The organism is Geofilum sp. OHC36d9 (genome assembly GCF_052400685.1).
In the GTDB taxonomy this organism is placed as follows: domain Bacteria; phylum Bacteroidota; class Bacteroidia; order Bacteroidales; family Marinilabiliaceae; genus CAZHHH01.
In genome coordinates this window covers 173014-287994 of sequence record NZ_JBQTGJ010000004.1, presented here as the reverse complement: position 1 = coordinate 287994, position 114981 = coordinate 173014, and the positions used below count along the sequence as shown (strand labels likewise).

Genomic DNA, 114981 nt, shown 5'->3' with positions numbered 1-114981 from the left:
TGATAAGTATTAAAGAAATGGAATTAACTGGAAAGTTAAATCAAAGAGGGTGATAATCCCGTACATGTAAATTAATACTAATTAGCGAGTATCCTGAGTAGCGCGGGACACGAGAAATCCTGTGTGAATCAGCCGGGACCATCCGGTAAGGCTAAATACTCCTGAGAGACCGATAGAGAACCAGTACCGTGAGGGAAAGGTGAAAAGTACCCCGAATAGGGGAGTGAAAAAGTACCTGAAACCGTGCGCCTACAAGCGGTCGGAGCATTTTAAAATGTGACGGCGTGCCTTTTGCATAATGAGCCTACGAGTTATACCTTACCAGCAAGGTTAAGTTATTCAAGTAACGGAGCCGAAGCGAAAGCGAGTCTTAACAGGGCGGTTAAGTTGGTAGGGATAGACGCGAAACCTAGTGATCTACCCATGAGCAGGTTGAAGGTGCGGTAACACGCAGTGGAGGACCGAACCAGTAAACGTTGAAAAGTTTTTGGATGACTTGTGGGTAGGGGTGAAAGGCCAATCAAACTGGGAAATAGCTCGTACTCCCCGAAATGCATTTAGGTGCAGCCTTAATAAAGTTTTACAGAGGTAGAGCTACTGATAGGACGCGAGGGCTTCACCGCCTATCAAATCCTGACAAACTCCGAATGCTGTAAAATGATTATTAGGAGTGAGGGCATGGGTGCTAAGGTCCATGTCCGAAAGGGAAAGAACCCAGACCATCAGCTAAGGTCCCCAAATGTATGCTAAGTTGAAGATAACGCGGTATGGTTGCAGAGACAGCTAGGATGTTGGCTTGGAAGCAGCCATTCATTTAAAGAGTGCGTAACAGCTCACTAGTCGAGCGACCGTGCATGGATAATAATCGGGCATAAGCATACTACCGAAGCTATGGATTTTGTACTAAAGTACAGAGTGGTAGGGGAGCATTCCAATGACGTAGAATCAATATCGTGAGGTATTGTGGAGTAATTGGAAAAGCAAATGTAGGCATAAGTAACGATAATGGGGGTAAAAAACCCCCACGCCGAAAGACTAAGGTTTCCCCGGCAATGCTAATCATCCGGGGGTAAGTCGGGACTAAGGTTCAGCCGAAGGGCGATACCGATGTAAAGCAGGTTAATATTCCTGCACCCGCTATACAAAGAAAGTGACGGAGAGGTGAGATATCTGGGTACTGACGGAATAGTACGCTGAGCCTAGGCTTCGGCCGAAGCGAAGATAAGCAGCCACTTCCAAGAAAAGCGAGTATAGCGGCTCGTACTGTAAACGGACACACGTAGTTGGGTTGAGTATACTAAGGCGCTCGAGTGATTCATGGCTAAGGAACTCGGCAAATTAACCCTGTAACTTCGGGATAAAGGGACCCCATGCAGCGATGTGTGGGGCGCAGAGAAATGGCCCAGGCGACTGTTTAACAAAAACACATGGCTATGCCAAATCGAAAGATGACGTATATGGCCTGACACCTGCCCGGTGCTGGAAGGTTAAGAGGAGATGTTATCGTAAGAGACGCATTGAATTGAAGCCCCAGTAAACGGCGGCCGTAACTATAACGGTCCTAAGGTAGCGAAATTCCTTGTCGGGTAAGTTCCGACCTGCACGAATGGTGTAACGATCTGGGCACTGTCTCAGCCATGAGCTCGGTGAAATTGTAGTATCGGTGAAGATGCCGATTACCCGCAACGGGACGGAAAGACCCCGTGAACCTTTACTGCAGCTTAGCATTGATTTTGGGTAAGTGATGTGTAGGATAGGTCGGAGACTATGAGCCGGTATCGCCAGGTATCGGGGAGTCATCGTTGAAATACGACCCTTTGCTTATTCGGAATCTAATCCGCCAGCGGCGGAGACATTGCTTGGTGGGTAGTTTGACTGGGGTGGTCGCCTCCAAAAGAGTAACGGAGGCTCCCAAAGGTACCCTCATGACGATTGGTAACCGTCAGCAGAGTGTAATGGTATAAGGGTGCTTGACTGTGAGACCGACAAGTCGAACAGGTAGGAAACTAGGGCATAGTGATCCGGTGGTTCCGTATGGAAGGGCCATCGCTCAAAGGATAAAAGGTACTCCGGGGATAACAGGCTGATCGCCGCCAAGAGCTCATATCGACGCGGCGGTTTGGCACCTCGATGTCGGCTCGTCACATCCTGGGGCTGGAGAAGGTCCCAAGGGTTGGGCTGTTCGCCCATTAAAGTGGCACGCGAGCTGGGTTCAGAACGTCGTGAGACAGTTCGGTCCCTATCTGTTGTGGGCGTAGGAAATTTGAGAGGACCTGTCATTAGTACGAGAGGACCGTGATGGACATACCGCTGGTGTATCAGTTGTCCCGCCCGGGGCATAGCTGAGTAGCTACGTGTGGAAGGGATAAGTGCTGAAAGCATCTAAGCACGAAGCCCGCCTCAAGATGAGATTTCCATAAAGGGACGTTGGAGACTACGACGTTGATAGGCTGCAGGTGTAAAGATGGCAACATCAAAGCCGAGCAGTACTAATTACCCGAAGCTTTCTGAGCACGGAACAATTTGTGGTATTTTCTTTTTCAGATTCAGTTGTGTTAACCTTATAAGGATTAAAATCCTGAAGAAATTAAGGTGGTTATAGCATAGGGGTTCCACCTCTTCCCATTCCGAACAGAGAAGTTAAGCCCTATAGCGCCGATGGTACTGCGTAACAGTGGGAGAGTAGGTCGCTGCCTTTCTTAAAAAAAGAAGCCGATTCAGTTATGAGTCGGCTTTTTTGCGTTTTACTATAGCGGGGGGTGAATAATTTTTTTGTGCTTTGTATCTTTTTTATTGATAATTTCGTTAGTTCTATTTTGGATGGTCTGATTATTATTAGGTGCTAAGGCTGTTATGTTTAAGAAACGAATCATTTTACTATTTACTGTTTCTTTTTTTCTGGTTTTTATAATTTTAAGTTGTAAAAATTGGGGAGCTGGGAGTTCTGTGGCCTGTTCAGAGATTCTTGATAACCCGGTGGTTCATGTTTCGCGCAGGGCTCTACAGGATAATATTGAGGCATGTAGTGCTATTCATCCAAACTTATCGGGATTGGCCGGGACTGCTTTTATTGATTCAGTTTTTAGAGCAGAAGGCTTCACTTTCCCTGATACGATGGTGTCTTCAACGGATGCCATTTTTTTGCAAAGACGTTTTTTTGATCTTATTACCAGAGAGGATCCTCATTTTAGATTGGTGCCTCATTTGTATCGGGATGGGAAACGAGTGACTGGCAAAATGATTAAAGTCTGGCCATTTAGTTTAATTCGTTTTGGTGATACATTGTTGGTGGATGCGTCGTTTTCATCAATTCTGAAGCCGGGGGATTGTGTTTTAGAAATCAATCAGGTGCCTGCCCGTCAATACCTTCACTATGCCTATTCCGATAGATATTTACATGCACCTTTGATACAAAGTCAGGCTCATTTTAATTTTTCGGACAATTATCATCTGCTTGTTGAACGACAAGGAGTTAGGAAGTATTTGATAGTGGATGGTATTTCCATGGTCGATTATTACAGGGCAGTTAACAGCCAGGATGCTTCCAGAATTTTTCCCGCTTATTTAACTGGTTATTTTAGAATTGATGAGTTTGATGACAATCGAAAAATTGCTGAAGATTTAAATGGGTTTCTTTCGAAATTAAAGCGGACTGGCTATAAAAATTTAATTTTGGATTTGAGACGAAATCCCGGTGGTAGCGGAGATTATCTGGAAGATATACTGTCTTTGATTTCAAGAAAATCAGTTTTGCATTATCAGAAAAATGTTAAAGTGAAGCTATCTTCTGAAAATATTGATAAGTATTTTTTGCCCTCTGAGCGCGTTGGAGATTTAGTGAATTTGCCCGAACGTTTGGTGATGCATGAATTAGAGTTAGTGCCTTCATCTTTTTCCAAAGAACTTAATATTTATGTTTTGGTAAGCAGAAATACGGGCTCTATGGCTGCATGTCTGGCTAATTTGATACAATACAATAAAATTGGAACTGTTGTGGGCGAGCCATTGGTGCATAATGCCTTGAAATACGGAGAGGTGGTAGAAGCGCGGTCGGGGATTGCCGCTTTTTTTATATCTACGGTACAATATGAAGATTATACCAGGGCTATTGACGGTGTTTTATTTCCGGATGTGATGTTGCCGTATCGTGTTAACGAATATTTACAGGGGGGCGATCCGGTTCTGACGAAACTTCTGAAATATATAACTTTCCGTCAGGAAACTAAGAGGAGGCTTTTGTTCATGGGCGAATTATAGCCCAATTTCAAGACCGATTTTGATGGCTATGTTATCGTGAAAAGTTGGAAGTTGGTAAGGACCATACCTGTAGTGAACAGCTATTCCATATTTGATGAAATTTTGTTTCAGTAAATTCTCTATATAGATGCCGGTTTCGTATAAGCCTTTTGAAAATGTTCTTGTCGGAGTGTCAGCATGGCCCCATCCGGCTGAAGTCGACAGATTTATTTCAGGCTTAAATTGGCATAATTGATTTTGATTGGTAGGTATCGTAGCTCTTAAAAAAAGGAGCGCGAAAGAACTGGCTCCAAATTCAGCAGGCCGGATGGTTGCAAACGAGTATTTGGTCTCAAGACCTAATTTGCTGTATGAGCCGAACGCACTGTATAGCTGTGTTGGGTTTACAGTACCGGAAAGATGTCCGGCAGTAATGCGAGCAGCCATCTTTATGGTGTTTGTGATTTTGGTTTGATGCTCGGCCTGAAATTCTGTTTTTTGATAATATTTATTATCTATGCTGCCTGCCGATATATTTCCCCAAAATGCTGGATAGATGCCACCTCGTGGTAGTAGCCCGAACCCCGTGCTTGCCAGCTGTAGCGATGGTTGATATTTTATCTGTAATGTACTCTCATATTGACAAAAGGCTTCGTTAAGGGATTGGTCTAAAGTGTATGGATATGGCATTACCGGGGTAACTGTTTCGTAGTTGATCGTAAAGCGCGTCTTCAGGTTTAATAAAATGCGTGTTGTAAAACTTGTTTCATACGTTTTAGTTTTATCCATTATTTCGACAGAGAAGCGTCGGTATCGTTCATTCGATAGTTGATCAAAGCCATCCAGAAAACGAAACTGGCCGGTTTCTTTGAGTTCGTTGGAATACGCTATTTTTAGCGATTGCTCTTTGATGCGACTGAAAAAGAGTTTTATGTGACCGCCATAATTATTATGCGTCGATCGTAAACTTCTCATATAGAATCCGCCGGAAGATATTTTATTCGATATCTTTTCGTTAGTTTCCAGACCCAATCCTATTTTTAGACCTTCATAATTATTGTAGTCCAAAACATGATTTAAATCGATATTAAAGATCCCGAAAGGGAGTTGCTCTTGAATCAGATTTTTTTGGAGTGATATTAATTTGTCAAATTTTAATTTTTGCCCAATGCTGTCCATTTTTATATACGTAACGGAATCTTTGTGGGTGAGCGCTGTTTTACGAAAGGAGGCAATAGCAGGGGCTGTTGGTTGGTGTGATTCATCAATCAGTGAAAGACGGCTGAAATCATCTATATTAAATTTTAGGTTTAAATTGATGGCTGTTACGATGCTTTTCCCTTCGCCAATAAGTGGAAATGGAAGCGGTTTTCCATTTATTTTTTGTGTGAGCGTTAAGTGGGTTTCAAGCTGTTCGGGAAACCAGTATTTATTGTTATAGCGCACATAATTCTGACGGATTGATAAAATGTATGGGGTCTGGTGTTGCAATGTGGTGGCTGATATTGTTTTGATGCCATAAGAAGGTGTGTGGATGTGCATGGAGCCTTGCAGTCCTTTGATTCGACTTTTTTGTTTAGGCTCAAATGTGATATAAAAAATGGTGTCGCCCGATGCTTCTATCAGAGTGTCTTTAAGCTGGAAAATATATTCCTTTAAACCGGTTTTTGAAATGGGATTTGTAACGATAGCAGAGAGCAGTTCCAGCTTTTCATTATAAAATGTGAATGGTTGAATTTGGGATGGGAGGATGGCTAATGTCGGATCTTTAAAACCACTCACGCGTCCCGAAATGATCCGTTCGTTGGATAGGTTCGGGGGTTGGTTCTTTTTTTCTGAAACCGATTCGAGCAATAAAAGATAATTGTTTTTATTGAAGTCATACAGCCGTTTGAGTTCTTCATTGTTTCCATCGATGGTATCGGGGAGTGCCATGCCAAAGGTCATTTTGTGGTAAATGAGGCACGAATAAGATGTGGCTAAATCTGGGTTATTACGCTGTCGGTTGTTATAAACACGTTGCATAATTTGTAACGCGGGATTCATTTGGGGAATAACTTTGACTTCCGGGATCTCAAAATGCAGCGGTTGCATCAGTACGATTTCTGATAGCGAATCGGCATCTATTTGTCGCATTTTGTAACCCATACAGCTAATTTCGAGACGCGTGAAATGCGCATCTGAGGTTAGTCGAAATGAACCATCAATTTGGCTTACAGTTCCTGTTTTATCCGGTTGTAATACAATATTGGCAAACGGTACCGGTTCGCCCGTTATAACATCTTTAACATAGTAGCTTTTGCCTGTTTGCGCAAATATATATATTGGTATGACGAGCAGAATGTAAACGATTAGTCGTTTGACGTTTTGCATAGCTCTGTGTTTTCTGAGGATAGACGAGTTTTACTATCAACTCAACTAGTCGTCTATTTCATGATTCCTGCTTTAAGAAACTTTACTTCATCGTTGGAGAGATAGCGCCATTTGCCACGTGGTAAATTTTTCTTGGTTAACCCGGAAAGATAAACCCGGTCTAATTTTTCAACTCTGTAACCAAGGTGCTCAAAAATGCGTCGTACAATTCGATTTTTTCCCGAATGTATTTCTACTCCAACCTGACATTTGTCTTCGGCATCTGCATAGTTTACTTCGTCTACTTCTATCAGTCCATCTTCCAGTTCAATACCTTTTCGGATGTCTGTAAGATGGTTTTTAGTAAGCGGATTGTTCAAATAAACATGGTAAATTTTTCGCACCTCTGAAGATGGGTGTGTTAGTTTCTTCGACAAATCGCCATCGTTGGTAAGAAGTAGTAAGCCTGTCGTGTTTCGGTCCAAACGTCCAACCGGATAAATACGTTCATCACAGGCGTCAGCCACAAGATCTAAAACGGTACGCCGTTTTTCCGGATCGGATGCCGTTGTTACAACATCTTTGGGTTTATTAAGCAGTATGTATACCTTGGCTTCCGGATTTAAACGTTTTCCGTTAAAATGAATGTCATCTTTCAATTTCACTTTCGTTCCCAATTCGGTTACCACTTTTCCGTTAACAGTAACCCGACCTTCAGCAATTAATTTGTCGGCATCGCGACGACTGCAAACACCACTATTAGAAATGTACCGGTTTAAACGAATTGTATCAGGTATTTCGTCTTCGTCTTGCTTATAGGTAGGCTTTTGGGGAGTCTGAGGTTGATTTTTTTTGGCCGAGGTGTGCTCAGAGTGTTTTCGGTGGTCGCTCTGCCGGTCAAATTTTGGGTTTGCGTTTTTTCGGTTATATTTTGAATTTCTGGTGTTTTGCCTTCTTTCCATTGTTGCTTAATCTTTTATTTTGTGTTGTTTTTCAGGTGTAAAGTTGCGAAAATTTAATGGGTTAGCAGTTCTTTTTAAATTATCTTTGCAAATAGATCCTGGGCGAAATTATAAAAAAGATTGTTTTCATTTTGACAGGATGTTGTTAATGAATCTATGTTTTTTTATTTCTAACGATTAGACTATTTTTGTTTTTATGTATTGTCTTGATTATAAACACGTTGCAAGTTTGCATTCAAATTTGTAATAATAAAATTTTAACGAATAATGACTTTAATAAAATCCATCTCAGGAATACGGGGAACCATTGGCGGGCAACCCGGAGAGGGGCTTAGCCCAATTGATGTGGTTCGGTTTACCTCGGCTTATGGCATGTGGCTTAAAGCTTCGCTGAACAAACCAAAGACAACAGTGGTCGTTGGCAGAGATGCTCGCATATCTGGCGAGATGGTTAAAAATTTGGTTATTGGAGCATTGCAAGGGGTTGGTATTGATGTGATTCATTTGGGGTTGGCTACTACACCTACAACTGAACTGGGGGTTATTAATTATAAGGCGGATGGTGGTATTATTATTACGGCCAGTCACAACCCAAAGCAATGGAATGCCCTTAAACTGCTTAATAACAGAGGCGAATTTTTGAATGCAGAAGAAGGTGCACGTGTACTCGAAATTGCTGATCGTCAATTGTTTGAATATTGTGATGTGGATGCCATTGGAAAGGTTTCTGATCGACCTGATTTTTTACGTAATCATATTGATGCTGTGTTGGCTATGGAGTTGGTTGATGTTGAGGCAATCCGTAAAGCGGGATTTAAAGTTGCTGTTGATGCGGTTAACTCTGTGGGTGGGTTGGCCATTCCAGCACTATTGAAAGCTTTAGGAGTGAAGCAGGTGGTCGAACTTTATTGTGAACCAACCGGATTGTTTCCGCATAATCCGGAGCCATTGCCTGAGCATTTGACGGAGATAGCGGGCGTGGTGAAAAAGGAAAAAGCTGATGTCGGATTTGTTGTCGATCCCGATGTTGATCGATTGGCTATTATAAATGAAGATGGTTCTATGTTTGGTGAGGAGTATACTCTGGTAGCCGTGGCCGATTACATTTTGTCGCATCAGCCGGGTAATTCTGTGTCTAATTTAAGTTCAACCAGAGCCTTGCGTGATGTGACTGAGGCGCATGGCGGAAATTATTATGCTGCTGCTGTGGGTGAAGTTAACGTTGTTGCCAAAATGCAGTTGGTTAAGGCGGTCATTGGTGGCGAAGGTAATGGTGGGGTTATTTATCCGGCTTGTCATAGTGGGCGTGACGCATTGGTCGGAATTGCATTATTTTTATCGCATTTGGCAAAATCGGGTGTGAAATGCTCGGATTTAAGGAAAAAGTATCCGACTTATTTCATGTCTAAGAATAAGATAGAACTGACGCCCGGCGTTGATGTAGATCTGATACTTAAGCAGATTGAGGCAAAATATAATACTGAGAAAGTAACTACGATTGATGGTGTGAAAATTGATTTTGCTGATAGTTGGGTGCATCTTCGAAAATCTAATACCGAGCCTATCATTCGTATTTATTCGGAGGCAAAATCTGAATTGCAGGCTAAACAATTGGCAAATGACATTATTGAGGTGATACATAAAATGGTTTAACCTTTTTAATATATTGTTTGTAAGAAAACTCTTGTGGAAGATAAGGAATTTTTATTTTTGAGGCTTTGGAAGTATTGAAAACACAAGTTTTTTGGTGTTAATGACTATTTTGAAAGCGCGCGTGACGAAAAAATAATATTTTCTTGCTAATACTATTTTTTTAGGGAGTTGGCTTTGACCGGTTAACTCCTTTTTTTAAAATAGCGCATTTGGGTTTTAAACTATCCTTTGTTGAACTTGTCTTAGATGAAAAATCAGTTTGTAAAAATGCAGAATAAAAAAAGAAATCGTTGGGTCCTGATTGCTGGGGTAGCTATTGTAGCAATAGTTTTGGCTTTTTGGTTTTTTAAGGGGCCGTCAATTGTTGGAGATGTTTTAGTCGAAGCAAAGGTTCAAAGAGGCAATTTTGTAGCCGAGGTTCATTCTACCGGACAACTTCAGGCTGAAAATTCGACATCTATCGATGTCCCTACAGAGTTATCAAGTCGTCGTATTAATATTTTTGAGATTAAAATAACTGACTTGGTGGAGGAAGGGACTGTTGTTAAGGCAGGCGATTTTGTTGCTTCGTTGGATCATAGTGCTGTTGAGGAGATTATGAACACGGCTGAGGATGAGTTGGAGAAATCGTTGCAAGCATTGCAGGATGCTCGTATCGACACAAATATTAATATGAGTAATTTGAGGGATGGCTTGCTGGATGCCCGTATGGCTGTTGAAGAACAAAAATTGGTGCTAGAACAGTCCGTTTATGAGTCTCCGGCGGTGAAACGTCAGGCTGGTTTGGATTTGGAGAGGGCTGAGAAAAATCTGGAACAGTCGCTGCGTAATTATGAGCTGAAAGAGCAGCAGGCACGAAATAGTGTGGCCCGGGCAATGGAAGAGGTTAAGAAAGACCGTGAAAGAGTTCAGGATATCGAGCGGCTGTTTAAAGCCTTGGACGTGCGAGCGCCCAAGCCAGGGATGGTAATTTATAGTTATGATCGATTTGGGAGTAAGATTCAGGTTGGAAGCTCCGTGAGCCGCTGGATGCCCCGTATTGCCGAATTACCAGATTTGTCTTCCATGATTTCCAAAACTTATATCAATGAAATTGATATTTCAAAAGTGGCGGTAGGGCAGAAGGTTCAGGTTGGTGTCGATGCTTTTCCTGATAAACATTTTGATGGGGAGGTTATTTCTGTGGCTAATATTGGACAGACTTTACCCAATGGCGACACTAAAGTGTTTGAAGTGGTGATAAAGATTTTTGGCACAGATCCCGATTTACGGCCTGCCATGACAACGAGCAATGTTATTACAGTTCAAAATCTTGAAGATGTTTTGTTTGTTCCTCTCGAATCCGTGTTTAAAACTGATTCCATGCGATATGTTTTCACCTATAAAAAGAATGAACTGGTGAAACAGATTATTGATCCCGGGTTAGAAAACGACAATTTTGTGGTCGTTAATGAGGGGTTGCAAGAGAATCAGACAGTGCTTCTCAATGCGCCTTTCGAAACGGAACATCTCACACTCGAAGGTATTGATATTTATAATAAAATAAAAGAAAAAGCTTTGAAGGCGCAAGAGGAAGCGACCAGGAAAAAAGCGGAACCAAAAGCAGAGAAACGTCCCGTTAAGCCCCGCGGTGAATTTCCCGGTGGAAACGCTCGTCGACGCTAATCTTAAAAGGGCTTTCACGGAACCTTTTTTTAGGATGTAATTTTTTAACGCTGGATCTATGAAGTTGATTTATTTATTTACAAGATATTTTCATAACGTTATCATTGCCGTAGAAGCGATTTTGGCTAATAAGCTGAAATCGATGCTCACAGCATTGGGTATTATGTTTGGTGTAGCTGCTGTTATTAGTATGTTGGCTATTGGCAAAGGAGCCCAGCAGGAGGTGCTGGAGCAGATTAAACTGGTGGGAGTTAACAATATTATTGTAACACCAACCGAAATGTCAATTTCATCGTCCGAGAATGCACAGTCGTCTGTTGGTAATGTTAAACGTTTTTCACCGGGCCTGACTTTACTTGATGCCGAATCTATTAAAGAAAGCATTCCTACTGTCTCGAAAGTTAGTCCGGTTATTTCATTGAATTATCATGCCGTTTTGAAGGGTAGAAGCTATCCGGTCTCTTTGGAAGGCGTTTCTGCGACCTATTTTGAATTGTTAAATGTGACGCTAACAGATGGCACTGTTTTTAATGCTGAACAGAGTGCCGGAGGTTTTCCTGTTTGCGTGATAGGTGATAATATCCGTAATCGTTTTTTTTCGACGCAGGATCCCATTGGAAAATATATAAAATGTGGAGACACATGGCTTAAAGTAATCGGGCTTATTGAAAAGCGTGATTTTACCGCTTCGGCTTCCGATGAGATGGGGATCAGTAGTACCGACAATAAAATTTTTGTACCGGTAAAAACAATGTTGTTACGTTTTAAAGATCGGGCCCGGCTCGACCCTGAAAAAATGGAAAGTGTGGTGAGAGGGGGAGCTTCCGCTTCTTCTGAGTCAACTGAAACAACTAGTACGACATCTGTTAACCAGTTGGATAAGATTATTGTTCAGGTTGTAGAAACAGAGATGCTTAGTGCTACGGCAGATATTGTTAAACGTATGTTATTGCGTCGTCATTCCGATATTTTTGACTTTGAGGTGACAGTGCCTGAGTTACTGCTTAAACAACAGCAAAAAACCAATGATATTTTTAATATTGTGCTGGGAGCTATTGCCAGTATCTCGTTGATCGTTGGAGGGATAGGAATTATGAATATAATGTTGGCCTCCGTTTGGGAGCGCATACGTGAAATTGGTACACGGCAGGCCATTGGCGCATCTAAAAAGGATATTGTTGTTCAGTTTTTAGCCGAGTCTACGCTTATTAGTGTTACAGGTGGAATGATTGGAATTATTCTGGGGATTATACTGGCACAGTTAATTAATGTTATGGCCGATATCCAAACTGTTGTTAGTTTGTTTTCGGTCCTTGTTGCATTTGGGGTGTCGGCTTCTGTCGGAATTGTTTTTGGATATATACCGGCCAAGCGTGCGGCCGATCAGGATCCCGTGGAATCATTGCGTCATTAATTTAGAAGTAAATAATATATTATTAGGATGAAGAAACAGTTGCTTTTATTGTTGTTTGTCTTTGTTTATGGCTTTTTACAGGCACAGGAGAAGAAGGTTGTTGAAGTAGACATGACGCTCGACGAAGTCATTAATCTGGCCCAACGGCAGTCTCTTTATAGTTTTAGGCAAAAAAATATGTACCTGGCAAGTTATTGGGAATTTCGAAGTTATAAGGCGGATAGGCTGCCAGGACTGACTTTGAGTTCTACGCCTGTCAATTTTGACCGGTCTGTTAGCAGCCAGTTTATTTCTGAAGAGGAAGGTTATAAATTTGTATCTACTTCTGACTTTACCTCTGATGTTGCTTTATCTTTGGAGCAAATAGTGCCTTTTACCGGTGGCGTTTTTGATGTTACAACATCGGCTTCCCGTATTCAGAATCTCGATAACGATGGCGTGGAATATGCAACGGTTCCGGTGAGTGTTGGTTTTACGCAGTCTTTGAATGGTTATAACCCCTACCGCTGGGAGGCCCGAATTGAACCGCTTAAATTCGAGCAAGCCAAACTGGAGTATCTGCAATCGCTCGAGTCGTTGTCAATTCAGGTTACTAATTATTTTTTCAATGTGGCTACGGCCGAGATCAATAAACGAATTGCGGAAGTTAATTATAGTAATGCCGATACACTCTACAGAATTGGCAAGGGGCGTTTTGAAATAGGAACCGTAACTCAGGATGAATTACTTGATTTGGAGCTTAGTTTATTAAACGCCCGTTTGGCCGTGAGTCGTTCAGAAATAAGCATTAAACAAGCTCGTGCATCATTGAATTCTTTTCTCGGCGTAGATGACGATTTTCAGATAAATTGCGTAATTCCTTCTGAAGTGCCTGAATTGAAGGTGAATGTTGACAAGGCTCTGGCTCTGGCGATGGAAAATAATCCTGATATTATGCAATATAAACAGGAGATGTTAGAGGCCGAGCGGGATGTGGCGAAAACACGTTCTGAAAGTGGATTAAGTGCTAGTATTCGCGCAAATCTTGGGGTCAATAAAAATGCCGATGATCTGGATATGGCTTATAAAAGTCCGTTTCTTGAACAGCAACAAATTCGCGTGGGTTTAAGTGCACCTGTTATGGATTGGGGACAACGCAAAGGGCAGATTGAAATGGCCCGTTCAAATAGGGAGGTGACGGAAGCCACTGTGAAACAGGCTCTCCTCGATTTTGAACAGGATGCGGTTATAAGTGTTTTGGATTTTAACCTTCAGGAAGAGCAAGTTGAAATTGCGGCTAAAGCAGATACCATCGCACAATTGGGGTATGAGGTTACCAAACAGCGTTTTTTAATTGATAAAGTTGATGTGATTCGTCTTAATTCGGCCCGTAATTCTCTGGATGCCGCCCGTAGAAGTTATATTGACGCATTGCGTAAGTATTGGGTGAGTTATTTTGGTATTAGACAGCTTACTTTATTCGATTTTGAAAATGACCGTTCTTTACTTGAAGAATTGGATAGCTTATTGCAACAATAAAGATTTGGCATGATGAAGAAAAAATGGCAGTTGATAATTCCTTTGGTTTTGGTTGTGATAACACTGTTGGGATATTGGTTTGCGAATCAAAATGACGACAGTGAACCTGAAAGTGCAAAGGTGGTAAAAGGCGATTTTGAAATTCTTGTATCGGCCACCGGAGAGCTAGAGGCCTTGGAGGCAACGCGAATAATGATTCCTGAAGTGCTTACAAACCGAAGCGTACGTATCCGTGGGCTGCAAATTACCGATATTGTAAAAGAAGGGACTGTCGTTAAGAAGGGTGATTATGTGGCAACGCTCGATCCGGCTGAAGTGGAAGAGAAGATGAGAAGTTCTATGGATAATCTGGAATTGCTTAAGAATAATCTTGAGAATGCTCAGATTGATAGTTCTCTCGTATTATCAGATGCTCGTGACAATATTCGTGTCTCCTATGATAAAGTGCAGGATAAGGAGATTGAGGTGGAGCAATCGGTTTACGAATCCAAAGCAGTGCAACGGCAGGCTGAAATCAATCTGGAAGCTGCCCGGCGTCAGTGGGAGCAGAAAAAACGCAATTATGTACAGCTTGAACGTAAGCATAGATTACATATCCAACGAGCCCGTGAGTTGCTGGAAGAAGAACAGCAGGAGCTTGAAACGTTGCAGCAGCTTAAACGTGATTTATATGTTACAGCGCCCTCCGATGGATTGGTCGTATATGCCAAGGGAAACAATAGTCAGAAAGTCCGGATCGGATCCTATGTTAGCCGATGGGAACCGCTTATTGCCACACTTCCTGATTTATCAACCTTGCAGTCAGTTGTGCAAATTCAGGAAATTGAAGTTCCAAAAGTGAAACCGGGGCTCCCAGTGAGGATTACAATTGATGCTTTTCCTGAAAAGAAGTTTACGGGCGTGGTGACCCGAGTCGCTAATGTAGGGCAGGAGGTTGAGGGGGAATTTTTTAATGGCTTTAAAGTAGAAATAAAAGTTGAACCCGATGGGCAACAGTTGTTGCCTGGCATGACTTCAACCAATCACATTGTTGTGGAGTCGATCCCTGAAGCTTTGATGGTCCCGCGTCTGGCTGTTTTTTCTGACGATGAATTTCCTTTTTTTGTATACAAGCGGGAGGGACTTTCTGTGGTGAAGCAGGAGATTAAAGTCGATGGCGAAAACGATACATATTACCGATTAGTTGGCGGTCTTGACGAAGGTGACCGTGTTATGTTTCATATTCCAGACAATTTGGATGCAATTAAATCGGTTCCGCTTTAAAGGCTTTCTTTTTTTATTGCGCAAATAGGTTAAAAAAGCTTTCATAAACAGTGTTATGAAAGCTTTTTTTTGTTATTGCGCTGTTGTGTAGTTTGTTATGGTGTTTTTAATGGTGGTAAAAAAAATGAAGAAATTTTTCTGTAATTCAGCTGCCTTCTTTATATTTGCTGAAGAATTATAAAACCTTTATATTTATTTAGAGTGTTTATAAATTGAAATTTACAATTTAAAATTAGCTAGATATGAAAGTTACAGTTGTAGGAGCAGGAAACGTAGGTGCTACTTGTGCTGATGTGTTGGCCTATCGTGAAGTAGCCAACGAAGTGGTTTTGATTGATATCAAAGAAGGTATTGCTGAGGGCAAAGCTTTGGATATTTGGCAGAAGGCCCCAATCAACCAGTATGACACCCGTACCGTTGGTGTTACCAATGATTATACAAAAACGGCCAACTCGGATGTTGTTGTTATTACTTCAGGTTTACCCCGGAAGCCGGGTATGACCCGCGATGATTTAATTGAAACCAATGCTGGAATCGTAAAATCTGTTACCGAGCAAGTTGTTAAATTTTCACCTGAGGCGATCATTGTTATTGTTTCCAATCCGTTGGATGTTATGACCTATCAGGCTCATATAACCAGTAAATTGCCCCGTACTAAAGTGATAGGTATGGCTGGTATCCTTGATACTGCGCGTTACCGTGCCTTTCTTGCCGAAGCGCTGAATGTGTCACCTAAAGATATTCAAGCTGTTTTAATGGGTGGTCATGGCGATACCATGGTTCCACTGCCACGTTATACTACAGTCGGAGGTATCCCGGTTACCGAATTAATTGATGCAGAAACTTTGAATGCTATCATTGAACGTACAAAAGCAGGTGGTGGTGAGTTGGTTAAATTGATGGGTACATCTGCATGGTATGCGCCGGGTTCAGCAGCTGCCCAAATGGTTGAAGCTATCATCCGCGACCAGAGACGCGTATTCCCTGTTTGTGTTAAATTGGAAGGTGAATACGGTATTGACAACTGTTACCTTGGCGTTCCTGTTGTTTTGGGTAAAAATGGTGTTGAAAAAGTAATTGAGTTGGATTTGACGGCCGAAGAAAAAGAACTTCTAAATACCAGCCGCGATCATGTTAAAGAAGTAATGGCTGTACTTGACCGTATCAGTAAATAATTAGTGATACGGTCAAAAACTCCGGTGTCCGATCCGATAAGGAAGCTTTATTTTTGAGGCTTACGTAGTTAGAAAGAGCGCCGAAGTTAAATTTTATAGACAGACTCTGATTCGTTGAGTTGAAAAAAAAGAGCGCCGGGTAAGGCGCTCTTTTTTTTAGCTATTGTCAATCGATTCTTCAACAGTGGGCTCAGCCGGTTTATCTTGGGGTTCTGAAGCCATTGGTTTGACCGGATTTTCAACTTTTTCACGAAGCACCAGTTGCTTATAATATGAAATGATAAGCGTGGTAAATGGTAATGCCAGCAACATGCCTAATAAGCCCATTATACTTCCCCAAATCGACAATGATAACAATATTATTGCCGGGTTCATATTGTAAGCCTTGCCCATGATACGAGGTATTAAAATGGTTTCCTGGATAACCTGAACTATGGCAATAACAATGAAAACTCCCAAAAACACCTGGAAAAAATCCTGCCCATTTTCAATGGCTTTAAGTAGTGATAGAAATACAGCGGGAATGAAGCCCACAACCTGTAGGTAAGGAACGATGTTCAACACGCCTATAAATAATCCAAGCGTTATTGCCATGGGTAGATTGATTATTGAAAATCCAATGGCCATTAAAACCCCAACTATCATAGCTATAGTTGTTTGTGCTCTAAAATAAACTTTCATCGAAAGTTTTAAATCTTCCGAAATATCGTTGATTAAACCTCTGTGTTTGTATGGAATCAGGTTTTGCCAGCTGTTTTCCAGTTTTTTAAAATCAAGTGAGATGAAAAACAGATAGAGAAGTACCAGTAAAACGCCTATTATGCCTGAAATAATACTTACGGAGCTGGTGAAAAGCGATTGAATTGAGTTGGAGATAATAGATGTAATCTGTTTTACATTTTCGGCATTTAATAAGGCCTGGAAATTTTGATTCGCAAATATATCCTTTACAAAAATCTGAATGTCACCTGGGATAATGCTCTGGTAATCGTGAGTGTTTAGGTAGGTTCTCAATAATTGCGACATATTTGTGATTTCGTTCAGTACTTTGGGTATTAGCCATAGCAATGCGCCTGTAATAGCCGATAGAAAGAAGATAAGTGTTATAAACACCGAGATGCCACGGTGCTTTACCCGGCATTTTTCCTGGATAAATAACACCATAGGATTCATTAAATATGCCAGCAGTAACGCTATAAAAAAAGGAACCAATACATTGCTGATTGCACGCACAGCCATTATAATTCCTATTATTACTGCTATAGATACCAGCATTCTTACAAACCGGTCAAAGGTGTACGGTTTTGAAGAGGCAAATGGTAACTCATAGTATTCGTCCGGATTTGATTTCATTGCTGTGTTATTTGGTTTTTTAGGTCCTTTAATTTTTTGGGTTACAGTTTTTATAACGGCGTAACCCAGTCCAAAACAAAGATAAATAATTAATTTGATTTGAAAATGAAACAATTGTATTAGCAATACGTTATATCTTTTGTTAATTAATGTAAAAAATGATTATATTTGTACAATAATTGATAGTCGTTATTTGTTATTTTAATATGGCCAAAAAATCAGACATTTATTGTCTTTAATATGAGTGCGTTTTTTGTCTTCAAATATTTGAAATTGACTGACTTTGTGGGCTTATTTCTCTTGGTCGTCAAGCATTGTGTTGAAAATGTGAATGACGTATTCTTTGAAGTTTTTTGTTTCGGTTATTTATTTACAAATAATGAAATTTAGTATGATATGATTAGGTTCCTCAGAATATGGGTTATGTTGATGGTAGTGATTGCTGCCGGGTGGGGGTGTGAACGTGATTACTCTTTCAGGGGCGGAGATGAAGGTATCAGTTTCTCTACCGACACTGTTATGTTTGATACTATTTTTACTTCTATAGGTTCTGCTACGCGTTATTTTCGGGTTTATAATCCATATGGCGCAGATATGGTTATTGACTGTATAAAATTAGTGGGTGGTGAAGATTCTAAGTTTAGAATTAATGTGGATGGAATAGCTGATGTTGAGCTTAATGATGTGGAATTGCGATCAGGTGACAGTTTGTTTGTTTTTGTTGAAGTTACAATAGATCCGGGTGAAGGCGTTAATACGCCTTTTGTAGTGACTGATTCGGTTGAATTTATAACCAAAGAAAAGGTGCAGAACGTAAAATTGGTGGCTTACGGTCAGGATGTCGTTGTTATGCGGCAGCAGAAGTTGGCGACCACTCAATTAACGGCTGAAAAACCATACCTGATTTATGATTGGATTGAAGTGGATTCGATGCAGACCCTGACGATAGATGCCGGTGCTCGGTTGTATTTTTATCAGGATGCTTTTCTGAATGTTCGTTCGGGGGCAAGTCTGGTGGTTAATGGCACCCGCGAAGAACCGGTGCTTTTTGCCGGGTCGAGGTTGGAAGAATGGTATACGGATATTCCCGGACAGTGGGGGTATATTTATTTGATGCCTGGCAGTAAAAACAGCTTGATTAATTATGCTACAATTCGCAATGCGACCATTGGTTTAGTCGTCGATTCGGTGGGTCTTGATAATAGTGATCCATTGATTATTTCTAATACGCGCATCGAACACTCGGCCAAACAAGGTCTTTTGGCTCAGACTTCAGCTATTCGTGCTTCTAACAGTTTGTTTGGCGATTGCGGGAGTGCCTCGGTCGCGTTAACTTTAGGAGGTGAATACGACTTTTATCATTGCACCATCGCTAATTATTTTAACTGGAAGTTTCGCGGCACCCCTGCTCTTGTCCTTTCTAATTATATGGAAGAAAGTGCCGGAATTGAAATTTACGATTTGACGGCAAATTTCTATAATTGTATTGTTTATGGACAGGCCGGCGATGAATTTGGCCGTTATTTTGAAGGGGGTGATACGGCTGTTGTCGATTATAAATTCGATCATGTTTTATTGCGATCTTCATTAACAGATGATGAGTTAGCCGATAAGACACATTTTAATGCGGTTATTGTTAATGAGTCGCCTTTTTTTGTTTCAACTTCTGATTTTAACTACCAGCTTGATACCTTATCTGTGGCAGTGGATGCCGGATCAAGTGCATATGCAGGTGATTACTCTGTGGATTATGCCGGGAATAATAGGTTGGATGATGTCGCTCCGGATCTTGGATTTATGGAGCGAATTGAACGTCAGTAAATGAGATTTATTCTGTCTTTTGGTTTTTTTTCTTTTTTTTGTTTGGCTGTTGTGGCTCAGTCAAAAATTGAAGCCGGGAATAGTGCTGGCATCATGTTTTACAATACCGAAAATTTATTTGATACACGTAATGATTCGTTGAAGGATGATGACGAATATACGCCAGAGGGCCATCGTCACTGGACGTATACTCGTTTGAGGCGCAAATGGGTGGGGCTGAGCCGTGTAATTGTTAACGCGAATGGCTGGAATGCTCCCGTAATAATAGGTCTATGCGAAGTTGAAAACAGATGGGTTGTTAATTCAATGTTGTATGAAACCGGATTGAAAAATTTGTCTTATGATTTGGTTCATTATGAGTCCCCTGACAATAGAGGTATTGATGTGGCGCTGATGTATCAAACAACACGGGTTAAAATCCTTTATTCGCAGCCCATTCCTGTTAAAATAGAAGGTGACAGACCTACCCGAGATATTCTATTTGTGAAAGCGTTGCTTGATAATGCGGATACGCTTTTTGTTTTGGTGAATCATTGGCCTTCCCGGTGGGGAGGAGCCGTTGCCACGCATCCCAAACGTCGTTTGGCGGCCAAAACAGTACGGCATATTACCGATTCTCTTTTTTGTGAAAACAAGCTGTCAAAAGTGATAATAATGGGCGATTTTAATGAGCCGCCGCAAAGTGATATTTTTAGAGTAGATTTGAATGTTGGTGCGCCCTCTGATGATAATTGGCTGGTTAGTCCGGCGCTTGATTTGCCCACTGGTGTGGGAACTTTGAAATACCAGCATGAATGGTCGGTGTTTGACCAGATTATTGTTTCCCGATCTTTGCTGACTGATACGCTGGGCGTTGCCATGCAATCACCACAGCTTCGCATCATTCGTTTGCCTTTTTTACTGGTGCGGGATGAAAATTATGGCGGGGAGAAACCTTTTCGTACTTATGTTGGCTATAAGTATCAGGGTGGATACAGCGATCATTTGCCCGTATGGATTGATTTGGTTAATCATAACCAGGCCTGCTCCGGGCTGCATGATTAATCTTGATTGTTATTGTATTTGCTGTTTTAACCATTCAAATAAACAAACCGCAGCAGCATGTGATACATTAAGGGATTTGACATTCCCCGTTACCGGGATATGAATCGATAGCTGTACTTTTTGGATTAGTAGCGGGCTGATTCCATTTATTTCATTGCCAACTATTAATGCCATTTTTTGAGGTAATGTAGTGTTGAAAAGATTGGTTGATTGAGGCGCTGTTTCCAATGCGGTCAAAATATAGTCTTTCGGAATGTGAGAAAATAGTTCGTCTGATGTGCAGAATTGCCAATTTACAACAGGACCTGCGACTTCGCCCATTCGTTTAATTTTTGAGAGCCGCGGTCGTTCAGAATCATTGACCACCAAAACGTCTTCGCAACCAATATTTCCTGCAAGTCTTATTATTTGACCAATATTTTCAGGTGTTTTTAAGTTGTCGGTAATAATGATTGGCCTGAATGGATGCTTTATGGCGTATGGCTTTTGTTGAAAGAAGTTGTTTGAATTGAGATTTTGCATGATGTTATTGGTCTGCTTTCCTGAGTCCTAGTTTTTCCCCTGTTTTAAGCATGTAGTTATAGGCTTCATCATAGTCGTTGTGAATGATTCCATCGAGGATGGCATCTTTAATGGCACTTTTAATGGTCCCGACTTCCTGACAAGGTGGCAGATTGAAGGTGCGCATGATAAGTTCGCCTGATACCGGTGGCTGGAAATTACGTACTTTATCTTTTGCTTCTATTTCACGCAGTTTTCTTCGTACAATTTTGAAATTGCGCAGATGGCGTTCAACTTTTTCTCTGTTTTTAGAGGTGATATCTGCTTCACATAGTGTCATAAGTTGGTCTATATTGTCGCCTGCTTCAAATAATAAACGACGTACGGCTGAATCCGAAACTTCGTCTTCAATTAAGGCGATGGGACGCATGTGCAGAAATACCATTTGTTGCACAAATTTCATTTTTTCATTTAGTGGCAGTCGCATTCTTTTGAAGATGCGGGGTATCATTTTTTTGCCGATGTGATTATGGGCATGAAATGTCCACCCTTGTACAGGGTCAAAGCGTTTGGTTACAGGTTTGGCAATGTCGTGAAGCAATGCCGCCCAACGCAGCCATAGGTCACTACTGTTAGGTGTAATTTGATCCAGGACTTCCAGCGTATGGAAAAAATTATCCTTGTGCGACTGACCTTTTATGGTTTCCACCCCTTTCAAGGCGGTGAGTTCGGGAAAAAAAAGTGCCAACAGTCCCGTTTTGTCCAGCAATTTAAATCCTATTGACGGTCTCGGGGTCATCATTATTTTGTTGATCTCGTCGCCAATGCGCTCCGGTGATAAAATTGCAATGCGTTCCTTATTGGTTGAAATAGCCTTAAATGTTGTGTCTTCGATGCGAAAATTGAGCTGGGTAGCGAATCGTATGGCTCTGAACATGCGCAGGGGGTCGTCAGAAAAGGTGATGTCAGGATCCAGAGGGGTTCGTATGATGCCGTTTTCAATGTCGGTTAACCCGCCAAAGGGGTCAATTAGTTTTCCATAAGTGGCATTGTTGAGGCTGATTGCAAGCGCATTGATGGTGAAGTCGCGACGGTTTTGATCATCTTCGAGTGAACCGTTTTCAACCATTGGCTTGCGACTGTCATGATTATATGATTCTTTGCGGGCACCAACAAATTCAACCTCTGTTTCGCGATAGCGAAACATGGCTGTGCCAAAGGATTTAAACACGGATACCTTTAGTCCGCCCAGTTTTTTTGCCGTTTTTTCAGCCAATTCAATGCCATTGCCAATTACGACTATGTCAATGTCATGATTTTCACGCTTCAGAAAAATGTCCCTGACAAATCCGCCGATAACGTATGTCTCTAAACCCGCTTGGTCGGCAATGTCTGATATGGCTTTAAAAATAGGGTGTTTCAGGTGCTGTTGCATCGAATCTTTGTTGTTTGTATTAGGTTGCAGATTTTACGAACTGCCAAAATTACAATTTTTTAGTTAAAGCCACGTGTCTTGTTTTTTAGTGTCAACGCAACATTTTTTAATTGTCGTCTGTAATGCTTTATTTGTTAGTCTTTTGAACAATTTGTGAAGGTGGGGGCTTTTATTTATAATCTTATTGGTTTGTGGCTTTTTTTTTTGGCACAATGGTTGTATTAACTTATTTACAAATTTAGATGTTTGTATTATTGAAGATAAGTATTAATTTTGTATTTAGATAATTTTTAAAATTTACGATTATGGTTGAGTTTTTAAATGTTGACACTTTTAAAGAGAAAGTATTCGATTATTCCAACAATAAAGAGTGGAGCTTTAATGGGGATAAGCCCTGTTTAATTGACTTCTATGCTGATTGGTGTGGCCCCTGTAAAATGGTAGCGCCGGTTTTGGACGAGCTGTCGAATGAGTATGATGGCAAATTGAATGTTTATAAAGTTAACACGGAAAAAGAACAGGAGTTGGCTGCTGTTTTTGGTATTCAGAGTATTCCGTCAATATTGTTTGTGCCTAAAGAGGGACAACCGCAAATGGCTATGGGGGCGCTTCCAAAAGAAACTTTTGAGAAGGCCTTTAAAGATGTACTTGGAGTAGAGAAGTAATACCGTGTTTTATGATGTTTATATAGTTGGTGATAGTCCGGTAACGATTGTGGACAGATTAGAATGCTTTGATTTTGAGGCTTTCGTAGCCTAAGAACGTGAGTGTACTGGTGTAAGTGAATGTTTAGAGAGCAAGCATTACGCAGATATTGGGCTTGATAAATTGACTATAGCTAATTAAACCCCCGGTTATCCTATTCTGAGATGAGTTTTAGTAGGATACCGGGGTTTTGTTTTTTGTGTTGCAGATGTAATTTAGTACAACTTTTTTTGGGCGGATGCGTTTAGAGAAAGCGAGTTTGTTTGACATCGATGTTAATTAGGGTCTGTTCATAAACTAAGGGTTTGAAATATAAAGTTCAAATTCAAGGCTTGCGATGTCATAAAAATCAAGGCGTTTACTTTTCGTAAATGACTGTTTTTATGACAAGCGTAACGCAGAAGTTGACTTTACAGACAAACACTAATTAGTGCTTGCCAGAAAAAAAGATATGTTTTTGAGGTTTGCGCAAATCGAATAACTAAAGCTTCCTGGTGTAAATGATATTTTTGAGTAGTGTTTCAACTTCCTTCGGGAATTTAAAGTTTAGAATATATGAAAAATACGTTTTTAGCTTTTCTGATAGTTTTTTTTGTTGTTGGGGCGGGAGTCTCTGATGCCTCTAATAATGGTAATGAAGCGATTCTTTTCACTTCAGGAGCAGATGAGGGTGAAGCAGCTGTTATTCCGCTTGATGAAGCCGGATTTATAGAGCATGTTTTTGACTATAAAAATAATTCAGAGTGGAAATATAAAGGAGATAAACCTGCTATTATCGATTTTTATGCTGAATGGTGTGGCCCTTGTAAGCGTTTGTCGCCCGTTTTAGCTGAATTGCAGCGTGAATACGGCGGTAAAATACAGGTGTATAAGATAGATGCAGAGAAAAATCGTGAATTGGCTGCTGCTTTTGGCGTTTCGGCTTATCCCACAATGCTGTTTATTCCTATGAACTCAGATCCTGCCGGTGCTCGTGGATTACTACCCAAAGAAGAACTTGTTCGACTCATTACAGATTTTTTGAAGGTTGAAAAATAATTCTAATTTATATTGTAAGCGCGAAAAGGATTGGATCGTAATGATTTATATTAAAAGTCGACCTGTTGTCAGGCCGACTTTTTTGTAAATAACATTCGATATAAAAGAGAGATGTTTGTCTTTTATTGTTTTTTATTAAATTTGCACCCGAAAGATAGGGGTGCCTTTTTTTTGGCTGAGATTACACCCTTTGAACCTGATGCAGGTAATGCTGACGCAGGAAATCATCTGTTTCTCAGATTTCTCCTTTTCTTTCTCTACTGTCTACAATGGGGTGCCTTTTTTTAGGCTGAGATTATACCCTCTGAACCTGACCGGGTAATGCTGGTAAGGGAAAGTGTGCATCTCCTTACTTATCCTCATTGCAGTTTTGTTTATTTTTTAAATTTTAACTGCTTTAAAATGAAGAGATCTTTTATTTTGTTGATGATGTTGGTCATGACATCGGTCGTGGCTATGTCACAGTATCGCTTTTTGGGTGTTGTGACAGATGAACAGTCTAACCCTTTGCCCGGCGCGGCTATTTGGCTGGATGAATCGCTTGCAACGGTTACAAACAATCAGGGTCGGTTTGAATTCTCAGAAATTAATAAAGGGGTACATGCCTTAAAAATTTCTTTTTTGGGATATGAAATGTTGGCTCAAGACATTGAAATCAATGCGGATGTTAATCTTGAGTTTAAAATGACTCAAAAATGGCATTTGACCCCGGAGGTGATTGTTAGTGCTTACAGGGCAGGTGATAAAGCGCCGGTGGCCTATTCTAATAAATCGGGGAATGCCTTACGTTCTTTAGGTACAACTGAGGATTTACCTTATTTGCTGCAATTGATGCCTTCGTTGGTTGCTACGTCCGAATCGGGTATCGCAGTTGGTTCTACGGCTTTTAGAGTCCGGGGCTCTGATCCTACGCGTATCAATGTCACCGTTAATGGTATTCCTTTAAATGATTCTGAAAGTCAGGGTGTCTATTGGGTTAATATGCCTGATTTCTCAGGTTCGGTGCAAGAGGTCCAGGTGCAACGCGGCGTGGGTACTTCGGCCAACGGTTCTGCCGCTTTTGGAGCTACTGTTAATTTTAGAAGTGGGGCCGATACAACGGAGCCTTTTGCCGAAGCTGTTTCAGCAGCTGGGAGTTACAATACTTTTAAGAATTCGGTTAAAATGAGTACTGGTCTTATTAATGACAGGTTTTCCTTTGAGGGTCGCTATTCCAATGTTCAGTCTGACGGTTACATAAAAAATGCGTTTGCTAATCATAAGTCATTGTATCTGAGTGGAACAATGCATTTTGCCTCCAGCTTTTTGAAGATGAATGTGATTCATGGCGATCAGCGTACCGGAATTAGTTGGTGGGGCGTACCTCAGGAGCTGTTGAAGATTGACCGGCGTTACAATCCCGCAGGAGTTTATACCGATATTAATGGTAATGAACAGTATTATAAAGATCAGTCGGATAATTATATACAAACACATTATCAGGCATTTTTCAGTCATGCTTTTTCTTTGAATTCGGATATGACACTGGCGCTCCACTATACCCGGGGAGATGGCTTTTATGAGCAATACAAAGAGGGAGAGTCTTTTGCTGATTATGCTTTGCCCAATGTGGAGGTTGGTGATCAGACGGTAGAAACGACAGATTTGGTGCGTCAAAAATGGATGGCAAATGATTTTTACGGTTTTGTATTTTCGGGTAACCAGCAAGCAGGCGATTTCCTTAAATTGTCGGTGGGAGGCGGTTGGAACCGGTATGATGGCGATCACTATGGGAAAATTATCTGGGCTCGTTATGCGTCTAACATGGAGAAAGATTATGAATGGTATTTTAACAATGGGTTGAAAACTGATTATAACATCTTTACCAAACTGGACTTTGACTTCGGTGCAGTTAGCTTTTTATTGGATATGCAATATCGTGGGGTTGATTACGAAATGTCGGGATTCGACGATGATTTAAATTCTTTGGATCAGAATCATTCATTCAATTTTTTTAATCCCAAGGCCGGTTTTTTTGTAACTGTTAATGAGGCGGTGGATGCTTATGCTTCGTTTGGTGTTGCCAATCGTGAGCCTACGCGTACCAATTTCAAGGATGCCAATGGCGACCCGGATGCTATGCCTCAGGCCGAACGATTGTTTGACTGGGAAGCTGGAACAGGTTTTAAGTCCGGAATGGCTTCCTTTAATGTGAATCTGTTTTATATGTTGTATCGTGATCAGCTGGTGCCTACTGGTGAAAAAAGCAACGTGGGGTATGATATCATGACAAATGTTGAAAAAAGTTATCGCGCCGGGGCTGAATTACAATGGGGGATAAGACCGGTTCATTTTCTTCGTTGGGATGGAAATATAACACTTAGCCGTAATAAAATTGAGAACTATGTTGAGACGGCCGACGAATATGATGCCGACGGTAATGCATTGGTTCGCATTACTCCGCTTGGGACAACCGATATTGCTTATTCGCCATCATTGGTTGTTGGAAGTTCTCTTGCCGTGAAATGTTTCAAAGGTGCCAATGTTACATTGAATTCTAAATATGTCGGAGAACAGTTCTTTGATAATACTTCCAGTAACGATCGTCAATTGGATGCATATCTGGTGCATGACCTTAAGCTGAGCTATGGCTTTACGCCTGCATGGATGAAACAGGTGGAAATTTCCCTGATGGTTAATAACCTTTCTAATTTGAAGTATGAGAGTAATGCTTATGGAGGTAACTGGTACGAGGAGGGGGTTGAACAGACCTGGGCTTATTATTATCCCATGGCACCGCGATATTACATGGGCCAGTTGGTGCTGAAATTTTAGGTTTAATAGGCGTTTGTGATTGAAAGAAAAGTCCTGTTTCTATGTTATGGCTGTTCTCTGAATAGGGTCTCCCAATGTGAGCTCACATTTTTGGGATTTCGCAGGTTTTAAATTCAACCATTCCTTATTATTATTATTAGTCCTTATTTTTTTTGGAGGACACTGAAGTAAAAAAGCGATGCTGTATTAAGCATCGCTTTTTGTTTATCTGGTTACATTGGCAAATTCCTTCCACAATTTTTCATCGCGCGGAACAGGTGCCACAATTTCAAGGGCCTCTTTGGTTACCGGATGATTAAACCGGATTTTACGGGCGTGTAATGTTATTCCTCCATTGGGATTTGAGCGGGAGAAGCCGTATTTCAAATCGCCGCGTATGGGGCAGCCGATTTTAGCAAGCTGGCATCGGATCTGATGATGACGGCCGGTCTGTAAATCAACTTCCAACAGATGGAACGAGGCAGAGCTCGAAATCATTTTATAACTTAAAATAGCTTCCTTGGCACCGGAACGCATTTTTGGAAAAGCATATGATTTGTTTTTTTTACTGTCTTTTAGAATAAAATGACGAAGGGTTGCTTCATCTTCTTCAGGCAGTTCTTTTACTACGGCCCAATAGGTCTTTTTTACTTCTTTGTCCTGAAACATCTTATTCATCCGCCCTAAAGCTTTACTGGTGCGGGCAAACAAAACCACGCCGCTGACGGGGCGATCCAATCGATGAACCACACCAAGATATACTTCTCCCGGTTTGTTGTATTTCTTTTTAATGTAGGCTTTCACCTTATCACTTAATGGCTCATCTCCGGTATCGTCGCCCTGTACCAAATCCGATCCGGTTTTGTTGACTGCGATGAGGTGGTTGTCTTCGTATAAAATTTCTAGATTCATCGTTTTTAATAATTTTGTTTTGGGAAGCCTTGTATGGTGGTTCATCGGTTGATGAACTTGTTTTGGTTAATACTGTTCCCGTTCGTTTGGAAAATCATGCGACTTCACGTCCTCAATATAATTGCCTACCGCCCCGGTTATTTCGGCGTAGAGGTTGTGGTATCGACGTAAAAATCGTGGCGAAAAATCCTGATTAATACCCAGCATGTCGTGAATGACCAAAACCTGACCGTCTACGCCACCGCCCGCACCAATGCCTATAATAGGAATGGTGAGTTCTTTGGCTACTTTTTCGGCCAAAACAGCTGGTACTTTTTCCAGGACAATACCAAATACCCCGGCCTCTTGGAGCAGATGAGCTTCTTCCACAAGTTTTTTAGCTTCATCTTCCTGTTTGGCGCGCACAGCGTATGTGCCAAATTTGTGGATTGATTGTGGTGTCAGACCCAGATGTCCCATGATGGGTATGCCGGCCGAAAGAATACGTTTCACTGATTCCAGTATCTCTTGTCCGCCTTCCAGTTTCAACGCATCGGCACCTGTTTCCTTCATCATTCGGATGGCCGATGCGACGGCTTCTTTACTATTGCCCTGATAGGTTCCAAAAGGCATATCAACAACTACCATAGCACGTTTTACGGCTCGTACCACTGAGGCAGCGTGATAAATCATCTGGTCCAGGGTAATGGGGAGGGTTGTTTCCCATCCCGCCATCACGTTGGCTGCGGAGTCGCCCACTAAAATGACGTCTAACCCTGTTTTGTCAACAATTTTTGCTATGGAATAATCATACGCAGTGAGCATTGCTATTTTCTCACCTTTCATCTTCATTTCACTCAACACATGAGTGGTTATTTTTTTGGGTCCTTCTTTTGCTACAGACATGATTCTTTGATTTTGAACGGCAAAGATAAGGATAAAATGAATGATATTGAACAGTGAAAAAGAGCCTGACGTCTGATTGCTCTTAATTGTTTAAGATCAAAGAAATATTGGTCTTATTTTTTTGATCTTTTATTTTTGGAATGGGATGGTAGTTGCTTATGCTTCAATCAGTTTAAGGTCTCTTATTTTGTCTGATAATACTGAATGTTTTGTCCTGAATTTTTTAAGCTGTAATAAGGTTTCTTGTTGTGTTTTATCACTCCATTTCTGGTCTGAATTAAAGAGTGACTCGTAGTAGCTTATCCCATTTGCCATGTTGTTGATGAAATCATCCCAGTTTTTTATCTGACGATTATTGGGCATAACGCATGCATCCATTTCTTCATCCAGATAGTTCAGATACATGCCTAATTCTTTCATGAAAAGATTGGGCCGATTGGGATGTGTGATTAAATTACAGCGTCCGTAAATATGACCAATCATCTCCGGGAGTGATGACTCTTTTGAGAAATAAGCCAGATTGGGCCCCGGACAAACTGATACGCCTGATCCTTCCAGTTGTGTGTTAAGCCCATGTGCGTTTAGAGCGGCAACTCCCAAACCATTACAAATACATGATTTTGAAGTTATTTGTTCAAATTCTTTTTCAGATTCTGCTTTTGGTAGGTTTTTGGCTTTTAGTTCTTCAATTTTCTGCTTCTGATATTGTCGTGAAGCAGTGCAGATGGGCCGGTCAGTATATTCTTTGTTAAGCAGGATGAATTTTTTGGTGCAGGCTGCTCCGGGAACGCCATTTTTGATCTTGTTTTGTTGTTCTAAATCGCGTGAAGTGCCTTTTATGTTGTTAAAGCGCACGCCTACGGGTGATACATTGCTTAGGAAATAGTCATCTTCATTACCGTTGGCCAAAAGTTGAACAGTGGCTTTATCAATCGAAATGGCCTCAGGTACCAAAAGAAATGGAGAGCCCCAGCCCACGCTGTCAAGTTGGTATTGTTTTAAAAGAAATTCATGCTCTTCAGCGGTTCCAACACCCCCTTGCGCTGTTAGCTGCATTGCGGGTGCTTGTGATGGAGTCGTTCTGTTTTTGGATTGCAGAGCTTTTGTGTATATCTCAAATAGTTCTTGTTTCAGGTTGTTTTTGTTTTGATTGAATTCATGAAGGATAGGCCCCATCAGAAAGCCTTGCGTGGCGAAGGCGTGCCCGCCGCAATTTAATCCCGACTCAATTCTGAATTCTGAAATCCAAAGTCCTTTTTTTGCAAAAATTTTACCCTGTACAATGGCGGATCGGTAATCTGAAACTTTTAGTGTTATTTGTTTTCGGAAGGTGCCGTTTTTATCCGGATAAAAATCTTCAAATTGCTCCATGTAACTGTATAGTCTTGCGTTCATTCCGGCCGACAGTATAATGGAGGCGTTTAAGTTACTGGTGGCAAAACCACGAAGGGCCGCGTGTGCATCATTGTGTTCGGTCGATAATTTTTCCCCGCCTTTGTAATTTTCTTTATCCAGTTTGGTCATTATATTAACATCAATACTACCGGGATGTAAATATTGTTGAAGAATTTCTCCGATGCGACTGTTGGAAGCTGTCTCTATAACCTGATCAAGAAGTAATTTTAATTCGGACGTCTCTGGCAGAAGGGTTCTGAATTTGTTCAGCTCTTCTCGTTTTGTGGTGAGTGTTGATTTGAAATCTTCGAATTTATTGTTTACAATATCATTAATGAGGTTCAGGTAGCTTTTAATTCTCTCGGCTCTAAAGTCATTTATTTTGTTCGTGATTGCATTGAATGGGAAATTGTATTTAGTACTGTATAGTTCCCGTAGTCGTTCGGTAAGCATGTCGTCAACCAGTGAAATGGCAGAAGCGATGCCCAGATGTGCTACCTTTACAGGTGTGTCAATGGTGTAGCCGATTCCCATTACTGGAATGTGAAATGTGTGTAATTGCATATATTTTCAGGTATTAAAAGATGATTTAACCGGGGGGATTTGTACTTGCTATTGGTGGTTTTTTATTTTGTACTGTTTCAAAGATAGATTAACAATTGTGCTTTGGGGTTTTAAAAAGGTTTTATTCTTGTGTTTGGGATAAAATAATGGCATTTGGGGTAGTTGACGACAAGATTGGCTGAATTTTGGTTGGGTTTGTTTAATTGTTTAGTTGAAATGACATGGCTGTGGAGACAAACTAAATCCTTATTTTTGTGCTTTATTCAGAACGTAAAATATATAGATAGGTGATATATCCGGAAACTTTTGAGCAGAAACTGCATTTTGATAAAATTCGTATTTTTTTGGCTGAGCATTGTCTTAGTGGTATGGGTAAGGAGTGGATTGACCGTATGTCGTTTTCGGGTAAGGTTGAGCAGGTGACGGTGTGGCTGGGCCAAACCAATGAAATGATGAAGATTGAGGCGGACGGCTTAGAGATGCCTGTGAGTTTTTTTATTGATGTGCGGGGGCCCTTAAAGCGAATCAGAGTGGACGGACTATTCATGGAAGAATCTGATTTGTTTGACTTAAGGCGTTCGCTGGGCACTATCCGGGATATTGTTCGTTTTATAAAATCGAAAGACGAGGTTGACTTTCCTTATCTTAATGCTTTGGCCAGGGACATCATGATTTACCCGGCTGTAATTGATAAAATTGATAGTATCTTAAGCAAGCAGGGCAAAATTAAAGATAATGCTTCGCCGGAATTGGCGCGGTTACGCAGGGAAGTGTTGAGCTTGCAGCAAAGTGTTTCCAGGCGCATGGCTTCAATTCTCAGACAGGCACAACAAGACGGATTGGCCGAAGCCGACGTTTCTGTCAGTATTCGGGATGGACGCGCCGTTATTCCGGTTCCATCGTCCAACAAAAGAAAAATTTCCGGTATTGTTCACGACGAGTCGGCAACTGGTAAAACGTCTTTTATTGAACCGGCTGCCATTGTTGAGTTGAATAATGAAATTCGTGAGATGATATATGCCGAAAGGCGTGAGGTCGCTCGCATTTTAACTGAAGTGTCATCATATATCCGTCCCTATCTCGATGAATTACTTTATGCCTATAGTTTTTTGGGTATTATAGATTTTATAAGGGCAAAAGCCAGGTTTGCTGCGCGCATTAATGCGATTATTCCGGACATGGGTACCGACCCGTCGTTTCATTGGATTAAAGCCGTACATCCCTTGCTCTTTTTGCATCATAAAAGTCAGGGTAAAGAGGTGGTGCCTTTGTCGTTGCAGTTTACGCCCGACGATCGCATCGTTTTGATTTCAGGACCAAATGCCGGGGGTAAGTCGGTTTGTCTGCAAACGGTAGGGCTGATTCAGTATATGTGGCAATGCGGCTTGCCGGTACCGGTGACCGAAGGATCTCACATGGGGTTTTTTGAGTCTCTGTTTTTGGATCTGGGTGACGAACAGTCCATTGAGAACGATTTGAGTACTTATAGTTCGCATCTTCTGAATATGAAAAATTTTGTGCGTCACGCCAATGATCGTTCGTTGTTGCTGATTGATGAATTTGGAACAGGAACAGAGCCAATGCTGGGTGGTGCCATCGCTGAGGCGGTGCTTGAGCAGTTGAATAAACAAGGGGCCTACGGGGTTATTACAACGCACTACACAAATCTTAAACATTATGCGTCTCAGACTGATGGCATTGTGAATGGGGCTATGCAGTTTGATACACATTTGCTACAACCTTTGTTTAAGCTGGAAGTTGGGGCTCCCGGCAGCTCTTTTGCTTTTGAAATAGCCCGAAAAACAGGACTTCCCGAATCTATTCTGATGGCGGCTAAAGATCGTTTGGGGGAAGACCATATTCATTTTGACAAACATTTGCGCGAGATTATTCGTGATAAACGTTATTGGGAGCAAAAACGCAGAACCATCCGCGAACAGGAGCGTAAACTGGATGTCGTGTCTGAGAAGTATGAAAAGGAGTTGGAGCAGATATCGCGTGAGCGAAAAGAAATACTTCAGAAAGCAAAGGATGAGGCGGCTCGTTTGTTGTCGGGTGCCAATAAGGAGATTGAAAATACCATTCGGGTGATTCGTGAAACTCAAGCCGAAAAAGAGAAAACAAAGGTGGCTCGTAAGGCCCTCGATCATTTTAAGGAGGAACTGTCCTCGGCCGACGTGCTGAATGTTGATGAGCAGCAACGGCTGGCTCATAAAATGGAGAAGATTCAAAATCGAAAAAAGAAAAAGAAATCAAGGGATGACAAAGCGCTTGCGCCAAAGGTTTCTATTGCTGAGAAAGAAAAGAAGGAGATCCCTGCCACGATTGCTGAAGGCGATATGGTCAAGTTACAAGGTCAGCCGGTACCCGGCGAAGTCATAGAAATACGAGGCAAAGAGGCTTTGGTAGCTTTTGGTTATTTGATGACACAAGTAAAGATTACCCGTTTGGAGAGGGTTAGCCATAAGGCCTTTAAAAAGGAGATGCGACAAGACAGTTCTGCGACTAAAGGGCTGGCTGAGCGCATTCGCGAGAAGAAACTTAATTTTAAAGCAGATATAGATGTTCGTGGCATGCGGGCTGAAGAGGCTATTAATTTGGTTGTAGGTCATTTGGATGAGGCTGTTTTATGCGGTGCTTCAAAAGTTAAGATTTTGCATGGCAAAGGAACTGGTATTCTGCGTCAGTTAATAAGGGAACAACTTAACACCATACCGTTTGTTCGTCATTTCGCCGACGAAGATTTGCAGTTTGGCGGCGCAGGCATAACAGTTGTCGATTTGGAATAAAAATGGCACTTTTTTAAAACTATCTGGCTAATAGTTCGTTTTAGCTATTGTGCTATACTATTTTAAAGATGAGTTAAGGACTACATTCATATCTCGTTTTTGTGCGTAACGGGATAATAATTTGATGTTTATGAAATTTAAGACATGTTTTACAACCCTTCTGAAATTGGTTTTCATCGGGTTTTTGTTTTCTGCAACAACCAGTATCAGAGCCGTTGGGGGCTATCCCTTTCCGCAAAAAATAATTCAGCCTGATGGTTCTTCGCTTACCATTCAGATGCATGGTGATGAATGGTTCAACTGGGTTGCAACCACTGATGGCTATCGTATTGTGCGTAATCAGAACGGCCTTTTTGAATATGCAACATTTTTGAAATCAGGGAAAGCGGTTCCTTCAGGCGTCAAGGCCTCTGATCCCGATCTTCGTAATAATGCCGAAAGAGATTTTCTTACAGATATGAGTCGGGGAGCCGGCGTCAGTCGAGACGTTATTGCAGCCAAACGTGCCGCAAAAAACAGCTTGCTGTTAAAAAGTTCGGGCGATCATCTTTTTGAGCCATCGGGGACTCAGAAAATGTTGGTGATATTGGCTAATTTTAGTGATACGCAACCTTATCATGAGCAGTCGGTTTTTGATGCTATGATGAATGAAGCAGGTTATAATGGTACCGGTAGTTTTGCCGATTATTATGACGAAGTTAGCGGCGGGCTTTTAACTATGGTTTCGCAGGTTACGGCATGGGTTACGGTGCCAAACAATCATGATTATTACGGATCTGAAGACAAGTGGTCTGAATTTGCTTATGAGGCGGTTAAAGCAGCTGCCAATTTGAATATTGATTTTTCTCAGTTCGATAACGATGGTGATGGAGTTGTGGAGGGCATTGCAATTATTCATCAGGGTCCGGGGCAGGAGGTAACCGGTGACGAAACGGATATATGGAGCCATTCATACAGCTTTTCATCGGCCGGGTATTCGCGTCTTGCACGTTCGTTTGACGGCGTTATGCTCGATCAGTATACCATTCAGCCTGAAACGCGTAATTCATCGGGCGATCAAAATACAATTGGGGTTATCTGCCATGAGTTTGGGCACAATCTGGGGCTACCTGATTATTATGATACCATTGACGATGACGTGACCTATGCCGGTACCGGGCGTTGGGATCTCATGAATCAGGGAAATTATAACGGGACACCCGCCGGCTCACGACCAGCGCATCACAATGCATTCTCAAAGATAGAATTGGGATGGATGACGGAAGAGGTTATTTCAACCGCCGGTCATTTATCTCTGGCGTCGTCTATCTCTTCAGGCGTGGCTTATCGTGTTAACAGTCCTGAGCTTAATGACTATTTTTTGATGGAGAACAGGCAAAAAACAGGTTTTGACGCGGCTTTGCCCGGACATGGGATGGTTGTTTATCATGTTGACACAGATGTGATTACTGCGAAGCGTAATTCAAATGAGATAAACACCGATGAGCATCAGGGTTTGTATGTAGTGGCGGCTGCTGGTTATGTTAACGCATCGTCGGCTCCTTTCCCGGGAGCAAATGACGTGACTCAACTAACCGATGATAGTGATCCGGCCATGATTACATGGACTGGGTTGCCATATAACCGCAGTATTACCGGTATTCAGGAAAATGGCGGCGTGGTTTCTTTCGATTTTTTAGCGTTGCAAAATGGCAGTCCATTAGCGTTGGGTGCCACTAATATTAGCAGTTCTGAAAATGAAATTTATTGGACGCCATCGGGCGAAGATACTCCGGTTTTGCTGGCCTGGAGTGACGATGGTGTTTTTGGAGTGCCCGAAGATGGGGTGGTGTATACCGTGGGCGATGAGATATCCGGGGGTGGAACAATATTGTATTATGGTAGTGCAGATACATTGTTTTCTCACTCGGGGCTGTCGGCATCATCTTTATATTATTACAGTGTTTGGAGTAATCTGGGAACCTCCTGGTCAGGGGCATTAACTACGCAGAAATTAACACCGGCCGAGACGGTGTCTGTTTTTCCCTGGGTTCAGGATTTTGAATCTGATCTTTTGGACTGGCAGCAGGAATCCTTATTGGGTGATTATTTGTGGGAACGCCGTGATACCGGTTTGGGTAATACGCCCGCTGCAGCAGCCAAAGGATCCTGGTTTTCTTCTTTTTTTGTAGAATCATATACAACCGGTTCAACGCGGTTAATATCACCACCACTTCAGCTTGAGGCAGGAAAAGTTTATGATCTTGATTTTTATCATATCCAGGCACCCTGGGATGAGGATCAGGATTATTTGGAAGTCTATGTTAAAAAAGAAGGATCGGAAACATGGGAGTCGCTGGCTAATGAAGATGAGGCTGAAAAGGAATGGATTCATAAACGTTATCGTCTTCCATATTCTCAAGCACTGCAGGTTGCTTTTGTGGGGATTGGCAATTATGGTTATGGCGTGGGCCTCGATGATGTTGTAATTTCTGAAGGTGCCGCGTGCGAGACGTCTCTTTTGGGGGCTGCTTCGGTGCACTCGCCGGGTAATACCGAAACAACCATTCAGTTGGCCTGGTCTTTACCAACCGATGAGTCGGTTTTGATTGTTGCACGTAAAGGCAATAAAACGCTTGAATTACCAAAGGTAGGCGTTGGCTATGATGCTAATGCAGAGTTTGGAACTGGTGCGGCTTTAGGCGACGACGAATATGTTGTTTATGCAGGAAATGGAACGGAAGTCATTGTGACTGGTCTGGAGAATAGCTCCGACTATTATTTTTCTTTTTTCGCTTACGCAGATGGTTATTGCTATCAAATGGCGCCTGACAGGTATATTTTCCCGACAGAGTCTGTTTTTTATAGTATGACGATGGAAGTAACCAACGGAACGGCGCCCATCGACAATGCAACGGCTTTTATTGACGGGACGCCATACGTAGTTGATGCTTCTGGTACAATTAGCTGGATGGCTGAACACAATGAAAATTATAAAGCTATTAAAATTGAGGCCGATGGCTATAAGACGCGATGGACTCGTTTTAAAGCTATAAAGGATAGTACTATTTCGGTTACAATGCAGTCGATTGATAATTTGGTGCCCGTGCGAAATATTTCTCATCAGAAACAGGACAATGTGGTTACCCTGAATTGGGATCCTGTTATTGATGAAGGGTTTGAAGGGTATGATGCCTTTGCGCTGGAAATGCAGGGCTGGACTCAGATTGATAAAGATGAAAGTCCGACTTACGGGCTGTCTGACCTGTCCTTTCCCAACGAAAAATATACCGGTTCATTTATTGTCTTGAATCCTTTTTATGACGGACTTTTGCAGTCCGAATATGATATGATGCCGTTCAATGGGAAGTATTGTCTGGCGGCTTTTTCTTCATTCAATGCGTATAACAATGATTGGTTGATTTCGCCTGCTGTAACCGTTGAGTCTGGCGATGAGGTCTCTTTTATGGCTCGTTCGCTGACCGATTCCTATGGCCTTGAAACGTTTAAAGTGTTCGTGTCTGTTCAGGAATCTTCGGACGATGAGTTTGTCCTTATTTCCGATGGATCGGAAGTGGTGCCGTTGGACTGGACCCGTTATGCCTATTCGCTGGATGCTTACGCCGGTAAAAAAGTGAAAATCGCCATTAATTATAATTCGGAAGATCATTTGGCGCTTTTGTTGGATGATCTGAGGATGGGACCTGTAGCTCAAAATGTTGAAGGGGCTCCTGGCTTGAGATCATCTAAAGTGTTGAAGTCAAATGTGGATAAGATTAAAAGATCGCGTGTCGTTAAGGTTCAAAAACAGTCTTCTTTGCTTAGTGAAGATTTAACGGTCTACTCAGGCCTGGGTTATTCAGTCATGATAAATGACACGGATGCCGGATCTTCCATCGGGTTTTCTAATTCGACGATTTCGATGTCATCGGCTACTTGTGGCTCAAATGTCTTTAAGGTACGTACCGATTATCTGGACTTTAATACATCTTCTTTATGGTCGGAAGACTATGACGTGACGGGTTGCTATACCGTTACTTTTGTGGTAACAAATGAGGACAAGGAGTTGCTGGAGGGTGCCACTGTTGTGTTTGACGGACAGACTGTTACAACCAATGTGCAGGGGCTGGCCGTTTTTGATGGTGTTGATTTGGTGTCGGGTGTTGCTTATTCTGTCTCGTTGGATGGTTTTGCGACTCAGGCGGGCTCTGTTTCGATTGATGCCGATAAGGAAATGGCAGTCGAACTAAAAATTGTTGTGACAGATACAACCCAGCTAGCCATAGATGATGAGGTTTTGGTTTTCCCAAATCCCTTGATTAATGACCAGATGCTGCAAATACAAGGTGTGATAGCAGGTGATTTTCGTATAAATGTATATAATGCGCAAGGACAGTTGTTGCTAAATGAAAAGCGGCAGGGGGGCGCAATTGTTACGATCGATTTACCCGCGACCGCAGATGGTATTTTTGTGGTGGAATTGATTCGTGATGATGATGTTCGTCGTTTCAAAGTCGTTAAAAGGTAATTTTGTTTTTAAGAAGACTTTTGCTGTTTGGCGAAAGTCTTCTTTTATTAGTGTTTGCAAGTGAAATACTGAGGCTGATAAGTCCGTTTCACGCAGTTCTAAAAATGTAAGTTTACAGGCGTAAATGGTCAATTGTGACAGAGAGCTTTAAAGACTGGCTTTGAGGAATATTATTTATAGAAAAAGATTATATCGTTTTAAAAATAAATCTAAAATTAAATATCAATAGAAGTTATTTACTTAATTCAGCTGATTCTGGAATTTATGAGAGCTGTAAACAAAACTTAAAGAATATCGACCTGAAGGTCTGTTTTACGAATGTCGAGGAAATGCCTGCCAATAAAAAAACATCATTAGAGAAATATATTTTATTTGAGAACACAAGTTTTGGCAGAGTTTTTTACTTGGTTATATTTAAAACCATTGGTGTCCGGTGAAAATTTAGAAAAATGATTAGAACTCAGCTCCAATGTGAGAGCCAGAAATTTTAGGAGATATTGGGGTTGCTTTCCGCCTCAAGAAATTTCCGTTAAGAAAATCAATTTTATTGGCGTAAAGAAATCCGGGCTGTCTGAGCGAAGCGAGTTTCCGGATTGTAGACAATGGAATTGATTTTTAGGAAATTACTTGCAGCGGCGGCATTTTAATTACATTGAATTTTGCTACGTTCGGCATTGTTGCAAATGAATTTGCACACTGCCCTCACTAAACGCAAAATTTTTGTTTACTTTTTTTTTGCTGTAGTGGAGCGAAGCGGATCACGAATACCTTTGAAATAAAAACTTCAATGAGTAAAAAAAGTAAAAGCCCGTGCGGCTTGAGCACTTAAATGGAGAATATGTTTTTTACCGGACAAAAGTGATTAAAGATATCCTTATCCCAATTATTTGGGATTTATTCGTGTTAATTGGTAACTTTGTGGAAAATCCATTTAAATGTTTTTTGTAGGTCTGTCTGGCTCGTTTATCCCTTATGTTTTATTGGCCGGCTTCATGGTTATTTCTTTTTTGAAATTTAATCTGGAGAGGGCCAACGATGCTTTGTGTGTTAACGAAACGAGATCAGAGGCAGTGGCTTTTGTTAATGGAGAAAGTTATTCCGACGATGATCTTCTTTTTGAAATAGATGGTTGCCAGCGTTGTAGCGTTGGTCAAAGCCTGGCTGTTTTTTTGTCTGTCTTAAGGCGGTCTGATCCTTATGTGAAACCAGCCGTTCAAAAAAACAGATTTTTATATGATTTCCTTCCTAAAATTGATTATTTTGGGCTTTCACCTCCGTCGCATTGTTAATAGTATCAGTGTGTTTAGTTTAGTTACGGAGATTTAATTATTTACAGTCGTTATGATTGGAATTGTAGGTGTCAGCCATAAATCAGCACCTGTCGAAATCAGGGAGAAACTTGCTTTCGAACGGGACGATGCGTTAGTCTTAGCGCGTAAAATTCTTCAAAGTCAATATTTTAAAGAGGTGCTGGTTCTTTCAACATGCAACCGTACCGAAGTCTATTTTGTCGCAGACGGCATTTGTACCAATGGTGCTTTTAAGGTAATCACTCAATCGTTACTGCCGGGTGATGAGAATAGTAAAAACTATCTTTTTCAATATTATCATCGGGAAGCGGTTCGGCATTTGTTTCAGGTTGTAGCAGGCCTCGATTCGATGGTTTTGGGCGAATACCAGATTGTGTCGCAGGTGAAGAGCGCTTTTGCTTCTGCCATGGACGAAAAACTTATTGATAAGAAGTTTAAACGGCTGTTTGATAAGGCTCTGGAGTGTGGTAAAAATGTTCGTACGCGTACGGCTATGAGTCACGGTGCTTTTTCGGTTAGTTATGCTGCTGTTGAAAAATGTTATGAGGAATTTCCCGATTTGTCCGATCGGAATATTTTGTTGATTGGGGCCGGGGATACCGGCGAATTGGTTATTAAAAATTTATCGAAAAAGGGTTGCCGTAACATCAGTATTGTTAACCGCACCCTCGGGAAGGCGCAGGAATTGGCGCGTCGTTATAATGGCCGTGCGTTGCCCTTTGAAGACATGATGAAAGGAATTCATGATGCTGAGATTATTGTGACTTCGGTGGCGACCAAAGCGCCGGTCTTTGACGCAAAATTGATAACCCCTCATTTAAACGGGCATGAGCGTATTATGATGATTGATTTGGGCGTTCCTCGAAATATTCATCAGGACGTGGCTGAAATTAGCCGGGTTAAGCTTTTAAATGTAGACGATCTGGAGGAGGTTGTGGCCATGAATGCTGAACATAAACATGAATATTTATCGGTAGCCGAAGCAATTGTTGAGCAAAAAGTTTCGGAATTTATTGATTGGCTTAATGTTCAGAATTTGAAGCCGGTAATTGCAAATATCAATAAAATTGTGACCCGCTTTTTTGATGAAGAGATGGCGTTGATCAGCGACTCATTGACGGAAGATGAGCGTGCAAAATATGAGAAAGTGAACAGGCATCAGGCAAAAATGATGCGTAACCGGTTGGTGAAAAATTTGAAAAATGTGACCGACAATGGACGTGTGACCGAATTTGTCGGTATTGTCAATAAAATGTTTGAACCATCCAATGAAAAATAATACCATCCGTATAGGTACCAGAGGCAGTCAGTTGGCATTGTGGCAGGCACATCAAACCCGCGACGCTCTTTTAAATGTTTACCCTCATCTTAACTGCGAAATTGTCGTCATCAAAACAAAAGGTGACATTATTCTCGATGTTTCCTTGTCGAAGATCGGTGACAAGGGTTTGTTTACCAAAGAGATTGAAAGTTCTTTGATCAATGGTGACATTGACGTCGCGGTGCATAGTTTGAAGGATCTTCCCACCGAATTACCTTCTGGTTTAATTATTGGCGGCGTATTGCCGCGTGGTGAAGTGCGCGATGTCTTTGTTTCTAAAGATGGTCGCAAGCTGTCTGAAATGACCGCGAACGATCGTGTTGGGACGTCCAGTTTGCGTCGTCAGGCACAAGTGTTGAGCTGTTATCCTCATATTCAAATTGTTGATATACGGGGGAACGTTAATACCCGTATCAAAAAAATGAACGATGGTCATTGTGAAGGAATGATAATGGCCGGTGCCGGTTTGGTGCGTCTGGGAATGGAGGAACTCATCACTGAGTATATTGACCCGCAAGTGGTGATGCCGGCCGTTAGTCAGGGGGTGGTAGCAATTGAAATTCGTGAAGGTGATGTCGCTATCCAATCGTTCGTTGATGGTATCTCAGACGATGATACATGGCAGCGTGCGGTGGCCGAAAGGGCTTTTTTGCGTACGCTGGAGGGCGGCTGTCAGGTGCCTGTGGCCTGTTATATTCAGCCAATAAACCATAAAATGTGCATCAATGGCATGGTGGCTTCATTGGATGGCACGACCTTGATCCGGAACACCATTGAATGTGATCCTGAGGAGATGGCCGAAAATGCCATTGAATTGGCTTTTAAAATTCTTAATGAAGGAGGCGATTCTATTTTATCCAATATCCGGATACCTGAATGAAATGAAAACAGACAACTTATTGTTAAAGGGGAAAACGGTCATAACAACGCATCCCGCTAAGGAGCGCGATGAATTGGTGGATGTTCTTAAGCAATATGGTATACGGGTGTTACAGATGCCGCTGATTGAAACGGTGCCTTGTTCGTTTTCATTGCCTAAACCTTTGTCATTTTACGATTGGGTCGTCTTTACCAGTAAAAATGCCTTACAACCTTTTTTTGCGAAGCAGAGCCATTGCGCTGCGCAAATTGCGGTTATTGGTAACTCGACCAGTCACGCTTTGACGGCTCTTGGCTGGAAGGCTGATTTTGTTGGTAGTGGTAAATCCGGTGGTCATTTTAGTCGGGAATTACGACAAGTGTTGCATCCCAACGACAAGGTTCTGTTGGTGTTGGGGAAGCTGGCCCCTGCTGTTTTAACAAATAATCTGACAAAATTCTGTCAGGTAGAACGTATTAATGTTTATGATACAAAAATGCCGTCTGTTATTGATGAGTCGGTGCTGGAATTAATTAAATCGGATGCTTACGATTTAATCACTGTTACCAGTCCGTCGGCGGTTCACCATTTAATTCAATTGCTGGGTGAAGCACCTAAAGAAATGCGTTTGGTCAGTATTGGTGAAATAACTTCTGCAGCTATTCGTCGGTACGGAATTGAACCCGTTGCGACTGCTTCAACGCAGACTTACAGAGAGGTAGCCTGCTCGGTGTTAAATTGTTTTTGATTTTCTTTGATGATTTTAAGACGTAAGTTTATTTAAAAATATTTGAGATATGAGTTTTCCAATTACACGTTTACGAAGATTGCGTAAAAATGCGGTCATTCGCGATATGGTTCGCGAAACAGAAGTTAATCGCGACGATCTGATAATGCCTTATTTTGTTGTCCCGGGCACGAACGTTAAAAATCCGATTAAGTCAATGCCCGGTAACTATCAGTTGTCGGTTGATTTATTGGTGGCCGAAATTAAAGATTTGGTTGCAACCACAGGGGTTAATAAAATTTTGTTGTTTGGTATTCCCGATCAAAAAGATGAAACGGGTGCTGTTGCCTGCGAACACAATGCCATTGTGCCGGTTGCTATCCGCGCCATCAAAAAAGAGTTGCCACAGGTGTTGATCGTGGCCGATGTTTGTAATTGTGAATACACTACCCATGGTCATTGCGGTACGGTGGTCGATGGTGATGTTGACAATGATTTGACGTTAAAGACATTGGCGGCACAGTCGGTAACACTGGCCCAGGCCGGGGCCGACGTTATTGCGCCCAGCGATATGATGGATGGCCGTGTGGGGGTTATACGCAAGGCATTGGATGATAATGGACTTTATAATACGCCCATAATGGCTTATTCCGCTAAGTATGCATCAGCTTTTTATGGCCCGTTTCGGGATGCGGCTGAAAGTGCCCCGCAGTTTGGCGATCGAAGCTCCTACCAAATGGATCCCGCCAATAGCGATGAGGCGATTCGTGAGGTGGAACAGGATATTATAGAAGGGGCTGATATGGTTATGGTGAAGCCGGCTTTGAGTTATCTTGATGTTATACGTCGGGTAAAAGATACGTTCAATATGCCTTTGGTGGCCTATAATGTGAGTGGTGAATTTTCAATGGTGAAAGCGGCTGGTGCCAATGGTTGGGTTGACGAAGCACGGCTCATTAAAGAAATTCTGACTTCCATCAAAAGGGCAGGAGCGGATATTATTATCACCTATCATGCGCGTGAGTTTGTGACCAATGAATTGAAAGCCGGACGAAGGGTTTAACGTTTTTGGTTTACATATCGCGAAGTTGTTACTGAGTTTTTATATCTGAAAAGTTGAATAATGAATTGCAATAAAAGTATTGAAGCATTCAAGGAAGCCTGTGCGTTGATTCCTGGTGGCGTTAATTCGCCTGTACGGGCATTTAAAAGTGTGGGTACGGATCCGCTGTTTATTCAAAAGGCTAAAGGTGCTCACGTTTGGGATATTGACGGTAATAAATATCTCGATTTTGTTGCTTCCTGGGGGCCTTTGATTTTGGGACATGCCCGTGACGAAATTGTTGAGGCCGTGCAGCATGCCGCCGCATTAGGCACCAGCTATGGTGCGCCTACGCTTCTGGAGACGCGGGTTGCCGGGTTGATTACTGAAATGATGCCGTCGGTGGATAAAGTAAGAATGGTAAATTCCGGAACTGAGGCTACGATGAGTGCGCTTCGGCTGGCACGTGGATTTACGCGTCGTGATAAGGTGGTGAAATTTGCCGGTTGTTTTCATGGACATGCCGACAGCTTTTTAATAAAAGCCGGTTCCGGATTGCTGACTCTGGGTATTCCCGATAGCCCCGGCGTGCCAAAGTCCACTGCTAAGGATACTTTAATTGCTTATTACAATGATTTGGCTTCGGTTGAAGCTCTGTTTGAGTCGCAAGGCGAAGAGATTGCAGCCGTTATTGTTGAGGCTGTTCCCGGTAATATGGGGGTTATTGTACCTGCCCCGGGCTTTTTGGAAGGACTTCGTGCGTTGACTGAGAAATATGGCGCTTTGCTGATTTTTGATGAGGTTATTACCGGCTTTCGTTTGTCAACGGGCGGTGCGCAAAAAAGGTTTGGTGTGACACCCGACCTGACAACGATGGGTAAAATTATTGGTGGCGGACTTCCTGTTGGAGCTTACGGCGGGCGCAGGGATATTATGGATAAGCTGGCCCCTGAGGGTCCAATATATCAGGCCGGGACATTGAGCGGTAATCCGCTGGCTATGTCAGCCGGTTATGTGATGCTTAAAATGCTTAACGGGCATCCTGACATATACGAAGAGTTGGAGCGCAAAGCCGCTAAGATGGAGGCCGGATTGCGGGATAATCTTCAAAGGAATGGTATTCCGGGTGTGATTAACCGTGTTGGTTCTATGATGACGCTCTTTTTTACTGAAGCTGCCAAAGTTTCTGATTTTAATGAAGCCATGACGGCAAATACAAGCCGGTATGCTGCTTATTTTAAACAATCGTTGAATAACGGTGTTTATCTGTCACCTTCGCAATTTGAATGTACTTTTGTTTCCGATGCACATACCGATGCCGATATTGATCGGGTGATAGCGGTTAGTGACGCTGCAATGAAGCATTTGTAAGGTTTTATTTAAAAGATGGATTATGCAGTCTATTTTGTTGGATACCATTAATGGAATTAAAGGAGAACGTCCTCCGGTCTGGTTCATGCGTCAGGCGGGGCGCGTGCTCCCTAATTATAATAAATTAAAGGAGAAATATTCGTTTCGGGAGATGATGGCCGATCCGGTCATAGCTGCTGATGTTACGCTTATGCCTGTCACTGATTTGGGGGTGGATGCGGCGATCTTATTTTCCGACATATTGGTAATTCCCAGTGCTATGGGTATGGCGCTGAAATGGACGGATGGGGGGCCTGTGTTTCCGACTCCGCTGAGTCAGTATGATAAGCCAGTTGATCATTTGGCTGCTCAACCTGATGATTTGAATTATATTTACGATGTGATAGATGAAATACTTCGTAAACGCGACGAAAATATACCGCTTATTGGATTTAGTGGAGCACCGCTGACAACGTTGGCCTATATGCTTCAGGGTATTAGTTCTAATCAAAATTTTCCGGCGGCGGTGAAGTTTATGTTTCAGAATAAGGCTGAAACACTTCGTTTGATTGATGCCGTAGCTGAGATGACGATTATATACGCTAAAAATCAAATAGCACACGGTATTGATGTGTTTCAGCTGTTCGAAACCCATGCTGGTCTTATTCCTTCCGCGATGTATCGTGAAATGTTTCTTCCGGCCGTGCAACGAATTAGTGAGGCTGTGCGGAGTACAGGCACTCCTTTCATCTATTTTCCCAAAGGTTTTAGCACGGGATTGAAATATGTTACCCCTGATCTATGCGATTTTGTGAGTATCGACTGGCAAATGCCACTCAATCATGCACGTGAATTGGTGCACCCGGAAGTGGGGTTGCAAGGTAATATCGATCCCCGTTTACTTTATGCCAGTCCGGCCGTGATTGAAAATGAGCTTGAGAAATTGAAACCTTTTTTCCGCGACAACGATAAATGGATTTTAAATCTTGGTCATGGTTTTTTGCCGGATACACCTTACGATAATGCTAAGTTTGTGGTTGATTGGGTGAAGAATACCACATGGAAATAGTTGTTAACTAAGTGGTCAGGTCGCAGAGTGGGCTCTGTTTAGTTTTTTGAGCCTTTTATAGCAACAAAAAAGCGAAGTCTGTTTTCAGACTTCGCTTTTTTGTTGAGCCAATGATGGGAATTGAACCCATGACCTCTTCCTTACCAAGGAAGCGCTCTACCCCTGAGCTACATCGGCAAAAAAAAGAGCGGAAAACGAGACTCGAACTCGCGACCCCGACCTTGGCAAGGTCGTGCTCTACCAACTGAGCTATTTCCGCATTTTTTTACCTAAAGAGACTTCTTTTTCGTCTCTGCCTTGTCTTTTTTGATATTAAAACAACTGCTTAGCGATTAAAACTGATTCAATCCCGGTTGTTGTCTTGTCAAAGGCGGTGCAAAAATAGAAAAAAAATCATTCGTCCAAAATTTTGTATCATTAAAAAATAAAGGGTTTTTAACCTGTTTCCTTTTGTGGGCTTGGTTTCAAGAAGTTGCAGTGCTCTGATTATTTTAAAAAATCGGCGGCTTCATTCATGATTTCATTAAAGGAGTGATCGACTTTTTCTTTACTGAGTTTTGAATTTAAAGGAAACGGCGTTTCATGTGTATAGGGAAACGGAAAGTCTATTTCACGACTGCTTTTTGGTATGGTTTGTTTGATTGCTTTTGGTGGTATCACGGTGTCTTGTGTAAGTCCAATCGCTTTTATTCTGTCTTTCATGGCCGAAAAGCCTTGTTCTCTTTTCTGGGTGTTGTTTTTTGATGAGATCATGGTTAAAAAACTCTCCCAGGCGTCGGGAAGTAGACTGGCGAACTGTAATGGCAATGAGATGTCGTTTTGGATGTTGGGCGTGCCATTGAAGTAATTGATTAATTTTTTAAAGGCGGCACTGTCCATGATGGCTTTTGAGACGCCGTTCATTTTGTCAAAGGTGGCTCCCGCGCAAAACAGGAATGCTTTTTGGCCGGAAAACAGACTGGCGGGATTGGCTAAAAGCAAAATTTGCGCAAGGAGCCCTCCTATTGAATAGGCAAATATATTTATTGACGTATTTTTATGGAATAACCAGTGATTGCCTGTTTTGATCAGGGAAGCGAGTTTTACGATGTCGAAGTAGGTTTGTATACCCGAAATCGCAAACATTTCGGTGGTATACTCCATTCTTAAACTTAAGGCAACGTTTGCGAAACTGCTTTTTTCAATGGCTTGATGATTCTCTTTACGATGTTGCACCAGCGAAATCATTTCCCGCGGGTTGCTCCAGCTACGAGGCGATCGGTTGATGTGATAAGCAATAGGGAATAATATTACGGCTTTTCCCGTTTGACGAACCAATTGATAGCCCCAGGTCAGGTATTTATCCCATGATCTTTCATTGAGTCCGTGAAGTAATAAAATGGCTTCACTTTGCTTATCTTCGTTTGGCGTCATGACCAAATACTTGAAATTCTGATTTGTTTTAGCCCCCGGTTCTGCCAAAATTTTTTTTTCGCTGGGTGTTGCGGGTTCTTTTATCTGTCGGGGAGCAGACGTAAAATCAGATTGAAAATCCAGTGAATAGCACGTAACGCCATTGGGGAAATACATGAAAGTATGACTCGGTTCAAAGAGATTTGTTAAGACGTTATGTAATTCGTGTAGCAGCATTTTTGTTTAATTTTCTTATTACAAAGAAATATATTTTTTTTATGCTTGTAAGGATTATGCAGTGGCTGTAGGTGCTGTGGGGTGGATGGCTGTAGCCTTGGGGTGAATGACGACAAGGTGGGGTGAGTTGTTTTTCTTATTTTTAAGGCTACATTTGTATTAGTGGATTGATGATGCAATTCAAAGTTGAGTGCCTGGAGCTTGTATATGCACGCTTTCTTTTATTTGTAAAATGAAACCATTGGTAATATGATCAGACAACAGAAAAATATTCCGGATTTCTTTATCACCAAAAGAAATACTATTCATCAGGTTGCTTTTACCGCTTTGTTTGCGTTTATGTTTATCAATATTTACCGTCCGTTTGGTGCCGATCATTGGTACGACGTCAGTTGGTGGATGTTCACGTTGGCTTCTGGTCTTTTGGTTTTATCCGGCATGATAGTGGTTATTCTTAGCCGGGTAATTATGTTTGCCATTAAACGTTATAAACGTATTACGGTGTTAGGCTACGCTGCAATGGTTTTAGCCGAGATTTTATTTATGGCGGGTTTTTATGCCATTTTGGAAAGGGTTACGCTGGGCGGCGTGCGTCCTTTTGCGTTGCTTTATATTGTGGCCGTTCAAAATGCATCTCTTATTTTGTTGATTCCTTATTTGTTGTCTCTTTTATATTTTTCCTGGAAGGAAAAGAAGATGAGTTTGGAAGCTTTGTTAATGCAGATACGAAGCAGGCCGCAATTCATCTCTTTTAAAGATGAAAATAACGTTTTAAGGTTTACGATAAAAGCTTCAGATTTATTATATCTGTCGGCCAGTGATAATTATGTGGAAATCCATTATAGAGCCGGCTCCCGTACGAAGACTCATTTGTTACGAAATACGCTTAAAAAAATTGAGGAGCAGCAGCAGTATTTGCCGTTGCTAAGGTGTCATCGGTCATTCATGGTGAATCTTGATCAGGTTAAGATGTTTAAACGCGAAAAGGGGCAACAGGCATTGTGGCTTGATGATGAGGGTGAGATTGCAATACCTGTTTCAAGGTCTTATTCAAAAGTTGTAATGTCTCGATTTGAGTAACTTAGGTTCTCGTTTTTGTTAAAAAAGTATTATTGACTCGTATTTTTGGACGCATTTTTCGAATTTGTAAAGAATTTTAAGGTGGTTGATTATTAGTGGTTTATTTCTATCTGATGACGTTTGTTGTTGGTTTTTAGCGTTAATTAAATTATTAGGTAAGTTAATTATAATTAAGCCTTTAGATAATAGTTTTAGGTTTATTATATTTGGTATAGCCTTATTTAATTAGCTTGTATCATGAAGAAATCAATTTATGTAATAGTAGTTGTGTTTGCTTTTTCGGTAGTGAGTACAGCTAATGCGCAATTGGAGAAGTATCAGGTTACTTTTCTGTATAATTTTACCCGATTAATTCAATGGCCTGATCTTTATAAGGAACCGGCTTTTATTATCGGCGTAATAGGTAAAAACAGTCAGCTTGCCAAGGTGCTGAAAGCAAATATGGGCAGCCGAACAGCCGGAGGGCGTCCTATTAACATTGTTGAATTCAATTCTGCAGATGAGGTGAAGTATTGTCATATGCTGTTTATTCCTAACGGCAGCTTGAAGAAGTTTGATGTGATAAAATCAAAACTTACGGGTAAGTCAGTTCTTTATGTTACTGAATCAGAAAATGGGGCACCTGCGGGTTCGATAATAAATCTTTTTGTTAAGGATGGGAAAATGGTTTTTACCTTGAATGAAGATTTGGCCAAGGCTAATAAGTTGCTGGTAAGTAGTCAGCTGAAGAATTTTGCGCAGAATTAATTTATTTTAGGGTTAGTATAGGTTTTTATTTTACCATAAAAGAGCCGTTTGATGTTGAATCATGCGGCTCTTTTATTTTTAGAATGTTAATATTTTGTAGTCGTTTTTTATATAATCCGTTAAAATTGGTCCTAACGGAACGACTTCTATACCTAATGCTTCAATGTCTTTCGTCACGCCGTAGCTTTCTGAACAGGCACTGCATGCTTTTATATTTATGCCGGCTTTTAGCATTTCTTTTACGGTGTTTTGAAGATGGGCTTCATGAGCCAGTGTTTTTGTAGCCGGGCCCCAGACTAAAACAGTAATTTCTTCAAACCATTTTTGTGTTTTTGCGCCCTGTGCGTACATTAAAACTACGCGTTCGGCAACCTCCTTGTCGGCGCTTGACCAGACAATAGCCAATTTGTTCGCATCTGTTTTCATATCTAGTAATTTATATAAGTTTATACGTAAACATTTAAAATCGGTTATTGTTCTATAACTGGTTTCAAGACTTTTAAATTGGTTATCTTTGTAAAAAAGGAGTGGTTATGTTAGTTCGAATTTATCCCGAAAATCCCCAGCCCCGTGAAATAGATCGCATTGTTGAGGTTTTGCGTGCGGGTGGACTGGTTATATACCCAACTGATACCATTTATGGTTTGGGATGTGATATTAATAACAGCAAAGCCGTTGAGCGTGTGGCTCAAATCAAAGGACTTAATTTACGCAAGGATCACTTGTCAATTATCTGTCATGATATGAGTCATTTGTCTGATTATTCTAAGGCAATTGATAAGCAGGTGTTTAAGTTGTTGAAAAAGAATTTGCCTGGCCCTTTTACCTTTATCTTACCTGCCAATAATAATATTCCACGATTGTTCAAGAATAACAAAAAAACAATCGGATTTCGTATTCCCGATAACCTCATTATTAGGGAAATTGTACGAGGTTTGGGCAATCCTGTACTTAGCACTTCCATTCATGATGAAGATGAAATTCTTGAATATACCACAGATCCGGAGTTGATTCATGAAAAATATGAAAATCTTGTGGATATTGTAGTCGATGGAGGATTTGGGGGTAATGAACCATCAACGGTTGTTGACTGCACTTCATCGCCTTTTAACCTGATCCGACAGGGTAAAGGTCACTTGATTGAATGATTTTTTTAGAGAAACATTTTTTCGATTTTTTTTACGCCTGAGGGGAGGGCAAATACCACTACTTTATCGTCGGGTATTATCTGGGTGTTTCCACTGGGGATAATCACGCCCTTGTTGCGTATGATACCGCCAATATTAACATCTTTGGGGATGTCTAGGTTCTTCAGGATGTCGCGGGTGATTTTAGAGTCTTTTTTGGCAATCAGCTCCAAAACATCAGCGTCAGTGGCCGTCAGACATTTAACATACGAAACGTTTGCTTTAAGTGTATGTCGGTATATGTAGCTGGCCGCGATGAGTTTTTTATTTATAATTGTTCCAATGCCGATGTTTTCTGCCAGGTCGATGTAGTCCATGTTTTCAACTTCGGCCACTGTTTTTATGACACCCATTTTTTTTGCCAGTTGGCAGGCCAGAATGTTTACTTCTGAGTTCCCGGTGACGGCAATAAAGGCATCGGTTTTCCCAAGTCCTTCATCTTTTAAAAGTTCCAGATTGCGTCCGTCGCCATTAATGACCAGCGTGTTTTCAAGCATATCGGCCAACCGGTTGCTTTTTTCTTTGTTAATTTCAATAATCTTAATGTGGTATTGAGATTCCAGGTCTTTTGCCACTTTTTTCCCAATACGGCTACCGCCCAATATCATGACGTTTTTAACTTCCTGGCTTATCTTACCGGCGTCTGCCAGTAAATGTGGTGCGCTGCTTTTAGTGGTAACAACATAGGCCAGGTCGTTGTGAAGGAACATGTCTTTCCCTCTTGGGATGATGGTTTTTCCATCGCGTACAATGGCCACAGTAAAGTATTCATTGGTGCTGTGCAATGATGCTGCCTGCGATAGCGTCATCCCAACAATAGGAGCGTTGCTGCGCAACTTAATTGCATAGAGGAGTAGCTGTCCGTCGCTGAATTCAAACATTTGACGTATGCCTACTTGTTTTAAAGACGCTATGATTTCCAATGCGCCCAGGAATTCGGGGAAAATCAGTTCGTCAATGCCAAGTTGACGAAAATATTCTTTGTTCTCTTCGTGCAGGTATTCAAAGTTGTTTATTCTTGCAAAAGTTTTTTTGGCCCCAAGTTTTTTTGCCAGCATTGCCGAAAGAATGCTTTCTTCTTCGTAGGGGGGGACGGCAATAAAGAGATCGCATGTTTTAACCTGTGCGTTTTTGAGGTCTTCAATGGATGTTCCGGAACCAACTACGGTCATAACATCAAAGTGTTGCGCTGCAGGACGAAGTTTGCTTTCTTCTTCATCCATCAGAATTACATCATGATCTTCGTTGCTTAGTAGTTTAGCCAGGTGATTGCCCACTTCTCCTGCTCCGGAAATTAATATTCTCATCGATATATAGTTAGTTTGTTAAAACTCAAAGCCTGAGTTTTTTGTGCTTTTCCCTTCTATTTCGCGAGCAAATTAATAGAATAAAACTTAAATAGAGAAATTATTCCCTTAATTCGAGTTGTTTTTTTTAGTTATTTAGATTTATAATTAATGCGTCTTCTGTTGTAACATGATAAAAACGTCTGTTCAGATTTTTGCAGCAGTTTTTCCATTCCCGGCTTTGCCAGGGTAAGCTCTCTGATGTCGCAATTACGAGTGGGCAATCGAGCGATTTGAGAAGTCTTGTCAGATCAAAATTATTGTTCCCTAATATTAGTCCATGGTAGTGCTTTTTGGGTAGTATTGGGTACTGGTCATGATTAAAACCGTGTATGATGGCATATCTCTGTTGTAGTATATCAATCTGTTGTACAGATGGCGTTGAGTCCGGCAGATGCTCATGTTTTGAGGGATGAATCAGCAGATATTTAATTAATCCGTTTCGGGCATAGTTTTTTGTTGTCTCTGATAATGATTCTGTTTCCAGACATAATGAACTGCCATGGGTAAATAATTCAATAAGGGTGTTTTTGCGGGTGTTATAAACCACAATTCCGGGGTGACTGATTTTGTATAAGAATTGGATATTGAGACCGACACCTATGGCGATTATATAGAGGCATAACCGAATCCAATTTTGGGCACTGGGCAAACAATAAATGTGATAAATTGCGATTAAGGCCAGATATAAAAAGAGCATCAATGGAATGGAGACCCAGATGGCCTGAAGGTATGAGTGCGGTATTTGTTCAATCCAGGTCGTAATCATTACAATATAGTGAATCAGGTCGTTTAATGCAGCGCCGGTAATGTCGGGTAAAACCGGAATAGGATGTAATAATAGTGTACAGAGGGCAAGAATCATGATGGGAGCGACCAGGGGCAATACCAGCAAATTGGCTAAAAGGAAGTAGATGGGGAAGGCGCCGAATTGGTATAGTGAGAGCGGAAAGGTAGATATTTGTGCAGATACTGATACACTGATAAGGGACCAGCTCCATTGCCATACGGGGAATCTGAAGATTATAAGATTATAAACCGGTCGATAAAATGCTACAATTCCCGCTACCGCCAGATGGCTTAACCAAAATCCGGCGTGATATATAAATAGAGGATTTATCAGCAACAGAATGAAGGCTGAAAAAGATAACAGCTGAAATTGGTTGATATCCTTGCGAAAGGCTTTGCCTGCCTGTAGGCAGCTAAACATGAACACAGCGCGCGATACCGAAGGTGAGAATCCTGTGATAAAAGCGTATCCCACTAACAGCAGGATGGTTAGGATCCATTTGAGATGTCTTTTTGGAGGGAGTATCAATGATAAAGCGAGATCAATCATCAGAGAAAGAATGCCGACATGTAGGCCTGATACGGCCAAAATGTGAATTACGCCGCTTTTGATAAACCGATCTGTGATATCGCGGTCAACGCCTGAACGATCACCCAGCAAAAAGGCATTGACAATAGTCATTGCAGTTGTGTCAAGATGATGTAATTGAAGGCTTGACATCGACAGTTTACGGAGGTGATAAGGCAGCTGGCTTATTTTTATGCCATCCTGTTGTTTTACTACTTTAAACATGTTGGAATCGGATAGGAACATTTGTGCCGAAAATCCTTGCCGCATCAGATATTGACCATAGTCAAAGGCATGTGGGTTACCGGAGTGCGGAAGTGGGTGAAGTGTTCCTTTAATCATGATTTGGTCACCCTGTTGCCAACGGCTGCAGAGTGAATCTTTAACCAGCAGCAACCATTTTGTTTTGTGTGACACCTGCGTTGAGTCGGCTGCATATTGTGGATGATACGTAACCTGATTCCACCCAGAAGGTTTATAAACAATATTTTTGACTACTCCTACAGCTTTAATTTGTGTTTCATTGGTGATAGTTGAAGGTAAGCTGAGGTGTATCATTATAGCACCGGCTGCGACTAAGAATAAAGTGGTTAGTGCACCCGAAAGCCAACGCAATGAGTGTTTCCTGTACCAAAAATAGTGCTGAATAAAAAAAAGAGAAACAGCAATCAGGGCGAAGTTCAAGAGGCCTGACAGTGGCAGGATTTTGGTCATATAATCTGCCGTAAACATACCACACAATAGCGGGATGAGCAGTCGAAGAAACGGATAAAGGTTGAGTTTAGGCATAACAAAAGGGTTGGATTTACCACTAAAATTAAAATTTTTAGCGGTGAAAATCAACCCTTTATGATGATTGTGTTGAGGCCGTTTAGTGCCTGTCCTTAAAGTCAGGCGTTTGAGCTTTAAAGTTCAAATTTAAGGCTTGCAGCTCGTAAAATGTGAGTTTAATGGAGTAAATAATTATTTTGAGAACAAGCGCAACGCAGAATTTGAACCTTATAGACAGACACTATTTAGGTAATTTTATTTTATAATCAATGTTGACTTTGCCAACCGTAATGGCATTCAACTTGCTTTTTATCAATCTTTTTCGAAGAGGTGATAAATGGTCAATAAATAATTTGCCTTCAATATGATCGTATTCGTGTTGAATAATTCGGGCTGCGAAACCTTCATATACTTCGTCGTGAGGGTTAAAGTCTGCGTCGACATATTGAATGCGAATTCGATCAGGGCGGCTAACTTCTTCGCGAATGCCGGGAAGACTGAGACATCCTTCGTAGTCACGTTCCATGTTATCGTTGCGTTCAATAATTTGGGCGTTAATAAAGGTTTGTTTGAAATTTTCCAGTTCAGGAAATTCTTTGGCCATATCTTTACCATCGATGACAAACAGTCGAATTGCCAACCCAATTTGTGGGGCTGCCAGCCCAACACCGTCCGATGAATACATGGTTTCCCACATATTTTCAATTATTTTTTGAATATTGTCGTAATCGGGATCAATGTCTTCTGATAGTTTTCTGAGGACTGCGTTGCCATATACAACTATTGGATAAATCATTATTGAAAATTTTTGTTTTGTAATATTTAACTTGTCAGGTTGGGTAATTTCTTTTATGAACGTCCCATGCTTCGGTTTTCCAGATAGGATTGCAGTATAATTGTGGCGCTGATTTTGTCGACCAGTTCTTTATTTCTTCGCGCCATTTTTTTTAGCCCTGCATCAATCATTGTTTGAAAAGCGATTTGGCTGGTAAAACGTTCATCTATCCAAACAACAGGTATATGTGGAAATTTGTTTTTCAGACTTTGAGCAAACGGACGGATGTATTTCATGGATTCCGATTCCTGCCCATCGGTTTGTCGCGCAAAACCGACAACGAAACATTCTACTTGTTCGGTGGTCAGATAATTTTTTATAAACGGTAGAACTTCTGCTATTTTAAGGGTTGAAAGTCCATTGGGGATTATTTGTGAATTGTCGGTAACTGCAATCCCTACTTTTTTTTTCCCTACGTCGAAAGCTAATATACGTGCCAATATTGTTTTTTTTAGAAGACAAAATTACATAAAAAATTGAATATCTTATTTTTTACGATTGTTCATTTAAACCAAAAGCCATTTCCCCGTCGGGAAATGGCTTTGTGATTAGTCTGTTTGTAATAATTAACGAATGGCAGCCTGAGCAGCGGCCAGACGGGCAATGGGGACTCTGAACGGTGAACAGCTGACGTAGTTCATGCCAACGTTATGGCAAAATTCGACGGACGATGGTTCGCCGCCATGTTCACCACAAATACCCACTTTTAAATCAGGTTTGGCCGAACGTCCTTTTTCGGTACCCATTTTTACCAATAAACCAACACCATCCTGATCCAAAACCTGAAATGGATCGTTTTTAAGAATGCCTTTGTTGATGTAAATAGGTAGAAATGAGCCGGCATCATCGCGGGAGTAACCAAATGTCATCTGAGTCAGATCATTGGTACCAAAAGAGAAAAAGTCGGCTTCACGCGCAATCAGATCGGCCGTTAATGCTGCACGAGGGATCTCAATCATGGTTCCAACCTGGTAGTGGATGGAATCGTTGCGTTCTTCAAATACTTTTTTGGCTGTTTTATGGATGATTTCGGCCTGTATCTCGAATTCTTTGATGGTGCCTACCAAGGGAACCATAATTTCAGGACGAGCATCAATGCCTTTGCTTTTTAGGTTTAAGGCTGCTTCGATGATGGCACGTGCCTGCATTTCTGTAATTTCGGGATAAGTGTTGCCCAAACGACAGCCACGATGTCCTAACATAGGGTTGAATTCTTCCAGTTCGGCGACTTTGGCTTTAACCATGTCCAGTGAAATGCCCATTTCGTCGGCCAGCTCTTTTTGCGTTGCCAATTGGTGAGGCACAAATTCGTGCAGTGGCGGGTCAAGCAGGCGAATGGTAACGCCGTATCCGGCCATGGCTTCTAATATGCCTTCAAAGTCTTCGCGTTGATACGGCAGCAGTTTGGCCAGGGCTTTTTTACGACCCGTCGTGGTGCTGGCCAGAATCATTTCGCGCATGGCTTTGATGCGGGAGCCTTCGAAGAACATATGTTCTGTGCGACACAAACCAATACCTTTGGCCCCGTACTCGCGGGCTGTTTTAGCATCTTTGGGAGTGTCTGCATTTGTTCGAACGTTCATGCGCGTGAATTTGTCCGACATTTCCATGATAAGGCCAAAGTCTCCGCTCATATCAGGTTTGCGCGTCATCACTTTGTCTTCATAAACTTCTCCTGTGCTTCCATTCAACGAAATCCAATCGCCTTCGTTTAATGTTATATCGCCAATGGTTACAGTACGTGTTTTGTAGTTGACGCGTAAAGATCCTGCCCCTGAAACGCAGCATTTTCCCATTCCACGAGCCACGACTGCTGCATGAGAGGTCATGCCGCCGCGAGCTGTTAAAATGCCGCGTGCTACGTTCATGCCTTCCAGATCTTCGGGTGACGTTTCAATGCGAACCAGAATGGAGTTCTCGTAATTGCCCGCTTCGTCGGCAAAGAATACGATTTGGCCCGTGGCAGCGCCGGGTGAGGCTGGTAGTCCTTTGGCAAGTACATTGGCCGAACGGATGGCTACGCTGTCAAAAACAGGGTGTAATAGTTCGTCCAGTTTGTTTGGTTCCAGACGAAGTAAGGCAGTTTTTTCATCAATTGTTTTTTCGCGAAGCAGGTCCATGGCTATTTTAACCATGGCTGCACCGGTTCGTTTTCCGTTGCGGGTTTGCAACAGCCATAGTTTCCCTTCCTGTATGGTGAATTCCATGTCCTGCATGTCTTTGTAGTGGTCTTCAAGTTTTTGCTGAACACTATTCAGTTCTTTGAATAATACCGGCATGGTTTCTTCCAGCGAAGGATATTTTGTGGCGCGTTCATTTTCGGGTATGTTTTGGAGATTAGCCCAGCGACGACTTCCTTCAAGGGTTATTTCCTGTGGGGTACGTACCCCTGCCACAACGTCTTCACCTTGTGCATTAATCAGATATTCGCCGTTGAAAAGATTTTCGCCGGTAGCGGCATCACGGGTAAATGCGACGCCAGTGGCTGAGGTGTTACCCATATTTCCAAAAACCATGGCTTGAACGTTAACTGCAGTGCCCCATTCATCAGGGATGTTGTTTAAACGACGGTAATAGATGGCCCGGGTATTTTGCCAACTGTCGAATACTGCAATAATGGCGCCCCAAAGTTGATCCCAGGCGCTAGTAGGAAAGTCTTTGCCTGTCTGTTCTTTTACGGCCTTTTTGAAACGTTTAACCAAATCTTTCAGATCTTCTACCGTTAGCTCGGTGTCCAGATTGATTCCTTTGACTTCTTTAACGGCTTCCATTATTTTTTCAAAGGGGTCGATTTCGTCTTTGGATTCTGTTTTCATGCCCAAAACAACATCGCCGTACATTTGAACAAAACGACGGTATGAGTCCCACGCAAACCATTCATTACCTGATTTTTTGGCTATGCCGGCGACTGCTTCATCGTTTAGCCCAAGGTTGAGGATGGTATCCATCATACCAGGCATTGATGCGCGCGCGCCTGATCGAACAGATACCAGAAGGGGATTTTGAGCATCGCCAAATTTTGTTGATGTGAGTCTTTCTATATTATGAATGGCTGCTTCAACCTCAGGTTTTAATAGCTCAACCACAGGTTTTTTACCTAGCTCATTGTATTCGGTACAAACTTCGGTTGTAATAGTGAATCCTGGAGGTACAGGAACGCCTATGAGGTTCATTTCCGCCAGATTGGCTCCTTTTCCTCCCAGCAGATTTTTCATATCTGCTTTTCCTTCGGCGTTGCCATTCCCGAAGGAGTAAACACGTTTTTTGTTCATAGTTTTTTGTTTTGTTCTTGATGCTATTACTTAAAAATTCTCTGTTGTTACAAAGATGTTCATTTTTTAATTTTTTTTAATTCTTTTGGTAGGGTATTTCGAAGATGATTTTTTTGTTATAATTTACAGTTTTCTGTTTTAAGTGTCTGTTTTTGGCGTTTTCATGCTTGTCTTTTTATTTCGTATGAGCCGTTATTCGCAATAGTTTGTCTGTGTTTCTTTAAATGTTGTTAATTTTTCTTTATTGTTTGTCCGAAAATTTTTACGGCAGATAAGAAAGCTTTGTTTTTGAAGCTTGTGAAGTTCGGGGAATTTGGGTGTATTCAGAGTAAATGGCTATTTTAAAAGTAAGTGTAACTAAGAAAATCGCATTTCTCTGGTGACACTATAACAATAAATACCCCGTTAGTGAACGGGGTATTTATTGTTGTAATTGTCCGATTTCATTAGGAAGTCGACATATTGAGCTCTTTGGTAGGCGTATGGCATTTTTAAACTGGCTCTTGAGAGTTTGCCTTTGAATTCAGATACCGACTCATATTTTTTCCCTTTCATAAAGAGTGCTAATTCATCAAGCATTTTACCGATTTGATTAATGCCGTTTTGATACACTGTACTAACCACCTGAACTGCATCAGCGCCAGCAAGAATGGATGCTATCATATCTTCGCCAGATAAAATACCGGTATTAGCACAAAGAGAACCTTTTGTTTCGCCGGAAAGCAACCCCATGAAACGTAATGATAATCGGCTGTCTCCTCGTTGACTTAAATTGTAAGGCATTACCAGCTTTTCATTTTTGATGTCGATGAAGGGTTGAAAGAGTCGGTTAAAAAGGACCAGCCCATCTGCGCCTGATTTATCCAGTTGCGATATAAAGGCGAGCGGATTTGTGTAGTGAGGACTTAATTTTACAGATACGGGGATTTTTATTGCTTTTTTTACTTTTCGTAAGGTTTCAATTTGTTCTGTTTCTATTTGGACAGAGCTTTTTTCTGCGGACGATACGGTTGAATAAAAGTTTAATTCCAATGCGTCAATTCCGGTGTTAGCCAGATTGATTGCGTATTCTTCCCAACTCTCGTTATACAGACAGTTAAGGCTCCCAATAACGGGTATTGAAACTGATTGTTTCAGTTCCTTCAGCTCTGTAAGATGAAGATTTGGTCCGGCGTATGCCGTATCAGGGAAGAGATTTATCATCTCCGCATTGCGGTCATCGTATTGATGTCGGTCGTCTTCCAGTTCCGCAGCTTCTAAATGAAGCTGTTCTTCAAATAATGATTTATATACAATGGCTGCCGCGCCTGCTTTTTCCAACTCAATGGCTTTGTTTAGATCTTTTGCGAGGTTGGAAGCCCCTATAATTAAGGGGTTTTTTAATTTTAATCCCAGATAATTGGTGGTAAGGTCCATGGTAAGTGTTTTAAATGTTAATCTGTTTTTGTTTTCATTATTTAACAAGCTAGATGAATGTTTGGTTCATTAAAGTTATGAAAAGACTAAGAGTAATGCGTCATAAGTCAACAGGTTTGTTTAATTTTGAGAAGATTGTAATATGATATGAATTCTATAATAGCCAAGTTAAAAAATATTAAGATGAGGTTGACCGGAGAGGCATCTCATCTAAAAGTTACGCGGAGGGTAAAAAAAGAGTGGGTTGGAAACCAATATGGCGGTTTTTATGTGGCGTCTGATTTTATAGGACCGGCGTCTGTTGTTTATTCCTTTGGAATAGGAAGAGATGTTAGTTTCGATTTGGGTCTTATTCAAAAGTTTGGATGTCAGGTTTATGGTTTTGACCCAACACCTGCTTCGGTTCAATGGGTACGACAGCAACAATTACCCGGTGAGTTTCATTTTTATGAATACGGTTTGGCCCGAGACACGGGTACTACCTTATTTTATTTACCCCTTAATCCTGAGCATGTGTCAGGCAGTATGGTGACTCAGTCGAACGTTAATGCTAATGTTAATGTTGAAGTGGAGATGCAATCATTGCAAGATGTAATGGCCATGCTACATCATGATAAAATAGATGTTTTGAAAATGGATATAGAAGGTGCCGAATATGATGTTTTGAATGCGATGTTGGATCAGAAAATTTTTCCGGCGCAGCTGTTGATCGAATTTCATGACCGGCTTATGCCCGAAGGACGCGATTGTTCACGGATGGCTGTGGACAGACTACAGCAGAGTGGATACCAGTTGTTTGCGGTGTCAGACTCCATGCAGGAAGTTTCGTTTGTTTATAATGCGTCAGGCATGAATTAGTGCCTGCATATAAAGTCAGGCATTTGAACCGGAACGTTAAAATTCAAAGCATATGCAGCTCGGAAGACAGGCGTTGACTGTTGTAGTATTTTGTTTTTGAGATCTCTGTTTTTTGATTTTGTCTATTTGTTAAAGGAACGCAGATCAGCCTTCGTTAATGGTGAATGACCTTATTTTACAGACTTTGAAAACAAATTTTATCTGTGGGTAAAAAATGGTGTATGAATTTTAATCGCCTTGTTTTATTACCTATTTCGGATTTTGGAATAGCAAAAAAGAGGCTGCCTTTAAAGGCAGCCTCTTTTAAATTTAATGAATAAATAAAATTATTCGGCAGGCGCATAAGTCATTTCAGAGAAACGTTTATAGGTGTTGTAACGCCATTTGGCATTTCCTTCAGCCGCAACGAATAATTCCTTGGCTTGTTCGGGGAATGTTTTCAACAGAGAAGTGTAACGTACTTCACCTTTAAGGAAGCCCTGGAATTTGCTCCAGTCAGGTTCTTTTGAATCCAATACAAACGGATTTTTACCTTGTTCTTCCAGCATTGGGTTGAAGCGGTACAGATGCCAGTAACCACACTCAACGGCTTTTTTACCTTCCAGTTGTGAATTGCCCATACCACTTCTTAAACCGTGATTGATACATGGTGAATAGGCAATAATAAGTGAAGGTCCGGGATATGCTTCTGCTTCCTTCAAAGCTTTGAAGTATTGAGTTTGGCTGGCACCCATTGAAACCTGGGCTACATAAACGTATCCATAAGTGGTTGCCATCAGCCCTAAATCTTTTTTACGGATTTTTTTACCTGATGCAGCAAATTTGGCTACAGCACCAACGGGAGTTGATTTAGAAGCCTGTCCTCCAGTGTTGGAGTAAACTTCAGTATCTAAAACCATTATGTTTATGTCTTTGCCGCTGGCAATGACATGATCTAAACCGCCGTAACCGATATCATAAGCCCATCCGTCACCGCCAAATATCCAAACAGATTTTTTTACCAGATGATCTTTCAGCTCAAGAATTTCGCTGGCCACTGAATGGGTTTCGTTTTCGAGGGCTTTAAGTACCGATTTTGAAACAGCCTGAGTTTTGCTGCCATCGTCTTTGGCTTCTAACCATGCTTCGAATGCTGCTTTGGTGGCAGGTTTTACCTCGTTGATAGCGGCGCGCATTTTTAGTTCAACGCGATCACGCATTTTTTCAACGGCAGTAGCCATACCTAATCCATATTCAGCATTGTCTTCGAACAATGAGTTGGCCCATGATGGGCCACAACCGTTTGCGTTGGTTGTATATGGGGTTGATGGTGCAGAACCGCCATAGATTGAAGAACAGCCGGTGGCATTGGCTATCATCATACGATCACCATATAATTGGGTTATCAGTTTCAGATAAGGTGTTTCACCGCAACCTGCACATGCACCTGAAAACTCAAATAATGGTTGAGCAAATTGAGAATTTTTCACGTTCATGTCTTTTGGAACAACGGTATCCTTGATGGTTACCTTTGTTGACATATATTCCCATCTGTCAGCTTCGGCCATTTGACTCTCAAGTGGCTTCATGATCAGAGCTTTTTCTTTTGACGGACAAACTTCTGCACAGTTTCCGCAACCGGTACAGTCAAGTACGCTAACCTGAATTTTAAAATGCAAACCATCGAAATTCTTACCGTTTGGTTTGATGGTTGTAGAACCTTCTGGTAATCCGGCAACTTCATCTTCGTCTAATAAGAATGGGCGAATTGCGGCATGAGGACAAACGTAAGAGCACTGGTTACATTGGATACAATTTTCGCTTTGCCATTCCGGTACATTTACGGCAACACCGCGTTTTTCGTAAGCGGCAGTTCCGGCAGGAAATGTACCATCTTCGCGGCCAATGAAAGCACTTACCGGAAGGTCATCCCCTTTTTGTGCATTCATGGGATTGACGATATTTTTGATGAAGTCTGGCAGTTTTTTGTTTTCCACAACGACTTCGTCCGATAACTTGGCCCATTCAGCAGGAACGTCTATTTTGGTGATTTCAGCACCACGGTCGATAGCTTGATGGTTCATGCGAACAACATCTTCTCCTTTTTTGCCAAATGATTTGATAACAAATTTTTTCATTTGGTCAACAGCCTGATCGTAAGGAATTACACCTGAAATTTTGAAGAAGGCAGATTGCATAATGGTATTGGTACGATTTCCCAATCCTATTTCTTCTGCAATTTTAGTGGCGTTGATGATATATAGGTTGATGTCGTTTTCAGCCAGATAACGTTTAACGTCGTTGGGTAATTTAGCCTTGGTTTCGTCAACGTCCCAGTGACTGTTCAAAAGGAATGTCCCGCCTTTTTTTAGTCCTTTAAGCATGTCGTAACGGCCCAGATAAGCGGTTACGTGACAAGCCACAAAATCAGGAGTGTTAACCAAATAAGCAGAGCGGATGGGGGAATCGCCAAAACGAAGGTGAGAAATAGTAATACCACCCGATTTTTTTGAGTCGTAGGCAAAATAGGCCTGAGCATATTTATCGGTGCTTTCCCCAATAATTTTGATGCTGTTTTTGTTGGCACCTACAGTACCATCAGATCCTAAACCATAAAATTTACCGGAGAAAGTGCCTTTGGGAGCCAAATCAATTTCAGGTAATAATGGTAATGATTTGAAAGTAACATCATCTACAATACCTACCGTGAAGTTGTTTTTTGGTTCATTCATTTTCAGGTTTTCAAACACTGAAATCATCATGGCAGGCGTGGTGTCTTTTGATGATAAACCATAACGACCACCAACAATCAATGGGGCGTTTTCTTTTCCGCTAAACAGTTCGCAGATATCCATGTAAAGAGGATCTCCGTTAGCACCCGGTTCTTTAGTACGGTCGAGTACTGCAATCCGTTTTACGCTTTTAGGAAAGGCTTCAAAGAAATATTTAGCTGAGAAGGGACGGTATAAGTGAACAGAAATCAACCCGAGTTTCTCACCTTTAGCATTCAGATAGTCAATGGTTTCTTTAATTGGGTCGGTAATTGAACCCATTGCTACAATAATGTTTTCGGCATCGGCAGCACCATAGTAATCAAACGGACGGTATTTGCGACCGGTGATTTCTGAAACTTTATCCATGTAATCAGCTACAACGTCGGGTATGGCATCGTAGAAACGGTTGGCAGCTTCGCGTGACTGAAAATAAATGTCAGGATTTTGAGCTGTTCCTCGCGTTACAGGGTGAGCAGGATTTAGGGCATTGTCGCGGAAGCTTTTTAGCGCTTCCTCATCAAGAAGACCGGCAATATCATCCTGATCCATCATTTCAATCTTCTGTATTTCATGTGAAGTACGGAAACCATCGAAGAAATGCATGAAAGGAACTTTGGTTTTAATAGCAGCCAGGTGAGCAATACCAGCTAAGTCCATAACTTCCTGAACACTGCCGGTGGCAAACATGGCAAACCCGGTTTGGCGAGCAGCCATAACATCGCTGTGGTCACCAAAAATAGACAAAGCCTGGGCGGCCAAACTACGAGCACTTACATGAAATACTGCGGGTAATAACTCACCGGCAATTTTATACATGTTAGGAATCATTAATAATAATCCCTGTGATGCCGTAAAGGTTGACGTTAAAGCTCCGGCCTGTAATGCCCCGTGCAGGGCCCCGGCAGCACCGGCTTCTGATTGCATTTCTTCCAGTTTAACTGTCTCACCGAAGATGTTTTTTCTTCCGTTAGCAGCCCACTCGTCTACGTACTCCGCCATGGTGGAAGAAGGTGTGATGGGGTAAATTGCAGCTACTTCGCTAAACATATAAGCGACGTGCGCAGCGGCATAGTTACCATCACATGTGATAAACTTCTTTGCTTTTGCCATCTGTTTATTCTTTGTTGTTAATAAAATGAATTAGTTGTATTTATTTTTGGGCGAGATAGCTGCTAGTATAAAAAACCGAATAACCATAATGGAATTTCCTGTCCTTTACCTATTTCAGCCATCTCACAGGCTGTGTAAATCTTTTTGGGGTTTTTGGTGTTGGGTTCTCCTTTACCTATGTTAAACATCCAGGTTTGGTCCAGTATAAAATCAGCTTCTTTGCAATAGCCTATGTTATGTTGATTGTTGATTTGGCTGCAAAAAAATGTTTTGTTTAAAATATGTTGATCCACATCGCCACTGGCCACTGAAAATAAAAGGTTGGGGTTTTGAAGATATATTTCTGCCGGTTTTTTCAATGAGTCACAATCGCCTTCATATAATAAGTGTATTAAGCTAGCCTGATTTAGATATTTAAGATAGTTGATGATGGTAGCGCGGCTGGTTTCAACTTCGTTGCTTAATTTGCTGATGTTGGGTTGGAAAGGTGCTGAACTGGCTATTATATAGAGTAATTTACGAAGTTTTGGCAGGTATTTCAATTCTATTTGCTGCAAATAACTAATATCTATTTCTAGTACCAGGTTTATATTTTTTAGAAGATTTTCCAAATAATTTCTTTCTTCCAAAAAATAGGGGTAATAACCGTGGTGCAAATAGTCGGTGTAGTAGGCCAGTGGTTTAATTTTTTCAACAATTTTAGTGGCTATTTCTACATGGTTTTTTTGCAGGTCGGCGAGGGTATATGCCTGAAAGTTTTCGCCTGTTTTGTAGTTTATATAATCTCTGAAAGAAAATCCTTCGAGGGTATATAGTGCGGCTTTTGATTCCAACTCTGGATCTTCTTTTTGGTTTCGCATGAGGGGAGAGCCGCTGAATATTATTTGGAGCTCAGGGAAATTGTCATAGCAATATATGAGTTCAGATGCCCAGTCGGGGTATTTAAATACCTGATCGAGCACAAGAGTTTTCCCCCCGGTTTTTTGAAATTCATCTGCAAAATCGATTATGGTACGATCTGAGAAGTACAGACTGTTGAGGTTTACATACAAACAGGATTTATCTAACCCAAAAGTTGACGATACATAGTCGAGTAAAAAATTAGTTTTCCCAACACCGCGGGCTCCAATGATGCCAATTAATCGGTTTTCCCAATTAATTTTTTCCATCAATCCTCTACGAACCGGCACTTCCAGATGTTCAAGCAGGTATTTGTGTGTCTTAAAAAAAGCCTGCACCATAATTAAATACTGTTTTTTAGTTAGGCAAATTTAAGATTTGGAACAGGGAAATTGTAATTTAGACATTACAATTTTAGGCTGATTGTGTTATTTAAATCTTTTAAAAATAAGGTTTTGATTCGTTTGATAGAGATGACGTGGTTTTGATGGTAAGTTGATAGAGTGTGTGATATTATTAGCTTCAACGAAAAAATACATGCGTTTAATACGAAATGTACAAATCCAAGGCTTGTGAAGTTATGGAATTGTTAGTTTACCATTGTAAATGATCGTTTTGAGAGCATGTGCAACGTCGAATTTGAATTTTATAGGCAGACCTAACAAAAAGTAAAGCCACGAAAGGCGAAACCTGAGGTTGCGTCTTCGTGGCTTATAAAAAAGTGTAATTTTCAGTTATTATTACCCGTCGTTCATTGAAACCAAAAACTCTTCGTTGGAGTTGGTTTTAACCATTTGTTTACGGATAAATTCCATCGCTTCGATAGAGTTCATATCGGCCAGATAATTACGTAAAATCCAAATCCGATTCATAATTTCTTTTTCAAGTAAAAGATCTTCGCGGCGTGTGCTTGATGCATTGATGTCAACAGCAGGGAATACACGTTTGTTGGCCAGCTTACGGTCAAGTTGTAATTCCATATTACCTGTTCCTTTGAATTCCTCAAAAATTACATCGTCCATTTTGGACCCGGTGTCGGTTAATGCGGTAGCTAAAATGGTGAGGGACCCACCACCTTCGATGTTACGTGCTGCACCAAAGAATCGTTTTGGTTTATGCAATGCATTGGCATCTACACCACCTGAGAGGACCTTGCCTGAAGCCGGTGATACCGTGTTGTAGGCGCGAGCCAAACGGGTAATAGAATCGAGCAAAATGACAACATCGTGTCCACATTCAACCATTCTTTTGGCTTTCTCGAGGACTATATTTGCTACTTTTACGTGACGTTCAGCCGGTTCGTCAAAGGTTGATGAGATGACTTCGGCGTTGACGCTTCTGGCCATATCGGTTACTTCTTCCGGCCGTTCATCAATGAGCAAAATCATCATATAAACTTCGGGATGATTTGACGCAATGGCATTGGCGATGTCTTTTAGCAATACAGTTTTACCAGTTTTGGGTTGCGCAACGATTAACCCTCGTTGCCCTTTCCCAATGGGGGAGAACAGGTCGACAATACGGGTCGATAAGTTCATTCTTGGTCCGGCTGCTAAATTGAATTTTTCGTCGGGGAATATTGGTGTAAGGTGGTCAAACGGCACGCGGTCGCGAACATAATCGGGGGTGCGTCCATTGATGGCTTCTACTTTGATAAGCGGAAAATATTTTTCACCTTCTTTAGGCGGTCGGATAGTTCCGAGTACCATATCGCCAGTTTTTAAACCAAATAGTTTAATTTGCGATTGTGAAACATAAATATCGTCAGGTGAATTCAGGTAGTTGTAATCAGATGATCTCAGGAAACCATAGCCATCCTGCATAATTTCAAGAACGCCGGAGGCAGAAATGATGCCCTCAAATTCAAATGCTTTATCTTCTTTGCGGTTTTGTTGTTTGTCGTTGCGATCGTGTTGACGTTTGGGTTGATGCGGGTTATTATTATCCTGACGCTGATTGTCGGGTCTATCGGACCGTTGATCGTTACGATTCCACTTGCGGTTGTTGTTGTTGTTGTCGTCCTGTGCCCGATTGTTTGGCGTCTGACGTTGCTGATGGATATTCTTTTGAGGTTGAGGTTGTTCGTTCTTTTGAGGTTGAGGCTGCTCGTTTTTTTTTGATTGAGCCGGTGTTTTTTCTTTGACCTCCTCGGGTGTTTTTGTGTTTGCTACTTCAGGCGTAGCTTGTTTGTCCGCTCTTCGCGAAGTTTCTTTTTTGACTGGCTCTTTTTCTACCTTTGGAGTAACAGCTGGTGTTTCAGGATTTGAAGGTTCTTCTTTTTTGACGATAGTTTCTTTTTTTACAGTTACCTCTTTTGGGGCTGACGACTCTTTTGTGGCCGTAGCTTGTGCTGTTGCTTGTTCTTTTAATTTTTTTGGTGGTCTTCCTCTGCGGGGACGTTTTTCTTCGTCCCGATCGGGACGATTTTCGCGCGGTTTGCGCTCTGAAGCTTTTATTGCTTGTGTGTCAAGAATCTGATAAATCAGGTCCTGCTTTTTGAAGGACTCGACTCTCTTTATATCCAGTTCTTTAGCTATGACACGAAGGTCACTTAACAGCTTCTTGTTTAGTTCAAGAATGTCGTACATAATGTTTCAAAATACTTTTATGAATTGATTTTTTTTTTGATTGTTTAAAGCGGATTGCTTTAACGTGGATGAAATGAAAATAACGTAATTTTAATTTTAGGTTGGGATGAAAGCAATGAAAAATTTTGTTCTTATCTGCACAATCAAGTATCGGGCCAAGCCGATTTATTTGCTATAAAATTAAGCTTCCCGGAAAGTCCTTCATCAACACGTTTAATACGTATATAAAATGAAATATGACGATGAAAAGAAACTGATAATTTTATAATGAACAGTATCGAATTGAAGAAATCTGAACAGATTCCGCTACAAACTTAAGTATAAACTTTATACTACCAAAAAAATAGACATTTTTTTTGATGCGCACTTTTATAAGTTTAGTGTATTGAGGTTTAAGCAAGCTCAATTTAGTGTATTGTTTTGGCATTTTGGTCTAAAAAATGAAGTGTTTGGTCATTTTAATGCGCACTAATTAAACTCTGTAACCTTATTTTTGTTAATATTACATAGCCTAATTACCTAATTAACCTTAATAATTAATATGAGACAACTTAAAATATCCAAACAGGTTACCAACAGAGAATCTCCTTCGTTGGATAAGTATTTGCACGAAATAGGGAAGGTTTCATTAATTACAGCTGATGAAGAGGTGGCCCTTGCCCGGAAAATAAAAAAAGGTGATGAAGCGGCTCTCGATCGGCTTATTAAAGCCAACCTGCGATTTGTGGTGTCGGTATCTAAACAATATCAAAATCAAGGGTTGAGTTTGCCGGATTTAATTAACGAAGGAAATTTGGGCCTTATTAAAGCAGCGCAGCGATTTGATGAGACGCGTGGATTTAAGTTTATTTCGTATGCCGTTTGGTGGATTCGTCAGTCTATTCTTCAGGCTTTGGCCGAGCAGGCCCGGATTGTGCGGTTGCCTTTAAATAAAATTGGTAGTATTAACAAAGTCAATAGTGCTTTTGCGCGTCTGGAGCAAAAATTCCAGCGTGAACCGACTGCTGACGAAATTGCAGAGGTTTTAGATTTGGCACCTAAAGACGTGAAAGAAGCCCTAAAGGTTAATAGTAGGCATGTTTCGATGGATGCGCCATTAAAAGCTGAAGAAGATAACACGTTGTACGATGTGCTTTTATCAAATGAAGAAGATACAAGTCCTGATGCGGGATTGATTGATGAATCTCTACAGCGGGAAATTGAGCGTTCTTTATCAACACTTTCGCCTCGCGAAGCCGATATAGTGAAGCTTTATTACGGATTAAATGGTGAGCCGCCTTATTCACTCGAAGAAATCGGAAAGCTGTTTAATCTGACTCGTGAACGGGTCCGTCAAATAAAGGAGAAAGCCATTAAACGTTTGAAGCATACCTACAGAAGTCGAATATTGAAGACTTACCTTGGTGATTAATTGTTTATTGGCTTGATTCGTTACGTTTTGTGTTTATATAACAGGGGGGGATCGCAATAAGAGGCTGAATTATACTTGTGTTTTTAAGTTTACGGTACGGCCTGAAGTCCGATAATTGTATATACTGACGACATCCTTCCATTAAAAAATAAATGTAATTCGGGCGAAATTATTATTTTTACGGCAGGCAAACTGAGGATTTAAACTTTTTGCTTGCTTTTTTTTATTGTAGACCATTATGTCAAGACTTGTTGCTCCATCATTGCTTGCCGCGGATTTTACTAATCTGAAGCAAGACGTGGAAATGATTAATAAAAGTGAGGCCGATTGGCTTCATATGGATGTTATGGACGGCGTTTTTGTTCCTAATATTTCCTTTGGTATGCCTGTGATTGCGGCTGTGCATGCTATTTCGGTGAAGCCATTGGATGTTCATTTGATGATTGTTCAGCCCGAACGTTATATTGATGCATTTAAAGAGGCCGGGGCATATTTATTAAACGTGCATTATGAGGCATCTCCTCATTTGCATCGCACGGTTGAATCAATACATCAAAAGGGGATGAAAGCCGGCGTGACTTTAAATCCACATACGTCGGTGAATCTTCTTGAAGATATTTTACCTGATCTGGATTTAGTCCTGATTATGTCAGTGAACCCAGGTTTTGGTGGTCAAAAATTTATCGAAAATAGTTACGATAAAGTGTCTCGTTTAAAGGATTTAATATTGAAGCGTAATAGCAAAGCCCTCATTGAAATTGATGGTGGCGTGACGTCGGCTAATGCCCGTCAATTGTACGATGCGGGAGCTGATGTATTGGTGGCTGGTAGTTATGTATTCAATGACTCTAATCCCACAGAAGCTATTAAAGCGCTTAAGAAAGCCTGATTTTTAATTCTATAAATACTTCTTTATTATATCCAGTAATAAATTCCTTTTGATGGGTTTGGTTATGTAGTCGTTAAAACCGGCATCAATGGCCATCTCGTAATCACCGGAAAGGGCATAGGCTGTTTGGGCTATGATGGGTATGTTGGCATTGAATGTCCTGATTTCTTTGGTAGCATCCAGGCCGTTTAATTCCGGCATTTTAATGTCCATCAGGATCAGCGAGTAATCAGGATTTTGTTTTATTTCTTCAACTGCGTCTTTTCCGTTGGTACAATGTGTGAGCTGATAACCGGCAGCTTCCAGAACTGCTTCAAGATAGAGAAAGCTATTTGCATCATCTTCTGCCACCAAAATTTTTCCCTGCTCGGGATCTGTAGATCCTGTCATTTATGAATGCGTTTTCGGGTATGAAATGAATCTTTATATGAATTAGGGTTTTCTAGTTAATTATTTCCATAACGACCCTTGTCTTGTAATAGACCTGCCCTTTTAAGGTACTCGACAAAGATACTTTTTTGTTTTAGGGGAGGTACAATAGGTCTTTTTTGTATAAAAAAAGAAGAAGTTAACTATAAAAAGTGGAGCTGGAGGGAATCGAACCCTCGTCCAAACAAGTAAGCCATATGCTTTCTACATGCTTATCCGGTTATTATTTTTCGTGAACCGTTTGGGAACAGGCACCCTGACGTCTCCTTAGCCTCTAAAATTTCGCTATTGAGCAGAGGCCGCTCGCAAGCTATTCCCGAAATATCTACACCTCCGATTCGGGCCGCCTCAGGAATTGGCACCCGGAAGATGTCTCGTCCAAGCTCCTGGAGCAAGGATAATGCTAATCTACTATACTTCGATTATGCAGCGAGAGCGTAATTTGTTTCGCCAGTTAAAATAGTTAAGACCCAAGATTTACGAGCTGTAGTCTCAATGCTCGGCATGCTTACATACCACTTAGGCTTGCTGTCAAATCCAGGTCAGCCCCTTTTATGGTTGCATTGAGGTTGCTAAATTACAAAAAAGAATGACCTTTTTAAAGGTCATTCTTTCTTTTTGTAATTTTTATTTCTCATACGGTCTTTTATAAGGTATATAAGGGCTACCGCCGACGTCGTCAACATTACCATGACCCTGATCTGACCTCCTATATCGTGGCGGCTAATAGCACCGGTTAAAGGTTTAAAAAGCCCGCCAAAAGCCAGGAATGTTAATGCGATTGTCCAAATTAATGCTGCTTTTTTTTGTCTTCTTACCCCATTGTTAAACAATAATATTGCAAGTCCTAAAGCAACAGGAATAAACGCTGTTGGGGATGGGTGAATGGATGCATAATACCCCCATAAGCTGAGAAGTACCAGTAATAGCCCGTTGATGGAACTGATAATGTAGGTTTTCATATGATTATATTTTGTTTTTCAGTTGCCATATGGAACTCGCCGGGATAATCATCTTCCTTTGTGTGAAATGATTTTTATGGCTCGCTTCATGTTTGACTTATACATAAACCTGAGAATAATAAATTTGTTCGGGGATAGGCTGTAATAAGCCACAGAAATGAAGATGAAAATAAATAATGAAGTTTTTAATAATGGGGTTGAAGTTGGCTGGTAATGCCATCAACGGTTTTTTCTTTCAAGTATTAAATAAAAAAAACCATCCGTTTACGAATGGTTTAAGTAATTATCGTGGGGGGAGGAGGATTCGAACCTCCGAAGTCGTAAGACAACAGATTTACAGTCTGCCCCAGTTGGCCGCTTTGGTATCCCCCCGGTAATCAATAAGTAAAAGAGCCAATGGAGGGATTCGAACCCCCGACCCGCTGATTACAAATCAGCTGCTCTGGCCAACTGAGCTACATTGGCAGGTGGGTAAGCTATCTATATCGCACCGCTACAACCGCCTACCCTTGCTGCCGTCAGGCCCTGGGGGAATTCAGCAGGAGCTGGTCGTATAGGACTTACCCGGCGACAAAAGTAGAAAAATCTCTTTATGTAACAAGGGATGGGTGCTTATTTTTTGAAACTTTTTTTTGTCGGTTTTAATATCTCTCATAGATCCAAATGGTTAGGTTTAAAATAAAATTACAATTTAATAGTTCTTTAATCAAAATGCTGTTTTCTTATAATACTTTGATATTTTTGGAACAGAAAAGAAATTTTATTTGAAATGGAAAATACTGCCACACAAAGGAATCAGTTTGTATTAACCTATGGTGCAATAATGGGTATTGCTCAGGTGTTCTTATTATTGATTTTGTATTTAACAGATAATTTGGTTGGGTCTTCATTTGGCGCATTTAAATGGGTCATTTTTTTCATAATCTTATTTATAGGGTTAAAATCGTACCGCGATAAGTTTGGTGATGGTTTTATTACTTATGGGCGCACTTTGGCCATTGGCATACGTATGTCGATGTTGTCCGGCGTTTTTATCGGTGCCTATTATTTTTTGATGTTAAAGATTTTTGATCCCGGTCTGGCCGGTAAAATTATTGCTGAAACAGAAGAGGCCTATCTGGCAATAGGGTTTGATGAAGGTACCGTTGAAAAGATGAGCGAAGCCCTGCAAGAAGGGGTGAAACCGTGGACGATGTTTTTTTCCAACATATTTGATGGTTTGTTAAGTGGGTTATTTGTTAGTCTTATTGTTGGACTATTTGTAAAACGTAAAGGGAATGATCCCTTTCAGGAAGCGATGAAGCATGTGCAATAAAATGGACTTTGACGTTGATTTATCAGTCGTGGTTCCTCTTTTTAATGAGGTAGAATCTTTACCCTCGTTAGTTGAGTGGATTAATCGGGTGGTGAATCAAAATAGTATCTCGTATGAACTTATTTTGGTTGATGACGGGAGTAATGATGGTTCCTGGCAAACCGTGGAGCGTTTGGCGATTCAATTTCCCCAAATAAAAGGTGTTCGGTTTCGTCGGAATTATGGCAAGTCTGCGGCTTTGCATTGTGGTTTTCAGGCAGCTGTTGGTGAGGTTGTGATTTCAATGGATGCTGATTTGCAGGATAGTCCCGATGAAATTCCTGAGCTAATGCGAATGATTCGTCAAGATGGCTACGACATGGTGAGTGGTTGGAAGAAGAAACGCTATGATCCTTTAGGTAAGACGATTCCTAGCAAGCTGTTTAACCGCACTGCCCGTTTGGTCTCAGGCATAAAATTGCACGATTTCAACTGTGGTCTGAAAGCTTACCGTAATGAGGTGGTTAAAAATATTGAGGTGTATGGCGAAATGCATCGTTACATACCTATTTTGGCCAAACGAGCCGGTTTTTTTAAAATTGGAGAGAAGGTGGTTCAGCATCGTGAACGTCAGTTTGGGGTTACAAAGTTTGGTATAGAGCGGTTTGTTAAAGGCTTTCTCGATTTGTTGTCGGTTATGTTTATCTCGAAATTTGGGAATCGGCCTATGCATCTGTTTGGAACTATGGGAACTTTAATGTTTGTGGTAGGTTTTATTTCTGCTTTTTGGTTGGGTGCCCGAAAATTATGGTTTGTAAGTCATGACATTCAATCGCCGTTGGTTACCAATAGTCCTTATTTTTACATTGGTTTGGTGAGTATGATTTTGGGCACGCAATTATTTATGACGGGTTTTCTGGCCGAATTGGTATCCCGCATCAGGCCCGACCGAAATAATTACCAAATTAGTGATACGATTAAAAAGAAATAATAGATGGCTTTTTACGATAGTATAGCTTCATGGTACGATTATATTTTCCCGGCTGCGCCTGCACAGATTGAGTTTATTGAAAAACGGATGGGGCATTTGTCCAATTGCAAAGTGGTGGATGTGGGTTGTGGAACTGGTAATCTCTCGATACAATTGGCCCATAAAGGCGCTACTGTAACAGGTCTCGATCTGGATGATGAAATGCTTAGGCTGGCACGCCAAAAGTCCAATGCGAGCGATAATCCTGATTTTATCCGTGCTGACATGTTGCAACTATCCGGATTGTTTAAGCCTGCCTCTCTGGATGCCGTGGTTTGTTTCGGAAATACTTTGGTGCATTTACTGCGGCCTGGTGATGTGCGTTCTTTTTTTCAGCAGTGTAAAACGGTCTTGAAGCCTGGTGGCCGGCTATTATTTCAGATAATCAATTATGATTATGTGTTGGACGAAGGCATAATGGGGCTTCCCTCTATCGACAACGAGCATATTTGTTTTGAGCGGGCATATGAGTTACGCGAGCAGGATGAATTAATTAACTTCAAAACCAAATTGACGGTGAAGGAAAGTAATGAGGTTATAAAAAACGTGGCTCCATTGCAACCTTTGCGTAAAGATTTACTGATGCAGATATTGGCGGATACTGGCTATGGCGAGAGACACCTATTTGGTTCGTTTATGCAAACACCATTATTGGCAAGTTCTGTTGCTTTAGTTGCAGAGGTTATTCCTGATCTGATCTGAAGCTTTGCTTCAATTTTTTTGCGATTTTTCGGTCGATGGGAAATGTTAGAGTTTCAGGGTCGACGGCGTTGAGAGGGACTAATCGTAGGCGTTGAGCTGTTATCTGGTCGGTGGAAAGCATTTCCAGACTAACAGGTATTTTTATGGTTTTGGGCAGCCTTATTTTATAATAAATGCTGATGAGTTGTGTGTCTTCGAAGTAAAGGGCTTTTTGGAAAAAATCCGTCGTGTAGAAGTGTTCTTCTATTTCGATGTTCAGATTAAATTCTTCCATAAATTCTCTTCGCAGACAATCCAGAGTACCTTCGCCGTATTCCAGTCCTCCGCCAGGAAATTTTGTGATTTTTCGATCTTTAAATGTTTCGTCGGACAGTAGTAGGTGGTTGTTAATAACGCAGATGCCATATATCCGGACATTGAAACAATGGCTCTTTTGGGGATGTGTATTTTGTGTCATGAAGAAAATCGGCTTTAGAAAGAAAGGCCGGAGCGGGTAATGTTTGTAAACCGAGAGGATTAATAATAATTGTGCTACCGACCTTTCTAATACAAATGTAATAACTTCTTTAGTCTTTTGTTAATAATTTGGTTTCAATAAATTTTATGATATCGTCTGTCTGGTCGGGTTGAAACCACGTAATGTAGGGATCTCGTCGGAACCATGATAGTTGTTTTTTTGCGTACCGACGTGAGTTTCGTTGAATCAGTTCAATGGCTCTGGCAAGATCGTGATCGCCATCAAAATGGGCGAACAACTCTTTAAAACCAACGGTGTTGAGGGCATTGTGATCGCGATAAGGTAATAGCAACTTCGCTTCGGCTTCCAGACCCTCTTCAATCATCTTTAAGACGCGTTGATTAATGCGTTCGTAAAGTTTGTCGCGATCCATGGTGAGACCTATTTTTATGATGTTAAACGGTCTTTTAACTTGTGGTTGGGTGCGTAGTTCCGAGTATGGACGCCCCGTCATGAGACAAATTTCAAGAGCATGGATTATTCGTTTGGGATTTTTTAGATCTACTTGCCCATAGAATATGGGATCCCGATATTTTAGTTGCTGACGAATTGATTCCAATCCATCGTTCTTTAGTTGTGCCATCAGCGAATCCCTAAGTTCAGGGTCAATGGTAGGTAACTCATCTATGCCATTGCAAAATGCATCTATATACATCATGGAACCGCCTGTCATAATAGCGACCTCGTGATTTTTAAAAAGCTGTGAAGCAATTTTAATGGCGTCTTGTTCAAATTCGTAGGCATTGTAGTAATCGGTGACCGATTTTATACCTACCATATAATGCGGTACTTTTTCCAGTTCTTTGGCTGTTGGAGCCGCTGTGCCTATGGGGATTTCCTTATATATTTGTCGTGAGTCGGCCGAAATAATGTTGGTTTTGAAGTGTCGGGCCACGTCAATGCTGAGGTTGGTTTTTCCAACTCCTGTGGGCCCGGTGATAACCACCATGGTTCGTTTAGTCATGTACAATGATTAATAAAAGTCGTTTTCATCAAATTCTTCGTCGCTATAGTTGTCCGGATCTTCGTCGTTACTTAAAAAATCATTTATTTCACTATCCCCCAATAGCAGGTTTTCGTTTGTTAGTTCGAAATTAAAACTTTTTTCGTTGATTTGCTCGGGCGGGGTTCCTTGTCTTTTTAAACAAATGGTTTTTTCCAGATTTCCGTTGTCTATTTGTATGAGCTCCATAAAAAGCATTCTTTCGGCAAATAGATCGAAAGCGTACAACATACGTTGTTTTTCGATGGATATTAAGTCTGATAATTTGGTGTTTTCCATGGAAGGAGCGCTCTGTTCTTCATTATCCATATCAATGAGCGTAACTTCCTGTTCTTTATTCCAATCATGATCAGTGATAAAAAATGAAGCCATTTGAGAAGGATCATAATCGAGCATTTCCTGAATGAAGTCATGTAATTCCAGAAATGAGTTGTTACTATCGATGGCAATATCGAGGATAAAATTTTCCGATTCGTCGCTAATGGCTCTGAAGTGATAGATCATGTCGTTTTTGTTTGTTGGGGTGCAAAAATAGTTTTTTTAATGGTAACAGCGCCTTTTGTTTTTCCCAATTGCATGCTTAACGCAATGAGATGTCTGTTTGTTGCATGAATTTTAGTTATTTTAGGATCTCATAGTAGGAAACGATTGTCTGAAACCGATGTTTATTGGCTTGGAATTAATATATTTTTATGGTAAAAGGCTTGTGTATTTTTTTGATGTTCTTTTTTATGGGACATGTTTTAATGGCTCGTGAAGTGATGCCTGACGACTCAACAGATGCCGGCTGGTTGGAGCGCATGGCAGGCCTGGGCGAAAAGGTCCTGGAGTCGGTGACTTATGAGAATAAACGTCATGTATTTGTAATATATCCTGCAGGGGGGTATTCACGTCGATCGGGTCTTGAGGTGGGAGTGATGCCTGTATTTGGATGGTATCCTTTAAAAAGCAAGACGCTTAATACAATTAGTTTTTCACCTCAGATTTCGACTAATGGAATGGTTGAGTTGCGCAGCGAAGTTGAATTATATCTTGATAAATGGCGTTGGTTTGTTAAGACTGAATATTTAAAAATGCCCGAAAAGTATTGGGGAATTTATTCCGCACCAGCGGTTTTTGATGGTGTGACATACGATTCACGAAACATAAAAGGGGAAACGGAATTGTTTCGTAAGATAGGGCATCATTGGTTGATGGGGATTTCTGCAATGGCAGGTTCGTGGCGTTTTTCCGCCTGGCAGTATGGGCCCGATGAGTGGCCTGTTTTTTTGCAGGAGGGGCGATTGGTCGGTTTTGGACCTGTGCTTTTATTTGATAGCCGCGACCATCCATTGTTTCCGCACTGCGGCATTTATTTTAAATCATCGTGGTTGTATTTTGCGGGCGATGATTTCTCTGATTTTTTAACCGACCTGCGATATTATGTGTCGTTAAATAGAAATGTGTTGGCTTTACAGGGGTTAATGGAATGGACGCCCGGTAATTCCATTCCCTATTACATGTTGCCCGAATTGGGAGGTAAATACAGATTGCGTGGTATTGATAATCCCAAACGAGTGGTGGATAAAAGTGTTTGGTTGCTACGTGGTGAGTTGCGTATGCCTTTGTGGTGGCGATTGAGTGCCGTTATGTTTGCTGAAGCAGGTGGTGCCGGGAGCCGTTTTTTGTCGGATGTGGGAACGCCGGTATTGTCGGCCGGTGGCGGATTGCGTTTCCGCATGTTACCCCACGAGCCACTTAATATCCGGATGGATGTGGCTGTGGCATCGGGGGGCTTATATGGCATGACGATTTCTTTAAAAGAGGCATTTTAAAGAAACCCTTGCGCTTTTAATACTTTCAGTAGTACCTCAGAGAAATGCTCGTTGTCGGCTTTTTTGTAGCGGATATCGGTAAAAACTTGTGCCAGTGTTTCTTTGTGGTTTTCTTCGACAAAATTTTGGTAAACGGGATTGTTTTCTTTTTCAGAATAAATTTTATCGATGGCTTCCGATGAATAGTCGTGGTATGTTTCGTGATGCACCACAGCTTCTAACGGCAGCCGGTCGGTTAGGGCCGGATTTTCTGCCGGATAGCCAATCGTTACCGTGGCAACGGGTACAACACCTTTGGGAAGGTGTAGAACGTCAATAATTTGGTCAGCATTATAGGTGGTTGTGCCAAAGTAGCAAAGACCCAGTCCTTCCGATTCGGCAGCAATGCATACATTTTGCGCCGCCAGCAAGGCGTCAATGGCGCCGGTGATAAACGACAGGAAATTGTTGTAGCCGGGCTCTGCTTTACGTTGTCGGCACCATTTGTTAAATCGGTTGTAATCGGCACAGAAGGTAAGTACAACAGGGGCTTGTGTGATGGAGGGTTGGTTGAAATGCGCCGGCGACAAGGCTTTTTTGATATCGTCTTTTGTGGAGACGATAATGCTGTAAACCTGCATATTGCCTGTTGTGGAAGCGCGCGTGCCTGCTTCCAGTATCTTATTCAGCAATTGATTGCTGACGGGTTGGTCGGTGTATTTTCGGATGCTTCGGTGAGCATTAATGGTTTGAATGGCGTTCATATTGAGTTTTTTTGCTGGTACTATTTATATGTAACATTAACACCCCGACAAGAGAAAATTTCGTCGGGGTGTTAATGTTTTTTCAAAACAGAGTCGTTAAATGAGTTTTAGTCGTTGCATTTCAGTTAGCAACATTGCCTTGGTGTCTTCTTCCATGGCGCATAAAGGCGCACGGAAAGTTTCAGTTATTTTGCCCATGGCAGCTAATGCTGTTTTTACAGGTATTGGATTTGACTCTACAAACATTAGATTTATGATGTTTTGATATTTGTAGAAAATCTCTCTGGCAGTAGCAACATCCCCATTGATGGAAGCATGCATTAATTGGCTGAATTCATGAGGAATGACGTTGGCAATTACAGACACGCACCCATCGGCTCCCAGCCAGTTTGCCATGGTCGACAGAAAGTCATCGCCGCTATAAACTTTGAATCCTTGCGGGCGATTGGCCAGCAATTCAGCAAATACCTCAATTTTCCCGCCTGCTTCTTTAATCGCAATGATGTTTTTGTTTTCTTTGGCCAGTTGGATGGCTAAATCAGGCGCAATATTGCTACCCGTGCGTGAAGGAACATTGTAAAGAATGATTGGAATGTCAACAGCTTGTGCAACACTGGTAAAATGAAGGTGTAAGCCTTTTCGGGTTGGTTTATTATAGTATGGTGCTACAACTAACAATCCGTCAACGCCTGCTTTTTTAGCCCGCTTGGAATATTTTATACAATCCTGGGTTGAGTTACTGCCTGTCCCGGCAATTAAAGGTATGCGCCCTTTTACTATTTTGACAGCTCTTTCCATCATCATGGCATCTTCGTCTTCCGACAAAGTGGGGGTTTCCCCGGTGGTGCCACATACTACCAACCCGTTGGAGCCTTGTGCTATATGCCATTCCAGTAGCGCGTCAAAAGTTTGCAAGTCTATTTCACCGTTATCTTTAAAGGGGGTAACTATGGCTACTATAGAGCCACGTAAGTTTTCAATCTTCATATTATTTGACTTTTCGGTGTTGATCTGCTCCGGATGATTTGTCGCTGAAAACTTGAGGATTATCAGTTATATACCTGATGCAGATATTTTTGTTTTCAGAAATGTAAAGATATTGAAAAGATGAGAATGTGCAAAATATGTCAGACAACCATCTGAAAAAACAGAAAGTGGCGTGGTGGTATATGTTATAATTCTACACCTGTTTGAACTTGTCAGCTTATTTCGCGTGTCACATTTGGGGTATTTTTACCATCGTTTTCTTTACTGTTTTGGCTGTTGCAGACGATGCTGTTTGTGACAGGCAAACCATTTCGGCCAGATCGACCACGGGTACGTTGCTTTGTCGATTTAAGGTTTGTTTGCACATGGGACAGCTCGTAACGATGTAGTCGGGCGTTTTTTCGGTTAATACCGCCAGTGTCTTTTTTGTGATTGCCTGCCGGGTTTCTTCGGGCAGCGAAAGTGAACCCAGATTGTTACCACAGCACAAGGCTTTTTCCCGTTCGCGGGAGGTGCTTAATAAGGTTGATATGGTTTGCAGCACATAGCGTGGTGGCTCGTAACAGTTACTGCCGCGACCTAAATCACACGGATCGTGGTAGGACACTTTGAAATTGCTTTTATGGTTTTTGAGCAATCCGTCTTTTATCATTTGCCATAAGTATTCGGAGTGGTGCATTACAGGTATATCCAGTTGGTATTCAGTTTTAAATATTCTGTAACAGATGGGACAGGTTGTTACCAGTGTTTTTCCGTTACATCCATGAATCAGATCACGGTTTCGTTCCATCATCAGTCGTGCTTTGTCGGTCGCGCCGGCCAGCATCATGGGCCGACCGCAACAAATGCTTTCATCTTTGTCGATATGAACAAACGAAATGTTGGCGTTATAAAGTAGCGTTTTGAAAGCTTGCGTGGTTTTTGGATTTAGCCGTCCCATGCACCCGGTAAAAAGAACGACCTCGGTGGTGTCGCGCCATAACTGCATGGCAGCCGGTAAATAACTGTGATTGAAGTTTGCTTTTGCATGAAGATGATCGCGTGTGCTGAGGCGCAGATTTTCGAGATTTACGCCAACAGGACAGGCTTCAGTGCAGGCCCCGCAATTTAAACAGAGGTCGGCGGCTGTTTCATATTGTTTCCCGGCACGCACCTCCCGTACGAAATAGACACTTTGAAAGCGATTTTCAATGGTGTTGATGCCAGGACAGACATCCAGGCAAATGCCGCAACTCGAGCACGAATGCACGTCAAAGGCCTGAATGCCGCTATTGGGATGAAATCCTTTTTCATCTTTAATATTCCAGTGACGCAGAAAAATGAGCACCATTTCGGTGGGTATGTGCATATATCTTGAAAAAGGAAGCACCACGAAGAATAATCCAAGTGAGAACGAATAAGCCCACCAAAGGGGCAGTTCGGCGTATTGTTGCAGACCGGTGAAGGCTATCACATGCCCAGTGGTAGCAGTTAAGAATCCGCCTCCGCCATGAACGGCAGCAGTTCCCGATTCGGCCAGTAAACGTAATGGAAATATGAGCCATAAAAATGTGAGTGCAATCCTATTGGGTAAATTATGTTTTGTGGTGTTGCTCATGCCCATCATTTTTTTTCTCATTCGTTTTAGCCATGCGAGTGTTACGCCTGTGAGTACAATTAATAACGAAAAGTCCATGAATGTGACCATGACGGAATTCATGAAGAAATCGGATGTTACCGGTTCAAAAAAACGAAAGAATAATCCATACCATATTGGATTCAGAAAGTCGCTGGTGTAATACCATGTTTCCAGCTTTCCGCCCACAATTAGCAGAAACCATCCAAACGCGAGGCTCATGTGCATGAAACCTAACATTGGGTTGGTGCGGTATATTCTAAGATGAATGAGCGATTCGCGGAATATTTCGCCACAGGCCGATAATGTTTTGGTGGTAAAGAGGTTTTTTATCACCAGTATTCGGTTGTGGGACGACAGCCCTTTTAGCCATAAATAATATCTAATTATTAGAATGACCCCCATTAGGTAAAATCCTGCTGCAAAAGGCACTACAAACGGCTGGAAATATTCTGACATGATACTTTATTTATGAGTTTGAATACACTGTTTTTTTGCATTTTTTTAACTGTTATGGTGTTGGCACCATTGTGAGGCTCATAATTTTTTTGATGAAGCAGTTATTTGGTTGTTTCTTCAGGTTTTAGTTCGCTTAACAATAATACGCCGTGTCTGATGTTAACGCCACGCGGGCATGATAGCTGACATTTGCCACAGAGCATACAGTTTTTAGCCATCTCAGCTATTTGTTTTATCTGGCCGCGATGTGCCCACAGGTTGAGTTTGTAAAATTGCATTTTGGTGAAATGCCCGGCAGTGCATACGGCGGCGCATCGTCCGCACGAAATGCACCGATGTAGCGTTGGCTCTTTGTCAAATATTGCCTGCAACTGGGGTGTAATAACATGATCCAGGTTGATGTTACGGGCATCTGTGGCTTCGAAACCAAATTTCACAAGGTTCATGACTCTTGGTTTAAGTAGTTTATTATTTTCATTGAAGCCGCTTCGGCATCCAGTATGACATCAGGCAGAGAAGCCGGCCCTTTGCAGGCTCCGGCAATATATAGTCCTTCGTTGTTCAGGGTTGAAAGGTGCAATGGAGAACTTTCAGGAGTGATGAAACCATCGCCAAATGTAGGTTTCTCAAAAACGTATTGCTCTTGTTGTTTTTTTATGATAGATGCTGGTTCCATCCCAATCATAAGTACCAGCATGTCGAGTGTGAGTTTTACCGGTCGACCCATCAGTGTGTCTTCGGCTTTTACCTGTACTTTGTTGTCACCCGAAGGAGAGGCTTCTGACAATCGGCCGCGAATAAATTGAATGTTGTAGTTTGTTTGCGCGTCCTGATACAGTTCTTCGAAACCGGGCCCGTACATGCGCATATCCATATAAAAACAATAGATTTGCGCCTGGGGAAATTTCTTTTTTAATTCGATGGCTTGTTTGACGGCGGTGACACAACATACTTTGCTGCAATAGCGGTTGCCACATTTGGCATCGCGTGAACCAACGCAGTGTACCAACCCGATGCGGGGCTGTTTGATGTCGCTGCTAAAAGGCCACTTTTGTTGCCCGTTGAATAGTGCCTCCAAATCGGCCGAGGTCACCACCTGTGGATACATTTTATAACCATATTCTTCTTTACGTTCTGCGTTAAAAAGATTGAAACCGGTGGCAATCAGCACCGCGTCCGACAGGTAGTCTTTCCCGGTAATTGATGTTGTTGTCCATCTGTTTTTGTTTTGTTTTATGCCAGCAATGGTTTGATTAGTGAGCACAGTGATGTTGTTATGCCTGATGTTTTTTTTCAGTGGAATAAGAACGTCCGAAGCGGGTTGTAATGATGGAAACAGAACATGCCATTGCGCAAGATGGCCTCCGGGGGTTTCATCTTTTTCGAACAGCAGCACTTCTATATTCATGGCGGCTAACGCTGATGCGGCTCGCATTCCGGCTGGTCCGGCACCTATTACTGAAACTCTTTTTTTTGTCATGTTTCGATGTTCTGATTAGGATATTTTCCGGTTTTAAACCAGTAATACGGATGGTTGTTGCGCAGGGGATACCGGCTTTCCGCCTAAATAAAATTTTTCTTTTTTTGAATACTTATAGCCTATTTTATCGAGTAATGATTCGGATTGCACCTGGTGCATTTGCAGTCCTAACTCCCAGGGATTCATTCCTAATATAATGGCGGCTAATTCTTCATGGCTAAGCACCGGTATGCCAAACCCGTTTTTGTCATAGGTTTTACCTTCCATTTCAGACAGCGTATATTGCCAACGATCCATAAACATGTTACAGCCCGGGCAATTGGTCAGGATGAAGTCTGGTTCGTATGGCGCCATCGATTCAAATTTTATTTTAGAATTGGAGACAGAATAGCCACGGTTTTCGCGAAGAAGGTAATGTCTGAAGCCGAAGCCACAGCAGTGTCTGCGTTCGGGGTAGTCGATCACTGTGGCGCCCCATGATTCAATCAGTCCGGACAAAACATAGGGAAATTCAGCGCCTCCAAACCCGCCGCTGGGAAAAATTTTAGCATAATGACACCCTACATGTTCAACCGCTTTCAGGGGTTCTCCGGTTTTGGCGTTCACCAAACGTATGGTTGATAATGCAGCTATCTCATTTCTTAAATGATAAACCAGGTCGGAAGTATGAACGACTGTTTCGGGGATCTCAAATTCGCGACCAGTAGCCTTACGCAGTGATTTTCGTGTCTCTTCCAGTTTTTCGGGGAAATGACGCCACATATCAAATATTTCAAGATAAATGCCAAATGACGTGACGCAGGATACCAACAGATTTTTGTAGCCGGCTTCTGTCATCAGTGCCAATTGGCGGGCCACCACTGTCATTATGGTTTCAAGTGGGATGATGTCCGAGTGATAGCCTATGCCTGTACATGTGGTGTGTCGGGGGTCTTCAAATACATCTTTGTGCAAATATTCCTTCATAATGCGTAATAATGCTGCTTCGGCACCCGGGAAAAAGGTTTGACGAATACAACTGCGTACATAAAAGAAATGATCGTTGGGGACTAGTTTTTGGTAATTTTTCCAGGATGTAGGATTCATGATATGGCTGGTTGATTGATTTTTTTGTTGAGAATTGTTTTTCAGGAATCTTCTTCAACTCCTTCCATCGCCTCTTCTATACGGTCAAAGAAGGCGAGACCGCCTGTTACTTTAAATATTTCATGAAGTTCGTTTAATGTATCGTCGTCAATTTTTCGAACCCCACCTTCGCCCGGCTCGTAGTAATTAGAACCGCATTGGGCGTATAGCTCTTTGCCGCAATCGAGAACCCACTGCCAAACGGGGCCCTGTTCGGGGTGTTCTTCAGGTGTAATTAGTTGTGGGTGGACACAGTAGCCGTGACTAAGAATGCTTTCGCCGACGCCCCGCTTGATGCGTAATTGCTGACGTCCCATGCGCGAATGAACAAAAAAACCGGTTTGTTGGCTCAGTTTGCGTAACGCCTGAATGATATAACCCGGCGTATTATTCCGTGGACAACGTGCCTTGCACGACAGGCATTGACCACACATCCAGATAGTATCGCTTTTCAGGAGGTTGATGAGGGTCTTCTCGTCTTTACTTTGAACATCCTGACAGATTTGACGCGGATCGTAGTCGTAGTAGGCAGCGGCCGGACAGATAGCGGTACAAATACCGCAGTTCATGCAGGCGGTTAAACCTTCCTGAAACCGGATATCTGATTGTAATTCATTGAATAAGGATGACATTATTCTGGTTTTTATTTAGTGCTTGCAAAAAAACAACTTAGGCATTATGCTTGTCCTCAAAATGGTTATTTACCATAGTAAACTCACATTCTGCGGATTTCGCAAGCCTTGAATTTGAATTTTTCAGCTCAAATTCAAGGCTTTTTTTACAGGCACTTTTTAGTCATTCCAAAATTAGGTTGGATAAATAGGATTATAAAGCGTGAAAATACGTAAAAGTCGGTGGTATAAATACGTAGCCTATGTGGTTGTAAATAAGTATTTTAGTACTTGATTAATCCGCTGGGCAGAGATTTGTTTTTGGAGAAAAGCTTATTAGTCTAACGGTTTTAAAATGTTTAAATTTTTCATTGGTTTTACTTTATGAGTATGAATTTGTGTATTATAATGTTGTAAATCAGTTAAATAATGCTATATTTATGATGTGGGTAATTCAAATAAATAAATTTTGATTGAATAAAGTAAAGGGATAAATCTCTAGTGAGTAAAATATATGTAATTTTTAAAACATATACATATAGATGTATGTTAGGTAATTGTGTTGAGAAAATCGTCAGTTGTTACATTTCCCAATTCCATTTTTATGATTATTCACCTGTAGCAATAAATTATTTGGAAGGACTTTAGAATTACTCCAAAGGGAAAATCGGTTGGAGAGGTCGATAATATGACCGTGTTATTGGAAAGTAGATATTTTCCCAGTCGGAGTTTATGCGTCGTTGATAAATTTTACATCACAAATTGAAATGGGACAAGAAATCACACAGATGCAGAAATGGGATAATAATTCTATAGCCGATGTAGAGCGGAATTATACCAGCCAAAAGTTGAAACAAGCTAAGAAATTAAGTTCGTAACATAAGCTTACTTAGTGCTTGCAAGAAAAGTTAAACTTCTGCATTATGCTTGTTCTAAAAATGGCGATTTACAATAGTAACCTCATATTTTACGGATTTCGCAAGCCTTGAATCCGGATATTTATGATTAAGCACTTGAGTTTTCCTGGTAAGATTTTTTAGGGATAAAATTTAGAGTAAATAAATAATTAAAATTTAGAAATTATGAAAAGATGGAACAAAATAACACCACTTCTGGTAGTGGTCGGTTTGTTGTCATTATACAGCTGTGATGAAGATGATGATAAAATGTCTGTTGATCCTTCAACCACAACTTATACCGACATAATGGCTAGCCAAATTAAAATGGATTTGGTTGACGATGCGTCTGTTTCTCCTTATGAAGCCATATTCGATGTATCACCTGCATACGACCAGGGTCACCTACCGTTCGCAACCAATGCAGGTAGTGTTGATGGATTAGGAAATATGTTTGAAGGATTGGATAAAAGCAAAACTTATTTAGTTTATTGCCATAGCGACGCTCCATCAATTGCAGGTGCTGAGCTGATGGTCGAAAATGGCTTTTTAAATGTTCACCGTTTGGAAGGCAATTATGGCGCATGGGATGAAGTTTCATTTGTAGATATAGCTCCAACTACAGTAAAATCAAAAATAGATGCAGGCGATTTTGAAGCTATTTTCGATGTCTCGCCTGCATACAGTCAAGGGCATTTACCTGGTGCGACAAATGCCAACGTAAGTGGAGGAGGGGGTGATCTTTCCGAATTGATTGAGAACATGGATAAAACGAAGTCTTACCTGGTATATTGCCATGGTGATGCTCCCGCTATAGCAGGTGCACAACTAATGGAAGATGCCGGATTTATGAATGTGTACCGCCTTGAGGGTAATTATGGAGCATGGACTGACGCTGGATATGATGTTGAAATGGGAAATTCAGAGATCTCTTACACTAACATTATGGCTAGTCAAATTAAAATAGATTTGGTTGACGATGCGTCTGTTTCTCCTTATGAAGCCATATTCGATGTATCGCCTGCATACGACCAGGGTCACCTACCGTTCGCAACCAATGCAGGTAGTGTTGATGGATTGGGAAATCTGTTGGACGGATTGGATAAAAGCAAAACTTATTTAGTTTATTGCCATAGCGACGCTCCATCAATTGCAGGTGCTGAGCTGATGGTCGAAAATGGCTTTTTAAATGTTCATCGTTTGGAAGGCAATTATGGCGCATGGGATGAAGTTTCATTTGTAGATATAGCTCCAGTTACAGTAAAATCAAAAATAGATGCAGGCGATTTTGAAGCTATTTTCGATGTCTCGCCTGCATACAGTCAAGGGCATTTACCTGGTGCGATAAATGCTAACGCAAGTGGTGGAGGTAGCGATCTTTCTGGCTTGATTGAGAACATGGATAAAACGAAGTCTTACCTGGTATATTGCCATGGTGATGCTCCCGCTATAGCAGGTGCACAACTAATGGAAGATGCCGGATTTATGAATGTGTACCGCCTTGAGGGTAATTATGGTGCATGGACTGACGCTGGATATGATGTTGAATAATTTTTAATTTTATTGAAAAACAGCCTCTTAATTAATTAGGGGCTGTTTTTTTGTGCCTACGCTCTTCCTGTTTTCCGCATTTTTTTGCAACACCCATCTAAATGCTTGTAAGTCAGCATTAATTTCTTAAACTTGGGTGTTGCAAAAATTTCAGTATGTTTGTCAGAAAGCTTAAGAATCGATCCGGAAGTCTTTCTGTACAGGTGATACAGAAGGTTCGGGGCAAGTACAAAGTGGTCAAAACGATAGGATGCGCCACAACACGGCGCAAAACTGAAGAATTTGTCAACTTGGCAAAACAGGAAATAAAGAAACTATCTCAACAGTCGGAGTTGTTTGATAGTAAGTCAGATGCAGTCGTGGATGAAGTTTTTACATCATTGCAGAATGCCAACATACGAACGGTTGGTCCTGAAATTATCTTCGGAAAAATCTATGACTATATTGGCTTTGGTGTCATTAAAGAACCAATGTTTCGTCACCTGGTAATTTCTCGGATAGCTTTTCCCTTGAGTAAATTAAAAACTGTTGATTATTTGTACCGTTACCAAGGTAAAAGCTTTGATATTGATACCGTTTACCGGTTTTTTGACAAGCTTAGTGTCAAGCTTAAGTCAGAGGTGGAGCAAATTGCTTTTGCACATACTAAAAGAGTTTTAACCAATAGTATTAGTGTTGTATTCTATGATATGACCACTCTTTATTTTGAAGCAAGTGACGAAGACGATTTACGCAAAACCGGTTTTAGTAAGGACGGGAAGCATCAATGTCCACAGATATACATTGGACTTTTGGTTGGCATCGGTGGCTATGCAATTGGATATGATATTTTTGAAGGAAATACCTACGAAGGACATACGCTTATTCCCTTCCTTGAAAACATGAGCAAGAAGTTTAATTTGGACAAACCTGTGGTTATTGCTGATTCCGGTCTCCTGTCAAGAAGCAACATCGCGGCCCTTGAACAAAACGGATAGGAGTACATTTTAGGAGCACGAATAAAGAACGAAAATGAGTCGTTAAAGACTCAAATTTTAGCGGATAATCTTACAGAAGGACAGGCATATAGCTTTCCTAAAAGCACCACCCAAAGACTTATAGTTCATCATTCCAAGATTCGATCTCGCAAAGATTCCTATAATCGTAGACGGGGACTCAAAAGGTTTGAAAATAAGATTAAAAATGGCCGTTTAACCAAAGCTAATATCAACAATCGTGGCTACAACAAATATCTAAAACTGGAAGGCGAAGTAACCGTAAAAATAGACTACGAAAAATATGAGCAGGATGCTTTTTGGGATGGATTAAAAGGCTACATCACCAACACCAAATAACCGACACAGAGGTTATTAAAAATTATGGCAAGTTATGGCACATTGAAAGAGCTTTTCGAATGTCAAAAACGGACCTGAGGATAAGACCAATATATCACAGATTAAGACACCGAATCGAAGCACATATTTGTATTGCATTTACGGCATATTGCATTTACAAATAGCTGGAAATAGCATTAAAGCAGGAGAAGTCATCCCTATCCTTAAGAAAAGCAGCTGAAGTGACACATAACATGTATCAAATAACATACACTCTGCCGGAATCAAAACATACAAAATCCAGATTGCTAAAAATGGATGAGCAGCAATCTGAATTATATGAAACGAGCCATGGGAGTTACTTCACACACAGGTGAATGATTATTCCGGCGAGTTCCATATGACCTTAAAAAACAAAATATAATCATATGAAACGAACATGAATTTTAGCATTCTAAAATACACACAGTAGAATGATTAAAATTCATCGAGAGTTCCATATGACCATTGAAAGATAAATTTAAACATATGAAATAATCAATAAGAATTTTGAGGGTGTCCCAAGTCTGAAAACAGGTGGATTGTAAAGCGTGAAAATACGTAAAAGTTGGTGGTATAAATATGTAGACTATATGGTTGTAAATAAGTATTTTAGTACTTGATTAATTCACTGGTCAGAGGTCTGCTTTTGGTGAAAAGTTTGTTAGTCTAACGGTATTAAAATGTTTAGATCTTTCATTAATGTAGGATTTGGTTTGTGGTTCTACTTATATGTTGGCAGCAAAGCGTTTTTTCAAAGGCGTTACTGTGTTGTTGTTGAGGTTGTTGATTTGTTAGGTATGATTTTTAATGGTTTTTGGTTGTCGTTTTTTGCTTTTTGAATTGTGGCGATATCATTAGTGCCTGCACGAAAAACTCTTGTGGCAGAAAAGCAAGCGTTATGTTTGAGGCTTGCTTTAGTAGTTTGAAAGATGTGAGTTTACCGTTGAAAATGATTCTTCCTGATAACGGATGGACAGAGTCGTCAATCAGGGCTAATTCTAGCTTTCTACTGTAATTCTTAATTCAAAAACTCTATTCTATGCAATTTAGTTATTTACCTGTTGAGTTGATATTTTGTAAAATACAGTAACCTATGCAGAAGTTAAAATGGTTTGTTTTTTTTTGGTTGATGTTTCAGAATGCCTTATGTCAGGGCGTTAGTAAACCAGATGAGCTGGAAATACCATTGGCTTTTGACAGCGATAAACTGTTTATACCGGTAGTGGCTATTGAAACCTGGGCAATTCAATCGTTTAATAAAGGAACTGAGGATAACGATATTGCCGGCAGGCTTGATGTTATGATGAGGCGATTTCGCTTTGGTGGCAAAGGTATGCCGGTTAAATGGCTTGGTTATAATTTTGAACTTTGTTTGGATTGGCTCGGGAAGACTATTTATTCGCCTGTAAGGGGGAGCTATTCCGGGGTGGATGTGTGGAAAGCATTTGTCTCCTTAAATCCTCTGAAAACCGGCGATTGGCTGCATCTTCATGTTGGTTATATACAGGCAGTTGTGAGCCGTGAATATAATACGTCATCGTGGACGGTTGGCTCTTTTGACAAAACACAAAGCAGCTGGCATTTGCGTTATTTTAATACGGGTAAGGGCAATGGTATTGAGAGTGGCCTTTTGCTGGGCGGCTTGAAGAATTTTGAAAAGATGGGATTCAGTTATCGGGTGGGATTGTTTTCACCGCAAAAATATCAGAGTGCCGGTTATGTGTCGCCGTTGGTCACCGGACGGGCTATGTTGACCATTGGAGAGCCTGAGCAAACCAATTATAGCTTTATGTTGTCAGGGAATCATTGGGGGCATAGAACGGGGGTGTCTGTTGGGGTCGGTGCTTCTTACACCGGGAAAACAGAAGCAGCAGATTTGGTTTGGCAAAGCTCGGTTTCTTATGGCGGCGATCTGTTAATTAATTGTCGGTCATGGCAATTGGATGCCCAGTATTACAGAATGACACGTGAGTATCTGGCGTCTGAATATGCCGGTTCCGGACTTATAGTGCGTTTATCGTATTGTCTTAAAGTCGCCAATACCATTTTGGAGCCTTGCCTCTGCTATGATAAATATGTGGGAGAGGGTGAGGCTTCGCTTTATCAGTATATAGGAGATAATATCACCCGCGATGTGGGTGTGAATTGGTATCTGAAGAACGATAAATTAAAAGTATCCCTTCATTATCTGGAGCAGTCGGGCAATTTGTCGGTTGACAGAGGTAATTATTTGGGCACAGCTTTGCAATTCAGGTTGTAATTGAAATGAAAATATGAGTGGTTTTAAAATGGAAACGGTCGTTTTAATCAGTGTTTGGATCGCTCGAAAAATGAGAGTTTTCGTAAATCATCATTTTGAGAGCAAGGCCATAGGACTGGCGTTGGATTTTATAACCAGACTCTAAATAATTTGTAATATGAAGCACTTTCATTTATGGCGAAATGGCATTAAGCGGCCGGCATTTGTTTTAGTCGGTTTTCTATTCCTAATTGGCTGCGGTGTCTCGAAACACAAAGCGGCATCTGATTCTATTGTATTGTTTGCCGGTGCCGGGATGACGGATGTGTTATCGGAGATGGTCGATTCATTTGAGGTTCGCAATAACGTTGAATTTGTTACAAACTGGGGATCCAGTGGTACGTTGGTGCGTCAGATGGAGAACGGCGCTAAGCCTGATATTTTTATATCTGCCAGCGAAAAGTGGGCCGATTATGCCGACAGTATAGGGATGGTGGTATCTTCCTTAAAGCGCCTTGTGGCGCGTAATGCTATGGTGCTGATCGTTCCTTTGAAGTCGGATGTTCAGGGTGTTGTCGTAACCGACAGTGTTGTTGATTTGCCCCATTTGCTGGGAAAGGGGTGGCTTTCGATGGGCGACCCGGGGCATGTGCCGGCCGGACAATATGCGCAACAGTTATTGGATTATTATGGCTGGTCGCAACTGTTGAAGAATCAGATTTTGCCGGCTAAAGATGTCCGTTCTGCCTTAATGGTGGTAGAACTGGGGGAGGCCAGAGCTGGTATTGTTTATAAAACAGATGCCCTTAAATCGGAGAAGGTGAAAATTGTGACTGAATTTCCGGAAGCATCGCATACGCCTGTTCATTTTGTGGCAACGGTTTGTATTGATAAACCCGAGAATCGTCGGTTTTTTAATTTTCTTTTTTCGGATGAGGCGGCCATCATCTGGAAAAAATATGGATTTAAATAGTGTTTGTCTATAAAGTCAACTACTTCGTTATGCGCAGTCCGACGAATGCGAGTTTTTTGCCGTAAATGGTCATTTTTAGAGCAAGCCTCACGAATGCGTTGTACTTTACTTTAAATCATAAGGATAGGTTATGATGGGTTTATTTCAAATAGCGCCGTCCGAATGGACGGCCGTTATGCTGTCAATACAGGTATCGGTGCTGAGCGTGATGGTTTCATTGCCTTTGGCGTTGATGCTGGGATATATCCTGGCACGGAAAAATTTTCGTGGTAAATCTCTTCTTGAGAGTGTGCTGCATCTGCCATTGGTGATGCCGCCGGTGGTGACCGGCTATTTGTTGTTGCTTCTTTTTGGGACACAGGGATTTTTGGGGCACTGGCTGTTTGTTGTTTTCGGTGTCAGTATTCCTTTTTCATTTGCTGCAGCAGTCATTGCGTCGTCGGTGATTGCTTTTCCGTTAATGGTTCGGTCGATTCGCACTGCCATGTCGATGGTTGATGTGGGATTGGAAGAGGCATCCCGAACATTGGGAAAAGGACGCCTTGAAACGTTTTTCCGGATTACGGTTCCTCTTTCGGCTCCGGGCATCATTTCCGGTGTTATTTTGGCATTTGCCCGTTCGCTGGGCGAATTTGGTGCCACCATTACTTTTGCGGGTAATATTGCAGGACAAACGCAAACGTTACCGCTGGCTGTATATGCCTATATTCAGATGCCGGGGAAGGAAGAGCCCACCATGCGTCTGGTAATTATATCTCTGGTAATCTCTACGGTGGCTATGATGATGTCGGAGTGGTTCATTAATAAAATGAGACGGTCATGATAGATATGGATATCCGTTTGGTTCGTGATAATTTTGAGGTGAAGGTAAAGACTGTTTTTGGTGAGGGTATTACCGGCCTATTTGGTGCCAGTGGGTCGGGGAAAACGTCTTTATTGCAGACCATAGTGGGGTTGACTAAACCGGATGCCGGCTTCGTGAATATTGACAATGCCAGGGTGTTCGATAAAAAGATAGGGTTGTCGATACCTGTGCATCAACGGAAAATTGGTTATGTTTTTCAGGAAGGACGTCTCTTTCCTCACATGACGGTTGAAAAAAATCTGAAGTACGGTATCTGTGACGATAACTCTCATATCTCTTTTAATGAAGTTGTGGATCTTCTGCAACTAGGCTCTTTACTGAAAAGTAAACCGGGTGCTATATCAGGGGGCGAAAGGCAGCGCACAGCCTTGGGGCGTACCTTGTTGTCGTCTCCGAAATGGTTGTTGCTCGATGAGCCGTTTTCGGCTCTTGATACCACGCTCAGAGAGCAGATTTTGCCTTTTTTACAGCTGATTCATGATACCACCCATTTACCGATGCTCATCGTGAGTCATGATCTTACCGATTTGCTGAAATTGACGCATCGCATCTGCGTATTGGATAAAGGGGCGATTGTAGCACACGATAGTTATCATCATCTGATACAACAAAAAAATGTTCAGCGTGTCATCAGTCGTTCTTCATTGATTAATGTGGTTAAGATGAAAGTGCTTCATCCGGATAATGGCAGCGGGTTGACCATTCTGTCGCCCAATGGCGAATCGACTGCTGTAAAAGTTATTTGCAAACGTCACGCTGCGTCTTATGCCGTAGGTGAATCGGTTACTGTTTTTATTCGTCCCGATGACATTGCTCTTTCGCGTGAAAGGGTTGAACAAGTAACCATTCAGAATCAGATAAGAGGGGTTATTGAGGCTATTTATCAATGGGATAATGTGGTGCTGTGTCATGTTAATGTGGGGTTTAAATTATTGGTTGAGATTACACCTGCGGCATTGCTAAGTATGGGGTTGACCAAAGGCGATAACGTCTGGACTCTGTTTAAATCTGTGGCTATCAACGTGGCCTATTGAGTTAAATTTTTATTTAAAGAAGAAATAACCATGATTTATTTTACTGAAAACGATATTGATCGGATAATAGAAGATGATGTGCCTGCCGGTGATATGACTTCCAGTTTGTTGGAGCTGGATGCTTTTTCGGCCCGGATAGAAGTCTCGGCGCGCGATGCCATGACAGTTTGCGGTACCGAAGAGGCTGTGAGGATATACCGCAAAGCAGGATTAACCGTTCTTAATTGGGTTGCTTCAGGGACGAATCTCAATAAAAGCGATTTGATTCTCAGCGCACGTGGCAATGCGGCGGCGGTACATCTTATCTGGCGCACAGGCGGTGTTATGATTGAGTTTGCCTCGGGTATTGCAACACGTACGTCACAATTAGTGAGCATGGCTAAAAGTGTCAGGCCGGATGTATCCGTTGCCGGTACGCGGAAACATCCGCCGTATCTAAAAAAGATGGCACTGAAAGCTTTAATGGCAGGTGGTGGAATTCCTCACCGTACCGGGTTGTCCGATACCATTCTTATATTTCGTGAACATTTGATATTTACCGGAGGATATGAAAAGTTGGGTTCGGTCATCAGTAAAGTGCGGACCCGACAGAAAGAGCGGAAAATTGTTGTTGAAGCGCACACGTTAGCCGAAGCGTTGCTTTGTGCTGAGACCGGTGTTGATGTCATTCAGGTCGATAAAATGCCGATGGACCAATTTGCTATTTGCGCGAATAAATGCCGGCAAATGAATCCACGCGTGGTTATGTTGGCTGCCGGGGGAATTAATGTTAACAATGCTGCAGATTATATAAAAGCCGGAGCCGATGTACTGGTTACTTCCTGGATGTATTACGCACCTCCTGCCGATATAGCCGTAAATATTCAACCAGTCGCAGCGATTATTTGATGGCAGAAAGTGTTTGCAAGTTGATTGGATTTATCTTTTATCCCAGTTTTCTTCTATTTCGTTGAGGGTGGTGCGCATGAGTACGACAGGATTTGAAGTTAAATCGCTTGTTTTTTCATGCAGTAGCATGTTATAAATATCCATTATTTCAATTTCCGATAGGGCACCTTTTTTTTCGGATGCCTGATTTTTTATTTCTTTCAGAATGTCATTGATAAGACGTTCTGAGAGTTCTAAATTTAAATGTCTGAAGAAATGAATCAGGCTGTTTCTGCCACTGTGCTTTCCAAAGATAAATGGTATTTCTTCGCGTCCTATTTGTTGGGCACTAATAAGTTGGTACGACTGTCGGTTTCGGAGTATGGCATTGGTGTGAATACCGCTTTCATGAGCTAAGGCCAGACCGCCGGTCACCGGTTTGGAGAGATGAACGGGTCGGTTGGCTATTTCGCCCGTCATTTGCGATAATTCATAAAAAAGGGTGGTGTCCAGTTCGCAGTTGATTTTTTCGCCCATTTCAAAAGCCATGACCACCTCTTCGAAAGCGGCATTGCCGGCACGTTCACCCAATCCGTTGATAGTAACACTGAAGCATTCAACGCCTTGCCTGAAAGCTGAAAGAACATTGGCATTGGCTAGACTTAAATCGTTATGGGCATGAAATTCGAGCCAGACATCCGGATAAATTGTATATATGTCCGAAAACATTTGTTGGGTAGTAAATGGCGTTAATATTCCTACCGTATCGGCTATCCGAATACGATGAACGCCCAGGTCATTTACCTGTCCTATAAAGTTGAGCAGAAACGGTAACTCAGCTCTCGAGGCATCCTGCGCCCCCACTGTTACGAACGAAAAGTGGCTGAGTGCCACAGGTATAATTTTTTCAAGTTGCGAAAGGACCCAGTTGGTGTCTTTTCCCATCGATTGTAAGAGGATGGGTGATACAGGGAATGAGATGTGAATACCATCACAGCCCGAAAGTGCAGCCTTCCGGATGTCGGAAAGAATCGCCCGGCTCCAGGCCGACGTTACAAATCCAAATCCTTGACTGTTAAGCGTCCTGAGTTCTTCTATTTCCTGCTTCCCAATTGCCGGAATCCCCAGTTCTACTTCTGTGATTCCTATTTGATCCAGCATCTGGCATATTTGTATTTTGTCGTTCAGTGAGAATACCACGCCTGGGGCCTGTTCGCCATCCCGAAGAGTGGTGTCTATAAACCTGGGAGTACGCTGCTTTTTCATAATTTAGAAATTTAAAACATGTAAGCATCGTTATAAAACCTTCATCCCCGGCGTTTCTTTATATCCCGGGAGCCCCTTGAAACAACCGGTGAAGAAACATTACTACTAACCATGAAAAGTATTGACCGGGAATGAAGGTCTGTACATGTTTAATCTGAAATCAGGTATTTTTCACAAATTTCACCGCCTTCAAGTGCATCAAGTATTTCATCAATGGCATCTTCTGTTTCAACTTTTCCATACCATAGATTGTCGGGATGGATGACAATGACGGGTCCTTCGGAGCAAACATTGAGACAGCCGGTAGATGTCACTGCTACGTCAAGGCCCCGGTCGGTGGCTTCTTCGGTGATGTACTGCATTAATTGTGGTGCTCCTTTTTTTTTGCAAGCCCCGTTGGCATCGCCTGCGCCTCTGAATGAGTTGCAGACCAAAATGTGATAAGTCGGTTTTTTCATGTGTTTTGTGTTTGAGTTTTGTTGTCACATGGAACTCTTATGAAATAATGATCCTTCTGTGTGAGACATTTTTATCATGCTTGTTTCATGCTTGGTTTATTTGTAAATTTTGAGCCAAACTGCCGTCTTGATAAGACAGACCTTAATTATTGAACTTGTTTTTATGCACATCCCTGGGCGTTACCACGGCATGCGCTGCCACATTTAAAGGCATCTTGTCTGGCAATGCTTCTGATGGGGCGGTTGTTGTAAACGCCTTCTAATCCTTCGTCAATGAGTCCGGTCATCTCAATGATGCGAATACCGGTATTGCCAATAATTGATTTTGGGTTGTCGCCGATTCCTGAAATGAGAAGAGCCCGGCAGTCTTTCATTGTTTCTGCCAGATTGTGCCAGCGACTGTCGCCTGCGCCTGCGCCGGGAGCTGGTCGTTCTTCCACCAGCTGAAACCCTTTGGGTGATTGACGAAAAATGTAAAATGTGCGTATTTCGCCCAGATGCTGGTTGACAAGGAGTCCTTCCTGCGTGCCCACAGCAACATAAGGTCTTTCTTTTTCATCGAAAGGCTGTCGTTGTGCAAATTCTTTCAGCATAACATGGGTATCTTTTAAATCGTGTCCCAAAAGTCCGGCAGCATCGGCCCGGCAACGGGCACAGTGTGTCATTAACGGGAGAAATTCCGAAGCCTGATGGCGGACTTTAAAGACCATTTTATTATCGGGCTTAGGGAGGTTTTCAAAAGGCGTGTCTTTTGTTGGTATAAGTGGAATGCAATTGATAATATCGGCTCCCAGCTCAGCACAAAATTTGGAGACTTCAGGCAGATGTTCATCATTTACGCCAGGAATGAGCACCGAGTTTATTTTAACCGTGATGCCGTGTGCCTTCAGCTCCGGAATACATTTTAATTGTTGCGCCAGCAATACCCGTGCAGCCTCACGGCCGCGGTAAACGTGTTTGTTGAACCGCACCCATTTGTAAACACCTGCTGTTATATCCGGATCTACGGCATTAATGGTCAGTGTGACATGCGACACCCCGATGGCTGCAATACGCGGGATGTAGGGAAACAGGTTTAAGCCGTTGGTCGACAGACAGAATATTTTTTCGGGGTAGGCAGCTTTAATCAGGCGCATGGTTTCAATGGTTTCTTCCGGGTTGGCAAAGGGATCGCCGGGGCCTGCAATACCTACCACCGAGAGGTTGTCCAGTTTATCGTTAAGAGCTCTGAAATATTCAAAAGCCTGAAATGGCTCCAACACTGTTGATGTAACGCCGGGCCGGCTTTCGTTGACGCAGTCGTATTTGCGGTTACAATAGTTGCATTGAATATTACATTGAGGTGCTACAGGTAAATGAACTCTTGCATGTGTATGTTTGGCTTTTTCGTCGAAGCACGGATGGGCGGCTTTGTTTGTCTCGGTTGTATTCATAGGTCGGTTTTTTTTCGGTGTGATTGTTAACTGGATTATTTGAAATCAATGTGCGCGCCGATATTTTATCTTTTTCGTGTATCCCCCTTTTAGAGGCTTGTTGGTTATATCGTATCAGCAATAAAATTCAGGTGCTTGATAAGAAATGTTCAAATTCAAGGCTTACGAAGTCCGAAAAATGTGAGTTTACTCCCGTAAATGACCATTTTAAGGACAAGCATAACGCCGAAGTTGTTTTTTTTTGCAAGCACTATATATATTTATAGCCTACCGGGCTGTTTTCCTGTTTGTATTCGATAAGGGCATTTACGATACGGTCGAATAATTCCTGTGTGCCACGGTATCCTATATGGTGTATCCGTGAAGCCCCTAAACGGTCGTGTATGGGAAAACCCAGTCGTACCAAAGGAATTTTAAATTCCCGGCTGATGTAATATCCCTTACTGTTTCCAATTAAAATATCGGCCTTTAAATCTTTCATAAGCTCCCTTATCGTGGCAAAGTCGGAACTGTCTGCAACAATCGGTTCATCCGCTTCATTAAGATAGGGAGCCAGAGCTTTTTTTATGGTACCACCGGTGGCGCCTGAGGCTACCAATACCGGTTTCATTCCAATTTCCAGCAAAAATATTGTCAATGCTATTACTAAGTCTTCTTCGCCATACAGTACAACTCTTTTCCCAAATAAATATTTATGAGCGTCCACATAAGCATCAATAAGTCGTCCTCGTTCTGCCTGATATTTGGCAGGTGTTTCGTTACCTGATAACTGCGCCAACGTTTGAAAAAAACGGTCGGTTGCCTCAATGCCAATGGGTAAAGTCAATGCTTTGCGCGGCACATCACAGTTGGTTTCAAGCCATTCGCCGGCACTATTAACCTGGTGTATTGATTTTTTTCGGCTGTTGCCTTTATTAAATACCGTCCCAAATTCAATCGTAGCCCGTGCATTTCCGGTCATCTGAAGTCTTTTGACCGGGGTGCCTCCCGAAGGAATCAGTTCATATTCGTTGGTGTGTACATTATCAAGCGTTTGAGAGTAATCCGGGAAGATGGTGGCATCAATATTCATATCGGTCACAATTTCTTTCAAATGCCGGATGTCGGCAGGCGAAACGAATCCCGGAAACAAATTGATATGGTCTTGACAATCATTTTTTTGAGCATAATGTGCCACGGTTGAAATGCAGGCCTCCTGAAAACCGTTGATATGAGTTCCGCAGTAACTTGGCGTTGAGGCATTAATAAATTCAGGCGTGCTGGCGTCGCTATATTGTTCTGTGTAATCGCGAATGAGGCCCGGAACATCTTCCCCGATGGTTTCACTCAGGCAGGTTGTTGCAATCCCTATTACTTTGGGGTGATACTGTTGAATGATATTTTCTATTCCCGTGAAAAAATTGGCCCCACCACCAAATACCGCACTTTCTTCACTAAAGTTAGTTGAAGCGATATCCACCGGTTCTTTGTAATGACTAATCATATACCTGCGGATATAAGTGCTGCACCCTTGCGAACCATGGATAAGTGGCACGCAGCCTTCAATGCCTTTAAATACCAGTGAGGCACCCAGTGGCGCGCATAATTTGCAGGCATTACGTGTGCTGCTGGTTTTTAATCTGTTGTCGGCGATTAATGAAACGGTTGGTGTATTATTAGTGTCAAACATAATGTCTTGTTTTTATGGATAAAAAAGGTAGATAACAGGATGGGGAAATACCCGCATCCTGTTAATCCTGAATATTAATCTACCCTTTGTTTGAAGCATTGGTGAATTTCCATACGGGACTCATAACCGTGGCGTATATTTCCCGGGCAAAATTCATCATCCCTACATATCCGGCCAGGGCTTCCTTTCGTTCGTGGTTATGATCACAAAATCCAATGCCTATTTTATGTGCAATGGGACGTTCTTTTACGCCTCCTATAAAAACATCAGCTTTCTTTTCTTTTACAAAGTGCGAGAGTTCAACCGGGTTGGAGTCGTCTACAATAATGGTATCTTCGTCGCTCAGTTTTTTCAGTATTTCGTAATCGTCGGCATTGCCTGTCTGCGAACCGACAATAACCGTTTTAACGCCAATCAACCGTAGCGCTTTTATGAGCGATATTGCTTTGAATGCTCCTCCGACATATATCGCGGCTTTTTTACCTTGTAATTTTTTCTTATACCACTGAAGGTCTGGTAATAAACGACTCACTTCTTCACTTACAATGGCGCGTGCCTTGTCCATTAGTTCTTCGCTTTTAAAGAATTTGGCAACTTCATAAAGCGCATCCGACATATCTTCTATGCCGAAATAAGATACATGCATGAAAGGTGTGCCATATTTTTCTTTCATCATGCGGGCCAGATGAATCATGGAGCCTGAACATTGCACGACGTTGAGAGCGGCATTGTGGGCATTACGAATGGCATCTACCCGTCCGTCGCCTGTGATGGTGGCATTAACATGAATGCCCATACGTTTGTAATAATCCATTAATATCCATAGTTCGCCTGCCAGATTGAAGTCGCCAAGTATGTTAATGCTGTATTTGGGAACAGGGAGGTCTAGTGTTCCTACCAGCTTAAATAAGGCTTCGCAGGCCACTTTATAACCATCTTTTTTGGAGCCCTGAAATCCGGGTGCCTGAACCGGTAAAATGGGAATATGTTTTTCACGTTCTACCTGCCGGCAGATTCGTTCTACATCATCACCTATAATGCCCACAATACAGGTTGAGTAGACAAAGGCGGCCCGCGGTTGGTAATGGTTTATCAGTTCAATCAGGTTGTCATATAATTTGGTTTCACCGCCAAAAATTACCTCTTTCTCCGAAAGGTCGGTGGAAAAACTCATGCGGTGTAGTTCGGGTCCTGATGACAAAGCCCCTCGTATGTCCCAGGTGTAGGCTGCACAGCCAATGGGCCCATGAATCAGGTGCAGGGCATCGGCGATGGGATAAAGTACAACTCTTGATCCGCAGAAAACGCAGGCCCTTTGACTCACACTGCCGGCCAGACTTGGTTTATTGCAGACAATGGTACCGGTGTCGTTTCCGGCCCGGCCAATCTGTTTCTTTCGTTCGGTGAGAATATAATCGGCCATAGCGAATTGTTTTGGTTATACTTAAGTTCTCTATGGTATAGATAAAAACTGTGCCACCCTTTATTGTTCTTACTAATAAATATATAACACTGTTTGTTAAGGTGTTAAATCAGGGTTCGGAAGTCCTGTTTGAGATCAATATGACCTGAATGTGGAATTGAAGAAAAAATATTACATTTTGGTAACGAATTGATGGTAGCAGCTGTTAAGTGGTCGAGTAAAAGCCGGTATTCAAATATTGAAGTATTAAAAATTCCGGGCAGTGGGTTATTAATTTTGTTTTGTGTCTTTTTCCTGAGCGGCACAATATTTATTTGGCAGTACGATCCGCGATTTTTGTTATGCCGGCTAAACAGCAGCAATGCTATCATTTGGAAGTGTTCAATGCCCGGAACAGATGACCCCTCATCAATCCAAACCGGGTAAAACGACTCTAACGTCTGTTCGAAAAATGTGAGTTTCCTTGTGTAAATGATTGTTTTGAGAGCAAGCATGACGTCGAACTTTATAAACAGGTTCTAACTATAAGAAAGATATTAATATGTATTTTTGTCACCTGCCGGCAAAGGGGGGATTATCTTCACATGAAATCGGGCTGATTTTTAGTAATACATAAATAATTAAGGGGGGGGGGATGAAGCAAGCGAAATTGTTTTTGTTTTTATTATGGCTTGTAATGGGATATGGTTGTATCAATAAAAGCACTAATGAAACGGATTTAAATATCGACAAGATTTTTACTGAGGCAAAAATTAATGCCAGAAGCCTGCAAAAACCCCCATCTTACTACATTGATAAAGCAGAGGCATATTCACGACTACCTGCTTCAAACGAAAGTAAAGCTAAAATTGAGTATGTAAAGGCAGTTGATTATCGAAAAAAAAAGCAGATTGATAGTTCTTTGACTTGTTTTGAGAATGGGTTTTCCTATTTAAAAAAGGATACACCCCTGAAATTCTTTTTTTGTATTAATGCAGCCCGCGATGCAGCAGAACTGAATCATGTGGGTGCTTTTAATAAATATCTGGCAGAAGCCAACAAACTATCCAAAAAATTAAAAGATCCATCATTTGAGGCTGGCTGTTTTGGCGCTCAGGGGTTATTTTTAATGTTTCAGGAAAAGTATAAAGAAGGACAATATTATATACTAAAAGCCGATAGTATTTTAGAAATCAATGGCATTAAAGAGGATCGTGATTCGTATCTATATATGTTAGCTGCAGCAAATCGTCGTATGGGCTTTATTTCTGAAGCTTACAAATATTATGTTAAAAGTATGAATATTTGTAACGAGACCGGCAACAGTTACTGTTTGCTTAAAATATACCTGAATATTAGCAGGATATACCGGGATGAGAGAAGATACGAAAAGGCTCTGCAATGGCAGGTTAAACATCTGCAACTAACTCAAAATATTTACGCGCCAGTTAAGCGTCGCGAAAGTTATGAAGGGATGGGTATTATTTATACCGAGATGAAAGATTGGGCCAATGCTGAGGTTTATTTTAATAAGTCAATTGAATATGCTAAAGAATTAAATAATAACGAGTCGTTATCAGTTGCCTTTACTAATTATGCCAATTTTTGCCGGTTAAAAGGCGATTACGAAACCGCCATTAGTTATTATCATAAGGCGTACGAATATAAATTAAAGGGTAATGCAAACAGTTTATCATTAGTTAGGTGTGTTAATTCATTGGGCAAGGCATATATGTATAACGGAAATTTCGTTATGGCGAAAAAATATTTGAATATTGCTCTTGAACTTTCTGATTCTTTGAAGTCGCTGCAATGGGAATCAATTATAAATAAAAGTTTCTTCGAATTGTATAAGAAAGACCGCAATTATCCGGCGGCCATAAAATATGTTACAAATTATCTGACGCTTAAGAACGAAGTCGATAAACGAAAAGCATCAGATAAACTGCAAAAGTTAATGGTTGATTATGAAATGCGGGAGAAAGATTATACCATAACATTACAGAAACAGGAGATTAAAAATAAAAGTTATATTATTGCAGGTGTCACTGTAGCATTGGGACTGATAGTAACCATCATTATTTTAATCATCTTAAATAAAAGAATTAGAGAAACAGCAATACAAAGCATTTACAAACAAAATCTGGAAGCACAACAACGTCAAAAGCTGATAGATAATTTATTAAAAGAACAGACCATTCTACCTGTAAATCTGCCTGAGAATCAACTTATGACCAACCTCCTCAGGCTTCTGGATAATGAACAAATTTTCAGGAATCCGGATTTATCTCTTGAAGGCATAGCTACCCAGCTTAATACAAACACTACATATGTGTCCCAATTGATTAATAAACAATTTGGTTGTAACTTTAATGTTCTGATAAACAGATATAGAATTGATTTTTGTAAGAATCGGATCAGCGAAACCAAACGGCATAATTTATTGATGAAACAAGTCGCTTTTGATGCGGGTTTTTCATCCCGGTCGACTTTTTATAGCGCATTTAAAAATGAAGTAGGTATTACGCCAACTCAATTCAAAAAAGTTTGTGATTTGGAAAATAAATAAACCTAATAATTTTTTGTCACGAAATTTTGACAAATGGGACAAATAGGTAGAAACGCACGACCGTGCGTTTCTACCTGTTTATTATATCTGGAATTCAACTTTTTCTTCAGCACAGGTGCGATCGCGGTGGTCGAGCATGGCACTCAGCATTTGAGTGAGCAGATTGGCAGCACCGTTGTAGCCTGTTTTAGGCATGTAGTTATGTCCGGGACGGTCGGCTATGGGAAATCCCATGCGTACAAACGGCGTGTCTTCGTCGCGGGCAATGTATTTGCCATAGGTATTGCCTATTAACAAGTCCACCCCTTGTTGTTTAATCCATTGATGCATTTGGAACATGTCGGCCCGTTCGCCACTTTTGAATTTAGCTTCCGGAATATCTTTCAGAATGGCTTTCATGCGTTCGTCAAAGATTTTGCCGGGGGTTCCTGTTACCACATAAACCGGTTTCATATCCAGCGACACGAGGAATTCGCACAAGGGAATCAAGGTATCGGGGTCGCCCCATAGTGCCACCCGTTTGCCATAAAGCAATTTGTCACTGTCGGCAATCAAATCTACTAATCGGCCGCGTTCATGTGTTATGGCATCTGGAACCGGGATGTTGGCATGGCGACTTAGTGACATCATGAAGCGGTCGGTGGCTTTTAGCCCGATGGGAATGTCTACCATTTCGTATTTTACCTTGCATTTGTTTTCAAGTGCGATGCAGGCGCCTTCAGTGCAGTATGGCCCCATGCCGATGGTAAATTTGCTGTCGCCGGTGGCCGTTAATTCTTCCTGCGTTGTTCCGCCCGTCGGGTACATGTGAAATTTGCCATCCATTGGAGCATCCAAAACATCACTCATATCCGGAAACATTATGGTTCGGGCTTCAAGCATTTTTGTCAGACGTTTTATTTCCCGCATATCCGAAGGTTCCATCCAGCCTGCCACCAGATTTATCACATTTTTTTTCCTGGGCGTGGCAGTGGAGAAAAATTTCACAAAGGCCGTTACCTGGTTGGAATAACCTGTAACATGTGTGCCTACGTAGCTTGGCGTATTGCAATAGATAACTTTCTTACCCTCGGGAATAATATCGTCATCAATTGCTTTGTTCAGGATTTGTGTCATATCATCACCTATGGTTTCTGAAAGACACGTGGTATGAGCCGCAATTATTTCGGGGTTGTACACCGAAAATATTGTGTTAATGGCTTGTAGCAAGTTGGCTGAGCCGCCAAATACGGAGGCGCCCTCGGTAAATGAGCTGGTAGCAGCCATTACGGGCTCTTTAAAATGACGGGTTAAAGCGCTGCGGTGATAGGCGCAACAGCCTTGTGACCCGTGACTGTGTGGCAAACAACCATGTATCCCTAATGCGGCGTACATGGCGCCTACCGGCTGACAGGTCTTGGCTGGATTGATCGTTAGTGCCTTTCTGTCTATTTCTTTTGCAGTGGTGTGTCGTAATAACATAATCAATGGTTTTAAAAAGATTAAAGTAGCGGATTTGCCATGTCCTGTTTTGTGTTGTTTTGTCTGCGAGAAAATCCCTTTTTTTTATTTTTTGATATAAATGCATCAACAACAGGGTTTTCATGTGAGACATTGTGCTGTGGAAGTTTATTTTTATAGAAACTATTTTCTCCGCAGTCACAACGCTTAACAGGCATAAACAGCTTCTACCATTTCTTCCGACTCCCAGGGTGCTTTTATCTCTTTCCAAATGGAAGTGGTGAGCATCTTGGCGATGTCTTGATAAAAGTTGATGGCACCTTCGAAGGCGGCATAAGGTCCTTCTGTATCGTAGTTGTGAAGCTGTTTGAGCGGGACACCCATTTTTTGTACTACATATTTTTCTTTAATACCGGCACAGAAAATGTCAGGATGATACAATTCTATAAGTTTATCCATCTCATGGTGACTCAGGTCGTCGATAACCAATCCGCCGGGTTTCATGTCGGCCATCAAACCATTGTACCCATTGTAATCGAGATCAACGGCTTTTTCCAGTTCCTCGATTTTTTCTTTGGTAATACGTTCTTTGTACCGTTTTTCATCTTTCGTTACCTTAATCTCTTCAATGTTACGGGTATCCGCATCCACCCGAATGGTGGGTATAACACGTCGTCCCTCATAGTCGTCGCGGTGTCCGAATTCGTAACCGGCTGCCAGTGTTTTTATGCCCAGTTCTTCAAATAGTTCCTGATAGTGGTGGGCCCGTGAACCGCCTACAAAGAGCATCGCCGTTTTACCATTGGTTAAGGGGAATACTTCCGGCAAGGCTGCATCTACTTTGGCCATCTCTTCTGCAATGACCGATTCAACCTGTTCGATGAGCTCTTTGTCTTCGAAATAGGCAGCTACCTTGCGTAATGTTTTGGCCGTTGCTTGTGCGCCGATCAGGTTTACTTTTATCCATGGTATCCCGAATGAGGTCTCTAACATTTCGGCAACATAATTGATGGAACGGTGGCACATTACCATTGACAGATCGGCCGTATGTGCCTGCTCAAATTGTGTAACCGTTGAGTTACCCGAGAATGTGGCAACTAATTCAATGCCGCATCTTTTAAACAAGTCTTCAATAATAAAGGCATCTCCACCAATGTTGTATTCGCCCAACAGGTTGACTCTGTATTTACAGGTGCTGGTAACATTGTCGTCACGGCCAATCAGGTGTTTGTAAAGCTGGTTGTTGGCGATGTGGTGACCGGCCGATTGTGATACGCCGCGGTAACCTTCGCACGAAAAACCGAAAATGTTTGGTTTGTTATCGTACTCTTCAACCATGTGGCGGGCTACACGGTGAACGTCGTCTCCAATCAATCCAACAGGGCAGGTTGAGAATATTCCTATGGCTTTAGGGTTAAATAATTCCATGGCCTCTCTGATGGCTTGTTTCAGTTTTTCTTCACCACCAAATACGATGTTTGAATCCTGTAAGTCGGTGGAGAAGCAGTAGGTCATATAGTTAGCGTCGCTGTCGGTGGCCGGTTTGGTTTGGTTACGCCGTGTCAGCCATGAGTAGAAACCGCAACCTATAGGTCCGTGTGTCAGGTTCAGTATGTCTCGTGTGGGGCCTAAAACAACGCCTTTGCAGCCGGCATAGGTACAGCCTCTTTGTGTTATAATACCCGGAACCGTGCGCACATTTGCCTGTATCTCCGGTATGGTTTCCGGATTGCTACCCACGATGGCTTTGGCTCTTTTTCGGGCTACTTTTTGGGGATAGGCTTCCGTTACCGCATCCCTGAATTTTTCGGGGTCAATTTTTATATCTTTTCCCATAATTTAGTCCTCCTCTATTTTTTTAGTCTAATGTGGTATCGCCTGATGCGCCGGTGCGTACGCCAAAGGAATCAATCGTGTCGGTCACAAATATTTTTCCGTCACCTGATTTATTGGTCTGATTGGCCTTTATAATCGTCTCTACTGCGATTTCTTTTTTATCGTCAGTAACAACCAGACTTATTAGTCTTTTTGATTTGAATCGTGGCGTTTCGGGTATTAACTCATGTAGTTGAGGGCTTACGTCCACCGCTTTTTCCAGATCTCCGTTTCCTTGGCCCCGCCCTAAGACAGCCATGGCAGTGAACGATGGTAGTCCGGCTTCTGATAGCGCAGCTTTCGTTTCCTGCATTTTTGCGATGCGTATTACGGCTAATATTAGTTTCATATGTCTGTTTTTTTAATGATGAGATGTCTGAATACCTGAATTAATAATGTATTAAGCCGGATTCAAATTCTTCCATAGCGTTTAAAGACTTTCGACCGAATGAGTGAATGGTGAAATGATGGTGCGGGAGGTAGGTTTAACCCGGTCAAAATTTTACCATTCAGAATGAACTCATTCAAAGTCTGTCTATGCTTCTTTTCGGCCTGACGAAATGGTGTACACTTCTTCTACCGGAGTTACAAAGACTTTGCCGTCGCCAAATTGACCTTCTTCTCCTGATCGGGCTGAGGTGAGGATCGTTTCTATGACAAAATCCTTGTCTTTATCGGGGATCACCAACATCAGCATCTCTTTGGGTAATTCATCATAAGTTACCGAACCGACTTTCAGCCCTCGCTGTTTGCCTCGTCCAAAAACCGGCATTTTTGTTACGGCCGGAAATCCGGCATCAAATAATGCTTTTAATACGACGGGTGATTTTTCCGGGCGTATAATTGCTCTTAACAAATACATAGTACAGAGTTTTAGTTGTGTTGAAATGAGTAATTAGTAAAGCTCTGGCATTAATTCATCACACCAAAGTCAATCAGTAGTTTTTCCAAATCATCCATTGCCAGTGGCGTCGGAATTACGAAATTGGTATTGTCGTTTATCTTTGTTGCTAACGACCGGTATTCATCGGCCTGATTGTGTTCGGGCGCATGGTCAATTACTGTTTTTCGGTTGATTTCGGCATGTTGTACCATATTATCACGTGGTACAAAATGAATCATTTGTGTTCCCAGTCGTTTGGCAAATTCCTGTATCAAACTGTCTTCGTTGTCAACCTTACGTGAGTTACATATTAAGCCACCCAGGCGAACGGTTCCGGCTTTACCGAATTTGGCGATGGATTTGCAAATGTTGTTGGCGGCATACATTGCCATCATTTCGCCTGAGCAAACAATGTACACTTCTTCGGCTTTCCCGTCGCGTATTGGCATTGCAAAACCGCCGCAAACAACGTCACCCAGTACATCGTAAAACACGTAGTCCAATTCTTTGTCGGCATCGTAGGCGCCCAATTGTTCCAGTAAATTGATGGAGGTAATAATGCCTCGTCCGGCACAACCTACACCCGGTTCAGGACCGCCTGACTCGACGCAACTGGTTGTTCCGAATCCTTCTTTCATGACGTCGTCCAGATCAATGTCTTCGCCTTCTTCGCGAAGTGTGTCCAATACTGTTTTTTGGGCCAATCCGTGTAACAGCAATCGCGTTGAGTCGGCTTTGGGGTCACAACCTACTACCATTACTTTTTTCCCCATTTCGGCTAAGCCGGCTACTGTGTTTTGGGTTGTGGTACTTTTACCGATTCCACCTTTCCCGTAAATTGCAATTTTTCTCATATCTATTAGGTTTAAATAATTTGTGTTCGTTTATTGTTTTTTGAGGCTGTTTTTTCGCCTGTTGTTTTACCCTATTGAAATTAGTGTGCCGAATAAAAGGAATGTTGTTGTGAGGATCTTTTGTTTATTGTAACTAACTGTTTGTTAGTGATTTGTTTTTGCTGCCAGATGTTGTTTTAATTTGATTTAAATAAGTTGAATCAAATTTTAATACCTGTTAGTATGTAAATGAACCGAAAATTACATTTAGGTGGTTTTTGGCGGAACGTATATTTGTTGTGACTTTTTTTATTCAATCATAATGAAAATAAGAGGCGCGTTTTTGATTGTTAAATGGCTGTAGTATAGGTTGCTGTGTGTTTTTGAAAAAGAAAATTTCAAATAGAAAAAAAGCTGGCCTGAAATATGATTTAGGTAGGGTATTGTTAATTAAAAACAATCATTATGGAAACAATTGGAATGGAAGATGTTTATGTTGAGGAGGCACGGAAGCACCTGGCTTATGCAAATGGTTATTTCGGGGCATTGGAAAAAAGCCTGAATGGCACACGGTTTAATAACGATTTGAAATACAACCTGGCATTAATGGCACTAGAAAAATATTTTACAGCACTGATGGCTTGCTATGAGGAGTTGCCTTCTAATCACGTCCCTATTGGTTTGTTTCGGGAGGCTTCACAACTGGAAGCGGAATTGACTGACAGCATGAAGCAGACTTGCGTTTTGGTTGGTAAATTTGAGGGCATCTGTTCTTTGGAAGATTTTGGCTATCGCACGCCGGCGCATAGCGATTTGGAGGAAATGACAAAAGGGATGAGAGTTATTAAGCAGCTTGTGGAACGGCGATGTGCTGATTTAAAATAATTATTATGTTGGTTGTGTTATTTAAGTGGCCGGAGTGTTGTTATTCTCCGGCCATAAATTTTAATTTGAAGGTTTCATTTTCTCCTTCCGACTCAAGCAGTTCAAAGGTTCCGGCATAGTTTATTTCTAATTTGTTTAACCTTGCCGTGGTGCTTAGGTTGGTTCGTATTTGCTGTTTTACAGGTTCGTAGCATTCAGTGTTAAACCAACAATAAAAAATGTCCGGGTTGGTTTCGTGATACTGAATTATAAACACGGCATCTTCCGAAAATACCAGATCGTCATAGGCGTATGCTACGTCAAGAGCTGCGGCATCTTTTATAATAAATTTTACCTTGTCGAGGTCGCGAAATATTATGGTATGGTTTGAATCTTTCATTTTTCGTTTTTAATTAATGTCAGCAAGAAAACTCAAGTGCTTGATAAGAAATGTTCCATTTTAAGGCTTGCGCAGCTCGAAAAATGTGAGTTTACTCCCGTAAATGACCATTTTGAGAGCAAGCGTAACGCAGAAGTTGGACTTTATGGACAGATTCTATTTAAACATCATGAACCATCGTTTTATCTCTTCAATGTAACCGGCCTGTTCATACGATTGACATTTTACAAGCAATGAATTCAGTACATCGTTAAATTCGTCTTCGGAAAAGCCAAGCTGTTTATCGTCCAGTATTTTAAGTAGTTCCTTTTGCGAGCGACAACTGTTGCATAGCTTTCTTAATTCGGTGTCGTTTTCGAATTGCCTGATAAATGTGGTGGCATTGGCTATAGACATGACGTTTGTTTTTAACGATTAGTTTTGGCAGAACTCCGATGATAAACATGACGTGCATGTATGCGAGCATGAATTTTCCTCTGTCAATGCTTCTTCCAGCTGATAAATAGGAAGACATTTCATCTTTAAAAGTTCCAGATTGGTTATTAAATCATCCCCGACTGATTTATAGACTGTAAATCCGTTATTGGTCAGGATTTTTAAAGCAAGAGGAAATACCTTATTTATGATGATGTCTGTAATATTTGCCGATTTCAGATCTGCAAGCATATCTGGAAAAGATGAGGTGTTATTTTTTGATTCGTACCAGGTTAACTGGTTGTCGTCAGAGTTAAAAATACAAACGGTACCCGATTCATTTACCCCACTGGCAATTTTGTACCGTTTCTTAATACTGTCGGTTACTGGAATGAAAATTTTCATGGCAAAATAGTTTTAATGGTTTAGGTGAACTTTTATTTCAAATAGTTTGCCATTTGTTGTAATTGATTTGTTTGTAGTTGTTTATTGTTTATGTGCTGTAGGTTGTTACTACCAAAATGAAATAATTGAATAATCTTGGCTTCAACCATTGTTAATTAGATTATGCAAGAAAGTTCAACTGTTTGTAAATGATTGTTTTTGTGGTAGGTCTAACGAAGCTGTCGACTTTACAGAAAAGCCCTAATCAAGCGGTAGCTGCCAGAATTTCATGGGCGGATTGCACTCGCCAAATCCAATACCCCGGTACAGAGCCATGGCGGCTTCATTGTCTGCTCGCACTTCAAGGTTTACTTTGCAGCACTGAGCTTCTTTGGCCATGGTGATTATGCCGGATAATAGTTTGCGTGCCAGTCCTTTTCGACGGTAATGCTGTGAGATGATCAGGTCGTGAACATTTATAAATGGGGCTGCTTTAAATGTTGAAAAATTTTTAAAGCAAGTGGCCGCACCTGTTATTTTATTATCATATTTTAGGAGCAATACCCATGCTGTTGGGTGAATGCTCAGTTCGTGGATTAATGTTTCTTTTTGAATTTGGGTAAGTTTTGTCGTATCGCCCATGGGGTGTGCCATATATTCATTCAGCAGATCAATAAAAGCGGTTGTGTGATCAGGGTTCTTAAAGTTGCATTTAATAATTTCAACAGACTGATTTGGCATATTTCTATTTGTTTTTAAAGCGTTTGGGATCTATTTCATATTTTTTTATTCTAATGCCCATCATTCTCTCAGTGATGCCTAGTATTTCAGACGCTTTTGACATGTTTCCTTTGGTTGAAACCAGCGAATCAATAATGAGTTGTTTTTCGTGCTTCCCTAAAATTAAATCCAGACTGCCACTCTCGGAGGTGCGGCTCGAAACCGCCGTCTGAAGAGTGGGAGGGAGGTTATGTGCTCTGATAACACCATCGGAGCAAAGGATGCACGCCCTTTCCATGCAGTTTTCAAGTTCTCTGATATTTCCGGGCCAGTGATAGACCATTAACATATCGATGGCCATCGTTGTAATCCTTTTAATATTTTTGTTATGCCGTTTGTTAAATTTTTCAATAAAATGATTTGCCAACATCGGGATGTCATTGATGCGTTCCCGCAGAGCCGGCACATAAACGGGAAAAACATTGATCCGGTAATAGAGATCTTCCCTGAATCCCCCATTGGCAATAAGCTTTTCAAGATCCCGGTTGGTGGCACAAATAACTCGAACATCTACTTTGATCGATTTTGTACCTCCAACTCTTTCTATTTCTCTTTGCTGAAGTACACGTAACAATTTTACCTGGGTTGATAACGGAATTTCTCCAAATTCATCCAGGAAGATGGTGCCGCTATGTGCTGCTTCGAATCGGCCAATACGGGTTCCAATGGCACCGGTGAAGGCGCCTTTTTCATGGCCAAACAGTTCGCTTTCGATGAGATTTTCGGGTAAGGCGGCACAATTTACTTTTATGAAGGGCTGTTCCTTACGAAGGCTGTTGTAATGAATGGCATCAGCAATAAGCTCCTTCCCAACCCCGCTTTCGCCTCGTATTAAAACGGTGGCATCGGTATTGGCGACACTTCCAATCAGCGAAAAAACATCGTGCATTTTTCCGCTGTTGCCAACAATGAAGTTAGCCTGTATATGTCCATTAAGTTCGCCTCGCAATATTTGGTTTTCCTGACGCAACTGTTCAAGTTCTTCCGCATACTCCTGACGTCGTCGTACGGCCCGGCCTATCATTGAGCCAACAATGCGCAGAAGTCTTACATCTTCGTCGAATAAACGTTTTTTACTATATACTTTATGAAAGCTGAGTGAACCAATAATATGATTTTTGTATCGTATCGGAACACATATAAAAGAAACGTCTTCACCATTTACCGTTAAAGGGGAATGGGTAAGATTCAGGAAGAGGTTGGAATCGGCTATTTTGGGAATCAAAACAGATTCTCCACTTTGAATGACGGAGCCGATAACCCCTTGACCTGGGTTATATTTTATTTGTTCTTTTTCTTCGTCGTTGATTTGGTATGCGCCTTCAATGAAAATCTGTTCGTTTTCACGATTTAGAATTGCCAGTATAATGCGTTCGGCATTAAGGTGATCTCCCAACTGTGCGATAACATGATTCAGGTCTATATCCTTGTCTCCAAGCAGATCACTGAATTCCAGTAATAGGTTGAGCCCTTTCATTCCGTAGCAATCATTTCCCAAAGAGCAATCATTTTCCAAAGAATTATAATAATCTTGCATAAAGAGAAGTTTAGGTTTTGCTGGTTATGTAAATAGGGGTGTGTCACAAATTTATGTATTTTTGCTATTTGCACCTTGTTTTGAGGGGGCGTATTTTAAAAATGATATGTTTTTTGAAGATTGTTGTGTTTTTTATAGGTGTGTTATGTTTTATTTACAAATGGATTGATGGGTGTTTACACTGCAAATATTTTATTGAAAACACCGGGGCGGTTTTAATACTGTTTGAAGAATATAAAAACAAATATTGGTGTCCGGTAAAAATTTAGAGAAATGATTAGAACCCAGCTTCAATGTGCGAGCCAGAGATTTTAGGAGATATTGGGGTTGCTTTCCGCCTCAAGGAATTTCCGTTAAGAAAATCAATTTTATTGGCGTAAAGAAATCCGGGCTGTCTGAGCGAAGCGAGTTCCCGGATTTTAGACAATGAAATTGATTTTTAGGAAATTACTTGCAGCGGCGGCATTTTAATAAATTGAATTTTGCTACGCTCGGCATTGTTGCAAACAAGTTTGCACACTGCGCTCACTAAACGCAAAATTTAATGTGATTGAATTTTGCTACGTTCGGCATTGTCGCAAATAAATTTGCACACTGCACTCACTAAACGCAAAATTTAATATTATTGAATTTTGCTACGTTCGGCATTGTTGCAAACAAGTTTGCACACTGCGCTCACTAAACGCAAAATTTTGCTGTAGTGGAGCGAAGCGGATCACGAATACCGTTGAAATAAAAACTTCAATGAGTAAAAAAAGTAAAAGCCCGTGCGGCTTGAGCACTTAAATGGAAAATATATTTTTTACCGGACAATAGTGAAAAACAAATATTAATATTCTTTATTTTTCCGAATTCTGAGATTTGTTTTTTCTGTTGCTTATTTCCATTTTGTTAAAGATGATTCGATCTGTTTGACAACGATAATCGTTTATCTTAATTCTTTTCTATATAAGGCTGGTGGCAGGCCGGTTTGTGATTTAAACTCCCGGGAAAAGTGATACCTGTTGGCAAATCCTGATTGAGATGCAACTTCGTCTATGGTCAGTGCGGAGTGATGCAATAATACGCAGGCTTTATCAATGCGTTTTTGCCTCACATATCGCTGTGGCGAGATCCCTACTTCATTTTTAAAGAGACGGGTGAATGCGTTGGTCGATAACTTTGCGGTTTCAGCAAGAGTCTCATTTAAAATTTTGTCATACAAATGGTTGTCAATAAAGCTCAAAATTTCGAGAATCCGATGATCTTTTGATATGGTATTCCAGTTCGATTCGGGAATGTTGGATAGTAAATGACTGATAAGCGATTGGATTGTTAAAGCTGAAAAGAAATTAAACCGGGTCGCGTTTTTATGTAAATGATCAATAATGATATTGAGTTTTTGATCGATCTGTGAATTAATATCAAAGATGAAGATTCCGGGTGCTATATTGTCGTAGGGCATTCCGATATTAAAATGGATGAATAAATGCATGATGCACCCTTGTGAAACCAGTTGTGATTCGTTGATTGTTTCGTCAGCGCGGTTGCCTTCCAATTCATAACCTTTATTGGGAATGTTTGTGTAATAAAGTCTGGTTGCAAAAGCGGTGTTTGGCGCAATGAGCATTATTTTGTCTTTCGTTAGGGGGTATTCTGTTCCGTTATAGGATATATGCGCACCGTCCTGTTTATTCCAGTACATTCTCCAATAGGGAAACGATAATTGTCTGAATTCCCATTTTCGAAGCCACCAGTATCGGCAACATAACAATTGTAGTTTATAACTCGGGAAAAGTTGTAATATATTGGAGGGATCTCCTTTGTCGGGGACTTTAAAAATGATGCTCATTAGAGACGGATGTTTAAATTAGATACAAAAATACCAATTTTTAACATTTATGGAGTGTTCTATTGGTACTACTTTTATATCAGTTATAAAAGAAGTTAATTTAATCTTAAACAGAGCAAAAATGGCAAATAGATTAATTGGCGATTTACCTAAAATAGGTATTCGTCCGGTAATTGATGGCCGTGAGCAAGGCGTTCGTGAATCATTGGAAGATCAGGTTATGGCTATGGCCCAATCGGCTGCGCGTCTTATTGAGGAAAACCTGAGATTCGCCAGTGGTGAGAAAGTAGAATGCGTAATTGCAGATACTTGCATTGGAGGGGTAGCCGAAGCGGCGATGTGCACCAATAAGTTCAGAAAAGAAAATGTCGGGGTTTCTCTTACTGTTACACCATGCTGGTGTTATGGTTCCGAAGTTATGGATACTGATCCGCTGGTGCCGAAAGCTGTTTGGGGATTTAACGGAACTGAACGACCGGGAGCCGTTTATCTGGCAGCCGCTTTGGCTGGTTATACGCAAAAAGGATTGCCTACATTTGGTATTTATGGACGCGATGTGCAAGACGTCGGTGATGAAACCATTCC

Annotated in this window: 88 protein-coding genes, 4 tRNA genes, 1 rRNA gene, 1 other RNA gene, 1 pseudogene, 1 riboswitch and 2 other annotated features (1 of these 98 only partly in view); of the genes and pseudogenes, 42 read left to right on the top strand and 53 right to left on the bottom strand. The window is 41.5% G+C overall.

Annotation, left to right across the window (positions count from 1 at the left end):
* Window positions 1–149 (top strand) — a sequence feature (23S ribosomal RNA rRNA prediction is too short).
* A gap of 102 nt (window positions 150–251) precedes the next feature.
* Window positions 252–2501: a sequence feature (most likely nonfunctional fraction of RNA operon), on the top strand.
* 87 nt (window positions 2502–2588) lie between these two features.
* Both rrf and ACT3CD_RS07365 read left to right on the top strand, forming a co-directional pair.
* Window positions 2589–2699, top strand: a 5S ribosomal RNA gene (gene rrf, locus ACT3CD_RS07370).
* A gap of 154 nt (window positions 2700–2853) precedes the next feature.
* Entirely contained in the window at window positions 2854–4257 is a 1404-nt protein-coding gene (locus ACT3CD_RS07365) for a S41 family peptidase (RefSeq protein ID WP_444644376.1), read from the top strand.
* Here ACT3CD_RS07365 and ACT3CD_RS07360 read toward each other — a convergent pair.
* Window positions 4252–6609: a DUF5686 family protein gene (locus ACT3CD_RS07360; RefSeq protein WP_444644374.1), complete on the bottom strand. Its 2358-nt coding sequence runs from the start codon at window positions 6607–6609 to the stop codon at window positions 4252–4254. The genes ACT3CD_RS07365 and ACT3CD_RS07360 overlap by 6 nt on opposite strands.
* Before the next feature lie 53 nt (window positions 6610–6662).
* Entirely contained in the window at window positions 6663–7550 is an 888-nt protein-coding gene (locus ACT3CD_RS07355) for a pseudouridine synthase (protein WP_444644372.1), read from the bottom strand.
* A gap of 267 nt (window positions 7551–7817) precedes the next feature.
* On the opposite strand from ACT3CD_RS07355, the gene glmM reads away from it, so the two are divergent.
* From glmM to mdh, 6 genes are all read left to right on the top strand, one after another.
* Window positions 7818–9203, top strand: a complete 1386-nt coding sequence (glmM, locus tag ACT3CD_RS07350; RefSeq protein WP_444644370.1) for a phosphoglucosamine mutase — start codon at window positions 7818–7820, stop codon at window positions 9201–9203.
* A gap of 246 nt (window positions 9204–9449) precedes the next feature.
* A complete protein-coding gene (locus ACT3CD_RS07345; RefSeq protein ID WP_444644368.1) occupies window positions 9450–10868 on the top strand; it encodes an efflux RND transporter periplasmic adaptor subunit in 1419 nt (472 codons plus the stop codon).
* 58 nt (window positions 10869–10926) lie between these two features.
* On the top strand, window positions 10927–12282 hold the full coding sequence (locus ACT3CD_RS07340) for an ABC transporter permease (RefSeq protein WP_444644366.1): 1356 nt from the start codon (window positions 10927–10929) through the stop codon (window positions 12280–12282).
* Between the two features lie 27 nt (window positions 12283–12309).
* On the top strand, window positions 12310–13800 hold the full coding sequence (locus tag ACT3CD_RS07335) for a TolC family protein (RefSeq protein ID WP_444644364.1): 1491 nt from the start codon (window positions 12310–12312) through the stop codon (window positions 13798–13800).
* 9 nt (window positions 13801–13809) lie between these two features.
* The gene (locus ACT3CD_RS07330; RefSeq protein WP_444644362.1) at window positions 13810–15063 is read left to right on the top strand and encodes an efflux RND transporter periplasmic adaptor subunit; all 1254 of its coding nucleotides are present in this window, start codon (window positions 13810–13812) and stop codon (window positions 15061–15063) included.
* A gap of 242 nt (window positions 15064–15305) precedes the next feature.
* Window positions 15306–16238, top strand: a complete 933-nt coding sequence (mdh, locus tag ACT3CD_RS07325) for a malate dehydrogenase (protein WP_444644360.1) — start codon at window positions 15306–15308, stop codon at window positions 16236–16238.
* 156 nt (window positions 16239–16394) lie between these two features.
* On the opposite strand, the gene ACT3CD_RS07320 is transcribed toward mdh, so the two are convergent.
* On the bottom strand, window positions 16395–17591 hold the full coding sequence (locus ACT3CD_RS07320; protein ID WP_444644358.1) for an AI-2E family transporter: 1197 nt from the start codon (window positions 17589–17591) through the stop codon (window positions 16395–16397).
* A gap of 396 nt (window positions 17592–17987) precedes the next feature.
* Here ACT3CD_RS07320 and ACT3CD_RS07315 point away from each other — a divergent pair, with 396 nt between their 5' ends.
* On the top strand, window positions 17988–19412 hold the full coding sequence (locus ACT3CD_RS07315; protein ID WP_444644356.1) for a hypothetical protein: 1425 nt from the start codon (window positions 17988–17990) through the stop codon (window positions 19410–19412).
* Entirely contained in the window at window positions 19413–20456 is a 1044-nt protein-coding gene (locus ACT3CD_RS07310; RefSeq protein ID WP_444644354.1) for an endonuclease/exonuclease/phosphatase family protein, read from the top strand.
* 9 nt (window positions 20457–20465) lie between these two features.
* On the opposite strand, the gene ACT3CD_RS07305 is transcribed toward ACT3CD_RS07310, so the two are convergent.
* Both ACT3CD_RS07305 and ACT3CD_RS07300 read right to left on the bottom strand, forming a co-directional pair.
* A complete protein-coding gene (locus ACT3CD_RS07305; protein ID WP_444644352.1) occupies window positions 20466–20978 on the bottom strand; it encodes a TrmH family RNA methyltransferase in 513 nt (170 codons plus the stop codon).
* A gap of 4 nt (window positions 20979–20982) precedes the next feature.
* Complete coding sequence (locus ACT3CD_RS07300) at window positions 20983–22392, bottom strand: CCA tRNA nucleotidyltransferase (RefSeq protein WP_444644350.1); 1410 nt, start codon at window positions 22390–22392, stop codon at window positions 20983–20985.
* 305 nt (window positions 22393–22697) lie between these two features.
* Here ACT3CD_RS07300 and trxA point away from each other — a divergent pair, with 305 nt between their 5' ends.
* The 3 genes from trxA (at window position 22698) to ACT3CD_RS07285 (ending at window position 26949) form a co-directional block, all read left to right on the top strand.
* Window positions 22698–23057 carry a thioredoxin gene (trxA, locus tag ACT3CD_RS07295; protein WP_444644348.1) on the top strand — a complete coding sequence of 120 codons (360 nt, stop codon included), beginning with the start codon at window positions 22698–22700 and terminating at the stop codon, window positions 23055–23057.
* A gap of 595 nt (window positions 23058–23652) precedes the next feature.
* Entirely contained in the window at window positions 23653–24135 is a 483-nt protein-coding gene (locus ACT3CD_RS07290) for a thioredoxin domain-containing protein (protein ID WP_444644346.1), read from the top strand.
* A gap of 146 nt (window positions 24136–24281) precedes the next feature.
* A riboswitch (TPP riboswitch) is annotated at window positions 24282–24375 on the top strand.
* 162 nt (window positions 24376–24537) lie between these two features.
* Complete coding sequence (locus ACT3CD_RS07285; protein WP_444644344.1) at window positions 24538–26949, top strand: TonB-dependent receptor; 2412 nt, start codon at window positions 24538–24540, stop codon at window positions 26947–26949.
* 204 nt (window positions 26950–27153) lie between these two features.
* Here ACT3CD_RS07285 and ACT3CD_RS07280 read toward each other — a convergent pair whose 3' ends face one another.
* The 3 genes from ACT3CD_RS07280 to ACT3CD_RS07270 all read right to left on the bottom strand — a co-directional run bounded on the left by ACT3CD_RS07280 (window position 27154) and on the right by ACT3CD_RS07270 (window position 30684).
* Window positions 27154–27840: an RluA family pseudouridine synthase gene (locus tag ACT3CD_RS07280; RefSeq protein ID WP_444644342.1), complete on the bottom strand. Its 687-nt coding sequence runs from the start codon at window positions 27838–27840 to the stop codon at window positions 27154–27156.
* 66 nt (window positions 27841–27906) lie between these two features.
* Complete coding sequence (panB, locus tag ACT3CD_RS07275) at window positions 27907–28725, bottom strand: 3-methyl-2-oxobutanoate hydroxymethyltransferase (RefSeq protein ID WP_444644340.1); 819 nt, start codon at window positions 28723–28725, stop codon at window positions 27907–27909.
* Between the two features lie 156 nt (window positions 28726–28881).
* Window positions 28882–30684: a hypothetical protein gene (locus ACT3CD_RS07270; protein WP_444644338.1), complete on the bottom strand. Its 1803-nt coding sequence runs from the start codon at window positions 30682–30684 to the stop codon at window positions 28882–28884.
* 287 nt (window positions 30685–30971) lie between these two features.
* On the opposite strand from ACT3CD_RS07270, the gene ACT3CD_RS07265 reads away from it, so the two are divergent.
* The 9 genes from ACT3CD_RS07265 to hemE all read left to right on the top strand — a co-directional run bounded on the left by ACT3CD_RS07265 (window position 30972) and on the right by hemE (window position 45658).
* Window positions 30972–33473 carry an endonuclease MutS2 gene (locus ACT3CD_RS07265; RefSeq protein ID WP_444644336.1) on the top strand — a complete coding sequence of 834 codons (2502 nt, stop codon included), beginning with the start codon at window positions 30972–30974 and terminating at the stop codon, window positions 33471–33473.
* A 130-nt stretch (window positions 33474–33603) separates the two neighbouring features.
* Window positions 33604–37980 carry a M6 family metalloprotease domain-containing protein gene (locus ACT3CD_RS07260; RefSeq protein ID WP_444644334.1) on the top strand — a complete coding sequence of 1459 codons (4377 nt, stop codon included), beginning with the start codon at window positions 33604–33606 and terminating at the stop codon, window positions 37978–37980.
* Window positions 37981–38915: 935 nt separating this feature from the next.
* A complete protein-coding gene (locus ACT3CD_RS07255; protein WP_444644332.1) occupies window positions 38916–39269 on the top strand; it encodes a hypothetical protein in 354 nt (117 codons plus the stop codon).
* A 52-nt stretch (window positions 39270–39321) separates the two neighbouring features.
* Window positions 39322–40569 (top strand): glutamyl-tRNA reductase, encoded by a 1248-nt coding sequence (gene hemA, locus ACT3CD_RS07250; protein WP_444644330.1) that lies wholly within the window; start codon window positions 39322–39324, stop codon window positions 40567–40569.
* Window positions 40559–41491 carry a hydroxymethylbilane synthase gene (hemC, locus tag ACT3CD_RS07245; protein ID WP_444644328.1) on the top strand — a complete coding sequence of 311 codons (933 nt, stop codon included), beginning with the start codon at window positions 40559–40561 and terminating at the stop codon, window positions 41489–41491. The genes hemA and hemC overlap by 11 nt, the downstream gene beginning before the upstream one ends.
* 1 nt (window position 41492) lies before the next feature.
* A complete protein-coding gene (locus tag ACT3CD_RS07240; protein ID WP_444644326.1) occupies window positions 41493–42218 on the top strand; it encodes a uroporphyrinogen-III synthase in 726 nt (241 codons plus the stop codon).
* Between the two features lie 49 nt (window positions 42219–42267).
* Window positions 42268–43260: a porphobilinogen synthase gene (gene hemB, locus ACT3CD_RS07235; RefSeq protein ID WP_444644324.1), complete on the top strand. Its 993-nt coding sequence runs from the start codon at window positions 42268–42270 to the stop codon at window positions 43258–43260.
* 60 nt (window positions 43261–43320) lie between these two features.
* A complete protein-coding gene (hemL, locus tag ACT3CD_RS07230; protein WP_444644322.1) occupies window positions 43321–44610 on the top strand; it encodes a glutamate-1-semialdehyde 2,1-aminomutase in 1290 nt (429 codons plus the stop codon).
* Between the two features lie 22 nt (window positions 44611–44632).
* Window positions 44633–45658, top strand: a complete 1026-nt coding sequence (hemE, locus tag ACT3CD_RS07225; protein WP_444644320.1) for a uroporphyrinogen decarboxylase — start codon at window positions 44633–44635, stop codon at window positions 45656–45658.
* Between the two features lie 105 nt (window positions 45659–45763).
* Here the strand turns inward: hemE and ACT3CD_RS07220 are convergent.
* From ACT3CD_RS07220 to ACT3CD_RS07210, 3 genes are all read right to left on the bottom strand, one after another.
* Window positions 45764–45835, bottom strand: a tRNA-Thr gene (locus tag ACT3CD_RS07220).
* Between the two features lie 9 nt (window positions 45836–45844).
* Window positions 45845–45917: transfer RNA gene (locus ACT3CD_RS07215), tRNA-Gly, on the bottom strand.
* A 227-nt stretch (window positions 45918–46144) separates the two neighbouring features.
* On the bottom strand, window positions 46145–47287 hold the full coding sequence (locus ACT3CD_RS07210) for a DUF6051 family protein (RefSeq protein WP_444644318.1): 1143 nt from the start codon (window positions 47285–47287) through the stop codon (window positions 46145–46147).
* Window positions 47288–47536: 249 nt separating this feature from the next.
* Between ACT3CD_RS07210 and ACT3CD_RS07205 the strand changes: the two genes are divergently transcribed.
* The gene (locus ACT3CD_RS07205) at window positions 47537–48367 is read left to right on the top strand and encodes a LytR/AlgR family response regulator transcription factor (protein ID WP_444644316.1); all 831 of its coding nucleotides are present in this window, start codon (window positions 47537–47539) and stop codon (window positions 48365–48367) included.
* A 237-nt stretch (window positions 48368–48604) separates the two neighbouring features.
* Entirely contained in the window at window positions 48605–49114 is a 510-nt protein-coding gene (locus ACT3CD_RS07200) for a YfiR family protein (RefSeq protein ID WP_444644314.1), read from the top strand.
* Between the two features lie 78 nt (window positions 49115–49192).
* Here ACT3CD_RS07200 and ACT3CD_RS07195 read toward each other — a convergent pair whose 3' ends face one another.
* Window positions 49193–49540, bottom strand: a complete 348-nt coding sequence (locus tag ACT3CD_RS07195; RefSeq protein WP_444644312.1) for a DsrE family protein — start codon at window positions 49538–49540, stop codon at window positions 49193–49195.
* A gap of 107 nt (window positions 49541–49647) precedes the next feature.
* Between ACT3CD_RS07195 and ACT3CD_RS07190 the strand changes: the two genes are divergently transcribed.
* Complete coding sequence (locus tag ACT3CD_RS07190) at window positions 49648–50262, top strand: L-threonylcarbamoyladenylate synthase (protein ID WP_444644311.1); 615 nt, start codon at window positions 49648–49650, stop codon at window positions 50260–50262.
* A gap of 5 nt (window positions 50263–50267) precedes the next feature.
* On the opposite strand, the gene trkA is transcribed toward ACT3CD_RS07190, so the two are convergent.
* The 6 genes from trkA to ACT3CD_RS07160 all read right to left on the bottom strand — a co-directional run bounded on the left by trkA (window position 50268) and on the right by ACT3CD_RS07160 (window position 59298).
* Window positions 50268–51608 (bottom strand): Trk system potassium transporter TrkA, encoded by a 1341-nt coding sequence (gene trkA / locus ACT3CD_RS07185; RefSeq protein ID WP_444644309.1) that lies wholly within the window; start codon window positions 51606–51608, stop codon window positions 50268–50270.
* A gap of 127 nt (window positions 51609–51735) precedes the next feature.
* Window positions 51736–53793, bottom strand: coding sequence for a ComEC/Rec2 family competence protein (locus tag ACT3CD_RS07180; protein WP_444644307.1), 2058 nt, complete (start codon window positions 53791–53793; stop codon window positions 51736–51738).
* A gap of 223 nt (window positions 53794–54016) precedes the next feature.
* The gene (gene def, locus ACT3CD_RS07175) at window positions 54017–54571 is read right to left on the bottom strand and encodes a peptide deformylase (protein WP_444644305.1); all 555 of its coding nucleotides are present in this window, start codon (window positions 54569–54571) and stop codon (window positions 54017–54019) included.
* Between the two features lie 53 nt (window positions 54572–54624).
* Window positions 54625–55050: a Holliday junction resolvase RuvX gene (gene ruvX / locus ACT3CD_RS07170; RefSeq protein ID WP_444644303.1), complete on the bottom strand. Its 426-nt coding sequence runs from the start codon at window positions 55048–55050 to the stop codon at window positions 54625–54627.
* A gap of 126 nt (window positions 55051–55176) precedes the next feature.
* Window positions 55177–57882, bottom strand: coding sequence for a pyruvate, phosphate dikinase (gene ppdK, locus ACT3CD_RS07165; protein ID WP_444644302.1), 2706 nt, complete (start codon window positions 57880–57882; stop codon window positions 55177–55179).
* Window positions 57883–58287: 405 nt separating this feature from the next.
* Complete coding sequence (locus ACT3CD_RS07160; protein ID WP_444644300.1) at window positions 58288–59298, bottom strand: dihydroorotate dehydrogenase-like protein; 1011 nt, start codon at window positions 59296–59298, stop codon at window positions 58288–58290.
* 183 nt (window positions 59299–59481) lie between these two features.
* Here ACT3CD_RS07160 and ACT3CD_RS07155 point away from each other — a divergent pair, with 183 nt between their 5' ends.
* Window positions 59482–60156 (top strand): FkbM family methyltransferase, encoded by a 675-nt coding sequence (locus tag ACT3CD_RS07155; RefSeq protein WP_444644298.1) that lies wholly within the window; start codon window positions 59482–59484, stop codon window positions 60154–60156.
* 326 nt (window positions 60157–60482) lie between these two features.
* Here ACT3CD_RS07155 and nifJ read toward each other — a convergent pair whose 3' ends face one another.
* From nifJ to rho, 3 genes are all read right to left on the bottom strand, one after another.
* Window positions 60483–64019, bottom strand: a complete 3537-nt coding sequence (gene nifJ / locus ACT3CD_RS07150; RefSeq protein ID WP_444644297.1) for a pyruvate:ferredoxin (flavodoxin) oxidoreductase — start codon at window positions 64017–64019, stop codon at window positions 60483–60485.
* Window positions 64020–64081: 62 nt separating this feature from the next.
* Window positions 64082–65260, bottom strand: coding sequence for an AAA family ATPase (locus ACT3CD_RS07145; protein WP_444644295.1), 1179 nt, complete (start codon window positions 65258–65260; stop codon window positions 64082–64084).
* 399 nt (window positions 65261–65659) lie between these two features.
* Window positions 65660–67507: a transcription termination factor Rho gene (rho, locus tag ACT3CD_RS07140; protein ID WP_444644294.1), complete on the bottom strand. Its 1848-nt coding sequence runs from the start codon at window positions 67505–67507 to the stop codon at window positions 65660–65662.
* Between the two features lie 541 nt (window positions 67508–68048).
* Here rho and ACT3CD_RS07135 point away from each other — a divergent pair.
* Together ACT3CD_RS07135 and rpe are read left to right on the top strand one after the other, a co-directional pair.
* On the top strand, window positions 68049–68918 hold the full coding sequence (locus tag ACT3CD_RS07135) for a sigma-70 family RNA polymerase sigma factor (RefSeq protein WP_444644292.1): 870 nt from the start codon (window positions 68049–68051) through the stop codon (window positions 68916–68918).
* A 238-nt stretch (window positions 68919–69156) separates the two neighbouring features.
* On the top strand, window positions 69157–69807 hold the full coding sequence (gene rpe / locus ACT3CD_RS07130; protein WP_444644290.1) for a ribulose-phosphate 3-epimerase: 651 nt from the start codon (window positions 69157–69159) through the stop codon (window positions 69805–69807).
* Between the two features lie 9 nt (window positions 69808–69816).
* Here rpe and ACT3CD_RS07125 read toward each other — a convergent pair whose 3' ends face one another.
* The 5 genes from ACT3CD_RS07125 to ACT3CD_RS07105 form a co-directional block, all read right to left on the bottom strand.
* Complete coding sequence (locus ACT3CD_RS07125; protein ID WP_444644288.1) at window positions 69817–70197, bottom strand: response regulator; 381 nt, start codon at window positions 70195–70197, stop codon at window positions 69817–69819.
* Window positions 70198–70386: 189 nt separating this feature from the next.
* Window positions 70387–70786: a transfer-messenger RNA gene (ssrA, locus tag ACT3CD_RS07120) on the bottom strand.
* Window positions 70787–70841: 55 nt separating this feature from the next.
* Window positions 70842–71198 carry a hypothetical protein gene (locus ACT3CD_RS07115; RefSeq protein WP_444644286.1) on the bottom strand — a complete coding sequence of 119 codons (357 nt, stop codon included), beginning with the start codon at window positions 71196–71198 and terminating at the stop codon, window positions 70842–70844.
* Between the two features lie 289 nt (window positions 71199–71487).
* Window positions 71488–71570: transfer RNA gene (locus ACT3CD_RS07110), tRNA-Tyr, on the bottom strand.
* A gap of 19 nt (window positions 71571–71589) precedes the next feature.
* Window positions 71590–71663: transfer RNA gene (locus ACT3CD_RS07105), tRNA-Thr, on the bottom strand.
* A gap of 304 nt (window positions 71664–71967) precedes the next feature.
* Here ACT3CD_RS07105 and ACT3CD_RS07100 point away from each other — a divergent pair.
* Genes ACT3CD_RS07100 through ACT3CD_RS07090 form a run of 3 tightly spaced genes read left to right on the top strand, consistent with a single transcriptional unit; the run spans window position 71968 to window position 74224 of the window.
* Window positions 71968–72513 carry a DUF4199 domain-containing protein gene (locus ACT3CD_RS07100; RefSeq protein ID WP_444644284.1) on the top strand — a complete coding sequence of 182 codons (546 nt, stop codon included), beginning with the start codon at window positions 71968–71970 and terminating at the stop codon, window positions 72511–72513.
* 1 nt (window position 72514) lies between these two features.
* Window positions 72515–73483, top strand: a complete 969-nt coding sequence (locus tag ACT3CD_RS07095) for a glycosyltransferase family 2 protein (protein ID WP_444644282.1) — start codon at window positions 72515–72517, stop codon at window positions 73481–73483.
* 3 nt (window positions 73484–73486) lie between these two features.
* Window positions 73487–74224 (top strand): class I SAM-dependent methyltransferase, encoded by a 738-nt coding sequence (locus ACT3CD_RS07090; protein ID WP_444644280.1) that lies wholly within the window; start codon window positions 73487–73489, stop codon window positions 74222–74224.
* Here the strand turns inward: ACT3CD_RS07090 and ACT3CD_RS07085 are convergent.
* From ACT3CD_RS07085 to ACT3CD_RS07075, 3 genes are all read right to left on the bottom strand, one after another.
* On the bottom strand, window positions 74205–74681 hold the full coding sequence (locus ACT3CD_RS07085) for an NUDIX domain-containing protein (protein WP_444644276.1): 477 nt from the start codon (window positions 74679–74681) through the stop codon (window positions 74205–74207). The two genes, ACT3CD_RS07090 and ACT3CD_RS07085, sit on opposite strands and share 20 nt — an antisense overlap.
* A 109-nt stretch (window positions 74682–74790) precedes the next feature.
* On the bottom strand, window positions 74791–75705 hold the full coding sequence (gene miaA, locus ACT3CD_RS07080) for a tRNA (adenosine(37)-N6)-dimethylallyltransferase MiaA (protein ID WP_444644274.1): 915 nt from the start codon (window positions 75703–75705) through the stop codon (window positions 74791–74793).
* Window positions 75706–75714: 9 nt separating this feature from the next.
* Window positions 75715–76248, bottom strand: a complete 534-nt coding sequence (locus ACT3CD_RS07075; protein ID WP_444644272.1) for an IS1096 element passenger TnpR family protein — start codon at window positions 76246–76248, stop codon at window positions 75715–75717.
* A gap of 227 nt (window positions 76249–76475) precedes the next feature.
* On the opposite strand from ACT3CD_RS07075, the gene ACT3CD_RS07070 reads away from it, so the two are divergent.
* Entirely contained in the window at window positions 76476–77558 is a 1083-nt protein-coding gene (locus ACT3CD_RS07070; protein WP_444644270.1) for a hypothetical protein, read from the top strand.
* Here the strand turns inward: ACT3CD_RS07070 and ACT3CD_RS07065 are convergent.
* The 7 genes from ACT3CD_RS07065 to ACT3CD_RS07035 form a co-directional block, all read right to left on the bottom strand.
* Window positions 77555–78301, bottom strand: coding sequence for an NADPH-dependent oxidoreductase (locus tag ACT3CD_RS07065; RefSeq protein ID WP_444644268.1), 747 nt, complete (start codon window positions 78299–78301; stop codon window positions 77555–77557). The genes ACT3CD_RS07070 and ACT3CD_RS07065 overlap by 4 nt on opposite strands.
* A gap of 96 nt (window positions 78302–78397) precedes the next feature.
* On the bottom strand, window positions 78398–79288 hold the full coding sequence (dapA, locus tag ACT3CD_RS07060; RefSeq protein WP_444644267.1) for a 4-hydroxy-tetrahydrodipicolinate synthase: 891 nt from the start codon (window positions 79286–79288) through the stop codon (window positions 78398–78400).
* A gap of 229 nt (window positions 79289–79517) precedes the next feature.
* Window positions 79518–81362: a (Fe-S)-binding protein gene (locus ACT3CD_RS07055; protein WP_444644265.1), complete on the bottom strand. Its 1845-nt coding sequence runs from the start codon at window positions 81360–81362 to the stop codon at window positions 79518–79520.
* 101 nt (window positions 81363–81463) lie between these two features.
* Entirely contained in the window at window positions 81464–81808 is a 345-nt protein-coding gene (locus ACT3CD_RS07050; protein ID WP_444644263.1) for a 4Fe-4S dicluster domain-containing protein, read from the bottom strand.
* Entirely contained in the window at window positions 81805–82842 is a 1038-nt protein-coding gene (locus ACT3CD_RS07045; RefSeq protein WP_444644261.1) for an FAD-dependent oxidoreductase, read from the bottom strand. The genes ACT3CD_RS07050 and ACT3CD_RS07045 overlap by 4 nt, the downstream gene beginning before the upstream one ends.
* Before the next feature lie 33 nt (window positions 82843–82875).
* A complete protein-coding gene (locus ACT3CD_RS07040; RefSeq protein WP_444644259.1) occupies window positions 82876–83928 on the bottom strand; it encodes a heterodisulfide reductase-related iron-sulfur binding cluster in 1053 nt (350 codons plus the stop codon).
* A 41-nt stretch (window positions 83929–83969) separates the two neighbouring features.
* Window positions 83970–84599 (bottom strand): 4Fe-4S dicluster domain-containing protein, encoded by a 630-nt coding sequence (locus ACT3CD_RS07035; protein WP_444644257.1) that lies wholly within the window; start codon window positions 84597–84599, stop codon window positions 83970–83972.
* Between the two features lie 1061 nt (window positions 84600–85660).
* Here ACT3CD_RS07035 and ACT3CD_RS07030 point away from each other — a divergent pair.
* The 7 genes and pseudogenes from ACT3CD_RS07030 to modD all read left to right on the top strand — a co-directional run bounded on the left by ACT3CD_RS07030 (window position 85661) and on the right by modD (window position 94379).
* Entirely contained in the window at window positions 85661–87025 is a 1365-nt protein-coding gene (locus ACT3CD_RS07030; RefSeq protein ID WP_444644255.1) for a rhodanese-like domain-containing protein, read from the top strand.
* Between the two features lie 155 nt (window positions 87026–87180).
* Window positions 87181–88715 (top strand): annotated as a pseudogene (locus tag ACT3CD_RS07025) (IS1634 family transposase).
* 758 nt (window positions 88716–89473) lie between these two features.
* Window positions 89474–90640 carry a hypothetical protein gene (locus tag ACT3CD_RS07020; RefSeq protein WP_444644254.1) on the top strand — a complete coding sequence of 389 codons (1167 nt, stop codon included), beginning with the start codon at window positions 89474–89476 and terminating at the stop codon, window positions 90638–90640.
* A gap of 157 nt (window positions 90641–90797) precedes the next feature.
* Window positions 90798–91592 carry a molybdate ABC transporter substrate-binding protein gene (gene modA / locus ACT3CD_RS07015; RefSeq protein ID WP_444644252.1) on the top strand — a complete coding sequence of 265 codons (795 nt, stop codon included), beginning with the start codon at window positions 90798–90800 and terminating at the stop codon, window positions 91590–91592.
* 130 nt (window positions 91593–91722) lie between these two features.
* Window positions 91723–92415 (top strand): molybdate ABC transporter permease subunit, encoded by a 693-nt coding sequence (modB, locus tag ACT3CD_RS07010; RefSeq protein ID WP_444644251.1) that lies wholly within the window; start codon window positions 91723–91725, stop codon window positions 92413–92415.
* Window positions 92412–93491, top strand: coding sequence for a molybdenum ABC transporter ATP-binding protein (modC, locus tag ACT3CD_RS07005; protein ID WP_444644249.1), 1080 nt, complete (start codon window positions 92412–92414; stop codon window positions 93489–93491). Before modB ends, modC begins: the two co-directional genes overlap by 4 nt.
* Window positions 93492–93521: 30 nt before the next feature.
* Window positions 93522–94379: a ModD protein gene (gene modD / locus ACT3CD_RS07000; RefSeq protein WP_444644247.1), complete on the top strand. Its 858-nt coding sequence runs from the start codon at window positions 93522–93524 to the stop codon at window positions 94377–94379.
* A gap of 30 nt (window positions 94380–94409) precedes the next feature.
* Here modD and ACT3CD_RS06995 read toward each other — a convergent pair whose 3' ends face one another.
* The 6 genes from ACT3CD_RS06995 to ACT3CD_RS06970 all read right to left on the bottom strand — a co-directional run bounded on the left by ACT3CD_RS06995 (window position 94410) and on the right by ACT3CD_RS06970 (window position 101101).
* Window positions 94410–95624 (bottom strand): homocitrate synthase/isopropylmalate synthase family protein, encoded by a 1215-nt coding sequence (locus ACT3CD_RS06995; protein WP_444644245.1) that lies wholly within the window; start codon window positions 95622–95624, stop codon window positions 94410–94412.
* Between the two features lie 149 nt (window positions 95625–95773).
* The gene (locus ACT3CD_RS06990) at window positions 95774–96082 is read right to left on the bottom strand and encodes a (2Fe-2S) ferredoxin domain-containing protein (protein ID WP_444644243.1); all 309 of its coding nucleotides are present in this window, start codon (window positions 96080–96082) and stop codon (window positions 95774–95776) included.
* A 161-nt stretch (window positions 96083–96243) separates the two neighbouring features.
* Window positions 96244–97515, bottom strand: coding sequence for a nitrogenase cofactor biosynthesis protein NifB (gene nifB, locus ACT3CD_RS06985; protein ID WP_444644241.1), 1272 nt, complete (start codon window positions 97513–97515; stop codon window positions 96244–96246).
* 250 nt (window positions 97516–97765) lie between these two features.
* Window positions 97766–99184: a nitrogenase component 1 gene (locus ACT3CD_RS06980; RefSeq protein WP_444644239.1), complete on the bottom strand. Its 1419-nt coding sequence runs from the start codon at window positions 99182–99184 to the stop codon at window positions 97766–97768.
* 79 nt (window positions 99185–99263) lie between these two features.
* Window positions 99264–100607: a nitrogenase iron-molybdenum cofactor biosynthesis protein NifE gene (gene nifE / locus ACT3CD_RS06975; protein WP_444644237.1), complete on the bottom strand. Its 1344-nt coding sequence runs from the start codon at window positions 100605–100607 to the stop codon at window positions 99264–99266.
* Between the two features lie 104 nt (window positions 100608–100711).
* Entirely contained in the window at window positions 100712–101101 is a 390-nt protein-coding gene (locus ACT3CD_RS06970) for a hypothetical protein (RefSeq protein WP_444644235.1), read from the bottom strand.
* Between the two features lie 140 nt (window positions 101102–101241).
* Between ACT3CD_RS06970 and ACT3CD_RS06965 the strand changes: the two genes are divergently transcribed.
* Window positions 101242–103155: a tetratricopeptide repeat protein gene (locus ACT3CD_RS06965; protein WP_444644233.1), complete on the top strand. Its 1914-nt coding sequence runs from the start codon at window positions 101242–101244 to the stop codon at window positions 103153–103155.
* An 81-nt stretch (window positions 103156–103236) separates the two neighbouring features.
* Here ACT3CD_RS06965 and ACT3CD_RS06960 read toward each other — a convergent pair whose 3' ends face one another.
* The 5 genes from ACT3CD_RS06960 to nifH form a co-directional block, all read right to left on the bottom strand.
* Window positions 103237–104616 carry a nitrogenase component 1 gene (locus ACT3CD_RS06960; RefSeq protein WP_444644232.1) on the bottom strand — a complete coding sequence of 460 codons (1380 nt, stop codon included), beginning with the start codon at window positions 104614–104616 and terminating at the stop codon, window positions 103237–103239.
* 186 nt (window positions 104617–104802) lie between these two features.
* A complete protein-coding gene (locus ACT3CD_RS06955) occupies window positions 104803–106431 on the bottom strand; it encodes a nitrogenase component I subunit alpha (RefSeq protein ID WP_444644230.1) in 1629 nt (542 codons plus the stop codon).
* A gap of 22 nt (window positions 106432–106453) precedes the next feature.
* Window positions 106454–106819 carry a P-II family nitrogen regulator gene (locus ACT3CD_RS06950; RefSeq protein WP_444644228.1) on the bottom strand — a complete coding sequence of 122 codons (366 nt, stop codon included), beginning with the start codon at window positions 106817–106819 and terminating at the stop codon, window positions 106454–106456.
* 186 nt (window positions 106820–107005) lie between these two features.
* Window positions 107006–107332 carry a P-II family nitrogen regulator gene (locus ACT3CD_RS06945; RefSeq protein WP_444644226.1) on the bottom strand — a complete coding sequence of 109 codons (327 nt, stop codon included), beginning with the start codon at window positions 107330–107332 and terminating at the stop codon, window positions 107006–107008.
* A 50-nt stretch (window positions 107333–107382) separates the two neighbouring features.
* Window positions 107383–108207 (bottom strand): nitrogenase iron protein, encoded by an 825-nt coding sequence (gene nifH / locus ACT3CD_RS06940; protein ID WP_444644224.1) that lies wholly within the window; start codon window positions 108205–108207, stop codon window positions 107383–107385.
* A gap of 444 nt (window positions 108208–108651) precedes the next feature.
* Here nifH and ACT3CD_RS06935 point away from each other — a divergent pair, with 444 nt between their 5' ends.
* Window positions 108652–109071 (top strand): hypothetical protein, encoded by a 420-nt coding sequence (locus ACT3CD_RS06935; protein ID WP_444644222.1) that lies wholly within the window; start codon window positions 108652–108654, stop codon window positions 109069–109071.
* A gap of 40 nt (window positions 109072–109111) precedes the next feature.
* Here ACT3CD_RS06935 and ACT3CD_RS06930 read toward each other — a convergent pair whose 3' ends face one another.
* The 6 genes from ACT3CD_RS06930 to ACT3CD_RS06905 form a co-directional block, all read right to left on the bottom strand.
* Window positions 109112–109450 carry a hypothetical protein gene (locus ACT3CD_RS06930; protein ID WP_444644220.1) on the bottom strand — a complete coding sequence of 113 codons (339 nt, stop codon included), beginning with the start codon at window positions 109448–109450 and terminating at the stop codon, window positions 109112–109114.
* Between the two features lie 156 nt (window positions 109451–109606).
* The gene (locus ACT3CD_RS06925) at window positions 109607–109846 is read right to left on the bottom strand and encodes a Nif11 family protein (protein WP_444644218.1); all 240 of its coding nucleotides are present in this window, start codon (window positions 109844–109846) and stop codon (window positions 109607–109609) included.
* Between the two features lie 18 nt (window positions 109847–109864).
* A complete protein-coding gene (locus ACT3CD_RS06920; protein ID WP_444644217.1) occupies window positions 109865–110269 on the bottom strand; it encodes a hypothetical protein in 405 nt (134 codons plus the stop codon).
* 240 nt (window positions 110270–110509) lie between these two features.
* The gene (locus tag ACT3CD_RS06915) at window positions 110510–110989 is read right to left on the bottom strand and encodes a GNAT family N-acetyltransferase (RefSeq protein ID WP_444644215.1); all 480 of its coding nucleotides are present in this window, start codon (window positions 110987–110989) and stop codon (window positions 110510–110512) included.
* A 4-nt stretch (window positions 110990–110993) separates the two neighbouring features.
* Entirely contained in the window at window positions 110994–112565 is a 1572-nt protein-coding gene (locus ACT3CD_RS06910) for a sigma 54-interacting transcriptional regulator (protein ID WP_444644214.1), read from the bottom strand.
* A 928-nt stretch (window positions 112566–113493) separates the two neighbouring features.
* Window positions 113494–114396: a helix-turn-helix domain-containing protein gene (locus tag ACT3CD_RS06905; protein WP_444644212.1), complete on the bottom strand. Its 903-nt coding sequence runs from the start codon at window positions 114394–114396 to the stop codon at window positions 113494–113496.
* A 121-nt stretch (window positions 114397–114517) separates the two neighbouring features.
* Here ACT3CD_RS06905 and ACT3CD_RS06900 point away from each other — a divergent pair, with 121 nt between their 5' ends.
* Window positions 114518–114981, top strand: the 5' end (the start) of a protein-coding gene (locus tag ACT3CD_RS06900; RefSeq protein WP_444644210.1) for an L-fucose isomerase. 1315 nt of this gene lie beyond the right edge of the window; the window shows 464 of its 1779 coding nt (coding positions 1–464); its start codon is at window positions 114518–114520; the stop codon falls past the right edge of the window.

What these genes read in the sequence shown, in the direction of transcription:
- ACT3CD_RS07365 (WP_444644376.1), top strand. Translation starts at nt 2,854, where the DNA reads ATGTTTAAGAAACGAATCATTTTACTATTTACTGTTTCTTTTTTTCTG.
- ACT3CD_RS07360 (WP_444644374.1), bottom strand. Translation starts at nt 6,609, where the DNA reads ATGCAAAACGTCAAACGACTAATCGTTTACATTCTGCTCGTCATACCA.
- ACT3CD_RS07355 (WP_444644372.1), bottom strand. Translation starts at nt 7,550, where the DNA reads ATGGAAAGAAGGCAAAACACCAGAAATTCAAAATATAACCGAAAAAAC.
- glmM (WP_444644370.1), top strand. Translation starts at nt 7,818, where the DNA reads ATGACTTTAATAAAATCCATCTCAGGAATACGGGGAACCATTGGCGGG.
- ACT3CD_RS07345 (WP_444644368.1), top strand. Translation starts at nt 9,450, where the DNA reads ATGAAAAATCAGTTTGTAAAAATGCAGAATAAAAAAAGAAATCGTTGG.
- ACT3CD_RS07340 (WP_444644366.1), top strand. Translation starts at nt 10,927, where the DNA reads ATGAAGTTGATTTATTTATTTACAAGATATTTTCATAACGTTATCATT.
- ACT3CD_RS07335 (WP_444644364.1), top strand. Translation starts at nt 12,310, where the DNA reads ATGAAGAAACAGTTGCTTTTATTGTTGTTTGTCTTTGTTTATGGCTTT.
- ACT3CD_RS07330 (WP_444644362.1), top strand. Translation starts at nt 13,810, where the DNA reads ATGATGAAGAAAAAATGGCAGTTGATAATTCCTTTGGTTTTGGTTGTG.
- mdh (WP_444644360.1), top strand. Translation starts at nt 15,306, where the DNA reads ATGAAAGTTACAGTTGTAGGAGCAGGAAACGTAGGTGCTACTTGTGCT.
- ACT3CD_RS07320 (WP_444644358.1), bottom strand. Translation starts at nt 17,591, where the DNA reads ATGAAATCAAATCCGGACGAATACTATGAGTTACCATTTGCCTCTTCA.
- ACT3CD_RS07315 (WP_444644356.1), top strand. Translation starts at nt 17,988, where the DNA reads ATGATTAGGTTCCTCAGAATATGGGTTATGTTGATGGTAGTGATTGCT.
- ACT3CD_RS07310 (WP_444644354.1), top strand. Translation starts at nt 19,413, where the DNA reads ATGAGATTTATTCTGTCTTTTGGTTTTTTTTCTTTTTTTTGTTTGGCT.
- ACT3CD_RS07305 (WP_444644352.1), bottom strand. Translation starts at nt 20,978, where the DNA reads ATGCAAAATCTCAATTCAAACAACTTCTTTCAACAAAAGCCATACGCC.
- ACT3CD_RS07300 (WP_444644350.1), bottom strand. Translation starts at nt 22,392, where the DNA reads ATGCAACAGCACCTGAAACACCCTATTTTTAAAGCCATATCAGACATT.
- trxA (WP_444644348.1), top strand. Translation starts at nt 22,698, where the DNA reads ATGGTTGAGTTTTTAAATGTTGACACTTTTAAAGAGAAAGTATTCGAT.
- ACT3CD_RS07290 (WP_444644346.1), top strand. Translation starts at nt 23,653, where the DNA reads ATGAAAAATACGTTTTTAGCTTTTCTGATAGTTTTTTTTGTTGTTGGG.
- ACT3CD_RS07285 (WP_444644344.1), top strand. Translation starts at nt 24,538, where the DNA reads ATGAAGAGATCTTTTATTTTGTTGATGATGTTGGTCATGACATCGGTC.
- ACT3CD_RS07280 (WP_444644342.1), bottom strand. Translation starts at nt 27,840, where the DNA reads ATGAATCTAGAAATTTTATACGAAGACAACCACCTCATCGCAGTCAAC.
- panB (WP_444644340.1), bottom strand. Translation starts at nt 28,725, where the DNA reads ATGTCTGTAGCAAAAGAAGGACCCAAAAAAATAACCACTCATGTGTTG.
- ACT3CD_RS07270 (WP_444644338.1), bottom strand. Translation starts at nt 30,684, where the DNA reads ATGCAATTACACACATTTCACATTCCAGTAATGGGAATCGGCTACACC.
- ACT3CD_RS07260 (WP_444644334.1), top strand. Translation starts at nt 33,604, where the DNA reads ATGAAATTTAAGACATGTTTTACAACCCTTCTGAAATTGGTTTTCATC.
- ACT3CD_RS07255 (WP_444644332.1), top strand. Translation starts at nt 38,916, where the DNA reads ATGTTTTTTGTAGGTCTGTCTGGCTCGTTTATCCCTTATGTTTTATTG.
- hemA (WP_444644330.1), top strand. Translation starts at nt 39,322, where the DNA reads ATGATTGGAATTGTAGGTGTCAGCCATAAATCAGCACCTGTCGAAATC.
- hemC (WP_444644328.1), top strand. Translation starts at nt 40,559, where the DNA reads ATGAAAAATAATACCATCCGTATAGGTACCAGAGGCAGTCAGTTGGCA.
- ACT3CD_RS07240 (WP_444644326.1), top strand. Translation starts at nt 41,493, where the DNA reads ATGAAAACAGACAACTTATTGTTAAAGGGGAAAACGGTCATAACAACG.
- hemB (WP_444644324.1), top strand. Translation starts at nt 42,268, where the DNA reads ATGAGTTTTCCAATTACACGTTTACGAAGATTGCGTAAAAATGCGGTC.
- hemL (WP_444644322.1), top strand. Translation starts at nt 43,321, where the DNA reads ATGAATTGCAATAAAAGTATTGAAGCATTCAAGGAAGCCTGTGCGTTG.
- hemE (WP_444644320.1), top strand. Translation starts at nt 44,633, where the DNA reads ATGCAGTCTATTTTGTTGGATACCATTAATGGAATTAAAGGAGAACGT.
- ACT3CD_RS07210 (WP_444644318.1), bottom strand. Translation starts at nt 47,287, where the DNA reads ATGCTGCTACACGAATTACATAACGTCTTAACAAATCTCTTTGAACCG.
- ACT3CD_RS07205 (WP_444644316.1), top strand. Translation starts at nt 47,537, where the DNA reads ATGATCAGACAACAGAAAAATATTCCGGATTTCTTTATCACCAAAAGA.
- ACT3CD_RS07200 (WP_444644314.1), top strand. Translation starts at nt 48,605, where the DNA reads ATGAAGAAATCAATTTATGTAATAGTAGTTGTGTTTGCTTTTTCGGTA.
- ACT3CD_RS07195 (WP_444644312.1), bottom strand. Translation starts at nt 49,540, where the DNA reads ATGAAAACAGATGCGAACAAATTGGCTATTGTCTGGTCAAGCGCCGAC.
- ACT3CD_RS07190 (WP_444644311.1), top strand. Translation starts at nt 49,648, where the DNA reads ATGTTAGTTCGAATTTATCCCGAAAATCCCCAGCCCCGTGAAATAGAT.
- trkA (WP_444644309.1), bottom strand. Translation starts at nt 51,608, where the DNA reads ATGAGAATATTAATTTCCGGAGCAGGAGAAGTGGGCAATCACCTGGCT.
- ACT3CD_RS07180 (WP_444644307.1), bottom strand. Translation starts at nt 53,793, where the DNA reads ATGCCTAAACTCAACCTTTATCCGTTTCTTCGACTGCTCATCCCGCTA.
- def (WP_444644305.1), bottom strand. Translation starts at nt 54,571, where the DNA reads ATGATTTATCCAATAGTTGTATATGGCAACGCAGTCCTCAGAAAACTA.
- ppdK (WP_444644302.1), bottom strand. Translation starts at nt 57,882, where the DNA reads ATGAACAAAAAACGTGTTTACTCCTTCGGGAATGGCAACGCCGAAGGA.
- ACT3CD_RS07160 (WP_444644300.1), bottom strand. Translation starts at nt 59,298, where the DNA reads ATGGACCTTACCACCAATTATCTGGGATTAAAATTAAAAAACCCCTTA.
- ACT3CD_RS07155 (WP_444644298.1), top strand. Translation starts at nt 59,482, where the DNA reads ATGAGGTTGACCGGAGAGGCATCTCATCTAAAAGTTACGCGGAGGGTA.
- nifJ (WP_444644297.1), bottom strand. Translation starts at nt 64,019, where the DNA reads ATGGCAAAAGCAAAGAAGTTTATCACATGTGATGGTAACTATGCCGCT.
- ACT3CD_RS07145 (WP_444644295.1), bottom strand. Translation starts at nt 65,260, where the DNA reads ATGGTGCAGGCTTTTTTTAAGACACACAAATACCTGCTTGAACATCTG.
- rho (WP_444644294.1), bottom strand. Translation starts at nt 67,507, where the DNA reads ATGTACGACATTCTTGAACTAAACAAGAAGCTGTTAAGTGACCTTCGT.
- ACT3CD_RS07135 (WP_444644292.1), top strand. Translation starts at nt 68,049, where the DNA reads ATGAGACAACTTAAAATATCCAAACAGGTTACCAACAGAGAATCTCCT.
- rpe (WP_444644290.1), top strand. Translation starts at nt 69,157, where the DNA reads ATGTCAAGACTTGTTGCTCCATCATTGCTTGCCGCGGATTTTACTAAT.
- ACT3CD_RS07125 (WP_444644288.1), bottom strand. Translation starts at nt 70,197, where the DNA reads ATGACAGGATCTACAGATCCCGAGCAGGGAAAAATTTTGGTGGCAGAA.
- ACT3CD_RS07115 (WP_444644286.1), bottom strand. Translation starts at nt 71,198, where the DNA reads ATGAAAACCTACATTATCAGTTCCATCAACGGGCTATTACTGGTACTT.
- ACT3CD_RS07100 (WP_444644284.1), top strand. Translation starts at nt 71,968, where the DNA reads ATGGAAAATACTGCCACACAAAGGAATCAGTTTGTATTAACCTATGGT.
- ACT3CD_RS07095 (WP_444644282.1), top strand. Translation starts at nt 72,515, where the DNA reads ATGGACTTTGACGTTGATTTATCAGTCGTGGTTCCTCTTTTTAATGAG.
- ACT3CD_RS07090 (WP_444644280.1), top strand. Translation starts at nt 73,487, where the DNA reads ATGGCTTTTTACGATAGTATAGCTTCATGGTACGATTATATTTTCCCG.
- ACT3CD_RS07085 (WP_444644276.1), bottom strand. Translation starts at nt 74,681, where the DNA reads ATGACACAAAATACACATCCCCAAAAGAGCCATTGTTTCAATGTCCGG.
- miaA (WP_444644274.1), bottom strand. Translation starts at nt 75,705, where the DNA reads ATGACTAAACGAACCATGGTGGTTATCACCGGGCCCACAGGAGTTGGA.
- ACT3CD_RS07075 (WP_444644272.1), bottom strand. Translation starts at nt 76,248, where the DNA reads ATGATCTATCACTTCAGAGCCATTAGCGACGAATCGGAAAATTTTATC.
- ACT3CD_RS07070 (WP_444644270.1), top strand. Translation starts at nt 76,476, where the DNA reads ATGGGACATGTTTTAATGGCTCGTGAAGTGATGCCTGACGACTCAACA.
- ACT3CD_RS07065 (WP_444644268.1), bottom strand. Translation starts at nt 78,301, where the DNA reads ATGAACGCCATTCAAACCATTAATGCTCACCGAAGCATCCGAAAATAC.
- dapA (WP_444644267.1), bottom strand. Translation starts at nt 79,288, where the DNA reads ATGAAGATTGAAAACTTACGTGGCTCTATAGTAGCCATAGTTACCCCC.
- ACT3CD_RS07055 (WP_444644265.1), bottom strand. Translation starts at nt 81,362, where the DNA reads ATGTCAGAATATTTCCAGCCGTTTGTAGTGCCTTTTGCAGCAGGATTT.
- ACT3CD_RS07050 (WP_444644263.1), bottom strand. Translation starts at nt 81,808, where the DNA reads ATGAACCTTGTGAAATTTGGTTTCGAAGCCACAGATGCCCGTAACATC.
- ACT3CD_RS07045 (WP_444644261.1), bottom strand. Translation starts at nt 82,842, where the DNA reads ATGACAAAAAAAAGAGTTTCAGTAATAGGTGCCGGACCAGCCGGAATG.
- ACT3CD_RS07040 (WP_444644259.1), bottom strand. Translation starts at nt 83,928, where the DNA reads ATGAATCCTACATCCTGGAAAAATTACCAAAAACTAGTCCCCAACGAT.
- ACT3CD_RS07035 (WP_444644257.1), bottom strand. Translation starts at nt 84,599, where the DNA reads ATGTCATCCTTATTCAATGAATTACAATCAGATATCCGGTTTCAGGAA.
- ACT3CD_RS07030 (WP_444644255.1), top strand. Translation starts at nt 85,661, where the DNA reads ATGAAAAGATGGAACAAAATAACACCACTTCTGGTAGTGGTCGGTTTG.
- ACT3CD_RS07020 (WP_444644254.1), top strand. Translation starts at nt 89,474, where the DNA reads ATGCAGAAGTTAAAATGGTTTGTTTTTTTTTGGTTGATGTTTCAGAAT.
- modA (WP_444644252.1), top strand. Translation starts at nt 90,798, where the DNA reads ATGAAGCACTTTCATTTATGGCGAAATGGCATTAAGCGGCCGGCATTT.
- modB (WP_444644251.1), top strand. Translation starts at nt 91,723, where the DNA reads ATGATGGGTTTATTTCAAATAGCGCCGTCCGAATGGACGGCCGTTATG.
- modC (WP_444644249.1), top strand. Translation starts at nt 92,412, where the DNA reads ATGATAGATATGGATATCCGTTTGGTTCGTGATAATTTTGAGGTGAAG.
- modD (WP_444644247.1), top strand. Translation starts at nt 93,522, where the DNA reads ATGATTTATTTTACTGAAAACGATATTGATCGGATAATAGAAGATGAT.
- ACT3CD_RS06995 (WP_444644245.1), bottom strand. Translation starts at nt 95,624, where the DNA reads ATGAAAAAGCAGCGTACTCCCAGGTTTATAGACACCACTCTTCGGGAT.
- ACT3CD_RS06990 (WP_444644243.1), bottom strand. Translation starts at nt 96,082, where the DNA reads ATGAAAAAACCGACTTATCACATTTTGGTCTGCAACTCATTCAGAGGC.
- nifB (WP_444644241.1), bottom strand. Translation starts at nt 97,515, where the DNA reads ATGAATACAACCGAGACAAACAAAGCCGCCCATCCGTGCTTCGACGAA.
- ACT3CD_RS06980 (WP_444644239.1), bottom strand. Translation starts at nt 99,184, where the DNA reads ATGTTTGACACTAATAATACACCAACCGTTTCATTAATCGCCGACAAC.
- nifE (WP_444644237.1), bottom strand. Translation starts at nt 100,607, where the DNA reads ATGGCCGATTATATTCTCACCGAACGAAAGAAACAGATTGGCCGGGCC.
- ACT3CD_RS06970 (WP_444644235.1), bottom strand. Translation starts at nt 101,101, where the DNA reads ATGCTTGCTCTCAAAACAATCATTTACACAAGGAAACTCACATTTTTC.
- ACT3CD_RS06965 (WP_444644233.1), top strand. Translation starts at nt 101,242, where the DNA reads ATGAAGCAAGCGAAATTGTTTTTGTTTTTATTATGGCTTGTAATGGGA.
- ACT3CD_RS06960 (WP_444644232.1), bottom strand. Translation starts at nt 104,616, where the DNA reads ATGTTATTACGACACACCACTGCAAAAGAAATAGACAGAAAGGCACTA.
- ACT3CD_RS06955 (WP_444644230.1), bottom strand. Translation starts at nt 106,431, where the DNA reads ATGGGAAAAGATATAAAAATTGACCCCGAAAAATTCAGGGATGCGGTA.
- ACT3CD_RS06950 (WP_444644228.1), bottom strand. Translation starts at nt 106,819, where the DNA reads ATGAAACTAATATTAGCCGTAATACGCATCGCAAAAATGCAGGAAACG.
- ACT3CD_RS06945 (WP_444644226.1), bottom strand. Translation starts at nt 107,332, where the DNA reads ATGTATTTGTTAAGAGCAATTATACGCCCGGAAAAATCACCCGTCGTA.
- nifH (WP_444644224.1), bottom strand. Translation starts at nt 108,207, where the DNA reads ATGAGAAAAATTGCAATTTACGGGAAAGGTGGAATCGGTAAAAGTACC.
- ACT3CD_RS06935 (WP_444644222.1), top strand. Translation starts at nt 108,652, where the DNA reads ATGGAAACAATTGGAATGGAAGATGTTTATGTTGAGGAGGCACGGAAG.
- ACT3CD_RS06930 (WP_444644220.1), bottom strand. Translation starts at nt 109,450, where the DNA reads ATGAAAGATTCAAACCATACCATAATATTTCGCGACCTCGACAAGGTA.
- ACT3CD_RS06925 (WP_444644218.1), bottom strand. Translation starts at nt 109,846, where the DNA reads ATGTCTATAGCCAATGCCACCACATTTATCAGGCAATTCGAAAACGAC.
- ACT3CD_RS06920 (WP_444644217.1), bottom strand. Translation starts at nt 110,269, where the DNA reads ATGAAAATTTTCATTCCAGTAACCGACAGTATTAAGAAACGGTACAAA.
- ACT3CD_RS06915 (WP_444644215.1), bottom strand. Translation starts at nt 110,989, where the DNA reads ATGCCAAATCAGTCTGTTGAAATTATTAAATGCAACTTTAAGAACCCT.
- ACT3CD_RS06910 (WP_444644214.1), bottom strand. Translation starts at nt 112,565, where the DNA reads ATGCAAGATTATTATAATTCTTTGGAAAATGATTGCTCTTTGGGAAAT.
- ACT3CD_RS06905 (WP_444644212.1), bottom strand. Translation starts at nt 114,396, where the DNA reads ATGAGCATCATTTTTAAAGTCCCCGACAAAGGAGATCCCTCCAATATA.